Source organism: Streptococcus suis S735, from assembly GCF_000294495.1.
Classification (GTDB): Bacteria; Bacillota; Bacilli; order Lactobacillales; family Streptococcaceae; genus Streptococcus; species Streptococcus suis.
On sequence record NC_018526.1, the window covers coordinates 1,670,959 to 1,786,301 of the forward strand.

The 115,343-nt window shown below is 43.9% G+C and carries 97 protein-coding genes, 1 tRNA gene and 3 pseudogenes (2 of these 101 only partly in view); 24 read left to right on the plus strand and 77 right to left on the minus strand.

Annotated features, from left to right (window positions below; all coding sequences use genetic code 11):
- On the minus strand, window positions 1-491 hold the beginning of the coding sequence (locus tag YYK_RS08290; protein WP_012775336.1) for an acetolactate synthase large subunit. It extends 1,213 nt beyond the left edge of the window; only the first 491 of its 1,704 coding nucleotides appear in the window; its start codon is at window positions 489-491; the stop codon falls past the left edge of the window.
- A 224-nt stretch (window positions 492-715) separates the two neighbouring features.
- Here YYK_RS08290 and YYK_RS08295 point away from each other — a divergent pair, with 224 nt between their 5' ends.
- The 5 genes from YYK_RS08295 to YYK_RS08315 all read left to right on the plus strand — a co-directional run bounded on the left by YYK_RS08295 (window position 716) and on the right by YYK_RS08315 (window position 5,406).
- Window positions 716-1,768: a bifunctional glycosyltransferase family 2/GtrA family protein gene (locus YYK_RS08295; RefSeq protein ID WP_014917313.1), complete on the plus strand. Its 1,053-nt coding sequence runs from the start codon at window positions 716-718 to the stop codon at window positions 1,766-1,768.
- The gene (locus YYK_RS08300) at window positions 1,755-2,693 is read left to right on the plus strand and encodes a phosphodiester glycosidase family protein (RefSeq protein ID WP_012027778.1); all 939 of its coding nucleotides are present in this window, start codon (window positions 1,755-1,757) and stop codon (window positions 2,691-2,693) included. The genes YYK_RS08295 and YYK_RS08300 overlap by 14 nt, the downstream gene beginning before the upstream one ends.
- Window positions 2,668-3,084 (plus strand): hypothetical protein, encoded by a 417-nt coding sequence (locus tag YYK_RS08305; RefSeq protein WP_012775337.1) that lies wholly within the window; start codon window positions 2,668-2,670, stop codon window positions 3,082-3,084. The genes YYK_RS08300 and YYK_RS08305 overlap by 26 nt, the downstream gene beginning before the upstream one ends.
- Before the next feature lie 160 nt (window positions 3,085-3,244).
- Window positions 3,245-4,960, plus strand: a complete 1,716-nt coding sequence (ilvD, locus tag YYK_RS08310; RefSeq protein ID WP_002937428.1) for a dihydroxy-acid dehydratase — start codon at window positions 3,245-3,247, stop codon at window positions 4,958-4,960.
- 50 nt (window positions 4,961-5,010) lie between these two features.
- Entirely contained in the window at window positions 5,011-5,406 is a 396-nt protein-coding gene (locus tag YYK_RS08315; protein ID WP_012027779.1) for a DUF6176 family protein, read from the plus strand.
- An 18-nt stretch (window positions 5,407-5,424) separates the two neighbouring features.
- Here the strand turns inward: YYK_RS08315 and YYK_RS08320 are convergent, their stop codons facing one another.
- The 8 genes and pseudogenes from YYK_RS08320 to YYK_RS08360 all read right to left on the minus strand — a co-directional run bounded on the left by YYK_RS08320 (window position 5,425) and on the right by YYK_RS08360 (window position 11,248).
- Window positions 5,425-5,766 (minus strand): metal-sulfur cluster assembly factor, encoded by a 342-nt coding sequence (locus YYK_RS08320; protein ID WP_012027780.1) that lies wholly within the window; start codon window positions 5,764-5,766, stop codon window positions 5,425-5,427.
- A 90-nt stretch (window positions 5,767-5,856) separates the two neighbouring features.
- A pseudogene (locus YYK_RS10505) lies at window positions 5,857-6,310 on the minus strand (pyridoxamine 5'-phosphate oxidase family protein).
- Between the two features lie 312 nt (window positions 6,311-6,622).
- Complete coding sequence (gene rpsI, locus YYK_RS08335; RefSeq protein WP_002942223.1) at window positions 6,623-7,015, minus strand: 30S ribosomal protein S9; 393 nt, start codon at window positions 7,013-7,015, stop codon at window positions 6,623-6,625.
- A 19-nt stretch (window positions 7,016-7,034) separates the two neighbouring features.
- Complete coding sequence (gene rplM / locus YYK_RS08340; RefSeq protein ID WP_002876943.1) at window positions 7,035-7,481, minus strand: 50S ribosomal protein L13; 447 nt, start codon at window positions 7,479-7,481, stop codon at window positions 7,035-7,037.
- A gap of 464 nt (window positions 7,482-7,945) precedes the next feature.
- A complete protein-coding gene (locus YYK_RS08345; RefSeq protein WP_014917314.1) occupies window positions 7,946-8,809 on the minus strand; it encodes a DegV family protein in 864 nt (287 codons plus the stop codon).
- The gene (locus tag YYK_RS08350) at window positions 8,806-9,327 is read right to left on the minus strand and encodes an NYN domain-containing protein (RefSeq protein WP_012027786.1); all 522 of its coding nucleotides are present in this window, start codon (window positions 9,325-9,327) and stop codon (window positions 8,806-8,808) included. Before YYK_RS08350 ends, YYK_RS08345 begins: the two co-directional genes overlap by 4 nt.
- Entirely contained in the window at window positions 9,328-10,056 is a 729-nt protein-coding gene (gene rlmB / locus YYK_RS08355) for a 23S rRNA (guanosine(2251)-2'-O)-methyltransferase RlmB (protein WP_012027787.1), read from the minus strand.
- A gap of 55 nt (window positions 10,057-10,111) precedes the next feature.
- Window positions 10,112-11,248 carry a PASTA domain-containing protein gene (locus YYK_RS08360; RefSeq protein WP_237718131.1) on the minus strand — a complete coding sequence of 379 codons (1,137 nt, stop codon included), beginning with the start codon at window positions 11,246-11,248 and terminating at the stop codon, window positions 10,112-10,114.
- 276 nt (window positions 11,249-11,524) lie between these two features.
- Here YYK_RS08360 and YYK_RS08365 point away from each other — a divergent pair, with 276 nt between their 5' ends.
- Window positions 11,525-11,914, plus strand: a complete 390-nt coding sequence (locus YYK_RS08365; RefSeq protein WP_012027789.1) for a DUF1761 domain-containing protein — start codon at window positions 11,525-11,527, stop codon at window positions 11,912-11,914.
- A gap of 74 nt (window positions 11,915-11,988) precedes the next feature.
- Window positions 11,989-12,957 carry an aromatic acid exporter family protein gene (locus YYK_RS08370; protein WP_012027790.1) on the plus strand — a complete coding sequence of 323 codons (969 nt, stop codon included), beginning with the start codon at window positions 11,989-11,991 and terminating at the stop codon, window positions 12,955-12,957.
- Here the strand turns inward: YYK_RS08370 and YYK_RS08375 are convergent.
- From YYK_RS08375 to YYK_RS08440, 14 genes and pseudogenes are all read right to left on the minus strand, one after another.
- Window positions 12,954-13,172, minus strand: a complete 219-nt coding sequence (locus tag YYK_RS08375) for a hypothetical protein (protein WP_014636137.1) — start codon at window positions 13,170-13,172, stop codon at window positions 12,954-12,956. The genes YYK_RS08370 and YYK_RS08375 overlap by 4 nt on opposite strands.
- A 287-nt stretch (window positions 13,173-13,459) precedes the next feature.
- Window positions 13,460-14,590, minus strand: a complete 1,131-nt coding sequence (locus tag YYK_RS08380) for an ABC transporter ATP-binding protein (protein ID WP_012775339.1) — start codon at window positions 14,588-14,590, stop codon at window positions 13,460-13,462.
- A 235-nt stretch (window positions 14,591-14,825) separates the two neighbouring features.
- Window positions 14,826-15,686 carry a helix-turn-helix domain-containing protein gene (locus YYK_RS08385; RefSeq protein WP_012028499.1) on the minus strand — a complete coding sequence of 287 codons (861 nt, stop codon included), beginning with the start codon at window positions 15,684-15,686 and terminating at the stop codon, window positions 14,826-14,828.
- A gap of 12 nt (window positions 15,687-15,698) precedes the next feature.
- Window positions 15,699-16,991, minus strand: a complete 1,293-nt coding sequence (locus YYK_RS08390; protein WP_014636508.1) for a response regulator transcription factor — start codon at window positions 16,989-16,991, stop codon at window positions 15,699-15,701.
- Window positions 16,981-18,630 (minus strand): sensor histidine kinase, encoded by a 1,650-nt coding sequence (locus YYK_RS08395; protein ID WP_012028503.1) that lies wholly within the window; start codon window positions 18,628-18,630, stop codon window positions 16,981-16,983. Before YYK_RS08395 ends, YYK_RS08390 begins: the two co-directional genes overlap by 11 nt.
- Complete coding sequence (locus tag YYK_RS08400) at window positions 18,627-19,232, minus strand: DUF624 domain-containing protein (protein ID WP_012028504.1); 606 nt, start codon at window positions 19,230-19,232, stop codon at window positions 18,627-18,629. The genes YYK_RS08395 and YYK_RS08400 overlap by 4 nt, the downstream gene beginning before the upstream one ends.
- A gap of 223 nt (window positions 19,233-19,455) precedes the next feature.
- Window positions 19,456-20,657, minus strand: a pseudogene (locus tag YYK_RS08405) (IS110 family RNA-guided transposase).
- Between the two features lie 589 nt (window positions 20,658-21,246).
- Window positions 21,247-22,728 carry an ABC transporter substrate-binding protein gene (locus YYK_RS08410; RefSeq protein ID WP_012028506.1) on the minus strand — a complete coding sequence of 494 codons (1,482 nt, stop codon included), beginning with the start codon at window positions 22,726-22,728 and terminating at the stop codon, window positions 21,247-21,249.
- A gap of 69 nt (window positions 22,729-22,797) precedes the next feature.
- Window positions 22,798-23,721 carry a carbohydrate ABC transporter permease gene (locus tag YYK_RS08415; protein ID WP_012027800.1) on the minus strand — a complete coding sequence of 308 codons (924 nt, stop codon included), beginning with the start codon at window positions 23,719-23,721 and terminating at the stop codon, window positions 22,798-22,800.
- 9 nt (window positions 23,722-23,730) lie between these two features.
- Entirely contained in the window at window positions 23,731-24,660 is a 930-nt protein-coding gene (locus tag YYK_RS08420) for an ABC transporter permease (protein ID WP_012775341.1), read from the minus strand.
- A gap of 201 nt (window positions 24,661-24,861) precedes the next feature.
- Window positions 24,862-26,745 carry a beta-N-acetylhexosaminidase gene (locus tag YYK_RS08425; RefSeq protein WP_024402220.1) on the minus strand — a complete coding sequence of 628 codons (1,884 nt, stop codon included), beginning with the start codon at window positions 26,743-26,745 and terminating at the stop codon, window positions 24,862-24,864.
- A gap of 9 nt (window positions 26,746-26,754) precedes the next feature.
- Window positions 26,755-27,621 carry an ROK family protein gene (locus YYK_RS08430; protein WP_012775343.1) on the minus strand — a complete coding sequence of 289 codons (867 nt, stop codon included), beginning with the start codon at window positions 27,619-27,621 and terminating at the stop codon, window positions 26,755-26,757.
- On the minus strand, window positions 27,602-30,274 hold the full coding sequence (locus YYK_RS08435) for an alpha-mannosidase (protein ID WP_012775344.1): 2,673 nt from the start codon (window positions 30,272-30,274) through the stop codon (window positions 27,602-27,604). Before YYK_RS08435 ends, YYK_RS08430 begins: the two co-directional genes overlap by 20 nt.
- 1 nt (window position 30,275) lies before the next feature.
- Window positions 30,276-31,562 (minus strand): glycoside hydrolase family 125 protein, encoded by a 1,287-nt coding sequence (locus YYK_RS08440; protein ID WP_012027805.1) that lies wholly within the window; start codon window positions 31,560-31,562, stop codon window positions 30,276-30,278.
- Window positions 31,563-31,808: 246 nt separating this feature from the next.
- On the opposite strand from YYK_RS08440, the gene YYK_RS08445 reads away from it, so the two are divergent.
- Entirely contained in the window at window positions 31,809-33,938 is a 2,130-nt protein-coding gene (locus tag YYK_RS08445; protein WP_012027806.1) for a GH92 family glycosyl hydrolase, read from the plus strand.
- A gap of 51 nt (window positions 33,939-33,989) precedes the next feature.
- Here YYK_RS08445 and YYK_RS08450 read toward each other — a convergent pair whose 3' ends face one another.
- The 6 genes from YYK_RS08450 to pnp form a co-directional block, all read right to left on the minus strand.
- Window positions 33,990-38,465 carry an endo-beta-N-acetylglucosaminidase gene (locus tag YYK_RS08450; protein ID WP_012027807.1) on the minus strand — a complete coding sequence of 1,492 codons (4,476 nt, stop codon included), beginning with the start codon at window positions 38,463-38,465 and terminating at the stop codon, window positions 33,990-33,992.
- 245 nt (window positions 38,466-38,710) lie between these two features.
- Complete coding sequence (locus tag YYK_RS08455; RefSeq protein ID WP_012027808.1) at window positions 38,711-39,109, minus strand: Mini-ribonuclease 3; 399 nt, start codon at window positions 39,107-39,109, stop codon at window positions 38,711-38,713.
- The gene (cysS, locus tag YYK_RS08460; RefSeq protein WP_012027809.1) at window positions 39,102-40,445 is read right to left on the minus strand and encodes a cysteine--tRNA ligase; all 1,344 of its coding nucleotides are present in this window, start codon (window positions 40,443-40,445) and stop codon (window positions 39,102-39,104) included. The genes YYK_RS08455 and cysS overlap by 8 nt, the downstream gene beginning before the upstream one ends.
- A 189-nt stretch (window positions 40,446-40,634) precedes the next feature.
- On the minus strand, window positions 40,635-41,408 hold the full coding sequence (locus tag YYK_RS08470) for a nucleoside phosphorylase (RefSeq protein WP_012027810.1): 774 nt from the start codon (window positions 41,406-41,408) through the stop codon (window positions 40,635-40,637).
- Between the two features lie 14 nt (window positions 41,409-41,422).
- Entirely contained in the window at window positions 41,423-42,040 is a 618-nt protein-coding gene (cysE, locus tag YYK_RS08475; RefSeq protein ID WP_012027811.1) for a serine O-acetyltransferase, read from the minus strand.
- A 55-nt stretch (window positions 42,041-42,095) separates the two neighbouring features.
- Complete coding sequence (gene pnp / locus YYK_RS08480; RefSeq protein ID WP_012027812.1) at window positions 42,096-44,315, minus strand: polyribonucleotide nucleotidyltransferase; 2,220 nt, start codon at window positions 44,313-44,315, stop codon at window positions 42,096-42,098.
- A 201-nt stretch (window positions 44,316-44,516) separates the two neighbouring features.
- Between pnp and YYK_RS08490 the strand changes: the two genes are divergently transcribed.
- Complete coding sequence (locus YYK_RS08490; RefSeq protein ID WP_012027813.1) at window positions 44,517-45,044, plus strand: GNAT family N-acetyltransferase; 528 nt, start codon at window positions 44,517-44,519, stop codon at window positions 45,042-45,044.
- An 82-nt stretch (window positions 45,045-45,126) separates the two neighbouring features.
- Here the strand turns inward: YYK_RS08490 and YYK_RS10295 are convergent, their stop codons facing one another.
- Genes YYK_RS10295 through murQ form a run of 4 tightly spaced genes read right to left on the minus strand, consistent with a single transcriptional unit; the run spans window position 45,127 to window position 48,487 of the window.
- Complete coding sequence (locus YYK_RS10295) at window positions 45,127-45,369, minus strand: phospho-sugar glycosidase domain-containing protein (RefSeq protein ID WP_074390306.1); 243 nt, start codon at window positions 45,367-45,369, stop codon at window positions 45,127-45,129.
- A complete protein-coding gene (locus YYK_RS08495) occupies window positions 45,339-46,157 on the minus strand; it encodes a MupG family TIM beta-alpha barrel fold protein (RefSeq protein WP_014636513.1) in 819 nt (272 codons plus the stop codon). Before YYK_RS08495 ends, YYK_RS10295 begins: the two co-directional genes overlap by 31 nt.
- Window positions 46,147-47,574 carry a PTS transporter subunit EIIC gene (locus YYK_RS08500; RefSeq protein WP_012775345.1) on the minus strand — a complete coding sequence of 476 codons (1,428 nt, stop codon included), beginning with the start codon at window positions 47,572-47,574 and terminating at the stop codon, window positions 46,147-46,149. Before YYK_RS08500 ends, YYK_RS08495 begins: the two co-directional genes overlap by 11 nt.
- 1 nt (window position 47,575) lies before the next feature.
- On the minus strand, window positions 47,576-48,487 hold the full coding sequence (gene murQ, locus YYK_RS08505) for an N-acetylmuramic acid 6-phosphate etherase (RefSeq protein WP_012775346.1): 912 nt from the start codon (window positions 48,485-48,487) through the stop codon (window positions 47,576-47,578).
- 126 nt (window positions 48,488-48,613) lie between these two features.
- On the opposite strand from murQ, the gene YYK_RS08510 reads away from it, so the two are divergent.
- Window positions 48,614-49,441, plus strand: coding sequence for a MurR/RpiR family transcriptional regulator (locus tag YYK_RS08510; protein WP_014917317.1), 828 nt, complete (start codon window positions 48,614-48,616; stop codon window positions 49,439-49,441).
- Window positions 49,442-49,591: 150 nt separating this feature from the next.
- On the opposite strand, the gene rpsO is transcribed toward YYK_RS08510, so the two are convergent.
- From rpsO to YYK_RS08550, 8 genes are all read right to left on the minus strand, one after another.
- On the minus strand, window positions 49,592-49,861 hold the full coding sequence (gene rpsO / locus YYK_RS08515; protein WP_002938849.1) for a 30S ribosomal protein S15: 270 nt from the start codon (window positions 49,859-49,861) through the stop codon (window positions 49,592-49,594).
- Between the two features lie 203 nt (window positions 49,862-50,064).
- Entirely contained in the window at window positions 50,065-51,342 is a 1,278-nt protein-coding gene (locus YYK_RS08520; protein WP_012775347.1) for a uracil-xanthine permease family protein, read from the minus strand.
- 114 nt (window positions 51,343-51,456) lie between these two features.
- Window positions 51,457-51,618, minus strand: a complete 162-nt coding sequence (locus tag YYK_RS10290; RefSeq protein ID WP_012027822.1) for a hypothetical protein — start codon at window positions 51,616-51,618, stop codon at window positions 51,457-51,459.
- A 153-nt stretch (window positions 51,619-51,771) separates the two neighbouring features.
- Entirely contained in the window at window positions 51,772-52,281 is a 510-nt protein-coding gene (locus YYK_RS08530) for a hypothetical protein (RefSeq protein WP_012775348.1), read from the minus strand.
- Window positions 52,282-52,682: 401 nt separating this feature from the next.
- Complete coding sequence (locus YYK_RS08535) at window positions 52,683-53,411, minus strand: pseudouridine synthase (RefSeq protein ID WP_012028519.1); 729 nt, start codon at window positions 53,409-53,411, stop codon at window positions 52,683-52,685.
- Window positions 53,402-53,851 carry a GNAT family N-acetyltransferase gene (locus YYK_RS08540; RefSeq protein WP_012027825.1) on the minus strand — a complete coding sequence of 150 codons (450 nt, stop codon included), beginning with the start codon at window positions 53,849-53,851 and terminating at the stop codon, window positions 53,402-53,404. Before YYK_RS08540 ends, YYK_RS08535 begins: the two co-directional genes overlap by 10 nt.
- Before the next feature lie 3 nt (window positions 53,852-53,854).
- Complete coding sequence (locus YYK_RS08545; RefSeq protein WP_014636147.1) at window positions 53,855-54,028, minus strand: hypothetical protein; 174 nt, start codon at window positions 54,026-54,028, stop codon at window positions 53,855-53,857.
- Window positions 54,029-54,324: 296 nt separating this feature from the next.
- Window positions 54,325-55,494: an MFS transporter gene (locus YYK_RS08550; RefSeq protein WP_012775349.1), complete on the minus strand. Its 1,170-nt coding sequence runs from the start codon at window positions 55,492-55,494 to the stop codon at window positions 54,325-54,327.
- A 129-nt stretch (window positions 55,495-55,623) separates the two neighbouring features.
- Between YYK_RS08550 and def the strand changes: the two genes are divergently transcribed.
- The gene (def, locus tag YYK_RS08555; protein WP_012027828.1) at window positions 55,624-56,238 is read left to right on the plus strand and encodes a peptide deformylase; all 615 of its coding nucleotides are present in this window, start codon (window positions 55,624-55,626) and stop codon (window positions 56,236-56,238) included.
- Window positions 56,239-56,426: 188 nt separating this feature from the next.
- Here the strand turns inward: def and YYK_RS08560 are convergent, their stop codons facing one another.
- From YYK_RS08560 to dhaS, 12 genes are all read right to left on the minus strand, one after another.
- Complete coding sequence (locus tag YYK_RS08560) at window positions 56,427-57,212, minus strand: L-threonylcarbamoyladenylate synthase (protein WP_012027829.1); 786 nt, start codon at window positions 57,210-57,212, stop codon at window positions 56,427-56,429.
- A gap of 59 nt (window positions 57,213-57,271) precedes the next feature.
- On the minus strand, window positions 57,272-57,865 hold the full coding sequence (leuD, locus tag YYK_RS08565) for a 3-isopropylmalate dehydratase small subunit (RefSeq protein WP_012027830.1): 594 nt from the start codon (window positions 57,863-57,865) through the stop codon (window positions 57,272-57,274).
- Window positions 57,865-59,184: a 3-isopropylmalate dehydratase large subunit gene (gene leuC / locus YYK_RS08570; RefSeq protein ID WP_014917318.1), complete on the minus strand. Its 1,320-nt coding sequence runs from the start codon at window positions 59,182-59,184 to the stop codon at window positions 57,865-57,867. Before leuC ends, leuD begins: the two co-directional genes overlap by 1 nt.
- Before the next feature lie 2 nt (window positions 59,185-59,186).
- Complete coding sequence (gene leuB, locus YYK_RS08575; RefSeq protein WP_012027832.1) at window positions 59,187-60,233, minus strand: 3-isopropylmalate dehydrogenase; 1,047 nt, start codon at window positions 60,231-60,233, stop codon at window positions 59,187-59,189.
- 8 nt (window positions 60,234-60,241) lie between these two features.
- The gene (locus YYK_RS08580) at window positions 60,242-61,804 is read right to left on the minus strand and encodes a 2-isopropylmalate synthase (RefSeq protein ID WP_012027833.1); all 1,563 of its coding nucleotides are present in this window, start codon (window positions 61,802-61,804) and stop codon (window positions 60,242-60,244) included.
- Window positions 61,805-62,183: 379 nt separating this feature from the next.
- Window positions 62,184-62,417, minus strand: coding sequence for a GlsB/YeaQ/YmgE family stress response membrane protein (locus tag YYK_RS08585; RefSeq protein WP_012775350.1), 234 nt, complete (start codon window positions 62,415-62,417; stop codon window positions 62,184-62,186).
- Between the two features lie 58 nt (window positions 62,418-62,475).
- Window positions 62,476-63,717 carry an aminopeptidase gene (locus YYK_RS08590; RefSeq protein ID WP_012027835.1) on the minus strand — a complete coding sequence of 414 codons (1,242 nt, stop codon included), beginning with the start codon at window positions 63,715-63,717 and terminating at the stop codon, window positions 62,476-62,478.
- A 272-nt stretch (window positions 63,718-63,989) separates the two neighbouring features.
- A complete protein-coding gene (locus YYK_RS08595) occupies window positions 63,990-64,592 on the minus strand; it encodes a nitroreductase family protein (protein WP_012775695.1) in 603 nt (200 codons plus the stop codon).
- Window positions 64,593-64,827: 235 nt separating this feature from the next.
- Window positions 64,828-65,499: a LemA family protein gene (locus tag YYK_RS08600; RefSeq protein ID WP_002938769.1), complete on the minus strand. Its 672-nt coding sequence runs from the start codon at window positions 65,497-65,499 to the stop codon at window positions 64,828-64,830.
- An 11-nt stretch (window positions 65,500-65,510) separates the two neighbouring features.
- Window positions 65,511-69,902: a PolC-type DNA polymerase III gene (locus YYK_RS08605; protein WP_012027838.1), complete on the minus strand. Its 4,392-nt coding sequence runs from the start codon at window positions 69,900-69,902 to the stop codon at window positions 65,511-65,513.
- A 124-nt stretch (window positions 69,903-70,026) separates the two neighbouring features.
- The gene (gene dhaQ, locus YYK_RS08610; RefSeq protein ID WP_012027839.1) at window positions 70,027-71,016 is read right to left on the minus strand and encodes a DhaKLM operon coactivator DhaQ; all 990 of its coding nucleotides are present in this window, start codon (window positions 71,014-71,016) and stop codon (window positions 70,027-70,029) included.
- Between the two features lie 10 nt (window positions 71,017-71,026).
- Window positions 71,027-71,572: a dihydroxyacetone kinase transcriptional activator DhaS gene (dhaS, locus tag YYK_RS08615; RefSeq protein ID WP_009910868.1), complete on the minus strand. Its 546-nt coding sequence runs from the start codon at window positions 71,570-71,572 to the stop codon at window positions 71,027-71,029.
- 152 nt (window positions 71,573-71,724) lie between these two features.
- Between dhaS and dhaK the strand changes: the two genes are divergently transcribed.
- Genes dhaK through YYK_RS08635 form a run of 4 tightly spaced genes read left to right on the plus strand, consistent with a single transcriptional unit; the run spans window position 71,725 to window position 74,391 of the window.
- Window positions 71,725-72,714 (plus strand): dihydroxyacetone kinase subunit DhaK, encoded by a 990-nt coding sequence (gene dhaK / locus YYK_RS08620; RefSeq protein ID WP_012027841.1) that lies wholly within the window; start codon window positions 71,725-71,727, stop codon window positions 72,712-72,714.
- 10 nt (window positions 72,715-72,724) lie between these two features.
- A complete protein-coding gene (dhaL, locus tag YYK_RS08625) occupies window positions 72,725-73,300 on the plus strand; it encodes a dihydroxyacetone kinase subunit DhaL (protein ID WP_012027842.1) in 576 nt (191 codons plus the stop codon).
- Entirely contained in the window at window positions 73,297-73,671 is a 375-nt protein-coding gene (gene dhaM / locus YYK_RS08630) for a dihydroxyacetone kinase phosphoryl donor subunit DhaM (protein WP_002938758.1), read from the plus strand. The genes dhaL and dhaM overlap by 4 nt, the downstream gene beginning before the upstream one ends.
- Before the next feature lie 9 nt (window positions 73,672-73,680).
- Entirely contained in the window at window positions 73,681-74,391 is a 711-nt protein-coding gene (locus YYK_RS08635; protein WP_012027843.1) for an MIP/aquaporin family protein, read from the plus strand.
- 181 nt (window positions 74,392-74,572) lie between these two features.
- Here the strand turns inward: YYK_RS08635 and YYK_RS08640 are convergent, their stop codons facing one another.
- The 6 genes from YYK_RS08640 to YYK_RS08665 all read right to left on the minus strand — a co-directional run bounded on the left by YYK_RS08640 (window position 74,573) and on the right by YYK_RS08665 (window position 81,395).
- Window positions 74,573-76,435: a proline--tRNA ligase gene (locus YYK_RS08640; protein WP_012027844.1), complete on the minus strand. Its 1,863-nt coding sequence runs from the start codon at window positions 76,433-76,435 to the stop codon at window positions 74,573-74,575.
- 280 nt (window positions 76,436-76,715) lie between these two features.
- Window positions 76,716-77,975 carry a M50 family metallopeptidase gene (locus YYK_RS08645; RefSeq protein WP_012027845.1) on the minus strand — a complete coding sequence of 420 codons (1,260 nt, stop codon included), beginning with the start codon at window positions 77,973-77,975 and terminating at the stop codon, window positions 76,716-76,718.
- 9 nt (window positions 77,976-77,984) lie between these two features.
- A complete protein-coding gene (locus tag YYK_RS08650) occupies window positions 77,985-78,791 on the minus strand; it encodes a phosphatidate cytidylyltransferase (protein ID WP_012027846.1) in 807 nt (268 codons plus the stop codon).
- A 9-nt stretch (window positions 78,792-78,800) separates the two neighbouring features.
- Window positions 78,801-79,556 carry an isoprenyl transferase gene (locus tag YYK_RS08655; protein ID WP_012775352.1) on the minus strand — a complete coding sequence of 252 codons (756 nt, stop codon included), beginning with the start codon at window positions 79,554-79,556 and terminating at the stop codon, window positions 78,801-78,803.
- Between the two features lie 113 nt (window positions 79,557-79,669).
- Window positions 79,670-79,993 carry a preprotein translocase subunit YajC gene (gene yajC / locus YYK_RS08660; protein WP_012775696.1) on the minus strand — a complete coding sequence of 108 codons (324 nt, stop codon included), beginning with the start codon at window positions 79,991-79,993 and terminating at the stop codon, window positions 79,670-79,672.
- A gap of 109 nt (window positions 79,994-80,102) precedes the next feature.
- Entirely contained in the window at window positions 80,103-81,395 is a 1,293-nt protein-coding gene (locus YYK_RS08665; RefSeq protein WP_012775353.1) for an adenylosuccinate synthase, read from the minus strand.
- A gap of 364 nt (window positions 81,396-81,759) precedes the next feature.
- On the opposite strand from YYK_RS08665, the gene gshAB reads away from it, so the two are divergent.
- From gshAB to dusB, 4 genes are all read left to right on the plus strand, one after another.
- On the plus strand, window positions 81,760-83,991 hold the full coding sequence (gene gshAB, locus YYK_RS08670; protein WP_012027850.1) for a bifunctional glutamate--cysteine ligase GshA/glutathione synthetase GshB: 2,232 nt from the start codon (window positions 81,760-81,762) through the stop codon (window positions 83,989-83,991).
- Window positions 83,992-84,876: 885 nt separating this feature from the next.
- Window positions 84,877-87,996, plus strand: coding sequence for a DUF6359 domain-containing protein (locus YYK_RS08675; RefSeq protein ID WP_012775354.1), 3,120 nt, complete (start codon window positions 84,877-84,879; stop codon window positions 87,994-87,996).
- A gap of 79 nt (window positions 87,997-88,075) precedes the next feature.
- The gene (hslO, locus tag YYK_RS08680; RefSeq protein ID WP_014917319.1) at window positions 88,076-88,942 is read left to right on the plus strand and encodes an Hsp33 family molecular chaperone HslO; all 867 of its coding nucleotides are present in this window, start codon (window positions 88,076-88,078) and stop codon (window positions 88,940-88,942) included.
- Window positions 88,935-89,939, plus strand: coding sequence for a tRNA dihydrouridine synthase DusB (gene dusB / locus YYK_RS08685; protein ID WP_012775355.1), 1,005 nt, complete (start codon window positions 88,935-88,937; stop codon window positions 89,937-89,939). Before hslO ends, dusB begins: the two co-directional genes overlap by 8 nt.
- A gap of 145 nt (window positions 89,940-90,084) precedes the next feature.
- Here the strand turns inward: dusB and YYK_RS08690 are convergent, their stop codons facing one another.
- From YYK_RS08690 to YYK_RS08710, 5 genes are all read right to left on the minus strand, one after another.
- Window positions 90,085-90,858: an NUDIX domain-containing protein gene (locus YYK_RS08690; protein ID WP_012027854.1), complete on the minus strand. Its 774-nt coding sequence runs from the start codon at window positions 90,856-90,858 to the stop codon at window positions 90,085-90,087.
- The gene (gene pnuC / locus YYK_RS08695) at window positions 90,851-91,672 is read right to left on the minus strand and encodes a nicotinamide riboside transporter PnuC (protein ID WP_012027855.1); all 822 of its coding nucleotides are present in this window, start codon (window positions 91,670-91,672) and stop codon (window positions 90,851-90,853) included. The genes YYK_RS08690 and pnuC overlap by 8 nt, the downstream gene beginning before the upstream one ends.
- A 9-nt stretch (window positions 91,673-91,681) precedes the next feature.
- Window positions 91,682-92,719, minus strand: coding sequence for an AAA family ATPase (locus tag YYK_RS08700; RefSeq protein WP_012028524.1), 1,038 nt, complete (start codon window positions 92,717-92,719; stop codon window positions 91,682-91,684).
- Window positions 92,720-92,832: 113 nt separating this feature from the next.
- Entirely contained in the window at window positions 92,833-95,286 is a 2,454-nt protein-coding gene (locus YYK_RS08705) for an ATP-dependent Clp protease ATP-binding subunit (RefSeq protein ID WP_012027858.1), read from the minus strand.
- 5 nt (window positions 95,287-95,291) lie between these two features.
- Complete coding sequence (locus tag YYK_RS08710; RefSeq protein ID WP_012027859.1) at window positions 95,292-95,750, minus strand: CtsR family transcriptional regulator; 459 nt, start codon at window positions 95,748-95,750, stop codon at window positions 95,292-95,294.
- Between the two features lie 149 nt (window positions 95,751-95,899).
- On the opposite strand from YYK_RS08710, the gene YYK_RS08715 reads away from it, so the two are divergent.
- Together YYK_RS08715 and YYK_RS08720 are read left to right on the plus strand one after the other, a co-directional pair.
- Window positions 95,900-96,238 (plus strand): DUF6568 family protein, encoded by a 339-nt coding sequence (locus YYK_RS08715; RefSeq protein ID WP_012027860.1) that lies wholly within the window; start codon window positions 95,900-95,902, stop codon window positions 96,236-96,238.
- Window positions 96,238-96,939 (plus strand): hypothetical protein, encoded by a 702-nt coding sequence (locus YYK_RS08720; RefSeq protein ID WP_012027861.1) that lies wholly within the window; start codon window positions 96,238-96,240, stop codon window positions 96,937-96,939. The genes YYK_RS08715 and YYK_RS08720 overlap by 1 nt, the downstream gene beginning before the upstream one ends.
- A gap of 262 nt (window positions 96,940-97,201) precedes the next feature.
- On the opposite strand, the gene tsf is transcribed toward YYK_RS08720, so the two are convergent.
- From tsf to YYK_RS08735, 3 genes are all read right to left on the minus strand, one after another.
- Window positions 97,202-98,242, minus strand: a complete 1,041-nt coding sequence (tsf, locus tag YYK_RS08725; RefSeq protein WP_012775698.1) for a translation elongation factor Ts — start codon at window positions 98,240-98,242, stop codon at window positions 97,202-97,204.
- 155 nt (window positions 98,243-98,397) lie between these two features.
- Window positions 98,398-99,174 (minus strand): 30S ribosomal protein S2, encoded by a 777-nt coding sequence (rpsB, locus tag YYK_RS08730; protein WP_012775356.1) that lies wholly within the window; start codon window positions 99,172-99,174, stop codon window positions 98,398-98,400.
- A 346-nt stretch (window positions 99,175-99,520) separates the two neighbouring features.
- The gene (locus YYK_RS08735) at window positions 99,521-100,033 is read right to left on the minus strand and encodes a P-loop nucleotide/nucleoside kinase family protein (RefSeq protein ID WP_012775452.1); all 513 of its coding nucleotides are present in this window, start codon (window positions 100,031-100,033) and stop codon (window positions 99,521-99,523) included.
- 540 nt (window positions 100,034-100,573) lie between these two features.
- Between YYK_RS08735 and YYK_RS08740 the strand changes: the two genes are divergently transcribed.
- Window positions 100,574-100,644, plus strand: a tRNA-Cys gene (locus tag YYK_RS08740).
- A 42-nt stretch (window positions 100,645-100,686) separates the two neighbouring features.
- On the opposite strand, the gene YYK_RS08745 is transcribed toward YYK_RS08740, so the two are convergent.
- The 5 genes from YYK_RS08745 to pbp2a form a co-directional block, all read right to left on the minus strand.
- Window positions 100,687-105,765, minus strand: coding sequence for a S8 family serine peptidase (locus YYK_RS08745; protein WP_014917320.1), 5,079 nt, complete (start codon window positions 105,763-105,765; stop codon window positions 100,687-100,689).
- A gap of 143 nt (window positions 105,766-105,908) precedes the next feature.
- A complete protein-coding gene (nusG, locus tag YYK_RS08750; protein ID WP_002940254.1) occupies window positions 105,909-106,448 on the minus strand; it encodes a transcription termination/antitermination protein NusG in 540 nt (179 codons plus the stop codon).
- Window positions 106,449-106,557: 109 nt separating this feature from the next.
- Window positions 106,558-106,734: a preprotein translocase subunit SecE gene (secE, locus tag YYK_RS08755; RefSeq protein WP_002940255.1), complete on the minus strand. Its 177-nt coding sequence runs from the start codon at window positions 106,732-106,734 to the stop codon at window positions 106,558-106,560.
- A gap of 9 nt (window positions 106,735-106,743) precedes the next feature.
- Window positions 106,744-106,896, minus strand: a complete 153-nt coding sequence (gene rpmG, locus YYK_RS08760; RefSeq protein ID WP_002940258.1) for a 50S ribosomal protein L33 — start codon at window positions 106,894-106,896, stop codon at window positions 106,744-106,746.
- A 33-nt stretch (window positions 106,897-106,929) separates the two neighbouring features.
- Window positions 106,930-109,143 (minus strand): penicillin-binding protein PBP2A, encoded by a 2,214-nt coding sequence (gene pbp2a, locus YYK_RS08765; RefSeq protein WP_012027868.1) that lies wholly within the window; start codon window positions 109,141-109,143, stop codon window positions 106,930-106,932.
- A gap of 152 nt (window positions 109,144-109,295) precedes the next feature.
- Here pbp2a and YYK_RS08770 point away from each other — a divergent pair, with 152 nt between their 5' ends.
- Both YYK_RS08770 and YYK_RS08775 read left to right on the plus strand, forming a co-directional pair.
- Complete coding sequence (locus YYK_RS08770) at window positions 109,296-110,264, plus strand: NAD(P)/FAD-dependent oxidoreductase (protein WP_012027869.1); 969 nt, start codon at window positions 109,296-109,298, stop codon at window positions 110,262-110,264.
- 1 nt (window position 110,265) lies between these two features.
- Window positions 110,266-111,132: an RluA family pseudouridine synthase gene (locus tag YYK_RS08775; protein ID WP_012027870.1), complete on the plus strand. Its 867-nt coding sequence runs from the start codon at window positions 110,266-110,268 to the stop codon at window positions 111,130-111,132.
- Window positions 111,133-111,158: 26 nt separating this feature from the next.
- On the opposite strand, the gene purR is transcribed toward YYK_RS08775, so the two are convergent.
- The 5 genes and pseudogenes from purR to YYK_RS08800 form a co-directional block, all read right to left on the minus strand.
- The gene (purR, locus tag YYK_RS08780) at window positions 111,159-111,971 is read right to left on the minus strand and encodes a pur operon repressor (RefSeq protein ID WP_014917321.1); all 813 of its coding nucleotides are present in this window, start codon (window positions 111,969-111,971) and stop codon (window positions 111,159-111,161) included.
- Window positions 111,972-112,072: 101 nt separating this feature from the next.
- Complete coding sequence (locus YYK_RS08785) at window positions 112,073-112,939, minus strand: aminoglycoside phosphotransferase family protein (RefSeq protein WP_012027872.1); 867 nt, start codon at window positions 112,937-112,939, stop codon at window positions 112,073-112,075.
- Window positions 112,939-113,888: pseudogene (locus YYK_RS08790) on the minus strand (3'-5' exoribonuclease YhaM family protein). The gene YYK_RS08785 and the pseudogene YYK_RS08790 overlap by 1 nt, the downstream one beginning before the upstream one ends.
- Window positions 113,878-115,116 (minus strand): DNA recombination protein RmuC, encoded by a 1,239-nt coding sequence (locus YYK_RS08795; protein ID WP_012775699.1) that lies wholly within the window; start codon window positions 115,114-115,116, stop codon window positions 113,878-113,880. Before YYK_RS08795 ends, YYK_RS08790 begins: the two are co-directional and overlap by 11 nt.
- Window positions 115,117-115,343: the 3' end of a thiamine diphosphokinase gene (locus YYK_RS08800; protein WP_012027875.1), read on the minus strand. It continues 406 nt past the right edge of the window; 227 of the gene's 633 nt are visible here — the last part of the coding sequence; its start codon lies beyond the right edge, outside the window — the gene reads right to left on this strand; its stop codon occupies window positions 115,117-115,119. It lies immediately after the preceding gene.

Sequence of the window (115,343 nt, forward strand, 5' to 3'; positions counted from 1 at the left end):
ACAACGGGACCTGGTCTCCCTGTTGTCGCAATATGGAGTGCTTCTGTGATGACTCTAGGAATATCTGCCGTATCCCGAATTTGGTAATTGTACTTGGTAATCGGCATTGTCATCCCCAAGACATCTGCTTCCTGAAAAGCATCTTTACCGATACCACGTGTTGCGACTTGACCAGTAAAAACTAAAAGAGGAACACTATCACCCATTGCGTCCGCAATCCCAGTAATGGCATTGGTAGCACCTGGTCCAGAGGTTACAATGGCTACGCCCACCTTTCCTGATGATTTAGCGTATCCTTCGGCCTCGTGGACCGCTCCTTGTTCATGACGAGCCAAAATATGCTGGATTCCCTCATATTGATAGATAGCATCATATAGAGGCAAAACTGCCCCACCAGGATAACCAAAAACAAGGTCTACTCCTAGCTGATGCAGAGTGTCCAAAATGAGATAGGACCCCGAACGTGGTTGGTCTAGTTGAATTTCTTGCACGAATATTCCTCCTCTCTGCAAATTTGTTATCTACTATAATATCACAAGGAAGTAGAATGTCAAGAAATTTTCTGAAAATTCCTACATTTGTTCGTTTTCTTAACTATTTCCTAACATTTCTTAAGCAAAACTTAAGCAAATCCCTTGACTGGCTTGGTTTCAGCTTGCTTTCAGAAAACATCAGTATAGTAGTTCCACTAAAAAAATTAAATGAGGTTTAGGATATGTATTATGTAGTGATACCGGCTTACCAGCCAGATGAAAAATTAATCCAACTATTAAAAATAATGAAAAACAGGCTAAATTGTCAGGTCATCGTTGTGGATGATGGTAGTACTGGCGCATCCAAAAATATTCTTGAAATCGCCAAAACCTATGCCATTGTTCTCCACCATGATGTCAATAAAGGAAAAGGCCAAGCCTTACGAACAGCCTTTAGTTTCATCCAAGATTTGAGAAAGCCTGGTGTCGCTGTTACCGCTGATGCAGATGGTCAACACGCTGTGAATGATATAGACCGTGTCGCACGCGCAGCCATGAATCTACCAAGCCGCCTCATCCTTGGTGTTCGTCAATTTACTAAAGACATCCCGCTCCGTAGCCGATTTGGTAACAAACTAACCAGAGTATTGTTTAGATTGCAAACTGGTGTCAATGTGTCCGATACCCAAACAGGCTTGCGTGGATTCCATACTGACTTAATTCCATTCATGTTAGATATTGAAGGCGACCACTACGAGTACAAGATGAACATGTTAACTCAGGCAAGTCAACGCTATAAAATTACGGAAGTTCCAATTCAAACTATTTATATCGATGATAATGCCAGTTCGCATTTTCGTCCCATAAAAGATGGACTGCTCATTTACAAGAATCTCTTCAAATTTGCCCTGGCATCTTTTGGTGGATTTCTAGTTGACTACGGAATATATGCACTTGCCTTATTGCTACTCACTAGCTTACCAACTGCTCTACGCTTATTGGTCGCAAACACGATTGCTCGCATTTGTAGCGCTACCTGTAATTTTGCACTTAATAAGAAATTAGTCTTTAACAATGAAGAGAGCATCGCACGAACAGGCGTAGGCTACTTTACACTAGCCCTTGTCCTCTTCCTTTGCGATACAGCCCTCCTATATCTCTTCCACCAAATTCTAGGACTCAACCTCTACATTGTCAAACTTGCAGTTGGTATCTTCCTTTTCCTAGCCTCTTGGTTCATTCAGAAAAATATCATCTTTAAAGAAAGGAAATCATTTTCCCATGAAATTGCTTAAAAAACCCTTTGCCTACGCATCCATCTTCGGAATGCTTTTGACAGGAGGTTTTACTTACTCCATGTTAAAAACCTTCGTGCTTTCCGAGGCTATCACAACGGTTGCTGCAAGTAATGCTACTTCTACGAGCGAGCAGAATACAACTACAGCTTCGTCTTCCACTACTGCCACAACAGCAACGAATGTCTCTACAACGGATACTAGTTACACTGATGACAATATCCAAATCAACTTAGAGACCATCACTACCAACAACACAACTGTTTACGTCGCAGATATTCAAGTCAGCTCTCCAGAGTATTTAAAGACAGCTCTAGCCCAAAATACCTATGGCACGAACGTAACAGCTAAAACTTCTGAAACTGCGGCAGCAAACAATGCCATTCTAGCGGTTAATGGTGACTACTATGGAGCCAATTCAACTGGTTATGTTATTAAGAATGGGGTTCTGTATCGAGACACCGTTCGGGACAATGCAGCTTATGGCGACTTGGCCATCTACGCAGACGGCTCATTTGAGGTCATTTATGAAAATGAGATTACCGCCCAAGAATTGATTGACAAGGGCGTTGTCAACCTCTTAGCATTTGGTCCATCATTGGTCGAAAACGGCGAAATTGTCGTTGATACATCAACAGAAGTCGGACGTGCAATGTCATCCAACCCTCGTTCTGCTATCGGGATTATCGATGAAAATCATTATATCATCGTCGTAGCAGACGGACGTACGTCTGAAAGCCAAGGACTCTCTCTATATCAATTGGCCGAAGTTATGAAACAATATGGTGCTCAAACTGCCTACAACCTTGATGGCGGTGGTTCATCCACTCTTTATTTTAACGGTCAAGTTATTAACAACCCAACAACAAATGGAAATACTATCTCAGAAAGGGCGGTGAGTGACATTGTCTACATCGGTTACTAATTCAACTACAAGAGTTTCAAGAACGTTTATCTCCTACTTAGCAATAACAGCTTTCCTGTTTATTTTCAGTCGAATCTATGAAAGTCTCAGCTATGGCGAAGTCTCTGTCTTTATGCATTATATGTTCTGTGTACCATTAATAGGCGGAGCTGTGCTACTCGGTTTGCTGCAACTTATACCTACTCTTTCACGTCTCTCTTATAATTTGTGGAATTCTGGCGTTGCAACTATTACAGCTGGTTGTCTTCTCCGAGGCATTATCAACCTATCTGGACGTTCAACTACCTTAGATCAACCTTATTGGTACATCGGCGCAGCCTTCCTAGTTCTATCGTTAGTCGGTCTTTTCATCAATCCATCCGCAAATAATCATCGAAAAACGACCTCTTAATCTACAAATAAATTATAAGGGCACTTAACATTCTTAGGTGCCTTTTACTGTAGAATAAATTGTTGAAAAATTCGGAAATTTCCAATTGTTTATCAAATCTTTTATCGTTTCTTTCATATCTATGATATAATGGGTAAAATAAGATAGGGAGAAGAAAATTATGACCGATACAAACAAACTTAAAGACTTTCGACATCGTAGCTCTGTTTACGATTCGATGGTCAAATCGCCCAACCGTGCTATGTTGCGTGCCACAGGTATGACCGATGATAGCTTTGAAAAGCCTATTGTTGGGGTTATTTCGACATGGGCTGAAAACACACCCTGTAACATCCACCTTCATGACTTTGGAAAATTAGCCAAAGAAGGTGTCAAGGAAGCAGGTGCCTGGCCTGTCCAATACGGTACCATCACCGTTGCAGACGGAATCGCTATGGGAACTCCTGGCATGCGTTTCTCCTTGACTTCACGTGATATCATTGCAGATTCTATTGAGGCAGCCATGGGAGGGCACAACGTGGATGCCTTTGTCGCAATCGGTGGCTGTGATAAAAACATGCCTGGTTCCATGATTGCCATCGCCAATATGGACATTCCTGCCGTATTTGCCTACGGTGGAACCATCGCACCAGGAAACCTCAATGGCAAAGATATTGACTTGGTTTCTGTCTTCGAAGGAATCGGAAAATGGAACAACGGTGACTTGACTGCTGAAGAGGTTCGTCAAATCGAGTGTAATGCTTGCCCTGGACCTGGTGGTTGCGGTGGTATGTACACTGCCAATACCATGGCTACTGCCATTGAGGTAATGGGCATGTCTATTCCTGGCTCTTCTTCTCACCCTGCTGAATCTCCTGAGAAGAAGGCTGATATTGAAGAAGCTGGTCGTGCTGTTGTACGCATGCTAGAACTTGGCATCAAACCATCTGACATTATGACGCGTGAAGCCTTTGAAGATGCCATTACAGTCACAATGGCTCTGGGCGGCTCAACCAACGCTACTCTGCACTTGCTGGCCATTGCCCATGCTGCCAACGTTGATTTGACCTTGGAAGATTTCAACGATTTCCAAGAGCGTGTGCCTCATTTGGCCGACTTAAAACCATCTGGTAAATATGTTTTCCAAGACCTCTATAATGTCGGCGGTGTCCCTGCGGTTATGAAATACTTGCTCAAAAACGGCTTCCTTCATGGCGACCGCATCACATGTACAGGTAAAACCGTTGCTGAAAACCTAAAGAATTTTGCAGACTTGACTCCAGGTCAAGATGTCATCATGCCACTTGAAAATCCAAAACGAGCGGATGGACCTCTGATTATCTTGAAAGGTAACCTTGCTCCTGAAGGTGCCGTTGCCAAGGTTTCTGGTGTGAAAGTCCGCAACCATACAGGTCCAGCCAAGGTCTTTGATTCTGAAGAAGAAGCTATCGAAGCAGTCTTGACTGACGAAATCGTAGATGGCGATGTAGTCGTTGTCCGCTATGTTGGACCAAAAGGCGGTCCTGGTATGCCTGAAATGCTGTCCCTTTCTTCTATGATTGTCGGAAAAGGCCAAGGTGACAAGGTAGCCCTTCTAACAGACGGTCGTTTCTCTGGTGGTACCTATGGACTGGTTGTGGGACACATCGCACCTGAAGCTCAGGATGGTGGGCCAATTGCCTACCTCCGTACTGGTGATTTGGTGACGGTTGATCAAGATACCAAAGAAATCACCATGCACGTTTCTGACCAAGAAATCGAAGAACGCAAGAAAACAACTGTTATTCCACCACTCTACTCTCGTGGCGTTCTCGGAAAATACGCCCACACTGTATCCTCTGCCTCTAAAGGAGCCGTTACCGACTTCTGGAGACCAGAACGTACGGGGAAAAAATAAGGAACTCAACGACCCTGTCCTCGCGGTAGGGTTTTCCAAAAGGAGAAAAAATGAAACTAAACGTCGAACTCTCCCGCTTTCGTGTTAAAGAAGGCAAAACCGTTCAAGTAGATGAATGGATGGCCTTTCTCAACGAGCACATGGAAGACACCCTTCTCACTCTTGAAGGAGAGAAAATGTATGTCGAAACCATCTTCCGTGAGGTATTGGACGGACGCGAATACCTCTATTGGTACTCTGTCCAAGCCGAAGGGGGGATTGAAGTCGAAGATTCAGAATCCTACATCGACAAAAAACATTTAGAATACTGGGAAGAATGCATTGATCCAAGCTATGGTATGGTCGATCTGGATCCTCAAGTCCTTATGATTCCCAAACCCATTTATGAAACGATGGAAGAATTAGACAGACAATACGATGACACGTTTAAAAAAGAGCTGCAGTAAAATAAAACTGCAACTCTTTTATTTAGGGCTTATCCCCAGAGTAATTCGACCTAAGCGACTAATTCTTGTCATTTTCCAAGCAGGAGACCAAACAATCTCGACCTGAGCATCTTCTATTCCGTCAATAGTCTTCAAAGCTGCTACTAACTCTCCAGGCATCGTATCTGCACATGAGCAACCTGCATCAGTAAAGGTCATAACTACTTTACAAAACCCGGTTTCATCTAGATGAATTTCATAGACAAGTCCTAAATTGTATATATCCAACTCAATCTCGGGGTCGTGAATGGATTCCAATACCTCCACCAATTGATCTGACAAAATAAGGGCTCGCTCATTGATCTGAATATCTTCTCTCATTTATCCAAACACTCCTAAAACATTTATAAAAAGTATTGTATCATAATTATTTGAAATATACTTGTCTTACCAAATGTTTTCAACTAGTTTTCAAAGTGCACGAACCTCTGAATTCTCACCTTGACCAATAGAAAAGATATACTTATGACCTTGAGTCAAGCTATGATAGAAGCCATGACCAGCATAAATCTGAAATACTTGCATTGTATCACTAGACTCATCTTTATAGATATGTTGATAATAAGGATTATCCGCAAAAACTGTCTTTAGATAGTCGTTCTCCACAGGTCTAGCAGCCCCTTCTACACACACGCACTACCTGGATAAGGTACCCTTCCTCAGAAATAGCCGTCATCGCAACTCTTTGATCCCCCATCAATTGATCATAGAAATGCGTTTCTGGGCTTGTCATAAAGAAAATCCCTTCTTCGTTTGCTGCAGTGATATGAGCATGACGAGCATGTGGATTTCCATACTCATCCAAAGTAGCAAAAACCCCAACCTTCATATCTTCCAAAATATGCATAATATCTTTTAGTTCCATGGTATCACCCCTTGAAAACACCTATTTTCTAAAGTATATCAAAAACAAGCGAAAATGTTAAGTGGAATATTGATAGAAATAGTGAAAGTGTTTCATGAACAACTCCCTACTGACGGAACCATTTAAGAAGGTAGCTATGTTTGCTTCATTTTCAACCTTCAAAGGTTCCTGAACCCTTTTGATTTCCAATTGGTATGGATTTGACTCTGAACCGATTATGACATCAATCAAAATCCGTTGTAACTATAAAAACTACCTAATTATAAAAAAGCGACTCTTGAGTGCTTTGAAACGTTGATATATTGCGGTATATTAACGTTTACTAAACTGGCTTGCTTTACGTGCTTTCTTAAGACCTGGTTTCTTACGTTCAACCATACGAGCGTCACGTGTAAGAAGACCTGCGCGTTTCAATGAATCGCGGAAGTCTGGGTCTACTTGAAGCAATGCACGCGCGATACCGTGACGGATCGCACCTGATTGACCACCGTAACCACCACCGTTCACGTTAACGAAAACGTCGTATGAACCTTGTGTTGAAGTTACTGCGAATGGTTGGTTGATAACCAAACGAAGGTCAGCATGTGGGATGTACTCTTCTACATCTTTTTTGTTTACTGTGATTTTACCAGTACCTGGGACCAAACGTACGCGTGCAACCGCGTTTTTACGACGACCAGTACCTGTGTATTGTGCTTGTGCCATTTAGATTACGTCCTTTCCCTTAGATAAGACCTGAAATATCAAGTACTTCTGGTTGTTGTGCAGCGTGAGTGTGCTCAGCACCTACAAACACTTTCAACTTCATGCCTTGTGCACGACCAAGTGTGTTGTGTGGAAGCATACCTTTAACTGATTTCTCAATCAAACGAACAGCGTTTTTAGAACGCAATTCACCAGCTGAGATTGATTTCAAGCCACCTGGGTGGTTTGAGTGAGTGTAGTAGATCTTATCAGTTGCTTTTTTACCAGTCAATTTCACTTTCTCAGCGTTGATTACGATAACGAAGTCACCAGTATCAGTGTGAGGTGTGAAAGTTGGTTTGTTTTTACCACGAAGAACGCTAGCAACTACTGCTGAAAGGCGTCCAAGAGGTACATCAGTAGCGTCTACTACATACCATTTACGTTCAACTTGGCCTGGTTTAGCCATAAATGTTGTTTTGTTCATGATTTCTCCTATACGAATCGTTTTTGTTTACTGGGCGGATGTTCCGGTCCGCGGGTATTTGGAAGGTTCCGGGGCCTTTCAAATGGGGTAAACAATACCATCTACCATTTTATCAAATCTACTAGTGTCCGTCAAGCTATTTTACTTTACTTTTTTTATTTTTTGAAAGATAGCAGAGCTGCTGAGAATGAAAGCCTTATCCATTTTAAATTTCTTACTGCCCTAGTTGTCCAGGCAAGACCAGCTTCTCCTTATAAGGAAAGGTTTTATCAAATTCTTCCAAGACCAATTCATCCACCGTATAGACCAGAGGACCTGTAAAACACCAGTTTCAGCCATCCAAGGCTTCTGGTTGGAACAACTTGACAATGAGCATTATCGTACCTCCTTTTGATTACCCTATTCTACATAAGTCGTCATCACACAAAAAGGGACACATCTTTACAAGAAATATCCCTTAGAATCTAGGCTCTCATTGCTGTACCAATTGATAAAATAGCTAAGACTCCTGTCCCTGTATGAGTGGCAATCACAGGCCCTAATTCTGTCAATAGAACATCAGAAATACGGTCGTCTTCCAATAAACTAGATTTGACGCCCTCTGCCGCCTCAATATCACCTGTATAGGCCACCATGACCGTAGAATGATCCAAGTTGTCCAAGGTCAAGTTCAGCATTTCCTTAATTCCTTTTTTACGACCACGGATTTTGGCAATGGCTTCTAACTTCCCTTCCGCATTGAGTGCAAGGAGAGGTTTGATATTGACCAATCCACCAATGAGGGCTGCCGCTTTAGACAAGCGTCCACCTCGCACCAAATGATTAAGGTCCTCGACCAAGAGGTAGGTTCGTAAGCGCGGCACCAAATCTTCTACGATTGCCTTGGTTTCTGCCAGAGTCTTACCTGCAGCACGTGCCTCAACGGCTTTCATGACTAAGTAGCCTTCTCCAATGGTCGCTGCCTTTGTATCAACGATGGTGATGACTGCTTCTGGATATTGGTCCATAACCATATCTCGTGCAATAACTGCACTCTGGTAGGTCCCTGAAAGAGCTGCTGAGAAAGCGAGATAAAGCACCTCATGATCTTCCTTGGCTGCCGCTTCAAAAACTTCTTCAAACTGACCAACATTGACCTGACTGGTCGTGGGTTGGCTGCCAGAAGCCATTTTCTCCAGTAAATCTGCAGAGGTCAAGCGGTTTTCACCGACTGTTTCATAGGTTGCGCCGTCTAGGTTAATGGTCAAACCAAGCACGGTCACATCGTTTTCTTGGACCCAGCTGATTGGCAAATCCGATGTCGAATCGGTTACGATTGTAAATGTCACTCTTTCATTTCCTCCATCATTTCTTTTAAGGCTTGAAAATTCCCATCTGACCAGGGATTGAGCCGTGGGGTGTAGAGTTCTACCTGGTCCACAAACTTGTCCAAGTCCTTTTTGATGACCTTGGTTCTCTCCTCTAACTCACGCGCCGAAACCCGTAAGGCCCCTTGTGAAAAGACCACCCATTGTTCGTTGAGGTCGCTGGTTGCGACGGAAACCTGCTTGCGACGGTCACTATTGAGCTGGGCACTGAGTCGTTCGATATAACTATCTGCCGTCTCTTCCTCCTCTGTAAAAATGACCGATACCTTGAATTCGTCATACTGCTGGCGAAGACCTGGCACATGGTGGGCATCAAAGACACAAATCACCTCAATCTGTTCAAAGGCTGCGTAGTGAGACAAGGTGCGAAGCAAGGTCGTTCTGGCCGCATCCAAGTCTCCCTTTTTAAAATCTTGCTTGGTGGCCTGCCAAAAGGCAATCATGTTGTAGCCATCTACAATGAGAACTTTTTCTTTCATTTAGATTTTCTTCCGAAATACTTCGTACATCAGCACAGCTGCTGCTACGCTGGCGTTGAGAGATTGGACATGGCCCTTCATAGGAATGGTAATCATCTCATCCACCTGCTTTTTGATATTGCTGGAGATGCCCTTGCCTTCGTTGCCAATAATAAGAGCTAGTTTGCCAGCTGTATTCCACTTGTGGCTTGGAGTTCCGTTCATATCCGTGCCAAATACCCAGAAACCAGCCTCCTTGAGCTTATCGAGAGTTTGGCTAAGATTGGTCACTCGGGCGATTGGGACATGGGCCACCGCACCTGTTGAGGTCTTTGCCACAACGGGCGTCACGCCAACTGCTCGGTGCTTGGGAATGATGATGCCAGCTACCTGAGTGGCATCTGCGGTCCGCAAAATCGAGCCGAAGTTGTGGGGGTCTGTCAGACCGTCCAAGATGAGAATGAGGGGATTGTCTTCCTGCTCTGCTTTTTCCAGAATCACCGACAGGTCCGCATAGGCGAACTCAGAGACCCGCAGGACAAAGCCTTGGTGAACGGCACCTTCTGTCATGTCAGACAGGGTCTTCTTGGGCGTCCAAGAAATCGACACCTTCTTCTCTGCCGCCAGGGCCTTGATTTTTTCAACATTTTTTCCGCGCAAATCATCCTGGATGTAGAGCTTGTTGCCGGTGTTAGCCTCCAAACTCTCCACCACAGCATGTACGCCATATACGATATCATTCTGTTCCATGGTTTTATTATAGCATATTTTTGAAAAGGAAAAAGCCGAGAATTTCTCAGCTTTCTTAGTTCACACTGTTTTCCAGATAATAATGTTGGGCAACATACCAGTTGACACCCCCTTGTTCCGGATCTGTATCATACTCACTAGCTTCCAACTCCCCACGACTATTGATCCGATAACTCCAATTTCGTGGCTCAAAATTAGGGTCTGATGGTACAGTTACATCTGCATAAACTAAACCATCCTCAGCCATACGAACACTTATGACAACCTGGTCTTTTCGATACTTTTCAATCATGACGCTACGGCTAAATAAATCATCCATAACCCAAGCTTTTACCTGATCTGTCGTTAAGTTTTTGGTATCAACCTGCGGTACAGGATTATGCAAATCTGTCAACGAAATCCAACCCTGTCCTGACTTTAATCTGCCCCAACTATGTCCTTCCTTTTGAGTCGTCTCAACTATCGTGTACGTTCCAGGTTCTATATTGGTCACAACTTCTCCAGATAAACTAGGTTCCTGACGAATAACCAGTCCTTGTTTTTTAATATCCACAGTAAACAATTGAACGGCGCTACCTACCTGAGACTGGCTAGAAGCTTGCGAACTTCCAGCAGTCTTACTAGTGGCTACCTCACTAGTTGAACTATCCTCAACTACGGTAGTATCCTTTGCATCTACATTTTTAGCAATAATTAAGTTAACCGCACTTCCCCGCTTTACCTTCTTCCCACTACTTGGAGAAGATACACTAACCATCCCAGGCTGAACTGACTGTCCACCAACTTCTGTTATTGTACCAACTTTTAACCCCTCTTCATACAGTAAATCCTTAGCTTCAGATAGCTCAATACCATATAATTCAGGAACTGTAACTTGAGAAATATCTTGGTATACAAAATATAAGCCAGCCATTCCTAACACAGCCACAACACTTGAAATGATTAGCCATATCTTTCGTCTTTTTGCGTCTGCCAAACGTTTCTCAGCTTGCTCTCTTTGATAATTCTCATAATCTTCCTCAGCTTCGCTAAGCATTTGCTGGATGACAAATCGTTGACTCTCATCCGTAACCTGTGCTAAGTGCAATCGTAATTGAAAAATTCTATCCTTAAACTCTTTTTCAATTTGACGCTCATGCTCTTTTTGCAAAATGTTATTTTGTTTTTGAAGTGCTATTGCTTGAGAGTTCATAGCAGAGGTTTGAGCATCCATTTTTTTGCTTCAATTCATCATGTCTCTGCCGCTCTTCAAAATCTCGCATCCATTGATCCATAATAATCATCTCCTCATAAAATATTGGTTATTATCTACAAATAAAATCTATTTTATTTTAGTATAGCATAACACCTTAATTTGTCAATCCTCATTTTCACCCCGTTTCAATCTAACTTTTGACAAATAGTAAAGCCTATGATATTCTAACATCTACTATTTGTCCGTACAAACGGAATCGAAAAAGGAGATTTTATGACACTTATTTTTGGAATTGTGGCGGGGCTGATTGCCTTTGCTATTGGTGGTTTGTGGTATGGTTTGATTTTCCGCGATGCTTGGATCAAGGCTTCAGGCATTGACATGGCTAAGGTAGAAGCAGATCGTCAGGCTGGCAAAAATGGACAGAAGGAAATGGTGATTTCCCTTGTCATTGAAGTACTGACTGCTGTTGTGGTTATTTTCTTCATCAAGACCCTCGGTGTTTCACCACTTCATGCAGCTGGTGGCATGGGCGTAATTGCGGTCCTTGCTTCATTGAAAAACTACGTCTTTGAGCAACGTCCTATCAACCTCATCCTCATCAACGAAAGCTACAAACTAGTCTGCTACCTAGTAGTCGGTATTCTAGCTCTATTTGCATAAGTAATTCCCTCCTATCCTTAGGAGGTTTTTATTTTATGATACAATAGAAATAGACTAAAACCAAAGGAGCCCTCATGTCCCTCTCCCTCCGCACCATCAAACTGATATTTGCCACCGTTCTGGCTATTTACCTAGCGACCGTACTGGGCCTGTCTTATACGACAGCGGCAGGCATCATCGCCATTCTCAGCGTCCTCGACACCCGCAAGTCCAGCTTCAAAATGGCCCGCAACCGCCTCTTTTCCACCCTCCTGGCCCTGACCATAGCAGTCCTGACCTTCGCCCTCTTTGGCTTTGGCATCTGGACCCTGGGCATCTACCTAGCACTCTACGTCCCTCTGGCCTACCGTTTCAACTGGGAGGCTGGCATCGCCCCATCGACCGTCCTCGTCACCCATCTCTTGCTAGAGCAAGATATTTCGCTGATTTTTTTGGGAAATGAGCTGACGCTTTTTCTGATTGGGGCAGGACTGGCACTCTTGTTCAACCTCTATATGCCCTCGCAAGAAAAGAAAATCCAGGCCTACCATGACCAAGTCGAAGACCTACTCAAGCAGATTCTCCTCCGCTTTGAAGCCTTTCTGCTCAACGGCGACGGACGAAACGAGGCAGAATTGATTACGCAGCTGGATAAGACCTTGGATGAGGCCCTGAAGGTCGTCTACCTAGACCGCCACAACCAGCTCTTCCAGCAGACCAACTACCAGGTCCATTACTTTGAAATGCGGGCAGCACAAAACAAAATCTTGCGAACCATGGCAGGAAATATCAACAAGTGTTTACTGGAAGGCAGAGAAAATGTCATCCTGTCCAGCCTCTTCGAGCGAGCAGCCCAGCAACTGAGCCGAGACAACTCCGCCAAGGAACTGCTCCTAGACATCGAACTATTCCATGCCACCTTCCGCGAGCGACCTCTGCCACAAACAAGGGAAGAATTTGAAACCCGTGCTACCCTCTTTCAACTCCTGCATGATATGGAAGCTTTTATTCGCCTCAAGGTTGATTTTTATGAAGTCTATAAAGACCAAGAACCGTCAATTTAAGCCGACGGTTCTTCTACTTTTCCATGAAATTCATCTGATACTTGGTTGTGCAAATGCACGAAAGATAGGCCCATCATGACTGCATTCCCTGCAACTGCAATCATAAATTCTTCCTTGGAAGATACCTTTCCTAGCCAAATGGAGAGGATTAAAATGAGATTGTAAAGAAGGATAGAAAGAGCTGCCAAACGAATTTTTTTCAGTAGTGTCTTCATAGGAACCTCCTGTAAGTGTTGGGAGTGGGACAGAACTCGACCATCCATAGAAGAGTTCGTTTTCCCACCCCCGCACAGTTGATTAGGTCAGATTTGGAGTGTAAAACACGAACAAATCTGCCAATCAACCACTGCGCTGAGATGTTGACACGAACTCTGAGAAGTGGAACTGGGCTTTTTGCCCAGCCTCTTTAATAAAAATAACAAGTATTTATGCGTTCTTAACCCCAAAAAACCGCCAGATTTTCATCTAGCGGTCAGGTGTTTTATGAACGATTTTAGAAAGGTTAGACAATCGCCTTGCTTGTTTCATCATCAAAGAAATGAGCTTTGTTGAGGTTGAAGGTCAAGCGAACTTTGTCTCCTGGGTTGTGGTAGTCGCGTGCATCAACGCGAGATACAAACTCTGTGCTACCTACTTTAGAGTAGAGCATGGTTTCTGCACCGAGAAGCTCCGATACAACCACTTCTGCTTCTACGATGGAAGATGGATAAGTGTCCAATTCCAACTGAGAAGCCTTGATGTCTTCTGGACGGATACCGAGGGTAAATGATTTGCCATTATAGCCTTTTTCTTCCAAGTGTTTGCGACGTCCTTCTGGAAGCTCCACCTTGAAACCATCTCCAACAAGAACGCCATCTTGAAGCGTAACTGTGAAGAAGTTCATAGCTGGGCTACCGATGAAGCTAGCAACAAACTTGTTAACAGGGCGGTTGTAGAGCTCTTCTGGGCTACCGATTTGCTCGATACGACCGATTGTACCTGTGCCTGCTGGGTTTTTAGTTGCAGACATGATAACGATACGGTCTGCCAAGGTCATAGCTTCTGTTTGGTCGTGGGTTACATAGATGGTTGTCGCACCGATACGGCGGTGGATTTTAGCAATCTCTGTACGCATGGATACACGCAGTTTTGCATCCAAGTTTGACAAAGGTTCATCCATCAAGAATACTTTTGCATCACGAACGATGGCACGACCCATGGCAACACGTTGGCGTTGTCCACCTGAAAGGTCAGCTGGTTTACGTTCTAAGAATTCTGTCAAACCAAGAATTTGAGCAGCTTCTTCTACACGTTTTTTGATTTCATCCTTGCTGTATTTACGCAATTTCAAACCAAAGGCCATGTTGTCAAATACAGTCATGTGTGGGTAGAGGGCATAGTTCTGGAATACCATGGCAATGTCGCGGTCTTTTGGAGCCACATCATTCATGAGAACGCCGTCGATGTATGCTTCCCCTTCTGTGATATCTTCCAAACCAGCAATCATACGAAGAGTTGTTGATTTACCACATCCTGAAGGACCTACAAATACGATAAACTCCTTGTCCTTGATGTCCAAGTTAAAGTCTTCAACAGAGTAGTGCTCGCTGTTTGGATATTTTTTATAGATATTTTTTAAATTCAATTGAACCATGTTCAATCCTCGCTTTCTTTGATAGTTTTATTGTAAATGAAAACGCTTTATTTTTCTAGGTCAAGGTGAACAAAAAGAACACAATCTTTTGTACAAGTTGCACAAAAGACTGTGTTACTGAAATAGTTTACTTTCCAAAAATTCAATGAGCCCTTTGGGATTTTCAGTAGAAAAGGGACGAAGCGATGGGTGGCATTCTCAAAGGCTACAACGCTTTTCTCATCATTAGCTCCTATTAGATACTTAAATCCATGATAACCATGTAGCAAACTGCCAAATCCGTCAATTCCTTGAGCTGTAATCCCGTCCAATCAAACCATTTGTCCAAGCGATACTGTAGCGTATTTCGATGGATATAGAGAGACTGGGCTGCCTTGGTTATGACCGCACCTTCTTGCCAAAGAGCTACAATTTCCTTTTCTAGCTGCTGGTGGGCAATCAAACTAGCAAGTCCTTCTCTCAAAACGGGGTGGAGTTGACCTGCCCAAAGATAGAGCTGACCGAAGGTAAGCAACCGTGATTGATGGTGGCTGCTTCGCCAATGGTGAAAAAGGGATTGTTCAGCTTCGATTAATTGCGGCCAAGAGTGTACCAATTTGGCTGGCCAGATTTGCCCTAAAAACAATGTAATTCTCAGACCAAAATCGAACTCCATGGTAGCAAGGGTGTCACGCAGTATTTCTTTGACGTCAAAAAGAGGTGCCTGATGTAGAATGAACAGGTAATCTTGTCCATTGCCTGTATAGTAGCCTTGGAGATTGGGGAGGAGTTTGGCCATCATATCAAGCCAGGCTACCTTTCCATCTTCATCGGATACGTGGCCTACATGAGCATGAATAACCTGTAGTTTTTCCAAGGTTTGTGGAAGAGGACCTCCCCCTTGGAAATAGCGTCCCCAAGGATGACCTTGTTCTGCGCTCGAGTCATTCATCAGCAAGTCAATCAGTTCGATTTCTCGATCTGTCAAATCCTTGCGATCGACGGAAAACCAGGTTTGATTAGCCAGAGGCAACTGGATACTTGCTCCGTTTTCTGTCTTTTCAAATACAAGCCTTCCTTTTGGAAATAGGTGCTGCAATTCTTCCCTTTTGCTCATCTCGCCTCCATCTCATTCTGTCTGTAATTGACCGATTTTCTGTCGGTAATTTTTGGGAGATTCCCCACAAATGCGTTTAAAAATCTTATAGAAGTAACCGACATTTGTATATCCAACTTGAAAACAAATTTCTTCGATTCCCAACTGACTGTTCAAGAGAAGCTGTTGCGCTACCTTGATTCGCTGATGATTGAGCAATTCTGCAAAAGTATGCCCGGTCTCTTTTTTGATAAGTTGACCTAGGTAAACCGTATTTAGGTAGAGATGAGCACTCATATCTTTCAAAGACAGTTCCTCTGCAAAGCGTTCACGAACAATCGTAACGACTTCCTGTATATGTGGACTGTAAGTGGAACTCTCGGAAATTTTTTTCAGATAATGACAAAAATACTCCATTAGTTGATGTAAATCTCGACTCGCTTCTACCTTTACATAGAAATCTTCCAAGCGCTGATGGTCTTCTTCATTAAAATAGTAAAACACATCCGACATCATCTGATTAAAAAATTGTTTTGTTAGGTAGACTGCCGGAGTGGTTTCCCGTAATTTATCAGCCAAATGTGGTAAAACATCAACGATTTTTGCCAATCTTCCTGCACGTAGAAGCGGTTCCATATCTTTATAGAGTTCAGTGGTAGTAGCCGTTAGATCTTCTGATAGTTGCTTATAAAATAAGCGCCTCTCTACCTTGTCAATCAACTGCCGTATGGTCATCGTCGGGGTAACTTCTTCTGTATATAGACTACCCTCTGGTCGACTTTCTGTCAACTGAAAATAGTAGACTTGATGTAAAATATTTTTTTCACGACAGTAGCCCATTGGGTTTGGAGTCTCTCTAGCGGCAAACCATGTTTTCTGGGAGTGACTTAAGAACTCACTCGCTGTCAGGGTTCCTGCCAAGAAGCCCTTGGTGTATTCCCTATCTGTCTCTTTCTTCAAGGTTGGTAGCTGTTGGAGCAGCTTAGCCAGTTCTTGTTTATTGATGGGCTTAAGGAGATAATCCATTGCCCCTAGGGAGATAGCTTTACGGGCATATTCGAATTCTTGAAAACCAGACATGATGATAATATGGGTATCAGGCGATTGTTCTTTCATTCGTCGAACCATTTCTAGGCCTGTCATATCTGGCATGCTGACATCGGTTAGGACAAGGTCCACAGTATGCTGTGAAAAATAATCCAGCGCTTCTTCGGCATTCTCTGCCGTATAAACAATCTCGACATTGTATTCATGATAAGGGAGAAGATGCTTCATCCCTTCCAAAATCATATATTCGTCATCAACTACTAACATCTTATGCATCATGCTCATCTCCTCGGGGGAAGACACCTTCAAATAAGATTGAATATGTCACCCCTTCCCCTTCTTTAGAATCTAATTCTATCTGGTAACGGTCTCCAAAATAGAGAAGTAACCGCTCGTGAACGTTTCGTAATCCGATTGATTGTGACCGATTTTCTTGCGACAGTTCTCGACTTGCCAAGAGGTGTTTGTAGGCTTCCAGAGTTTCTGCGTTCATTCCCTTACCATTATCTCTGATGAGAATTTCCATATCCTGTCCATGCTTGAGAGCTTTGACACTAAGCGCATTGTCTTTTCGTTTGAGGTCTACTCCATGGACAAAATAATTTTCTACCAGAGGCTGGATTACAAAACGAGGAATTTCAACCCTTTCGCACCCAGGATCCATTTGATAGGCATAGGCAATGGAACGGGGATAGCGGATTTGACAAATGTAGCTATGTTTTTCGCAAAATGAAAGTTCTTCTGCCACCGTTGTCATTTTTGCCTGTGTCACACTACTGCGAAGCAAGCTTGAAAATTCATAAATCATATCCCCTAGCTCATCCATCTGCTTGCTGACTGCATACATACGGAAAAATTCCAAGGTATTGTAGAGAAAATGGGGGTTAATCTGGGCTTGTAAGGCTCGCATATTGGCATCTTTCTGAGCTAACTGCAAGCGATAGATGTCTTGAATACTCTGGTCCATAGCATCCAGCATCTGATTGATTTCTGATGAAATAAGATACATTTCCTGCTCTTTATTGTCCGTCTGTAGACGAAGATGCCTGTCTTCGCCACGAATCTGTTGCATGGTATCAACAATGTCCAGTACTTGAACTTCATATCGTTTAAACACCCTTCTCAGGACCAGTAGTAAAAGAGCAACGAGACAACTACTTCCTAGAAAAATGATTCCGACTAGGCTGCCAACTTTTTCAATAGCATACTGCTGGTCAACTCCAACTGCAATTTGCAAATCCCCACTCATTCGATAGGAGAGCGGAGGTGAGGCAACATCTGGTCGCAGACTATAAAATTCCCGATCCAGAGAATCTTGAACTCTAACGGTCATGGGGAGATCCGTCTTACGTTGAATATATTGTTCGAGCAAATCCGCATCGATGGTGACATAGATGGTCGCAATACCTTCTGTTGTCGATGGAGAAAATAAGGTCATCGAAATACTATGTTGCGGAGCCTTGTAATTTTCGGCCGTGACCTTTTTACCAGACTTTAAGTCAGAGGTAGAAACAAAGACAGTATTTGCATCCATCGGAGCAATATCGACTCCTTCTACGAAGGGATAATAGAGATAGAGAGTGCGAACAGAATCCTGCAAGGAAATCCGTTTGACCATCAGGTGTGGGTGACTCAGTAACCAGACCTGGTACTGAGAAGGAGATAATTGAAAATAGTGATAAAGGCTGTCTAGACGATCCCTGTCCGTAATGTAGTCTGCTAGATAATTCCCAACCCGTCCTTGATAATAATCCAACTCCTCTTTTAGACCATCTGCTACTTCCTGTTGAATGCGGATGCGATTGGTATCATACTGATACCAGCTGATGTAGGAAAGAATACTGGCAAAGAAAATAACAATCCCAATCACTAATAAAGAATAACTTTTCAAAAGAGTATGAATTAAAACTTTTTTCATAAGTAATCCTTGTCAACTTTCTTATAAACTGGATCAAAGGCATCATAGAGAAACAAGAGCCATAGGACCGGTAGGAAGAAGAATAAAATCAAGGGAAGCTTGAATAGCAAGACCCCACAGACGAGACTGCCTAACAAAAATTTGACCAGGGCTTTCCAATCAAGAAAAAGCGAGACAGCCGCCAACTGTAAGCCTGTTTTTAGACTAAATTCAAAATGTACTTGAAGTTTTAAAAAGAGAGCATAGAGTGCAAAAATATAGAAAAGCCCAAAAGCATTTGTAATAAGAACTGCTGGCATCCACCAGGTCTGGGGCAATTGAATCAAGAGCCAAATGCCGCTAAATAAAAGACCAATCAATAAGAAGACAAGACCAAGGCCAAGGTTAAGCCGAATAAAATGCTCTTTAAAATAGCCAAACGCCTCTCGAAAATTATACTTAGATGCATCCATATGATAGTTATCGTAGAGGTAAACTATCGTTCCATTTGCTGGTGAAATGCCCAGCACTACGCCTCCTAGCAATAGAAGAACCAAATAGATGGCACTCAATTTCATGAGGAAGAACAGAAGAGTAAAAAGCCTGTCTAACCACCCTAACATTGTATATTCCTCCTTTTTTATCTATTTTATCAAAAAATCGGTGCTTTTCTACCATTTGTCAAGTTCATCAAGGTATTTGACGAAAAATATTTTGTGTCTCGTCATCCAAATAAGGAAATTGTTTTATTTTGGACTAAAGTTACGTGTAAAAAGTGCATACAAAACCAACACCTTATGTTGAAATTTTTTGATAAGGTGTTACAATGATAGAGCATAAACAGTTTTACCGATTTTGGGTTGAAGCGTAATCGTAAAATTTGTTATGCATAATGAGGTAATACATTGTCCGAATGAGACGATGTATGGAGGCAATCGTGTGCAGCTTCGTTGAAGTCGTTTGCGATTGTCTTTTTCGTTTCTTATAAAAGTCTGCGATATGGCAAGGATTGGTATGATTGGCTGAAGCGATATTGTGGATACACTTGAACAGAATCTTTCTAGCGTAGGGATTACCACGCTTGGTAATGTGTTCCTTAGCGAGGAAGTTACCAGATTCATAGTGTCTCAGGTCAATACCGATAAAGGCATTGATTTGATTGGCAGACTGAAAACGGCGAATATCTCCCAGTTCACCAATAATACTTGTTGCAGTAGTCTCAGCTATTCCAGGAATAGAGAGCAGAATGTCATATTCAGGTAATGGCTGAGCTAGTTCCACCATTTCGTCTAAGACTGCCTGTCTCTGTTCAGAAAGTCTAAGCAATTCTTTTGTATAGTAACGGACCTCTTCCAGTATTGGAGAGGTTTTCTTGACGGCACAATAAGATTGATTAGCTAGTGCTATAAGCTTCTCGGCTAAGTAAGCCACACGCTTGTCAGAAATCCGTTTTGAAGTGGACAGACGGATGCTCTTTGAGAGTTCATCATTGCTTAACTCAAGTACGCAGTCCTTACAAGGAAAAGCTATAACTAAGTTCCAGTATTGTTCGCAGATGGTGTCGATAAGATATTTTCCAATTCAGGGAAAGTGACCTGTAAGACCTTGTGCAGGCGGTTTTTAGCTCGAACAATATCCTCGGTCAGATTCTGATAGAAACGGCTGAGATCCCGCAAGTTTTGGTAGACTTCTTCTTGGACATAAGTGGGTTTACGATTCAGCACAAATTGAGATTGAGCCAGTTTTTCAGCGTCAATTTGATCTGTTTTCCGCACACGCAAGCTATCCAGTTGCTTCTTAGCTTCTAAGGGATTAAGCCGTGTATAAGCATAGCCATTATCATCTAGAAAAGTTTGGAGACGGCGAGAATAGACACCTGTTGCTTCAAAGATGATTTCTGGCTTATGGACGGTTCTCAAATCGCCAAGTAGCCGAGCAAAGCCGATGGCGTCATTGGATATGGTATAGCCATGAACTTTCTCACCATTGACTAGAATGGCCACTTCTGAACTTGCCTTACTCACATCAATCCCAAAAACTACTCGCATGATATTACCTCTTTGTCTTGAATGATTCCTTGTTTTAGCGATGTCATTTTCAATACTCGACGTCTGGCGTCCCACATACTTTGATAACATTCTTTCTAAAACAGGTGTCTTGCCAGTTTTTGTTGCGACGTCTAGCGTCAAAAGCACCCTCGACTTAACAAGACACCTCTACTTTATCATAAAGAAAAAGTAGTGAGTACTTTCTCCCGTCGGAGATTTCCTCACTACTAATCTTAGTATGTTTTTGTATATATTAACATAAAATAAATACAAAAGAGGCTGAGCAAAAAGCCCAGCGCCACTTCTTAGAGTTCGTGTCGACATCTCATCGCAGTGGTTGATTGGCAGATTTGTTCGTGTTTTACACTCCAAATCCGACCTATACGACTGATGCGAACAGAATTCGCTTCATCTCCAACCTCAAACTGTCTCCCAGACAGTTTGAGCTGTGCGGGGGTGGGAGTGAAACAGTATGGGGATAGACTGTTTCAGCTCAACAACTTAAAACGAAAAATTGTTGACGAACTTGTTTTAGACCAGTCGAGTTCTTTCCCACTCCCTCTTTTCACACTTCATCACCTGTATCGTATTATTTATTTGCTAAAAACTCATCGTATTGTTTTTGCATTTCTTCTTTTACTTTTTTGTAGGATTCTTCTGCTTCCAATTTTTTCAGCATTTCTGGAACAGCAACATCAGGATCCACAGTACCAGTATTGATACTTGCTGCATATTGGCTCATGATATTTTGGATACTTGTAATTTCAGTCTTAACTGCATCAGCATTGAAGTTGAAGCCAAGAAGTGGAGACTCTTCTGCACCTGCCAGCAATTCTTCTGCTTTTTTCACATCTTCATCTGTTACCTTGTCAGTGATGTAGAGAATTTGGCTGTTACCTGTGTTCCAAGCTGACATACGAGTATCGCCTTTGTAACCATCCAACAACTTGATACGATTTTCAGCACTTGGGTCTTTTTCCCAGTTGACTCCCTCTGGACCAAATACCAAGCCGTTCAGCAATTCTGGATTTGTATTGATAAGGGTCAATACTTCCATAGCTTTTTCTTTGTTCTTAGATGTTTTTGAAATGACAAAGTTTGCTACTTGGGTAGATCCGCTTGTCTTATAGGCAGATGTGATTGGTTTAGAAGTAATCTTATAGCCTGCAACTGTTGAAAGGAGGCTATCGCCAAAGTCAGCTGGTCCTTGTGTTTCTTCACGAACGAACCAGTTTGCTACATCAAGTGAGAAGGTTGCGTCAGTAGTCGCTGCATCTGCCATAATGTAGCCAGCCTTATAGTATTTGTGAATGGTACGAAGGTTATCCATGTGACGGTCCACTTCAAATGGGTTTACCACTTTTGTAGTGTCGCCTTTCAAGTCGATAGCAAATGGTAACTCATTCCCAGCTGGATATTCCAAGCCGTCTGTTGAGGGTTTGCTAGATTTTACCCAGGCAAATGGTGTTACATCTGCTTCTTTTTCTTTGATGGTTGCCAACATGCTTTCCACATCATCGTAGCTATCTACTTTAGAAATGTCAAAACCATACTTATCAACCATGTCTTGGTTGAAGGAAAGCATCTGTTGACTAGCTACGTTACCGATGACAGGGACTGCGTAGATTTTTCCGTCGATGGTATTTCCTTTGATATAGGCAGGGTCAATAATGTCATAGAGGGCCTTGCCTTCTTTCTTGTAAAGTTCTGTTAAATCAGCATAAGCTCCTTTTTGCGCATTGATAATATAGTTGTCTGCAAAGGCAATATCATATTCCTCACCAGATGAGGTAATAATGGCCATTTTATCTTTATAGTCCCCCCATGAGATATACTTGATGTCTAGATGGGCCCCTGCTTCTTTTTCGATAATCTTATTGGCATTTTCCAAAAGAACATCGATGTTTTTCGGTGCGTCTCCGATTTGATACATGAGGATGTTTGTCAATCCATCTTCTGTTGTAGTGCTACTTGATGCGGTCTTATTTCCAGTCAGACTACCACAAGCGGCAAGGGCAGCTGCGGACGCAAGTGTCACGCAGGAGTAGGCAAATTTTTTCCATGTTTTCATTTGGCTGTTCCTTTCTATTTTTTTAGATAATGAAGTATGGAATACGATTGTTAAGATAGAGTGATGTCTCTACTCCTTGACTCCGCCAATTGTCAAACCTTTGACAAAGTAACGTTGGAAGAAAGGATAGAGACAGGCAATTGGTAGAGTCGATACGACCACAATAGCCATACGTGTTGCTTCTTTGGGAAGGGCCCCTGCAACTTCTGAGGACATGGCCGCTGCTGCGGCAGCATTTTCAGAGAGATATTGAATGTTTGCTTGAATTTTCATCAGCAGGTATTGGAGAGGGAAGAGGTTATCGCTCTGGATATAGAGGAGAGCGTTGTACCAGTCATTCCAAAAAGCGAGGGCTGTAAAGAGAGCGATTGTTGCGATACCTGGTAGGGTTAGTGGCAAGCAGATTTGGAAGAAAATCCGAAATTCACTGGCCCCGTCAATCCTGGCAGATTCGATAATAGACTCAGAAATAGTCTTTCTAAAGAAGGACCTCATCACCATGATATTGAAAGGAGATAGCAGCATAGGTAGAATCAAGGCTGCCACTGTATCTTTGAGATTTAAAAACGAGGTCATAACGATATAGGTTGGAATGGTCCCTGCGCTAAACAGCATGGTAAAGAGAGCCATCAGGGTAAAAAATCGTCTGTATCTGAAACTGTTTCTCGAAATGGCATAGGCGTAAAGAACGGTGAAGAAGACATTCAGGCTCGTCCCTACAATGGTCACAAAGAAGGTGATAAAGAGGGCTTGGAGAATCTGATCTTTTAATTGAAAGAGATATTCATAACCTGCCAAACTCCATTGCTCTGGCCAGAAAGAATAGCCGTTGATAGCCAAGCTTGTCTCATCTGTCATAGAAATGATGATAACAAATATGAAGGGAAGGGTACAAGATAGGGCAAATATCCCTAGTAAACTTGAGAAAAATAGATCTGTTTTCTTACTAAATGAATGAATAGAAACAGAAGTGATTTGTTTCTTTTTTTTCATACTCCCCTCCTAGAATAAGGCTGATTCCTTATCAAAGCGACGAACAATCAGGTTGGTCACTACCACCAAGATACAGCCGACAACAGACTGATAGAGACCTGCCGCGATAGCCATACCGATGTCCCCTGTTCCTGCAATTCCACGATAAACGTAGGTATCAAGGACCTGAGTCACATTGAAGAGAGGACCTGAATTTTTCGGAATTTGATAGAAAAGGCCAAAGTCTGCTCGGAAGATATTTCCGACAGCCAGAATCGTTAAAATAGTCATCAGAGGCATTAACTGAGGAAGGGTGACATAGCGGATGCGTTGCCATTTGGTCGCTCCATCCACAATCGCAGCTTCATAGTAGGTTGGGTCAATGCCCATAATGGTTGCATAATAAATAATACTGTTATAGCCCAAACCTTTCCAAATTCCTAAGAAAAGCAAGATGAAGGGCCAATAGGTTGGTGTGCTGTACCAGTTGATGGGATCCATCCCCATTCCTTTGAGAATATTGTTTATCAATCCTTTATCTGGACTCAAAAATGCGTAAACGAAGAAACTGATAATGACCCAAGAAAGGAAATAAGGGAACAAGGTTGTGGTCTGATAGATCTTTACCAGCTTCTTCGACCGCATCTCACTAAAGATAATGGCAATACCTACTGCAAAAATCAGTCCGAGTACGATAAAACCAAGATTATATAGGATGGTATTTCTTGTGATGATATAGGCATCGGATGATTGAAATAGAAATTTAAAATTATCCAATCCTATCCACTTACTTTGTATGAGACTATCCCAAAAGCCATTACCTGTATGGCGATAGTCCTTAAAAGCAATCACATTGCCAAATACTGGAATATAGAAAAATAGAATGAGCCAGATGACTCCTGGCAATACCATTAGGAAAAAAATGGCATTTTGTTTTAGATTTTTTATGAGGTCTTTCATCATAGCTCCTTTCTATTATGAACCTTTACATTATTAGTTTACTCCTGATTGGGCCAACTGTGAATTGCCACATTATAGGCAAAATTCTACAAATTATAGGTGTATATAACAACCGATATACCTTCTGTAAAAAACAAAGAAAATCTGGGTTGCTAATCAAAATTTGCATAAAAAATTGAGCCCTTTCGAGCTCGAGAACTACTAGGTCGTATAGATGGTTGAAGCCGTCGCAATAATCTGCCATTGGTTGGCAGTTGTCGCAATAAATCCCTTGTCCTGATGGAAGTCATCGTAAGGGAGAATTGGCACTTCTAGTTCATCTAGTTTAGGTACTTCATTGTTCAGATAGGCTTGCAACCGCTGGATTGCTCGGCGAATGCGGGCATCCAATCCCCCTAGGCGAATGTCCACCGTATCCAGACCAAACACCTTCTTCTCTACCATCCATTGGTAGCTAAGTGCCTGATAGAAGCTTTCCAGATCTATTCTTAGTTGCTGCAAACCGTCAACTTTCTCTGCCAAGACCTGACGATTTCCTTCCTGATAGGCCTGACGAATACCTACTGAAATAGCCGCCTTGGTCGCTAAAACCTGACACAACTTAGCCTGAGTATCAAAGAGATAGGTATAGCCCTTGGCTCGGCTTCCAATCTCTGCCAATCTAGGCGCTAATTCCTGATAAAAGGCATTGTCTTTTTCGGCATCAATATGCTCTTGCAGCAAGGGGCAGAGAATATCCTGATACAAAATGTAGCGACTGGGATTGAAACCGTGATGACCTGGACCTGGGTGACTAGGTGTCTTATTTGGCAAATCCAATTGCAGGAAGTCATCTAGGGAAACTTGGTGTAGTTGATAGAAATGCTCAGCCAGACAGCCCAAATTTCCTCGGTACTGGAGTTCTGCCCAGGCATGAAGACTCGGCAAGATCGAAAAGGTTGCGCATTCTCCACCATTATCTCCCCAAGCGGTCACCGTCACTTCTTGGACGCCATACTCTTGGCAGGCAGCATGTGCTTTTGGTGCAATCCGCATACTGAAATCATTATCAGGAGTAAAACCAATCCACTTCCAGGCACCACTTGCAAAGGCAATCTGATCTCCCAACTGCTGATGACTAGCTAGTTTTTGACCATAGCTCTCACGACTAGTCTGATAGTAATCCCAATAAATCAAGGTCACTCTGTCCTTGAGACGATCCAAATAAGCCTGAATTTCCGAATCAATTTCCAACTGACCAGTATAATCCTTACTCGCTGTCAACAACTGGAAGAACATATCGCTCCACATACTACAATGGAAGCCGTACTTGTCAGCAATATCCAAGACCCGTTCCAAGTGTTGGCACATAATCAGACTTCGTTTCTGATAGCCGTGTTGATTGAGGTATTGACCCAGCCCGACCAAGTGAGCCTCATCCATACCGATGTTAATGGTCCGTGTTTTCAGATGGGACAAAGCCTCAAACATCTTATCAATCAAGGCATAGGTCCTCTCATCCCCAATCAAGAGAATATTATCCACATCTCGAATGGCCTGAATAGATGAAATGTTCCATTTGAGGTAGGCGATCAGATGGGCCAAGGTCTGGATACAGGGAATAAATTCCATACCGTAACGGTGGCACTCCTCCTCAATAGCCTGCAATTCTTCTTTTGTATAGGCCCCTCGGAAATAACCAAAATAGGGTTCATCACGTAGTTGGTAGGTATCTTCCATGTAAAGCTGGAAATGGCTGTAGCCTATCAAGGCCAATTGTCTAATCAAGATTTTACTGGCTTCAACCGTCAGGACAGCATTTCGAGAACAATCTTCCATAAAACCGAGTTGACGATAGGCAGGTCTTTCTAGAATCTGTATGTCGGTCTCACCCTGAGCCAACTGACTAGCCAAAACAAGCAAGCCTCGATAAATCATGTGTTCTTTAGGCGCACGGATACGGTAAGAACCTGCTGAACCTTCAATCCGCAAACTCTCCTTGCCACCGACTTCAAGTTCTAACTGGCAATCCAAGCCAAGCGAGGAACAAATCTCTTCCAAGACCCCCTCCGACTGCCGTAACGAATGGTTTATCTGTAACATCATCATTTCTCCTTATTGTAGGGTCTTCATATAAGCACCCATGAGATTGGCATCCTGCTGGTAGTGGCAGGCACGAATGGCAGGTAGATAAGGAAATTCTTCTGGATATTCCTTTTGAATAGCCTCTAGTTGCTCCTGAATAGCTTGGATAAAGACTGGATTCTGGCTGATAGAGCCACCTATAGCCAGCACTTCTGGTTCCAGGAAATAGGAGATATTTAAAATGCCATAGGCCAGATTGCGTGTCATTTCTTCAATGGCTAATTGACATACCTCATCTCCCTGTTCTGCTAGCTCAAAAATCCGCTTGCCGTTCCAATCTTCCACAGCTTCCTCATACTGACTAGCAACCTGTCTGACCAAACTTCCAGTAGAAGCAAGTTGGGACCAGTTTTTTAGAGGTCCCTTTCCAGTAGCAATCAGCATATAGCCAAATTCGCCACCGAAACCTTGTTTCCCTCGGATGAGTTTTCTATCCACAATCAAGGCACCACCGATACCCGTACCACAGACGACACAGGCAAAAGTCGATAACTGGTCATCAACAGCCAATTCACTCAGACCGACACAATTGGCATCATTTTCCAAATAAACAGGACAGCCATACTGACTTAATAGCTCATACCAAGATACACCATGGATATAAGGAACGGCACTCAGCCCCTGGATGACACCTGTTTCAAGGTCTACCGCTCCAGGTATACTGAGGGAAATAGCCTCCAAGCCGTCTACCGGCTGAATAACACTGTCCATAAGCGCCAACAATTCCGCTAAACTAGATGGCGTTTTCCATTCCTGCCTATAGTTTATCTGCTTATCTGAACCAATCAGGGCCGCCTTTATTCCCGTACCACCAATGTCAAAACAGGCTACTACCATGTTCTTTCTCCTTTCCATGATGACCAACGACCTCTGTTCGGATTGCCTGTGACCCAATCCTAGCCGGCAAATCCTCTAGTGGTTCTTCTAGCAAATCAACCCCCTCAGTCCACTCGCTCCAACCTGCTAACTGCTCCTGACTCATATTGTAGTAACGGAGCAGAATGCGGTCCGAAGTCTCTGCCACCTTCAAAGAAGTCACGCATAAGCGGTCCTCTTCCAGTGCTGGATGGCTCAAAAACTGATGATCACACGGCAGATGCCCACTATGGCTAGTCAACTGTTTAGTTAGCAAGTGTCCTTGGAAGGCCTGCGCTCTTTGGAAGCTGGCAAAACCTTCCTCTACTGGGCAAATTTCAAAGGCATAGTCCAACTGACATTCCCTCAAACACTGGGCTTCTGGTGTTGGGAAGTAGCCCCAATCTCCCAGCTCTCCAGTCGCACGAAGCAAGGTAAGAGCTATTTTTCCCTTGTCTAGGATTTCATACTCATGTAGGCCCTTACTCGAAACGGTCATGGCTTGTCGACCATCTGATAGACTAATAAAACTGCGATGACGCTGAGGATTGGACGGATTTTCCCAGGCTGGATGTGGCTGATTTGGACGTTCAACGACTTCAAAGATGGAATCCGCCAAGTGGTTCTCAGCTTCTATTCCAATATCAAAGACTGCTCGCAAGCGATGGTCCTTGATTTGGTTGTGGAAATCGGTCTGGATGCGAATTTGGGATTGGTGGCGGTAGAGTGTCAGATAGGTGGTAAGGAGCAGGTCTTTCTTTTCCTGACTCCTTTGAGATGTTCGATGTTTAAATTCTACCAGGCGCTTCTGTTCATCTTCCAGACTTGTTTCCATAGCTACAGGCAGCTGCAGACGGTGCATGACCTTGGCAATGCTGACCGCTTCTGTTTGGTAGACAAGACCGAAGTACTCTATCTGACCATAGATCGGTTGGTCATTCTTAGGCGCCATGAAGATATATTCATTGCCCAAATCTCCACAATCTTCAAACCGTAGCCAGTCTTTATAGGCTTGACCCGTTCTCTTATCTTCTAGCAAGAGCTGACCATCCATCACATTGATACGGTAATAATCATTCTCGAACTGTTCACTTAAACTGCTATTCACCCTAGTGTCACCAATCGGCTTGACTTGATAGGTCTGCCATGAAAATGGTGCTTGATTTTCCACTACAAAGCGGACACGAATCTGGCGGGCAAAATTGGCAGAGCGAAAAGCATCTTTTGGTAAATCGTAGCGGAAGTTGACACCTAGATCTTCAATGGTAGCTTCTACCTCTTGGCCTTGACTGGTAAAGAGGCCCAAGGCTGGCAGAGAAATAGCTGCCATGGATTGAAAGTGTTGTTCTAACTGCCCATCTCGGAAATCCTCCTGTTCAACAAGCAAATCAACCTCCACTAACTGGGTTTGTCGGCAGGCTGTAGTATTGAAAACCGTAAATAGTAAGCCGTCTAATTGGCTAGAATCCACCTGCTTTTCCCACCTGTCTAGGGAGCGCTGGCTCAAGAAATGAGCGACTTGCTTGACCTTCTTAAAGCGGGTTTCCATCTCACTATGCACCTGGTCTACGCTACAACCACAGATGCTATCATGAGGGGCATTCTGCAACAAGAGTTTCCAGGCATAGCGCAACTCATCTCTGGGCACCTTATCTCCTGTCATTACCACCAAGGGTTCTACAACTTGTTCCAAGAGCTGACTGGCTTGGTCATTGGCCTGCTTGAGATAAATTCTCGAAGAAGCCGTATTTGCCAAGGTGTACCAGCCATCCGTTTCCTGGCTAATCAATTCTCCCTTGACACGACTGAGGTCTACTGGTAACTCTTCCTTGACAGCTGCGATATATTCTTCAAAGCTTGAATGAACAAAGTCTATATCTGGATACAGTTTTCGGGCCAGTCGTAATGCTTGGCTGAGATTTTTCTGGACAGGCTGGTGGTCACAGCCATTCATCAGCAGATAGTGGGAGGTTGAAGCGTATTTGCGAACATCTGCCAATTTTTTCTCCCAGAAAACACGTGCTTCCTCCTCATCAACTGGGATTTCATTGCCATTGCTGTACCAGTTAGCAAATAAAATGCCCAGAACCTGACTGCCATCTGCCCCCTCCCAAATCATCTCCGAGAAAGTGGACTGGAATTGGTCATCTCCCAGAACCTGATTATCAAAGCCAACTGGTTTGACCCCACGACCAAACAAGGCCACATCTATACCAGCCTGACGCAGTAGCTGAGGAGCCTGTCCCATATTGCCGAAAGTATCTGGATAATAACCAATCTTCGGAGCCCGTCCCCACTTCTTGCTTTCCAAATGACCCAGAAGGGTATTTCGCATATTGGCCTCGCTGGTGATGAGGTAATCATCCTGCAAGATGTAAAAGGGACCAATAATCAGCCGACCGTCTTGAATATATTTCTTCAATAACTCTCGATTCTGCGGACGAATTTCCAGATAGTCATCTAGGACAATGGTCTGTCCATCTAGATGAAAACTCCTAAACTCAGGATCTGTTTCAAATAAGTCAAACAGGTCATCAAATAGCTCTACTAAGCGCATCCGATGTTCTTCCAAAGGAAGATACCACTCCCTATCCCAGTGGCTATGTGAAATAATATGAACCGTTTCTTTTCCCATTTTATTCCTCCGGTCGTATATCATAATAATCTAAAACCAATTCGCAAAACATCATATTTGCCCAGGAGAACCACTCTCTAGAGTAAAGCGTCGGATCATCCACATGGAAACTCTCGTGCATCAGCCCAGTACCGCCATCACAGGCTACCATGGTATCCAGCAAGCGCGCTTTTTCTTCCTTGTCATCCGTTGTCAATCCTTGAATAGCCAAGGCAATCGGCCAGATATAGCGATAGAAGGTATGACTGGAACCAAGACCCGCAGCATAGTCTCCCTCGTAGTAATAGGGATTTTCTTGACTTAAAATAGTCCGACGGGTTGCCAAATAGATGGGATCATCTTTCTGACAGTATCCTAGATAGGGAGCCGCCAGCAAACTCGGGACATTTGGGTCATCCATGATAGACTGATTGCCCAATCCGTCCACTTCATAGGCAAAAATAGTTTCTCCCGCCTGATTCTTGGTCAGCCCGAAGGTCCGAATCCCCTGGTCAATTTCCTGCGCCAACCGTCTGGCACCTTCAGCCAAATCTGAGAATTCCTCACTTGCAAACTGCTCTGCTATTTCTCCTAAATAACCCAAGACGACGACCGCAAACATGTTGGAGGGGATGAGGTAAGGGTAGATACAGGCGTCATCGCTTGGACGAAAACCAGACCAAGTCATCCCTGTATAGGCGCAGGGAGCCCCTTTTCCTTGGTGCGTGAGGGTATCCTCTAGCCGGTCTGTATCCCGTTCAAAACTATAAGGGGAGTTTTCATGGTGCTGCTCCAATTTCCAGAGTTGAACAATTTTTTCAGCTGCCCCAAAGAAGGTCTGGTTAAAATGACTGGTTTCCCCTGTCGCTTTCCAAAGTAGATAGGCTAATTGAAGGGGATAGCAGAGGGAATCCACCTCATATTTTCGCTCCCAAATCCAGGGGCCTATCTGAGTGTGGTCGGTCTGGTGCCCCCGCCCATTAGCTGCCTGATTAAAGGCATTGGCATAAGGATCCATCAAAATAAAGGCCATTTGCCTCTCTACCAGACCTACAATCATCTGGCGTAATTTCTCATCTTTTCTAGCCAAAGCTAAATAGGGTTTGACCTGGGCTGTCGAGTCCCTTAACCACATGGCTGGAATATCCCCCGTTAAGACAAAAGTAGTCCCATCTTCCAGCTGACTAATGGTCCTATCAAGCGTATCCGTATAACACCTTTCAAATACACTCCCCCAACTTGGGTGGTCTGCTGTTTTCTTCTGAATGCCTGTCAGCCAGTTCTCTATGATTTCTTTTGTGTAAAACATGATTTCTCCTTTTTATCCTTTGCTCAGAGTTCTTCCAACCTCTATCTGGCAAATCCATATAATTTTCATTAGACACAAGGTTCCTAGTATCAGTCTATACAATTCTATATGCAAATCCTATACACAAATTAAACGCATTTTTACACAAATATTGCCAGTTTCGGAAAACGCTTTCCTTTCTTTCCCATTCTCTATATAATAAGGAGAACACCACTTATTATCAATAAAAAAAGAAAAGGATAGCCTATGTATACCTCCATTGTTTCAACCATTGACACCCGCTATGGTACTTATAACTCACATGCCTTTTCAAACGGAAACACCCTGCCATTGATAGGGGTCCCTTTCGGCATGAATTATTTTGCTCCCCAGACCAGCGACCAGACTGGAAACTGGTGGTTCAATCCCTATGAACCTGTCTATCAGGGCATTCGCTTAACCCATCAACCCAGTCCTTGGTTGGGAGATTTTGCCTCCCTCCTATTGACGCCTGTCACAGGCGAATTAAGCCGAGATAGCCTCTTTCACCGTCAATCTAGCTACCAACTGGATCAGGCTATTTTCCGACCTGATCTCCTTCAATTACAATCCAATCGCTATCGCTTGATAAGCCGTTTAGCTCCCAGCCGATACGGAGCCAGTTTTGAGATAGCGTCTTTTGCTAACCAGCCTATCGGAATGGTCTTCTATTCATCTGGAAAATCCATTTATCGACTGCTCAATCCTCACCAATTGCTCATTCAGATTTTTCAGGTCAGCGCCTGCCAATCCCCTGATTTCTGCATGTATGCTCTCCTAGAATTTGAAGAGGAAATAACAGAATGTTATCATCTGGTCAAGGATCGCAAGATAGCTAAAACGGAAGTGGTGGGAGAAGATTTGCACCTTCGCATCAACTTCTCAAGCACTTCTATCAAGGGGCGTTTGGCTACCTCTTTTATCAGCCCTGAGCAAGCCGCCTTTCTATTAAAAGATGTTCCTGACTTCCTTCAAGCCCAAAAACAAGCAGAAAACACCTGGAATCAGCTCTTAGGACGTATTCAGATTCGTGACAAAAAAACAGAGGACATTAACTTCTTCTACCACTGCCTCTACCGTTGCCTCCTCTATCCACAAACTTTCTACGAACCTAATCCTGACGGACAAGCCATTCATTTCGACCCTATCAGCAATCAGGCCAAGCTAGGTAAGTTTTTCACCAACAACGGCTACTGGGATACCTTCCGCTCTTCTTATCCCCTGCTTTCACTTATCTACCCAGATTATTTGGAAGAGTTTCTCCACGGCATTCTCCAACACTATCGAGATACTGGATTTTTACCCAAATGGCTATCGCCAGACGAGCGCGGTATCATGCCAGGAACTCTTGTGGATGGAGTCATTGCTGATGCGGCCTGCAAGGGACTTGTTCCTGATTTGATGGAAGATTTTCTCCAAGCCATGATTGAAACCAGTCAAAAGACCGATGCGGATCAACGTTACGGCCGCCATGGTAGTCAGATTTACCGCCAATTAGGCTATCTCCCTCTCGATTTCAACGAATCTGTGAGCCATTCTCTTGATTATGCCTACAGTGATTGGGCTATCAGCCAAGTAGCAGAAAAACTGAGGCAGGACCAACTGGCTAAGCAATACGCTCAAATGTGCCTCGGCTACCGACAGTTATTCGATAGCCAAACAGGTCTCATGCGTGCCAAGGATAGACAGAAACAATTCCGAGCAGATTTTTCCCCTCTAAGTTGGGGAAGAGACTATGCCGAATGTTCTGCCCTACAGGCAACCCTGTCCGTCTTTCATGACATCGATGGACTGATAGAATTGATGGGCGGAAAAGAAGCCTTCACCAACTATCTAATCCAGCTCTGTAATCAGGAGCCCTATTTCTCACCTGAACAATACGGCTACGAAATCCACGAAATGTCGGAAATGGCGCAAGTCAATCTCGGTCAGCTTGCTATTTCAAATCAACCGAGCTTCCATATCCCTTATCTTTTCCAATGGTCTACAAAACCGGAATACACTAGTCTACTCATTCACAAAATCAGACAAACAGCTTTCAAGACAGGTTTTCAAGCCTATCCAGGTGACGAGGATAACGGTAGCCTTTCAGCCTGGTATATTTTCTCCTGTCTAGGCTTCTATCCTGTCTGTCCCGGAAAAGCTGACTACCAAATCGGACTACCGCATTTTAAGGAAGTAGACTTGCTACTTGCAGATCAACACAAGCTGACCATTTCTACTCCAAAAAGCGATGCAAATTTCCAGTTTGTCAAGCAAGTTTCATTAGACAAACAAGTCGTCCAAACCATCAAACATGACCAACTGATAAAATCAAACTGCCTAGAATTTGACCTATCTATATTACCAAGTAACTAACCAGCTTCTACAAACAAAAGAAATAGTCAGGACCAAGCCTGACTATTTCTTTTATTCACCTTGCTTTCTAAGCTTAGCTAACTGAGATAGGCCAGCCAAAGCCACACCAATTAACCCAAGAAAGACATACTTCTCCTGATAGGTATCACCAGTTTGTGGAAGACCACTCTTCTGCAGAGAAGCATCTCTGATCTGCTTTTCAACCTGCAGGCTATTTTCCACCATTAAAGTCTTCTCTTGCTGGATAGGCAAACCGCTGCCGACCTCCACTATTTTCGGCTGACTCTCATCAGCAACTATTCGTGAATACAGCTCGCGACGGCCATCACTATAGACTAGGTGAGCTATCATCATTTGACCATCAGCCCCCTCCTGAACAATTCGCTCTTTGCCCAGTGGCAAATCAGTGCTGGTCCGTGTGATGATTTGTCTCGGCACCAGCTCATAGGTCAAATCCATTCTCGGTTTTTCAGGAGCTAGTAAATTCTTAGACTCCATCGAATCTCTTGTACCGACATGAGTTACCAGACTAGACTGTTCAAACAAATCAGTCCATTCACTGAGCAGCTCCTTCATCTCATCTGGACGAATACTATCCGAACCCAAAATTTTCTCAGTTTTTTCAAGTAAAGAACTTAGCTCAGAAGAATTTATAGGTCTATCTATTCCTTTCACCTCTTGGATTAGCTGATTGAGACGCCCAAGATCTGCTTGGTAAAGTTTCTCCCCATCCAGCTCTCCTAACTGTTTCTCTAAAAGAGTTTGAGCGGCTTCAACCTGCTCGACTGTCCGATTGGTATCTGCTACCACAGACTTAGCTTCTTCCAAGGCTGTTTGCAAGGCAAGTTGTGTCTGCTCACTAGAATAGAGATAGGCTGTTTGGGTTTGTAGAGCCTCAATTTCTGCTATTTTCTGCTTTAGATACTCATCATTGACGATTGGCTTCGGTGAAACAAGGACATCAAATGAAGTCTCCAAACCAGCATACCGCAAACCTAGGCTCTGACGCCCCTCTTTACGGGAATCGAAACCAACAATTTCTACTCCAGCTTCTGTCAAAGAGAAGGACTGAGTTGACTCATCGTCATAGATAATAGCAAATCGACCATTTGTGACATCCAAATCATCTCCTACAACATACTGCACTTTTGGTAACTGTTGGATTTCTAGACCGACTGCTTTTTTCTCACCCTGGGCTATATCTTCAACAACATATACCATCAGTGGCTGAGCAAGTGTTTCTCCTAGATAGGAAACGGTCAATGTTTGTTCACCTAATTTTTGCGGATCAAATCCCCTTACTGTAACTGCCGGATTGGTGGTATTCACCCGTTCAGCAGGCCAATCTCCTTCAAAAACTACACGGAATTGTGCTCCTGCAAGCGATAAAGGACTACCTTGTCGGTAAACTTTTTTCTCTAGGGGAGCTATCCATTCCATCGCTTTCACGACTTTTTCACCTTGCGGAACGCGAATGGCCAATAGATTGCTCCAATCCTTTCCTTCCTCCAGAGTACGGTAGTAAATGAACTCAGGCAGGGACTCAAAGCGAATCGGGTCGAATATAAGATTTCCTGACTCTGTCGTTTCCAATTCTGCTAGTGGTTTTACGGCATCTGGACTAGAATAAAGCGCTATTTTCCGATTGGCAGGGACATCCTTGAAACCTACTTGAATCTGATGATTACCGAGATGGCGAGCAACAGCATGGGTCATCGGAATATTTGGTGTCTCCATGTCCAATTCTTCATACATACGCCAATTATAAATACGAATGGCCTTCCAAGGAGTACCATTATCAGAAGTCAAGACATCCAAACGCCATTCCTGCGCTCGAATTGGCTTGTCCAATACGATGTCTGTCACATGATCACGATTGCCACGAACTTCTTTGGCTAACACCCAATCACCATTCTCATTTTTATAATAGAGATCGAAATCCTTGGTGTTCATTAAGCCATCATTGACCGATTCACCACCTGCACCAGCATGATCCATAGCCCATCGCACGACTGTCCGAGGTTGGGTCAAACGAATATCTACATGGCCACTCAATTGATGGGAAGACCATTTATCTGACAAACTGGTAATGGTCCCATTCAACATGCCCTCAATGCCTTCTCCACCTTCTTTTTTAGCAAAACTTGAACCGATGACTTCTGCTCCGAGAACAATGTTTTCTGCCGATGGTTTAGGAAGGCTAGTATCTTTCACCGTCATCTCCCAATCAAAGATAAACTCCCCTGCTTCCGAACGCAAACCATTTTTCCCAACGGCATGAACTTTCAAAGCTTGGGTTCGACCTTCTGCCTGTGCAGAACGAACTAGTTGAGGGAGGTAAATCCTTGTATTAGAAGAACCTGTCAGCAATTTCCACTGTCCGTCAACCTGCGCATATACTTCATAATAGTCTGCATCATCTGTCCCTGTAAAGCTAATCACAGCTTCAGCATCTTGGGCATTCTTCAATCGCTTAGCAAGGACTTGGCCATCTTTCGGTGCAGTAGGTGAATTTTCTTGGTCATAAATAGCCAACTGCCCTAAACGAAAATCAAAATCTGACAGCGCTGCTTCATTTTCAACAACCACTTGGATACCGTACACTGTCTTTCCTGCCAAACTAGATAAATCAAAGGTCTGATCTTGCCAATCTCCTGATAGTTTAAGCAAGCGCCACGCTTCTTTATTCGCAAATTGATAATCTGGTTCAAGCGCTAGAGCTAGGGAGATATTTGCACCTTGCCCTCCTTTGTGCGCAACCCGTAAACGACTTGTTTCTGATAGAGGAATCTTGGTGGAATACAACTTAATTTCCTGCTTACCATCTTTTTCCAAATCGCCTGTAAAACGAAGAGAGTTGCCCCCATTATAGGCATCATCAAAATCATAAGCCGCAGCAAGCTTTTCACCACTTGCTTCAATCCACCACCGCCAGGTTGGTAAAATACCAGACACAGAACGATAATTCCATTCCCCATCTTTGGCAACCTTGCCATCTACAAACCATTTTTTCCCGTGCCCTGTATTAAAGGAACTATTGAAATTACTGCTTGTAATAGCCGTCTTATCCGCAATGAGATTGGCCAAGCCATACCAATTTTTATCCGAAGGTTTCTGTTTGGTTGGATCACCTTGATAGCCTGTAAAGAAGATATTCTCATTCTCATGATAATCCTCACCCGTCGCACCCAAACTTGTAATGGTATCTGGCGCAAACAGACCGAGTGATAATTTCAATTTCCCGTTTTCATCAAACAGAGCATCCCAGTTAATTTGCGTTTTGTAAGAGCCTCCCCGTTGCAATTCAAATCCAGCAAAAATATCAAATGGATTTCGACCGATTCGTTTCGCCACTTCGATTGAATAGTTATTTTTGGCCCGTGTCCAGTTAAAATTCGCAAAGAAATGATCCGCAGGGACCTTGTCTCCTTCCTTTTCCATAAACGGATAGTTGTACTCACCCAAACCATCTTCGTGATAGCGACCATATTCGTAGGTCATGGCATCATACCAAGAATACGTTATCGGATAACCAATCGATTCTGCATATTCCTTGGTATAGAGCATGAAGTTTCTCATTGTTTCCCCTAGTGGTTGAACCAAGCCTCCTGTAGTCTCTTGATTTATGAAATAACCATCGAAACCGTAGTATTTAGCCATATCTACCAACTTACGAGCAACAGGAAAACTTCCATCAGGATCCTGTCTCATAGAAGATACAAACTTCTCTTGATCTTCAATACTACTGGACCAATTGTAGAAAATCGTTCCCAAAACAGGCACACCATTACGGTGTCCAGCATCAATGACGTCTGGGCTAGGAATCAAGCCTTCCCAAAATACCATTGAATCAATATACTGCCAGTAATCAAAGGCATAGGCTTTAAACTCTTCTCCCCCAACAGAGGCATGGTCTTTCGCCTTAGAGTTGGTATTTGAAAGAGCTTCTACCTTTGCATTCTCATTGGCTCTCTCATTGACGACGTGCCCTCTAAAGCGCTCAACCAACTCTACAGAAGCGCGGTTCAAATCATCATCTGGACGAGCACCCGGCTCCCAAGCAAGCACCTGATCCCAGTTGTCAAACTTAATCTCTTTCGGACGAATTCCTTGATCCTCTACCTGAGGAAAATCTGAAAGCAACAGACCAGAATCTGAAGAATCTACCTCTTTATCTTCCGCTTCCTCTGTATCCTCTAGTTTATTTTCTGGATTATCAGACGGAGCTGAAGGCAGTTTTTCTTCTCTACTATCTGATACAGATGCTTCTCCATTCAACTCTTCGGTCACCGCTTTCTCGTCTGCTGAAATTGGTGACATTCCTTCTTCAGCTTCGGTCTTTTCCACATGTTCGTTCACTACGGAAGAGAGTTCAACAGCTGGCTCTGACAAGCTGTCCACATTTTCTAGCTGGTCCGCAGAAACCTGTGTTCCAAATAAGGTCGCACCAATCAAAACAGAACAAGCACCTATTGTAAATTTTCGAATACCGAATCGCTGACGTTTGTCGAAATCACATTTTGTCATATTTTCCTCCTACACAATTGTAGTGCAACAGCTGTTCTCAATTTCCTCCTTTCCAGATCATAGTTGGCACATGCTACCTTTGATAGAACAGCTATCACACGAAGTTTATCAGGTTTTATTAATTCCATTGTACAGAGGAAAAATATGACCTTCAAGCCCTCATGGTTCCCTTCTTTAAATCAGATAAAAAGAACTTTAGTTTAGAGAAAACAAAAAAGAGGAAGTTTCCCTCCTCGTTGTCTTCGTTAATTATTTTCTACAAACTTAATACACCAACCTACCAGTTCATCCAGGCGTTCCATCTGCTCTGTCATGTGCAGGTAGCCCAAGACCGCCTCAAAGCCTGTGGACATCCGATAGGTGACCACGTCCGCATTCTTGGCCTTGGTATGGCTATTGGTATTGCGCCCCCGCTTGTAGATTTCTTCCTCTTTTTCGGTCAATAGCTGAGCTTCTAAGAGGGCAGAAATCAAGCCTGCCTGAGCCTTGGCCGAGACGTATTTGTTAGCCTCGCCATGCAATTTGTTAGGCTTGGTCAGTCCCTTGAAAATCAAGTGCCGTCTGATATACATGGAATAGACAGCATCCCCTTCAAAAGCCAGAGCAATTCCATTGATGAGATTGACATCTACTGCCTTAGTCACGTGTCCACCTCACACCATCCTTGGTATCCAAGAGCTTGATGCCCTGAGCTGCCAATTCATCACGAATACGGTCAGCCGTCGCAAAGTCCCGATTGGCACGCGCTGCTTGACGTTCTGCTATCAAGGCTTCAATCTCGCTGTCCAAGACTTCTTCTTCAAAAACAATACCAAAGACGGCGAGCATCTTGCCAAAGGCTTCTTTTACAGTTTCATCGTAGTTGCCTGAGTTGATCCATTTGGCAAAGTCAAAGATAGCCGTAATCCCGTTTGCTGCGTTGAAATCATCATCCATGGCTGCTTCAAAGGCCGCCAGATGTAATTCAAGAGCTGACTTATCCACAGAGTTTTGCACAGGTTGTGTATAAGTATTTTTTAGATATTTGAGATTGATTTCCGCATCTGAAATAGCCTTCTCAGTGTAGTTGAGTGGACGGCGGTAGTGCTGGGTGGCTAGGAAGAAGCGCAAGACCTGACCATCAATTTGTTCCAACATATCATGGGCTGTCAGGAAATTGCCCAAGGACTTGGACATCTTCTCATCATTGATGTTGAGCATGGCATTGTGCATCCAGTAGTTGGCAAAGGTTTGACCTGTTTTGCACTCAGACTGGGCGATTTCATTGGTATGGTGAGGAAATTCCAAGTCCGCACCACCACCGTGAATATCGATGGTAGCTCCCAAAATCTCTGTCGCCATGACCGAACACTCGATATGCCAACCTGGACGACCCGCTCCCCAAGGACTTCCCCAAGAAACTTCGCCTGACTTGGCAGTTTTCCACAGGGCAAAATCGAAAGGATGTTCTTTCAATTGACCTTCTCCCTCAACACGACCAGAAGCCCCAACCTCCAAGTCAGATAGGGTTTTGTTGGCCAAACGAGCATAATTCTCCACCTTTTCCACACGAAAATAAACATCGCCAGCCGCTTCATAGGCGTAACCCTTGTCAATCAAGACCTGCACAAAATCGATGATTTCATCCATGTAGTCGATAACGCGAGGATTTTTGGTAGCTGGCTTGACACCCAGTTTTGTCACATCTTCCTTGAAAGCTGCGATAAATTTATCAGACAGTTCCTTGGTTGTCATGCCTGCTTCATTAGCAGCTTTGATAATCTTGTCATCCACATCCGTAAAGTTTGAGATGTAGGTCACATCATAGCCACGGTATTCAAAATAGCGGCGGATGGTATCAAAAGCCACGACACTACGGGCATTACCGATATGGATATAGTTGTAAACCGTCGGACCGCAAACATACATCTTGACCTTACCCTCTTCCAAGGGCACAAAGTCACGCAGACTGCGAGTCATGGTATCGTAAATTTTAATCATAGTTTCTCCATTACTTCTGAGTATTCTTTAGGACTTGATACTTTTGATACAATTTTACTAGCCAATAAGCTGTCGCGGCCAACCAAATCATCCCTACCTGCCAGCTTCCTTGGGAGAATTTAAGGATAAACATGATTGTCCCAGCGATGGCGGTCAACACATAAGGCCAGTTTTGTCTTACTAATTTTTTTAACATGATCTACTTTCTAATTTTCTTGCAATGGCCATGGCCACTTCAAAGAAGGTCATACTGTCAGCCATCCGTTCCTCTCGACGGGCATCCCATTCATTCTTGTGGTGGTCCACATAGTCTGCCGTGTAGAAAAATTGGTAGACCTTGGCCTGACGAAAGTTTGCCCAGGCCATGATAGCAGAAGCTTCCATATCGACCACCATGGCACCAGCGGCTAGGCGACGCTTGACCTTGGCAGCTGTTTCCCGAAAGAAAGCGTCCGTGGTCCAGGTCTTAGCCCGCACGTGCTCGATTCCCGCTTGGTCCAAGGCCTTTTCCATGGTTAATAGCAGAGCAGGGTCATAGCTGATTTCCTCGCTAGCAGGTGCGTAGTGGTAACCAGTTCCCTCGTCCCGAAGAGCAGAGCTAGGAAGGATGATCTTATCCGCAGCGAGCGACTTATCCAGCACCCCACAAGAACCCAGAACGATAAAATTCTCAAAGCCACAGGCTTTCAGCTCTTCCAGATGACCAACTGCCATTGGAGCACCGATTACTGCCAACATGACCGCAACCTGCAGTCCATCTCTTTCCAAAATATACCAAGGATGGCGACCATTTAACGTCTGAAGATGACCACCTTCCCTGCTTTCAGCTAGCTGACTTACTCGGTCCACGATTTCTCCATTGAAGGAGAAAATCATCGTCTCACATACCTCTCCACCACCACGGATAGCCTTGTCCGTTGGTTCAATAACTGCAGAGGTGTTTTCAAATTCTTCTAGTAGCATATCAGCCTTCTTTCCTACAAATGCGACGAACGATGGCTGGCTTCTCTCAACTCTGCTAATTTTGTCGTGTAGTGTTCACGACCATCTTCCATGTCATGAATGATCTTCTCATCTTTTTGACCATGAACACGGACGATTTTAGCCGGCATACCGACCACTGTCACATCTGCTGGAACATCGGCTAGGACAACAGCAGCAGCACCTACTTTCGCATTTTCTCCGATTTCAACTGGGCCAATCACCTGGGCATGAGCAGAAACGAGTGCCCCTTTTCGAACTGTTGGATGGCGCTTCCCTGTATCCTTGCCTGTTCCTCCAAGAGTTACTCCATGGTATAACATTACACCAGATTCGACAATTGCAGTCTCACCAATTACCAATCCCGCGCCATGATCAATAAAGACTCCCGAGGCAATTTCTGCACCTGGATGAATTTCAATGTTGGTCCAAAAACGCCAAAACTGACTGTGCATCCGAGCTAATAATTTAAAACCATTTTGCCACATCCAGTGAGAGAGACGATGAGCAGCCAGTGCCTTGACTCCTGGGTAGGTCAAAAGGACTTCCAAGGAGTTCCGTGCTGCCGGATCTTTTTCTTTTACAATTTCTATGGTATCCTTCCACCAACCCATGACTTCTCCTTCTAGCGAGAAGACAAGTCCATTTCGGGACTTGCCTACTTCACCATTATTTTTTATCTACTTTATGAAATTTAAATTCACCAAAGTTATTATCTTTTTTCTCTTTGTGTTCTTTATGACGACGAGGTTTTTCTGAACGTTCACGTTTTTCTGGTTCCACGTAGCCTTCTGGTTTTGGTAGAAGAGCTTTCATAGAAGCATCAATACGTCCCTTATCATCAATTTTTATCACCTTAACATCTACAACATCGCCAACCTCAACCAAATCTTCTGGTTTATTGACACGTGTCCAAGCCATTTCAGAAACGTGGACGAGGGCATCGGTCTTGTCAAAAAGGTTGACAAAGGCACCGAATTTCTCCAAACGAACCACTTTTGCTTGGAAGACTTCGTCCACTTTTGCTTCACGGACAAGACCAGCGATGATTTCTTTTGTGCGCTCAATTGCAGCACGGTCTGGTGAGAAGATCGCCACAAGACCGTCTTCGTCGATATCAATTTTCACGCCAGTTTCTGCAATAATCTTATCAATGGTTTCACCACCCTTACCTATGACAATCTTGATCTTGTCCACATCAATCTTGATAGTGTCAATCTTCGGTGCAGTTGGTGCCAAGTCAGGACGAACTTCTGGGATAGTCGCTTCGATGACATCAAGGATTTCAAAACGTGCCTTCTTAGCTTGTGCCAAGGCTTCTTCCAAGATTTGTGGTGTGATACCGTCAATTTTAATATCCATTTGAAGGGCTGTGATACCGTCACGAGTACCAGCTACCTTGAAGTCCATGTCGCCGAAGTGATCCTCAAGACCTTGAATATCGGTCAAGACGGTGTAATTGGTACCATCTGAGATCAGACCCATAGCAATCCCTGCAACGGGTGCCTTGATTGGCACACCACCTGCCATAAGGGCAAGGGTCCCAGCTGTGATAGATGCCTGTGAAGAAGAACCGTTTGACTCCAAGACTTCTGCTACCAAGCGGATAGCGTAAGGGAAGTCTTCCAAGCTAGGCAAGACTTGCTCAAGAGCGCGCTCACCGAGAGCACCGTGACCAATCTCACGACGACCTGGTGCACCGTAACGACCAGTTGAGCCAACTGAGTATTGCGGGAAATTGTAGTGATGCAAGAAGCGTTTCTTGTACTCATCATCCAAACCGTCGATGATTTGGGTTTCTCCCATTGGTGCCAAGGTCAAGACAGAGAGGGCTTGCGTTTGACCACGGGTAAAGAGACCTGAGCCGTGAACATTTGGCAAGAAGTCTACTTCTGCATCCAAAGGACGAATCTCATCAACACGGCGACCATCTGGACGGACCTTGTCTTCAGTAATCAAACGACGAACTTCTGTATGCTCCATGAGTTCCAAGATTTCATGGACATCACGCATGATACGGTCAAATTCTTCGTGCTCAGCGTATTTTTCTTCGTAAGTTGCAATGACAGTCTCGCGAACGGCATTGGTCGCATCTTCACGGGCCAATTTTTCTTCAACCTGCACCGCTTTTTTCAAATCGTCATTGTAAGCTGCAACAATCTCAGCCTGCAATTCTGGGTCCACTTGAAGAAGCTCCACATCTGCTTTTTCCTTACCAACTGCTGCCACGATTTGATTTTGGAAATCCAAGAGTTCTTGAATGGCCGCATGACCTTTCAAGAGTGCTTCCAACATCACTTCTTCTGATAATTCTTTGGCACCCGATTCAACCATGTTGATAGCGTCTTTGTTACCAGCAACTGTCAATTCTAAAAGGGAGGCTTCTTGTTGAGCTTGATCTGGGTTAATAATCAATTCGCCATTAACATAACCAACCTGAACACCAGCAATTGGACCATTGAATGGAATGTCTGAGATCGCTAATGCCAATGAGGAACCAAACATGGCTGCCATTGGAGCAGATGCATCTGGATCATAAGAAAGCACTGTGTTGATGACTTGAACTTCGTTACGGAAACCTTCCGCAAACATTGGACGAATCGGACGATCAATCAAACGAGCTGTCAAGGTCGCATCAGTTGACGGACGACCTTCACGCTTCATCCAGCCACCTGGGAATTTCCCAGCAGCGTACATTTTCTCTTCATAGTTGACTTGGAGGGGGAAGAAGTCTCCCGTCGCCATTTTTTTTGACATAACTGCCGCTGTAAGAACTGTGGAATCACCGTAGCGAACGACAACCGCACCGTTGGCTTGTTTGGCAACTTGACCTGTTTCAACGACCAATTTTTTGCCAGCAAAAACCGTTTCAAATACTTGTTTTGACATTAATTGTCTCCTATTTTTTCTGAAATTTTTCTTGCGTGTTTTCTACAAAAGACAATCAAACAAGCTTGTTTCACTCTCTTTTGCACAAAACCACGCATACTCCTTATTTTATCATATTTTAGGTAGAAATAAAGGCCTGAAACTATTTTTGACAAGAAAACATACTCATGATAAACTATTCAAAATAGTTGGAGGTAGAAAATGGAAACTTGCCATCTTGTAGTTCCTAGTTTAAAATGGAAGAACCAAATCCTAGCCTATAAAGAAGCATTTAGCAATGAACATCTTCATGGTGGTGGCAAACTGCAACAATTTGAAGCAGTTGAGGAATGGCTAGAACACATTAAAGCTGTGTCATCTTATGGGACAAATCATACAGAACGTTCTCCTTCTTCTACATTTCTTTGTATTCGTGAAAAAGATCAACAGATGGTTGGCATTTGCACTATTCGCCACGATCTTAATCACGAGCATTTAAAGAATTATATTGGTCATATCGGCTATTCTATTCACCCAGAAGAGCGAAGAAAAGGCTATGCGACTGAACAACTACGAATTGCCCTGCTGGAAGCTAAAAAATTGGGAATTGCCCAAGTCTTAATCACCGCTGCAGATTGGAATATTGCCTCTCAAAAGACCATCCTTGCAAATGGTGGAGTTTATGAGGATACCCGTATTGACCCTAATAGTAGCGAGCGTATGCTCCGATATTGGATTGAAAATTTGTAATATAAAAACCTCCAATGATACTAAATCGTTTGGAGGCTTTTTTAAGTTACCGATTATTGAACTCTCAGACCAAATACTCGTTTTATATAAAGGTAAAATGAAATGGATGTTTCACAAAATCTAACAAAGGGACATCGCTTTCATGGACATGGCCAACAACCATTTGGCGGTCGTCCTGAGGCAAGTCGACCAAACAAATTTCTAGTTCTGATTGATAACGAAGAAACTGTTCATTAGCAAGAACAATATCTCCTCGTTTTCGATGACTTGCTGGCCCTTGAATTGCATATCCTTTTAACTGAGCCCTTGAATGGCTAGCACGTATGACATATTCACTGCATCAATTCTATTTTCGAAATTCATTCCCTTCAATTGCTTTGGAAACTGCGCTGATAAGGCTATTATACCCTTTGTCAAATATGAAAATCTTTCTAATGAAGCACTCGATAAGGCATTATCCCCAATACAAACATAATCACTTTCACAACACATCAAACAATCGAGTGCGGCTTGAATTGGAGGCAACGCTCTATGTTCTTCAACGGTTGGAAGTCCTTCAAAAAGCGGAAAACGCTTGTTATCTCCAGGAATAAAGGTGATGACTTTTATTCCACAAGAGTGTAGCCGACTATTTAGGTCACGGACACTACTTCCCCCTAAACCTGTATAAGGCTTAGGATAATAATTATGACATGCCAAAACTTTTGTTTTCTCAATACCAACGTCCATCATCTTCCTTAAAAAATCATCTGACAATGTAGATGCATTTAAGACAAGTAAAAAGTCTTCCGACAATGATTTCATGACTTCAATAGTAATTCCATCATCAATCCTAAGTGCTTTAATACCGAGCTTTTTAATCCCTTCATTCCCATATCGCTTCAAACTATCTTGATTGATATCCACAATCAAGGTCAGCCCTTCTCGTTGACATTTTGTTACAATATGACGAATCTTTTCGTCTCCCTTCTCTTCTTCATTTATATTAAGCGAAGAGAAAACAAAGGAAAATCCTGCATTTTGATATTCTATAAACCACTTTTCCGAATTAGCAAATGAGTTAGATAAATAGAGTGAAAAACCGAAACGACTGAAAAAATCATTAACTTCCATATACGGTCTCAATTCTATCTTCATCCACACCAAAGAACCAAGTTAGTACAAAACCACCTACATATGCAGCCAGCATCGCTATAACAAATTGCAGTTGGCTTCCAGGTACCATGATTAACAGTCCAAACAAACCAGAAACTCCTTGAGATACAGTCCCTAAATGGAATAACACTGCCAAAATACCGCCAAAACCTGAACCTAAACAAGCGGTTAGGAAAGGTTTGCCCAATGGCAAAGTGACGGCGTACATCATCGGTTCACCAATTCCCAAGATTCCGACTGGAATAGAATCTCGTGTTAGTTGTTTCAACTTTTTATTTTTTGTTTTCAAAAAGAGTGCTAAACCAGCCCCGACTTGTCCACCACCTGCCATCATCAAAATAGGCAAGAGATAATTTATACCACCTGTTGGCCCAGATGGATCATTCAACAAAACATGTATTGGAGTCAATGCTTGGTGTAGTCCAACTGATACCAATGGTAAGAAGCCTGCTGACAAAATATACCCACCTACTATACCTAGCTTCTCATATACAAAATTTAATCCACTATAAATAGCTGTGGTTAACACTTCTCCAAGAGGCTGAATGACTAACAAAGCAACCAGACCACCCAATATTACTGTACAAAGAGGAGTCAAAAAAGTGTCTAAAAAACTTGGCATATATTTTCGGATATTTCTTTCTAGAAATGCAAAGAAAATCCCAACAAATAGAGCCGCTAACAAACCGCCTGCACTAGGTGAGAATGCCTTGTCCACAAAAGGTAATAAAATTGATTTGTCATCCACTACTGTCAACAAAGGCATTGAAGGAACTGCCACAGACATAGCTCCGGCCATTGCTCCCAAAATCGGACTTCCTTTAAATTCTTTCGCCGCATTCATTCCAACATAGATTGGCAAAAAAGTAAAGAGTCCCCAACTCATAGTCCTAATACATTGATACCACCATTCCATTGCAAAAGCATTCCCGGTTGATACATTAATGACATTTGTAATCCCATTTATCAAACCTGCCGCAATTATACCAGGTAATATAGGTATAAAAATATTAGCAATTTTTTGCAAGAATCGTTGAACTGGCTTGTCGTACTTCTCTTTATTTATCCTTTTATTTGTAGCAGCAACATCCGCTGTTGTGTAATCTTCTTCAACACTTCCCAATGATATACCTGTCAGTTCTGAAAATGCTTGGCCAACCTTTGTCACTGTTCCAGGCCCAAAAACAATTTGAAGTGTATCTGCCTCAACAACTCCCAAAACCCCTTCTATGTTTTTGAGACTATCAAGGTGAACCAGCTTGTCATCTCGTAACTGTAAACGAAGTCGTGTCATACAAACTGCATTCCCTAGGATATTTTCCCTGCCACCAACATTTTCAAGAACTTGCTTTGCAACATCTTTCGTATTTTTCATTTTAATTCTCCTTATCCAAAATTGATTGAATTGCAAATGAAATGTGATTATGATAGTTTTCCAGAAGTTTTTTTGCCTCTATTTGATCAAGTTGACTCAACTGCATCAAGATGGCTAATTTCACGTCTTGGTTGGCTTGTTGAAAAATATGTTCCGCCTCCATCTCTGTACAGCCAGTTGTTTCACAAATAATTCTTTTTGCTCGTTGAATCAGTTTTTGATTGGTCGGTTGCACATCTACCATGAATCCTCGAAAAACTTTTCCTAGTTGTATCATCGAGGTGGTAGAAATCATATTCAGAATCATTTTTTGAGCTGTCCCAGCTTTCATTCGACTAGATCCCGTTACAACCTCTGGTCCAACCAATACTTCAATCGGAGCATCTACCAATGGGGAGATTTCCGCATCTTGTACACAGGAAATACTGGCCGTCTTTGCTCCAATTTCACGAGCATATGTGACTGCCTCAAGGACATATGGAGTCCTGCCTGAAGCAGCAAGCCCGATAACCACATCCTTCGCCGATATACCAATTTGTTGCAGATCCTCTACAGCTGCTGCTCGGTTATCCTCTGCCCCCTCTTTGGCGGCACGTACAGCTCCATTTCCTCCAGCAATAAGTCCTTGTACTAACTCTGGAGAAACTCCAAAAGTCGGCGGACACTCCGAAGCATCCAAAACTCCTAGCCTTCCTGAGGTTCCCGCTCCGACATAGATCAGTCTACCATCCTTTTTCAAGCAGTCAACGACTATTTCTATTACTGCATTAATTTGGGGCAGTATACGTTGTACAGCTAAAGCAACCAGGCCATCTTCACGATTAATGTAGGCGGTGATTTCCCCGATAGACATTGTCTCAATAGCAAATGAGTCTGGATTGGACTGCTCTGTATTCAATCGTTCAATATCCATCTTATTCTCCTTTCTTTTTTTGTAAACGTTTGCTATAATCGTATTATACAACTTTTGTATTATTATTTCAATATTTTTTAGAAATTAAAGAAACTTTATAACAGACTGTGTTAGAAGGGAATCATTATGAATAGAAACATTTTAAATCACTCGATAGAGAATTTAACCCCTACCGAAAACAAATTATTGGATTATATTGAAGAGAACATCCATCGTATTGAAACAATGAATATCTATCAATTAGCCGATAACGCCGGAGTATCAACAGCTACAATCAGTCGAATCAGTAAAAAAATGGGCTATTCTAACTTTAATAAGTTAAAGATAGAAATAGCCAAATCGAAATATGATGATTTACTCAATGCTCACTTCACGCCATCAGATTCGATTGACGATATTTCTACTAAATTAATTCATTCAATAACAATTTCAAATCAACAAACCATCAGTTTTCTAAACTTGGAAGAATTAGAAGCCGCCGTAAAATTATTACAAAGCGCTTCTCGAATTTATTTATTTGGAGTTGGGGCATCAGGTATTGTTTGCAGTGACTTTTACTACAAGCTGAGTAGAATAGGTAAAACATGTATTTTTGCACAAGATACACATATTCAGATGGCTAATATTGCAACCGCTGGAAACGGTGACTTAGCAATCGGAATTAGTTATAGCGGAATGACAAAAGAAGTCGTTGAGCCACTTCGTTTCGCAAAAGAAAATGGAGTTTCAACGATAACTATCACTGGAACTGGTAAGAATCAATTAGCAGATTTAGCCGATATTACATTTAGAATCCCACGACATGAGCATGAACTTCGAGTCGGGGCTATTACATCACGAAGCAACTCACTTTTCCTAACCGACTTGCTTTACCTAGCACTTATCCAGGATCATAAACAAGAGATTACAGCTATCTTAGAACAAACAAAACATCTTACAGAAGTAATCAAATAGACCACCTGATAAATCCACTACAAAAAGCAAATCCCCTAAGCTCGATCGAATCTTTTATTGAAGCAACTCATACAATAGGGAAAAAAACAAAAAACACAGCTCAGTATACAAGATACTGGTGCTGTGTTTTTTTGTTTCTATACCTGCTAATTAACGACGGAGTCCGAGTGAGTGAATCAATTCACGGTAACGGTTAACGTCTGTGCGGCGTAGGTATGCCAACAAGTTACGACGGCGACCGATTTTTTTCATCAAACCACGGTAAGTTGCGTGGTCTTTTTTGTGTTGTTTGATGTGGTCGTTAAGGTGGTTGATTTCCCAAGTAAGTACTGCTACTTGAACTTCAACTGAACCTGTGTCGCCTTCATGACGAGCATATTGTGCCATGATTTCATTTTTTTTCTCTTTTGAGATTGCCATGATATGTTCTCCTTTGTTTTTGAGCCTAATCCGAGTGACAGGTTGGCGACCTGTAACCAAGAAAAAGCTAGATTTGTCCTTTTGGACCTCATTTATTCTATCAAGGATTGTCTTTTTTGTCAACTGATTTGAAAACTAGCTGAGTAGCTCTGCTATTTTCAAAAAAAGCCAGCTTTTGCTGACTTTCTGCTTGTATATCACATTTACTCTGCCTTTTCTGCTTTTGGCAAGATGAGATTGAGGATAATACCTACAATGGCTGAGAGGGCTGTACCTGAAAGGGTGATGGCACCGATGTTGAGAACTGCTCCACCAAGACCCAATACCAGCATTGAGCTTGCAATAATCAGGTTACGGACTTGACCGAAATCAACACGGCTCTCAATCAAAACTTTCAAACCGTTTGAGGCGATAACCCCGTAAAGCAAGATAGACATGCCTCCAAGTACGGCACTTGGAATAGTAGAGATAAGGGATGTAAATTTACCCAAGAATGAGAAGGCAATGGCAATCAAGGCTGCATTACGGATAACGGATACTGATGCGATGCGAGTCATACCGATAACCCCTGTATTTTCACCATAAGTCGTGTTAGCAGGTCCACCGATAAAGGCAGATACGGCAGTCGCCACACCGTCACCAATCAAGGTACGGCTGAGGCCTGGATCTTTCAAGAACTGGCGGCCGCAGATTTGGCTGAGAACGGTGTGGTCACCGATATGCTCAGCTACTGTTACAACAGCAATTGGTAAGATAGCAATCATTTCTGGACCGAAGTAGAAATTGTACGACTTGAAGGCACCTGTTTCAAATGGTAGGTAGAAACCTGGTAATTCAAACCAAGCTGCTTCCAGAACAGGTGTGAAGTCAACCAAACCAAGACAGAGTGCAATCACGTAACCACCGATGATGGCAATCAAGAAGGGAACAATCTTGGCGAAGCCTTTCCCTTTGGTATTGACAAAAGCAGCAATCAAGAAGGTTGCGATCGCCACAACGACGTTTTTCCAGTCACCGTCTGCGACAAAGCCTGCCGAAGTCACGGCAGAGTTGGCAAGACCCAGACCGATAACGATAATCATAGGACCGATAACAATCGGTGGCAAGAGGGTATCAATCCACTTGGTCCCGATAACTTTGACAAGCGCAGCAATCAAGACGTAAATCAAACCGACAAAGAGAATACCTGTCTGCGCAGCTGACACATCGCCGCCCATTTCCTTAATGGCGAGGGCCATAGCTGAGATGTAGGCGAAGGAAGATCCCAGGTAAACCGGCACCTTAAACTGTGTCGCTACTTGGTAAATCAAGGTTCCGACACCTGATGCGAAGAGAGCCACGGAAACTGGCATACCGAGAATCAGTGGCACCAAGATTGTCGCTCCGAACATAGCGAACACGTGCTGGAAACTCAACAAAATCCCTTGAAGCGGTGCTGGTTTCTCATGGACATCAAACAAAAGATTGGCTTTTGTACTCATAAATCTCCCATTCTGGGTACACAAAAAGACCCAGACTTTCTAAATATACATAGTCATAGGCCCTTAATGAATTATCCTGTTGTCTTTCTCACCTCACGGGATGAGTTTAAAAACCTACGCTTTTGATATTGTAACATAAGCCCTTACTTTTGGCAAGGAATTTTGTAAATTTTTATTTTTTAGAAAAATGGCTGAGCAGGAGCTGAACTGCTTATTATTACTCCATTTTTCCAACTCTTTTTCCACACGAGCTAACTTTAAACGAATATTTTTCATGCCATAGCCATCCTCCTGTGCATTTTTATAATTTTATTACACACTATATTTTCTATTTTGAAATATATATCTTACATTTCGTTTAATTTTTTAACAGAAAAAGAAGACAATATTGCCTTCGTAATATACGTACATATTTAGGTATTACTCTCCCTACTCCACACTCTTAATCCGTTTCTTAATCTTCTGGCTAAACTCAATCATCCTCCCCTTTTCCTCCGGCCAGATTTTGGTCACGCGGTCAACAGCAATTATGAAGATGATTACCGCAGCATAGTCCTTGGCTTTTTCAATCAGACCAACACTTTCAGCAACTACTAAAAGTAGATAGAATGTGAATAAAATAGTTCGTTTGGGTAACGCCATCAAAAACTCAATCCCTGCCTTATAGCCCAGATAAATCTGCCGATTAAGCCCTTTGGCCTTTTCCAAACGACGATTGAGAAAGGCACGAATCCGCTTGTAAAACCAATCCGAAGTTAGAAAAAGTGATTGGGCACCAATTACAATCAAAGAAACATTATTGGCATGTTCTTCCTTAAGCCCTAGCGCTCTAGTCACAACATAGGTCCAATCACCATTATCAATACAGATAAAAATAGTAAAGTAAACAACCGCTCCCGCTACTATAACAAGGGGAAGGGCACGGATATATTTCAACATATAATAACCTCTCTTGGACAATTCTTAGAACCTATATTCATAAACAAAGTGTTCTTATGCAAGATATCGTTTTTGCTCATCAAGGCAATTTTTTGAAGGAATACTTGACTCTATCACCATTTAGTTTCACTTTATTGCTTCGACGAGTAAAAAGCTCCTGTGGCTGTTTTCGCCTACCACCTAATTGGTCAGGAATCTCCTTTCCTTATCTCCACCTTCAAACACTCCAATGGAAGCTATGAACTGTGAACACAGGTTCTTGTATATATTGTAATATGTTATGCCAAGTACGGTCAAGTAGGGGCTAGAATTTCAGGTACGACAACTGTACACCCTTAGCATTTTTTACTTACCCCAAAAAGAAGAAGACCTCCAATCGGGAGCAAGTCTCTTCTATTTATCTATAATTCCACACCAAAGACTTCTAATTGCTTTAATTCGGCAGCAGTCAACCTGCGGTATTCTCCAAGCGCTAATTTTGGATCTAAGCGAAGAGGCCCCATGGTCAATCGTTGCAAGTCTGTCACCGTCTTTCCACAAGCCTGCACCATGCGTTTGATCTGGTGAAATTTCCCTTCTCGGATGGTGATGTCAACGAGCGAGGTCTGCTTAGCTTCATCTGTAGAGAGGATGGTCAACTGGGCTGGTTGACAGGTAAAGTCTTTCAGCTCAATTCCTGCCGCAAATCGTTCGACATCCTCTTGGGTCATGATCCCGTCAACCTGTGCTCGGTAGAGTTTATCAACATGCTTTTTCGGAGAAAGCATGGCATGAGCCAGCTGACCCTTGTTGGTCAAAAGCAAGAGACCGTGGGTATCGATGTCCAAGCGTCCAACAGGAAAAACTTCCTTCTGGCGAGCTGTATTATCTAGCAGGTCCAAGACAGTCCGATGGTGGTCATCCTCGGTGGCTGAAATAACTCCCTTAGGCTTGTTTAACAGATAGTAAACAAAGGTTTCATGACTAAGGACCTGACCTGCTACTGCAATCTGGTCTTTTTTTTCGTTAATTTGCTGTTTGGGTGATGTTTCTACTTGGCCGTTGACTGTGACTTGCTTGTTTTTCAGGAGTTTCTTGACTTCTGTCCGACTGCCAACACCGCAATCCACTAAAAATTTATCTAATCGCATACGAGTTTCTTTTCCATTTTGATATATTCTGCTTGCTTTTCTATTTCTGTAAAACCAAGAGCATGAAAGAGTTTTTGGGCAACTTGATGAGAGCTAGCAACTGTCAGTTTGATACTAGCTGGCTGAACATGCTCTACTAAATAGTCTTCAATAGCCTGGTAGAAAGCTCTGCCATTTCCCTGACCTGTCAAAGAAGGTTTCATGCCCAAACGAATGTCAACTGTCTCGCCATCTTGGTCAATACAGAAATAGCCCATGAGGGCAGCATTGCGGATGACTGCAAAAAAGCGGTCCCCACGCGCCTCTGGTGAAATCATCACAGCATAAATCTCGGGGTTTGCACTAATCGTATAGGCATCCAAAGGTGGTTGATAGCGCCATTGGTTAGCAATTTCCAATGCCAGATCCTGGGGCAGGGGCATGATGTAAAAATAATCCATTCTTCAGAAATTTTTTGCTAAATTTTTAATCCGACGGTTTTGGGTGGCGTAACTATCTGTCTGATAAACATAATCCACATAGCCCAACTGATAGGAGGGAATCATGTCCTTAAAAATCAACTGAACATCCTCTGGAAAACGGAGTATTAATTCATTTAAGCGGTTATTTTCTAACATAAGAATATTATACCAAAAGAGGCTGGGCAAAAAGCCCAACGGCTACTACTTAGAGTTCGTGTCAACATCTCAGCGCAGTGGTTGATTGGCAGATTTGTTCGTGTATTACACTCCAAATCTGACCTATACGACTGATGCGAACAGAGTTCGCTTCATCTCCAACCTCAAACTGTCTCCCAGACAGTTTGAGCTGTGCGGGGGTGGGAGTGAAACAGTCTGGGGATAGACTGTTTCAGCTCAACAACTGGAAATAAGGACTTGTTGACGAACTCTTTTTAGACCAGTCGAGTTCTTTCTCACTCCCACTTCTTCAGTTGTTTATAAATCAAGCCTGCGCTTATCAAGGCACAGCCGATGGCGTAAATACCAAAGGCACCTGTTGGGGTTGGGTTGAGTTTTTCCAGATAAGTCGGCAAGATAGCAGATGTCGCACCGCCGATATTGCAGCCCATAAGGACGATTGTCATGACCGCATTGAGCAAGGCCTTGGGTGCACGGTCTGTTACCTGACTAAAGACAATGGTTAGAATGATGCTGTAGAAAAATCCTGACACCATGCCACCGAGTCCCAGCACCCAGAGATTATCTGCAAAGGCAATGCCGACAACCGCGAGTCCAAAGACCACGTAGGAAACAGCTAAAAGCCAGCCCTTCAAACGACCAACCAAGCTACTAAAGACCGTCCCTGCCACAATCCCCATGACCTGCATAAGACTTAGAATGAGACTGGCTTGCTGAGCAGTACCGATGCCCTTGGCTAAAACAATCTGAGGAATACGAATGGTCAGGAAGGTATTGACATTGATAACAAAGAAGGCTAAGAATGCCAGATAAATGCCCATCATCCACATGGTCTTGTCCAGTTTGACCTTGGGCGCGTTCTCCTCAACCTTTACCTCCATGCGAGACAGCAATTCCTCCTTGGGTACGAAAATAAGGAAGAGAGCCAAGATGACCAAGGCAAAAAGGTAGACCAAGAAGGCAGGTTGCCAACCAAACTGGGTCAACCAACCGACAAGTAGGGTAAGCCCTGCACTTCCCAAAACCTCTGCTGAACCACGCAAGCCCATCATCTGCACCCGCTCCTGACCGGTGAAAAAATTACCGATGATATTAATAGCACGCGCATTGATTAGGCCAATCCCCAAACCAAGCAAGATGCGAGCCAATAAAATCAGAGGATAAGCAGTTAGAAACATGGGCAAAGCTCCGCCGATGGCCATAAGCAAAAGCCCTGCAATGATAATGTTTCGTTCAGACAAGAAACGGACAACTAGACCGTTTGCCAATAGAGTAACCATAATAGCAAAAGAGGTCACCGTAATTAAGTTTTCCACCTGGGCCGCTGCAATTCCCTGCTGGGCAAAATACTCAATCATCTGTGGAATAGCTGGCGAGACAGCAAATGTCGAAACCAGCATGGTGGATAGGGCCAGCAAACTGGCTTTTTCTAAAATTCTTTTCATTTTTCTCCCTTTCAACGTTCGTCTTTTACTAGTATAACAGATTTGAAAGCGAATGGATAGAAAAGTCCGACTTTTATTCTCTCCCATTTCATGCTATACTTATCTTAACTATATTCAAAGGAGAGAATCATGTCTGTTATTGAACGATTGACAAAAGCTGCCCATTTGATTGACATGGATGACATCATCCGTGAAGGGCATCCAACCCTACGCCAAGTTGCCGAAGAAGTTGCATTTCCACTATCTGATCAGGAAATTATTTTAGGCGAAAAAATGATGCAGTTCCTCAAACATTCGCAGGATCCTGTCATGGCTGAAAAAATGAAACTCCGTGGCGGAGTTGGTCTAGCTGCACCTCAGATTGACGTTTCCAAACGCATCATTGCTGTCTTAGTCCCAAACCCAGAGGACGAGGAAGGAAATCCACCTGCCCAAGCCTACTCTCTGCAAGAAGTATTGTACAATCCTAAAATCGTGGCACATTCTGTCCAAGAAGCTGCTATGGAAGGGGGCGAGGGCTGCCTATCCGTTGACCGCGAAGTCCAAGGCTACGTAGTCCGCCATGCGCGCGTGACTGTTGATTACATGGACAAAAACGGAGAAAAACACCGTATCAAACTCAAAGGCTTTAATGCCATCGTGGTCCAACACGAAATCGACCACCTCAACGGTGTCATGTTCTACGACCGCATTGACCCAGAACACCCATTTGCCGTTAAAGAAGGCATGTTGGTAATTGAATAAACATAAGAAACTGACTGAAAAATTTTCGGTCAGTTTTTTATGTGAGTACGAAAAAACGACCCTTTCGGATCGATCTCAATAATAGTCTTTTAGTTTACTTTTAGTACTAGGCAACGAGCCGCAGGCATAACTGGAGTTAGGCAAGGTGAGTTAACGACGTAATAAAAGATAAACTAAATGACGATATCTTAGTAATATTCCCCTTGTCTGTAGTCCCAAGAGTTGAAATGGTCAGACAAGTGCATCATGATTTTATCAATGTCCAGACCCTTACGGATGACAACTGGACATGGGCTGATAGAACGGCTATCCGCGCTTTGTTCTGGAATGAGTTTACCATCTTTGTCTACCATAGACACCATAACCCCTTGCTCATAGCGGGTTTCAATGGTCTTGTCTGGCTGGATAGATGTCACATAATCATCCGCCTCGATAATCAAGTCCACTTTAGAAGCGATACGCTCACCGATACCTTCTACCTTGCCACGATTTCCCTTACCTGACGGGTTAGCAGATGACGCATAGACCATACGGCCTTCTTTTTCCCACATTTCCTTAGCAATCTGCTCGCCTGCTACACCAAACTTGATAACAAAGCAAGAAGTACCACGAACGTCGGTCATCAACTCTTCACGACCATCGCCATAAGCCTGCAACTTAGCATAAGCCTCTGGTTTCCACGGCAGGATACAACCCAACAAAATGTCCTCATCCCAATGTTTTTGGTAGAAGGCATCAATCTCAGGAGTCAACTGTGCCAACTCACGAAGCTCCTCCATGCTACCACAAAGGACAACGCCTGGCTTATTCCGCTTGCGCTCCTTAGCATCAAACTTACGCTCCAAGCCAGCCTTGTCAGCAGTCATGATGATGTAACCAACCTTGGTCGGGCAGACAATCACGCCTCCCTCACCCTTGATAATGTCAAAACCTTCTTGTGAAAGTCCGCCATCCCAGTGAATTTGTTTCGTCATAATAATTTCCTCTTTTCTTTTGTTCCATAGCAGAGCGATCTGCTTGTTTTCTAATATTTTTAGTTTTGCCAGTAGCTTGGGCGATTATCCTCATACTCAGCAATCAAATCCTGATACTGTAAGGTAATACCAATATCATCCAAGCCATTGAGCAACTTGTGTTTCCAGTCCTGTTCGATGTCAAATGGGCATTCCCCAAAAGGCGTCCGTATCAACTGATCTGCCAAGTCAACCGTGATTTCTTGGTCAGGACCCAGCTGAGCTAGTTGGTCCCTGACTTCTTTGGGCTGGATAATGGGCAGAATCCCATTGTTCAAGTCATTGTTGTAATGAATATCTCCAAAGGAGCCTGCAATGATGACCTTGAAGCCATAATCTGCCAGAGCCCAAGCAGCGTGTTCCCTAGAAGAACCTGCTCCGAAGTTATCCCCAGATATGAGGATACTAGCGCCTTGATACTCAGGCTGATTGAGAATGAAATCAGGATTGTCCGTGTAGTTATCATCCAAGTACCGCCAAGCATATAGCAAATACTTGCCAAAGCCCTTTTTGTCAATCAGCTTGAGAAACTGCTTGGGCAGGAGCTGGTCGGTATCAATATTATCATTCATGAGTGGAACGGTTGTCCCTGTCCATGTGGTAAATTGGTGCATTAGACTCCCGCCTTGAGAATGTCTAGCTGTCTGGTGTCGACAAAACGTCCATAAAGCGCAGCTGTGGCAGCCATAGCAGGACTACACAAGTGGGTCTTGGCCCCAAAGCCCTGTCGGTCTTCAAAGTTTCGATTACTTGTAGAGGCGCAGTGGACACCCGCAGGGACCTTGTCTAGACCTAACTTTTCTGCAGCACGCTTGACAGGGCGACTGCCTGGTACGACAATAGCCGTAACCTGCTCTGCTATTTTCCGCCCCTTAACAATCCTAGCTGCCAGCTGCAAATCGCTGAGGCGAGCATTAGTACAGGAGCCTAGGAAGACATAGCCAACGGGAATGTCCGCAGCCTTTTGCCCAGGAGCCAAGTCCATGTAAGCATAGACCCGCTCGTCGTTGTGGTCACGGATGGATGGGAAAGTTTCGTCAAAGCTAACCCCCATAGCAGGAGTGGTCCCCCAAGTCACCATGGGTGCCAAGTCCGACACATCAAGGACCAGGTGCTTGTCATAGACGGTGTCCGCATCCGAGTAGAGCTCCTTCCAGTCTGCCACCGCCGCATCGAAGTCCGCTGGTGCACACTCCCGACCTCGCAGGTAGTCAAAGGTGGTCTGGTCTGGAGCCATGATGCCCATTTTGGAGCCGAACTCAATGGACATATTGCAGATGGTCATCCGCTCTTCCATGCTGAGTCGGTCGATGACGGGTCCTGCGAACTCGACCACATGACCCAAACCACAATCTACGCCGTAGCGGGCAATCAGAGCCAGGATAAAGTCCTTGGCATAGACACCTCTTTGCGCCTGACCGACAAACTCTACTAGGAGTCGCTTAGGTTTGACCTGCCAAATGGTCTGGGTAGCGAGAACGTGCTCCACTTCAGAAGTACCAAACCCAAAGGCAATAGCCCCAAAGGCTCCGTGAGTCGCTGTATGGCTATCTCCGCAGACAATGAACTTACCTGGCTGGGTCCTGCCTGTTTCTGGTCCAACCATGTGGACAATCCCCTGATGTTCCGAACCATGGGCTGCGTGGGGAATGCCGAAATCTTCTATATTCTTAGCCAAGGCATCCATCTGAGCCTTGGAAATGACATCACGGATATTGTGAATATCAACGGTTGGCACGTTGTGGTCAAAAGTCGCAAAGGTCAAGTCTGGGCGCCGAACAGATCGCCCTGTATCCCTCAATCCTTGAAAGGCCTGGGGACTGGTCACCTCATGAATGTAGTGCTGGTCCACATAGAGGAGCTGGGGCTGACCTTCTTGCCCTGTAATCACATGGCGATCCCAGAGCTTATCAAAAATAGATTTGCCACTCATATTTACCCACCTCCAATTTGGGCAATAATGGCCGCTGTCATTTCTTTGGTAGATGCGCTACCACCTAGATCCTTGGTAAAAATGCCCTCTGCAAAGACTGCTTCAACTGCCTGGCGAATGGTCTGACCTGCTTGGACCAAATCAAAACTTTCTTCCAGCATCATGGCAACAGATAGAATCATACTGACAGGATTGGCAATGCCCTGACCTGCAATATCAGGAGCCGAACCATGGATAGGTTCGTAGAGACTGGGACCCGCCACCGCATGACTAGCAGAAGGCAGAACCCCTAGCGTTCCTGTTAATACGCTGGCCTCATCCGACAAAATATCACCAAAGAGATTTTCCGTCACCAAGACATCAAACCGACTAGGATTGGTAATCAAAAGCATGGCTGCGCTATCCACCAACTGGTGCTCCAAGACCACATCTGGGTAGTCCTTCGCTACCTCATCCGCCACCTTACGCCATAATTTTGACGTTGCTAGCACATTTTGCTTATCAATACTGGTGACTTTTTTTCGTCTTTTTTGGGCTAGGTCAAAGGCAGAGCGGACAACCCGTTCGATTTCCTCAGCTTGATAGGTATTGCTATCGCTGGCTTGGTCAGTTCCAAGGATATGCTCTCCAAAATAAATCCCGCCTGTCAGCTCCCTTACCATGACCAAATCCACACCGTCCAGCCGGTCGACCTTCAGAGGAGAATAGTCTTTCAGGCTATCAAAAATTTTCACCGGACGGATATTGGCAAAGAGACCTAATTCCTTACGAAGTTGAAGAAGACCTTGTTCTGGACGGACAGCGGCATCATCATATTGAGGGCTACCGATAGCTGCTAACAAAATCGCATCCGCCTTACGGCAGGCTTGTAAGGTTTCCTTAGGTAGAGGGTGCCCGCTCGCATCAATCCCAGCGCCACCAAAGGCTCTCTCCTCAATCTCATAATCAAATCCTACTTGCCCAGCCACAGCCTCGAGGACTGCTAGGCCAGCCTCCATGATTTCAGGACCGATTCCATCACCAGCCAAGGCTACAATTTTTTTCGTCATATTTCCTCCTAGATGTGTGGTAACTCTTTCTCAGATAGTTTCTTATCAATCTGTCCGCTATTTTCTTTCTGTACCATGACATTGGCATGAATATAGGCAATGGCAGAAGCCTTCACCACGTCAAAGTCAATACCAGAGGCATTAAAGACCGTTTCCGTTGCCTTGTTTTCTACGGCGACAAGCACACGCGCCTGGGCATCAATTCCATCGGTGATGGCGTCAATATGGTAGCGTTCCAAGCTAATCTCTTGGTGGAAGAATTGGTCAATAGCATTAAAGACAGCCTCAACAGAACCCTTGCCTGACTCCGAAACAACCACTTCTTCCTCATCCTGATTGATGAAGATGACCTGAGCCTGAATACTTCCGTCAGACTGACTATCCAAACGCAAATCTTTAAATTGGAAGCCATCACGATTGCTGATTTCTGTCCCAGCTACTAGAGCTCGAATATCAGCGTCCGTGATTTTTTCCTTCTTGTCTGCCAGGTTTTTGAAACGAGCAAACAAGCTAGCAACGTCTCCTTCTTCAAAATACAGGTCTAGTTCTTTCAGCTTTTCTACAAAGGCATGGCGACCAGATAGTTTACCCAGTGGCAGAGAATTTTTCTTGACCCCTACCAACTCAGGTGTAATGATTTCATAGGTCGATGGATTTTTCAAGACACCATCTTGGTGAATTCCTGACTCGTGAGAGAAGGCATTGCCACCGACAACCGCCTTATTGCGTGGAATGGCAATCCCAGAAAAACGAGATACTAATTCCGAAGTATTGAGCGTTTCCTTTAGAACAATCGGACTGGTCACATCATAGAAATCTTTCCGAATTTCAAGGGCAACAGCTACTTCTTCAAGGGCCGCATTTCCTGCTCGCTCACCGATACCGTTGATAGTTCCCTCGACACGACCGGCACCGTTTTTAATAGCTGAAAGGGTATTGGCAACAGCCATTCCTAGGTCATTGTGGCAATGTGGACTGAAAATAATCTCACGGTCCGATTTGACGTTTGTTGTCAAGTAACGGAAAATTTCTCCGTAGTGCTGAGGAGTCGTAAAGCCGACTGTATCTGGAATGTTGATGTAGGTCGCACCCGCATCTACCGCTGTCTGCACAACTTCTAGCAAATAATCCAACTCCGTCCGCGTCGCATCCTCTGGTGAGAACTCCACTACCTCAAAACGCTCACGTGCATAGCTGACATGTTCAGTGATTTGCGCCAAAATTTCTTCTTTGGTCTTTTGAAGTTTAAATTCACGGTGAATGGGGCTAGTCGCAATGAAAACATGAATCTGCGGATACTTGGCATCTTTCAGAGCCTCATAACAAGCATCAATGTCTGATTTTACTGACCGTGCCAAACCTGTCACAGCCGTCTTGGTCATCGCTGCCGCAATCTGACGAACCGCTTCAAACGAATCAGGACTGGCCGCAGGAAAACCCGCTTCAATAGCAGAAATCCCCCATTTTTCCAACTGCTTGGCGATGGTCACTTTTTCCTTGATAGAAAAATTCACACCTGGCGTCTGTTCACCATCTCGTAAAGTCGTATCTAAAAATTCAATCACACGCATAAGAATACCTTTCTAAATAACCCTAACGTCAATATTAGGTTCTCTTTCTTAGTTTTCAAAGTATACTAAGAAAAAGAAAACACCTCGAGGACTATTACCTGCGAGATGTTGTCAACAGCGCCCGCTTGGTAAGCCAAACAGGACTAATGCTACCTAGTGCACTAGCCCGACCGTCGCAACAACAAAGCAAAGAATTTTGTAGTGACAGGTTTCATTTGACTTTTTCCTTTCAGTATTTTAATTATTTACAATGATACCCTACTTATTTTCACTTGTCAACAGAAAAATGGAAATTTTCTGAAAAATCCGAACAATGCGGCAATTCGTACAAATCCAGATAATAGAAAACCATGCTCCAATTGAAGCACGGTTCAGGTGTTTAATTCCGTCTAGAACTGCTAAAAATCGCCACTAAGAGAATAGCCCCTAGAACAGACGGCACTACAGCCATACCAGCAAACTGTAGTCCCCAATCACCGAAGAGCAGTTGTCCAATCCACGAACCAGCAAGTCCAAGGATGATATTTCCAAGACAACCACGACGGTCATCTGATGAGGTCAAAGCCCCCGCAATCAAGCCAATAATGGCTCCAGCGATTATACTTGATAACATTCTATTTTCCTCCTTATTTACAAAATAAGACTGGTCTCCCAGTCTTATAGCATTGTTTTTAGATAGCCCACTCACCGTCACGGAAGATTGGCACACGAGTACCGTCTTCACGGATTCCGTCAATGTTCATCTTGTTAGAACCAATCATGAAGTCCACGTGAACATCTGAGCGGTTGAGACCAGCTTCTTTGAGCTCTTCTTGGCTCATTTCTGTACCACCTTCGATAGAGAAGGCATAGGCTTGACCAATCGCCAAGTGGTTTGAGGCATTTTCATCAAAGAGAGTGTTGAAGAAAGTTACACCTGATTGAGAGATTGGGCTCTTATCTGGTACAAGGGCAACTTCACCTAGACCGCGTGCACCAGCATTGTCAAAGACCAGTTTCTTCATGACTTCGTCGCCTTTTTCAGCAGTCACATCTACAATCTCACCATCTTTAAAGGTTACCTTAATACCTTCGATAATATTGCCGTTATAGCTAAGCGGTTTTGTAGAAGTTACATAACCATCGGCCACACGATAGTCAGGAGCTGTAAAGACTTCTTCTGTTGGCATGTTGGCAATAAACTTCTCACCTTGGGCATTGATCGAACCAGCCGCTTCCCATAAGTGGTTTTTCGGCATACCAAGAACAAGGTCGGTTCCTGGTGCTGTGTAGTGCAATTTGACAAACTGCTCGTCGTTAAGAACCTTAGCTTTTGCTACCAAACGTGCTTCATGCTCTTCCCAGGCTTTGATTGGATCTTCATCGTAGATACGGCAAGTCTTGAAAATTTGGTCCCAAAGTAAGTCTACTGCTTCTTCGTCAGACGTTGCATTTGGGAAAACTTTTTTGGCCCATTCCAAACCAGATGCTGCACCAAGTGTCCAGCTGATTTTGTTAGCTTGGGATGCTTGCCGCATTGGGTTCAAAGCCTGGCTGAGTGCACGAGCGTTGCGAGACAATTTCTCTGGATCCACACCGTCGTAGGCCCCTGGATCTTCTGACAAGACAACCAAACGGCTGGCCTTCCGCTCCAAGAGGTAGTTCATTTCAGTGATGCGTTGTGGGTGAACTTGTTCCAAGAGTTCCACATCTACATTGACCAAACGCTCGCGCGCAATCACATCGTCCAACCAGTTGACCAAGACTTCCTTAGCACCGTGAGCGTAAGCTTCTTTGACAATCAAGCGTGCCAACTCAGCCTGTTCCACACCAATTGTCAATTGAACCGTGTGACCAGGTTGGACATTGATACCTGTTGAAACCAAGAGTTTAGCATATTTAGCGAGATTTTCTTTAAAATTTGGTAATACCATCTTTTTCTCCTTTGTACTTTGAAATACCCTATTATTGTATCATATTTTAAGCTAGACAGATAAAAAAACTTCCTGCTGATACAGGAAGTTGAAAAGGTTAGCTCTGGGAGATAGTTGAAGCTTGGAGATGAAACGAATGGAGTTCGTGTCAACAAGCTGCAGGCATAACCCTGCTCCTCTCTTGTTTTAAGGGAACAGGCTGAAAAACTCCACTGGAGCTTTACACTCACCACATCAAGTCAACAACGTCTGATCCCAATTTTCGCAGAGTATTAGTTACCAAAAACCTTTACACGGTCAGAATCCGCCATATAGTCTTTGTCTGCTGCTGGAGCTGCAATGCTTCCGAATGGTGCTTGGGCGCGGAGTTTCCAGTTAGCTGGGATACCGTATTTTTCAGCAACTTGTGCATCAACCAATGGGTTGTAGTGTTGTACGTTCATACCGATATTTTTCTCAGCAAAGGCCAACCATACTGCGTACAAGTTGATACCATGAGCTTGTTCAGACCAGATTGGGAAGTTTTCAGCGTAAAGTGGGAAGCTTTCTTGTAAGCCTTTCACCACGTCTTGGTCTTCGAAGAACAAGATAGTACCGGCACCAGCCGCAAAACCAGCTAAGCGACCTTTTGTAGCTTCAAAAGCTTCTGCAGGCGTTACTTTTTCCAATTCGCTGTAGGCAATTTCGTTCCAGAAAACTTCTGACTCCGCACCAAAAAGTACCACTGCACGGCTAGATTGTGAGTTGAAAGCTGATGGAGATTCTTTCATGGCTTTCTCAACAAGTGCTACTACTTCTTCATTTGATACTGGCAAGTCTTTACCAAGTGCGTAGATTGAACGGCGAGTTTCTTGAAGTTTTGCAAAGTTTGACATATGTTTTCCTCTTTTCTATTTGTTACTACATAGTAGTTTTTATCACTATAGGGAGATTGTATCATTATTACTAAGTAGTGTCAAATTCCTAGTCTGACTTTTTTATACTCCGTGAAAATTAAGCTAGTTACAGCAGATAGTCTGATTTTCATAAAGTAGTGACAGAGAATTTACAAAAAGATGGCAAAAAAAGCCTATCAAATACTTAAGATACATTGATAGACCCTTCTTTATCTTATAGCCCCAACATCTCGTCTGTAAAATCAGTCAGCGAATGTTCCTTATAAAATTCCAAGTCCTTCAGGCGAATGATTTTGGCAATGACGCTAATCGGAAACTGATGCAACAGAGTATTGAAATACTCAACCTGCTGATTGTATGAAATCTTCCATTGTGCTAAATTATTTTCTGTTTCAAAAATTTCATTCAGTAACCTTTCAATATGTTTATTGGCCATCAATTCCGGCATTTGACGCAAAAATTGACCAAATTCTTGTGAACTTTCAATCTTGGTGGATTTCATAACAGTTTTTTCTTCAACCGTTCGAATTTTGGAAACGGATTTATTGATGTCCAAAATGGTTTCTTTTTCAAGATTCTGGTGTTTTTCAACCAAGCGGTTTGCTTTCTTCATCAAGGCCTGATTGCGCTCTTCAATAACAACGATATGACTTTTACTAGCTTTCGCGGCTTGTTCAGCCTGACGAAGTTGGTTATACTTCATAATGATATGGAGAATGAAACTCGTTAGTATACCAGCAATCACAGTAAAACCTGGAAAAGGTTCGTAAATACCTGATGATGATTCCGGTGTGGCAAAAGATAAGATCAATGTCCACAAGATAGTAGAAAGCAGTACTAGACCAATTCCTTTTAATAACTCAACTAAAATATTTCTTTTTTTCATCATTTCCTTTTTTAAAACAAATCATCAAAGAGACTCAACTGGTTATCCTCTGGCATTTTACCGAGGATGCCCATTTCATCCATTTTTTCAACAAGCGTACCTGACAATCCACCACGTTTACGGAGTTCTGTCTTGGAGAGAAATTCTCCTTCGGCACGCGCCGCCACAACCTGCTTGGCAACGTTCTCTCCCAGACCATCCATAGCGACAAATGGTGGGATGAGGGTATCTTCTTCAATCAGAAAGTCGGTCGCATGGGATTTGTAGAGGTCCAACTTACCGAACTTGAAGCCACGTTCCAGCATTTCATTTACCAATTCAAGTGTGGTATAGAGATCCTGCTCAACGTTCGAAGCTTCATTGTTTTTCTTCTTGAGGGCGATTTCTTCCATCTTAGCCTTGACTCGTTCCAAGCCACCGGACATGGTTGCCAAATCAAATGCCTTGGCCCGAATAGAGAAATAAGCGCAATAGTAGTAAAGTGGGTGATGAACCTTGAAATAGGCAACCCGCAAGGCCATCATAACGTAGGCAGCCGCGTGGGCTTTAGGGAACATGTACTTGATTTTTCCACAGGATTCGATGTACCAGTCTGGCACCTTGTTATCCTTCATGGCTTGAATGTAGCCATTTCGCTCTTCCTCAGAAATCTTGAGCCACAAGCCCTTCCGCACCCGCTCCATGATATTAAAGGCCATCTTAGGTGGCAAACCTGCGTGCATGAGGTAAACCATGATGTCATCCCGACAACCGATAACAGTAGATAGATTAGCAATTCCTGCCTTAATCAAGTCCTGGGCATTGCCCAACCAAACGTCTGTACCGTGCGATAGACCAGATAACTGCAAGAGTTCCGAAAAAGTGGTCGGTTTGGTTTCCTCCACCATCCCCCGTACAAAGTTGGTTCCAAATTCAGGAATGCCCAGCATACCTGTCGGTGTCCCAATCTGCTCTGGGGTAACACCCAGAATTTCCGTACCAGAAAAAAGAGCCATAACCCCCTTATCATCAGCAGGAATAGTTTGCGGATCGATGCCTGACAAGTCCTGCAACTTCCGAACCATGGTTGGATCATCGTGTCCCAGAATATCGAGTTTCAAGACGTTTTCATCAATATCGTGGAAGTTAAAGTGGGTGGTCTGCCAGCTGGCTGTCACATCATCGGCAGGATACTGAACAGGGGTAAAGTCATAGACATCCATGTAGTCAGGAAATACAATAATTCCCCCTGGGTGCTGACCAGTCGTTCGTTTGACACCAGCTGCTCCAGCAGCCAGGCGTTCTACTTCCACATCTCTATAGAATTTGCCATAATCCCGCTCATAGCCTCGGACAAAACCATAGGCAGTCTTGGCAGCTACCGTACCAACCGTTCCTGCACGGAAGGCATTTTCTTCACCAAAAATATCCCGAACATCCAAATGGGCAGACGGTTGGTCATCCCCTGAGAAGTTCAAGTCAATATCGGGAACCTTGTCTCCATCGAAACCAAGGAAGGTCTCGAAAGGAATGTCCTGTCCATCTTTTTTATACTTGGTCCCACACTTTTCACAATCCTTGTCTGGCAGGTCAAAACCTGAACCATAGGAACCATCTGTGATAAATTCACTGTGTTGACAATTTGGACAGACATAGTGAGGAGGCATAGGGTTTACTTCGGTAATCCCAATCATGGTCGCAACGAAACTGGAGCCGACAGACCCCCGTGAACCCACCAGGTAGCCCCGCTCGTTGGAACGGTGCACCAACATCTGCGATGCCAGGTAAATCACGGCGAATCCATTACCTAAAATGGAAGTCAGTTCCTTTTCGATTCGCAGGTCGATAATGTCTGGCAAGGGGTTGCCATAAATCTCAAAGGCTTTCTGATAGGTCAATTCCGCGACCGTTTCCTCGGCCTTCTCAATATAAGGCGTATAAAGGTCGGTCTTAACCACCTGAACATCTTCAAACCGGTCCAGCATGGCATTGGGATTGGTAATGACAATCTCACGGGCCAGACTTTCTCCCAAGAATGCAAACTCGTCCAACATCTCGCTGGTCGTTCTAAAGTGGGCTTTTGGCAGTGGTGCTGGCTGAGCGTTTTCACCATTTCCGATGGTCCAGTTAATCGGTGCCCCTTGACCTAGAGCACGAACAATGATTTCCCGATAAATTTCCTCTTCTGGGTCAATGTAGTGGACATTTCCAGTCGCCAGAACAGGCAGACCTGCCCTACGTCCTACCTCAATCAACTGCTTGATAGTCTCTTCAATCTCTGCCATGTCCTTAAACTGCTCCTTGGCAATCATGGGAGCATAGAGGGCAGGTGGCATAACTTCGATAAAATCATAATAGGCTGCCGTTTTAACCGCTTCATCTATCCCTTTGGAGAGCAAGTCATCGAAGACCTCACCCTCTTGACAGGCTGTTCCCAATATTAAACCTTCACGATGGGCATTGAGAACGGTCCGTGGAATACGTGGAACTCCCTCAAAATACTTGGTATTGGAAAGAGAGACCAGTTTGAACATATTTTTCAAACCAACCTGATTAATCACATAGAGCGTGGCATGCTTGACACGAGCCTTCTTATAGGAATCCTCCGCAATCAGCTCCGTATTTAGCTGGTTGAGATTGGTCAAATTGTGCTTCTCCAGAGCATCTTTTAGGAAGATGAAGAGCAGGCGCCCTGTCGCCTCCGCATCGTAGTTGGCCATGTGGTGGTGTTCAAGAGCAACACCAAACCGCTTGGTGAGAGGACCTAAACCATGACGCTTAAAGTCGGGGTAAAGGTTACGAGCAAATTCCAAGGTATCAATGACAGGCTGGCTAATAATAGGTAAGCCTGCTCGTTCATAGTTGACATTCATAAAGCCAACGTCAAAGGTCGCGTTGTGGGCAACCATGACGGAATCTTGACAGAAATCTTGAAACTCACGCAGGACTTGTTCTAGAGGTTTAGAACCACGCACATGCTCATCTGTGATTCCTGTCAGATCTGTTGTAAATTGACTGAGCGGATGACCTGGATCGATAAACTCATCAAATTCTGCAATGATATTGCCCTTGTGCATCTTAGACGCCGCAATCTGAATCAGGGCATTGTTGACTGCAGACAGACCGGTTGTTTCCACGTCAAAGACCACATAGGTGGCATCAGACAGGACTACATCTGCTTCGTTGTAAGCAATGGGCACAGAGTCCTCGACAATATTAGCCTCCATCCCGAAGAGGGGCTTAATCCCAGCTTTACGAGCAGCATGATAGCCATGGGGGAAGGACTGGACATTGCCGTGGTCGGTAATGGCCACCGCCTTGTGTCCCCAGGCTGCCGCACGCGCCACCAAGTCCTCAACGGCAGGCAGGGCATCCATAGTGGACATGTTGGTATGGGCATGAAACTCAACCCGCTTCTCACCCTCAGGCATGAGATCTTTGCGGATTTCCTTCTTGACCTCTTGGACTTCCTGTACGTTCATAGTCAAATCACGAGTGAAATTATTGGTTTCCACATTGCCTCGCACCCGCAGCCAGTTTCCCTTTTTGACCATATCAAACTTCTGAGCCTCTTCCTCATTCTTAGCCCACTTCTGCAAGGTGAAGGACGAAGTATAGTCGGTCATCTTAAAGTTGATAATGACCCGCCCCGTCTTGGTCGTCTTCTGCTCGACCTCAAAGACCAGTCCCTCAAAGACAATCCGATTCTCCTCGCTATCCACCTCAATCATAGGCGTAATCTCAGCCTTTTCGATATTGACCTTGGCAGGACGATTTTTCTTATATTCTGGGACAAATGGCTGAGCTGCCTCTGGTGGTGGCGCCATTTGAGCTAGTTGTTCAAGGGCCGCCAAGTTTTCTTCATTAGCCTGCTGGTAAATTTCTGCATTTTGCGCATGGAAAATCTCCGCTTGTTGCTGCGTCATTTCCTGACAGACTTGGATGTCCACCGCAAGATTACCAAAACCAAATCGCTTGTATTGCTCCACAAGATTTGGCAGATGATTCTTCCGAAAATGATCTGTGTCAATGGTTTCAGGACCTTTTATCCACAAAACACCATCTCTATAAGCCACCTCTAATGGCTGAAAAAGGGCCTTGAAGCCTGCACTCTGGCACAAATCTTCCGTAAAAGCTTCTGGATAATATGCTTCTACCAAACCAGCTTCAAAAGCCTCCGCATCGCTGACAATAGAAAATTGAATCTTATTGCCCACCTTTTCAAACTCCGTCGCCAAACGAGCCTTGAAGAGTTGATAGTCCATGAGCGGCAAGGGGGTTTCAAAACGGAAGGTAAATTCCCAAAGTTTGCTAACCTTGTGCAAGACTACTTTCTCAATCGTTGCAGTCGAAAAAGCCCCTGATTGTCGTGCATCAAGAGGCATTCCGATTTGTTGTAGCAAGAGTTGAAACTTATCTGACATACTTATTTCCTTTGTAGTTCGTTAGAAACATTTTACCATAAATGAGGTATTTTTTCCTGAGTCAGGAAGAAAAAACTCTCAGGTTCATTTCCTGAGAGATCTGATTTCTATAGAAATTGGTAGCCTACCAAGCCGCAGCTTCTGTCGGTGCTTCTAAAAAGTCCAGCCATTTTCGATCCTTGACACGACAGAGGGTGACAGAAATTCCTCCCATATCAAGACTGGTCATAAATTTACCTGTTTTTACATAGGAAAGCTGTAAACCTTCTAGCTCTAGAAATTGGCAAATGTCGTTCAAAAAGATTCCTTGCTCAACCTCGGACATAGATCCAAGATTATTGACCAGAAGAATATAGTCTTCCCCTTCCTTCCAGCGGAATTTTAATTTTAATTTGTTCACAATTTCGTTGGCTAACTGCTCAGAGGATTCAAAACGAACGGTCCGATAGCCTTCTTCTCCATGGATACCGATACCGTAAGATATTTGTCCCTCCTCCAAATCAAACAAAGGCAGGGCAGCATTGGGCAAATAGGCCGACTTGGTTGCAAAACCGATGGTCGCAATCTCTGTTGCCAGAGACAGTCCCAGCTGTTCCAATTCATCTAGGCTATAGCCAGTAAGGGCAGCAGCTCCTAATATCTTATGAAGTAGAATGGTCCCTGCAAGCCCCCTATGCCGCATACGGAAATTATTCTTAGTATCGACCGAAATATCATCATGGGATACAATGTACTTGACTGCAATTCCCTCCTGCCGAGCCAATTCGATGGCTTTTCTAAAAGAGATAAGGTCTGCCTCAAAGTTTTTTACAATCAGAAAAACTCCCTTGCCCTTATCTACTGCGCGAATGGCTGCAAATACTTCTTCAGCGGTTGGGGGCGTAAATATTTCACCATATACTGCAGCAGTCAGCATACCCTTTCCGACAAATCCAATATGTGCCGGTTCGTGCCCCGATCCACCACCTGAAATAATTGGAACTAAATGGTCATCCTGCACTTTCTGAAGCACAATCGGAAGTCCCTTCACTTTCTTCACTTTAGGATTAGTTCGACAGAAACCATCCAAATAATCTTCAATAATTGTTGCCTGTCTATTTCTAATAAACACCATATATTAACTCCTACAAAATCACAAACGACTCGCGAACAAGAGCCACCATTTGCTTCCAATAACTGTGAATCTGACAAGGTGACTGTGTCAGTCCTTCCTTTATCAGTCCAATCCAAGCATTAGCATGATAGAGAATCAAAAAATGCTTATCCTGTTGGGAAATCATTTTACCCTCCTGGAGCTGGTACTCGTTGATAATTTTCTCCATCAAAACCATAAAGTAGCCTTCTAAATAGCTGACAAAATCATTTTGCCCCTTAATCTCAAAGAGTTGCCTATAGAAAGATTGGTTACTCTCGATGTAGTACAACAGCTCATCCAGAAGCTTGATTCCACTAATATAGGTCAGATTGTCAGTTACCTGCTCCTGCAATTCTGTCTCAAATATCCAGTCCAGCAACTCATACTTGTCTAAAAAATGGTTGTAAAAGGTTTGACGACGAATCCCTGCTTCCTGCATGATGTCGACAACTGAGATTTTATCAAAGGATTTTTGGGATAGCTGTTTTTTAAAAGCCTTTGCAATCCTTTTCTTTGTAATCAACGAGGTTGGCATATGTCACTTGTCACTTCCTTTCGCTTCCTCTTTATTATACCCTATCATGCTTTTCTTTGGAACAAAAGGGACACTTTGGACAATCTGTCCCTTCCTTTTTTCTTTTGGACAATGTAAAATGAAAGCGCAAACAATAACAAAGGAGTTTTCTCATGAAAAAAATTATCAATCAACCCGAACATGTCGTTGATGAAATGTTAAAAGGACTTGTCTTTATGCACCAAGATCTTGTCGATCGTATCGATGGATTTGATGTGATTATCCGCAAGGCTGAAAAAACTGGTAAAGTCGGCATCATCTCAGGAGGTGGCTCTGGTCACGAACCTTCTCATGCAGGCTTTGTCGGCAAGGGCATGTTGTCCGCCGCTGTATGTGGCGCAGTATTTACCTCACCAACACCAGACCAAATCTTAGAAGCCATCAAGGCTGCTGACGAGGGAGCTGGCGTCTTTATGGTCATCAAAAACTACTCCGGCGACATCATGAACTTTGAGATGGCACAAGAATTGGCGGAAATGGAGGGCATCGAAGTGGCCAGTGTCATCGTGGACGATGACATCGCTGTGGAAAATAGTCTCTATACCCAAGGCCGTCGTGGTGTAGCTGGTACCATCCTTGTCCACAAGATTCTCGGTCACGCTGCAACAACTGGCAAATCTCTAGCAGAAATCAAGGAACTGGCTGACCGTCTCGTCCCACAAATCAAGACTATCGGCTTAGCCCTATCAGGTGCTACGGTACCAGAAGTGGGCAAACCAGGCTTCGTCCTTGAAGAGGATGAATTTGAATACGGTGTCGGTATCCATGGTGAACCTGGCTATAAGAAAGAAAAACTCCAACCATCTGCTAAATTGGCTGAAGAATTGGTTGAGAAATTGGCAGAAGGCTTTGATATTCAAGATGGCGAACACTATGGTGTCCTTATCAACGGTCTCGGCGCAACTCCTCTCATGGAACAATATGTCTTTGCCAACGACGTTGCTCAATTGCTGGCTAAAAAAGGTGTGGTCGTTGACTACAAGAAAATCGGTAACTACATGACATCGATTGATATGGCTGGACTGTCATTGACCTTAATCAAACTAGAAGACCCAAGCTGGATTGACGCTTTGCAGGCCCCTGTTGAAGTGGTAGCTTGGTAGGAGAAAGACTATGGATGCAAAACAAGCATTGCTCTGGATGGAAACATTCAACAAAAAAATTCAAGAAAACAAAGATTATTTGAGTGAGCTAGATTCTCCAATCGGAGATGGAGATCACGGAGGCAACATGGCGCGAGGAATGGCTGCCGTCATGCAGGAGCTATCTGAAAAAGACTATGAGACTGCTGACCAAGTCTTTAAGGTGGTTGCCATGCAACTTCTCAGCAAGGTTGGCGGTGCTTCCGGTCCTCTCTACGGCTCTGCCTTTATGGGTATTACTAAAGCCAGTCAAGCTGGCGCTGATTTGGCAGATACGCTTCAAGCAGGTTTGGACATGATCCAAAAACGCGGCAAGGCTGAATTGGGCGAGAAAACCATGGTAGACGTGTGGATTCCTGTTATTTCTGCCCTAAGAGAAAGCCAGCTGACAACGGAAATTATCCATAAAGCCGTTCAAGGGACAAAGGATATTGCTGCGACCAAGGGACGCGCGTCCTATGTTGGGGAAAGGTCTATTGGACACATTGATCCAGGCTCTTTCTCATCTGGACTTCTCTTTGAAGCCATGTTGGAGGCAGGACTATGACAAAGGTTGGTATCTTACTCGTATCCCATTCAAAAAATTTGGCCCAGGGAATCATCGACCTAGTATCTGAAGTCGCAAAAGATATTCCCATCACCTACTGTGGCGGACTAGAAGATGGTAGCATCGGTACCAGCTTTGAAATCGTACAAGAGCGAGTTGAAGCAAACCCTGCTGATACCCTCCTTGCCTTTTTCGACCTAGGTAGCGCCCGAATGAACATGGAACTTGCTGCCGATTTTACAGACAAACAAATTCTTATCCAAACCGTACCAGTCGTCGAAGGTTGCTATACTGCCGCAGCTCTCTTACAGGCTGGAGCTGACTTGGAGACTATTCTTGAACAATTAAAAGAACTGACAATCAATAAATAGGAGGTCATTATGAATCTGATTGGAGAATTACTTGGAACTTTCATACTAGTATTACTTGGAAACGGTGTGGTTGCATCCTGCATCCTCTCTAAAACCAAGGCTGAAAATAGCGGCTGGCTGACCATCGTACTAGGATGGGGCATCGCTGTAACAATTGCCGTCTACATATCAGGAATTTTTGGACCTGCCCACCTAAATCCAGCTGTCACTATCGCAATGGCATCTATCGGCTCCCTACCATGGGCTCAAGTCCCAGGCTTCCTACTTGCCCAATTTGCTGGAGCAATGTTGGCATCCATCGTCCTCTATCTCCATTTCTACCCACATTGGCAGGAAACAAAAGATAGCGGAACAATCCTTGCTACCTTCTCTACTGCACCAGCTCTTCGTCACACAGCTTCAAACTTGCTCGGCGAAGCTCTTGGTACAGCTGTCTTAGTCATGGGAATCCTTGCAATTGGTCCTAACAATGTCAGCGCTGGCCTCGGCCCAATCATCGTGGGACTTATCGTATTTGCAATCGGCTTCTCACTAGGATCAACGACAGGCTACGCAGTCAATCCTGCTCGTGATTTAGGCCCTCGTATCATGCATGCCATCCTACCCATTCCAAATAAGGGAGATTCTGACTGGTCTTATAGCTGGATCCCAGTTGCTGGCCCAATTCTTGGAGGTGTCGCAGGAGCTATCCTCTATAACATCCTACTAAATATGTTATAGTCATTTGAATTAACTTTGATACATCGTCACTTTCGGCTTGCCGTACTATAGTACAGCCTGCACCTCAGTTCCTTGTCTGAAAGCTAATTCATTCGACTATATAAAAAATAGGCTTGGGTGACTAGAACCACTCCCATTTTATCAACAAAGACTTGGCTATCATCAACCAAGTCTTTTTCTGTTATTCATTTTCTTTTGTAAGGATTTGCAAGGTTTCAAGGAGTTGGTCCACATGGACTTCTACAGTATCACCTGTACCCTTGATTTTCACTTCGACGATGCCATCAGCTGCTTTCTTACCAACAGTCACACGGATTGGCAAGCCAATCAAGTCACTGTCAGAAAACTTAACGCCGACACGCTCATTACGGTCGTCAGTTAATACTTCATAGCCTGCACCAACCAAACTTGCTTCGATAGACTGAGTCAATTCCATCGCCGCTTCATCTTTGACATTGACTGGAATCAAATGCACATCAAACGGTGCCAATTCTTTAGGGAAGTTGATCCCCCAAGCGTAACGGTATTCGCCTTTTGGTGTCTTGTTAACAAAGAGGCGAGCGTGTTGTTCAAGAACGGCTGACAAGAGACGGCTAACACCGATTCCGTAGCATCCCATGATAATCGGCATAGAACGACCATTCTCATCCAAGATGTTGGCATTCATGCTGTCTGAATAGCGTGTACCGAGTTTGAAGATGTGACCAATCTCGATACCACGGGCAAAGTTGAGAACCCCGTGTCCATCTGGAGAAGGCTCGCCTTCCTTGACTTCGCGAATATCCACATACTCAGTCACTTGGAAATCACGCCCTGCATTGGCACCTGTGTAGTGGAAACCATCTTCGTTAGCACCAACTACAGCGTTCTTCACATCTTGAACCTTACGGTCTGCAATAATCTTGATGTTTTCTGGTAAACCAACTGGGCCAAGAGAACCAAAGCCTGCACCGAAGACTTTCTCTGCATCAGCTGGGCTTGCTACATCAAAGAAATCCGCTGCCAAGTGGTTTTTCAACTTGACATCATTGACCTGATCATTGCCAACAAGGAGGGCAACAACTGGCTCTCCGTCAGCCATAAAGAGCATGGTTTTGATAGTTTGTTCTTCCGCAACGTTCAAGAAGGCAGCAACTTCGTCGATGGTTTTGGCATCTGGTGTAGCAACTTTAACCAAGTCTTCTTCAACTACAACTGCTGTACTTGGTTTGTATTCGCTAGTTGCCATTTCTAGGTTGGCAGCGTAGCCTGATTCGCTTGAGTAGGCAATGGTGTCTTCACCAGACACAGACCAAGCCAAGAGTTCTGCCTTGAACGCTTCAAGAACATCCTCTGGGATTTCCTCAAAAGAAGCAACCGACTTGTCCAAGACAACCCAACGGTCGAGATCGGTACGGTCTGGTGTAATAGCCATAAACTCCTGGCTATCCTTACCACCCATGGCACCACCGTCACCGATAATAGCCTTGAACTCCAATCCTGCACGAGTGAAGATCGCCTCGTAAGCCGCCTTGTAGTCATCGTAGGTCTGGTCCAAGCTCTCATAACTAGCATGGAAGCTGTAGCCGTCTTTCATGATAAACTCACGACCACGGAGAAGACCGTTACGAGGACGTTTTTCATCACGGTATTTTGGCTGGATTTGGTAGATGTTAAGCGGCAACTGCTTGTAAGACTGGACCGCATCACGCGCCAATAGCGTCACCGTTTCTTCGTGGGTTGGACCCAAGATAAAGTCAGAACCTTCACGGTTTTTGAGCTTGTAGAGGTCGTCACCGTAGGTTTCATAACGACCTGACTCACGCCAAATATCCGCGGACAAGAGGGCTGGTGCCAAAAATTCAATGGCATCAATCTTATCAAACTCCTCACGCATGATATTTTTTGCTTTTTCAATCACACGGTTAGCCAAAGGCAAGTAGCTGTAAATACCAGCAGAAATCTGACGGACATAGCCCGCACGTAACATCAAAGCGTGGCTAATTACCGACGCATCCGAAGGCATCTCCCGCAAAGTAGGGATAATCATTTTAGACTGTTTCATAGTTAAGATATAAGTGCGTTAAGAAAACGAAACGAAAATAGGAAACCTAACGCAGTGCCTTTGGCACTAGGCAGGTTTATCTTTTTCGTAAAGTTTTTAGCACGCATTCAATTCCTTTCATCTTTTGTTTATCAGGAATGCACAGGTTTCAGCCCGTGTTCAGTTCCTTTCTTAGTTTTCAGAATATCCTGCGTTCAGCACGCATTCAATTCCTTTCGTATTTTTCAGAATATCCTGCGTTTAGCACGCATTCAATTCCTTTCATAAATTTCAAATTATCTTAGAAGAAGACTCTTATAATATCATTCCAAGTGACTACTATCATAAGAACCACCATAACGGCTACACCTGCTAGAGTGATATAAGATTCCGTCTCTGGTTTGAGTGGTTTTCTGCGAATGGCTTCCAGAATATTCATAACAATCTTACCACCATCCAAGGCTGGAATTGGAATCAAATTGAAGATTCCAAGGTTAATGGAGAGCGCAGCCATTAGCCCCAATACAGAAACCAAACCAAATTCAGCTGCTTGAGAACTTACTTTATAAATAGCAACCGGTCCCCCCAACTGCTTAACATCAAAGTTTGCAATTAGATTCTTCAAAGCTGTTACAACCCTAAGAGCTGTCGCTCCCGCTTCTTGGAAACCACCGACAATTTTATCAACGAAACCAGTTTTCAAAATCGGTGAAATACCAATTCGATAGGCCCCATCTACTTGTTCAGCAGTAACGGAGACATGACGGTTTTTCCCATCATGCTCAACGACCAAATCAAAGCTTGGGGCTGTTGTTGCATCTGTTGCTGCTTTACTAATAATCGTTGCAACTTCTGTGTAGCTGTCTGTCGTGTTCCCATTGACCGAAAGAATCTTGTCCCCTGTGACAACACCTGCAGCCTGCAAAGCACCACCTTCAGTAATACTTACTGCATTGCTTGATGGGTTGGCAACCCCTCCTTGCATGAAGAACAAAAGAATAAATACTAGAATCCCTAAAATAAAGTTATTCATGGGACCCGCAAAGTTGGTCATCAACCGTCCCCAGACTGTCGCATTTTGATATTGAACATCAAGTGGAGCAATCCGAACTTCTGTTCCATCTTCCTCTACAATCGTGGCATCGTGATCAACCTTATAGGTCTTGCTTTCTTCCAAGACCAAGCCTGTGATTTCCAATTTTTCCTCGAAGTCAAAACTGGTTACATTCATTGGCAAACTGAGACTATCCAGTTGCTTACCAGACAAATTAATCCGCGTCACAACACCAGCTTCATTCAGGCTGAGGCTGGCAGGACTACCTGTCTTAATCTCTGTCTTATCTTCACCCCATCCAGCCATTCGAACATAGCCACCTAGGGGAAGGATACGGATGGTGTAAAGTGTCCCATCCTTACCTGTATGAGCGAAAATTTTGGGACCCATCCCAATCGCAAATTCCCTCACAAGGATACCAGCTTTCTTGGCGAAGTAGAAATGACCAAATTCATGGACAACCACAATCACACCAAATATAAATATAAATGCTAAAATTCCCTTCATAGTACCTCCTTAAAATAATCCAAAGAAGTGCATGATTGGAAAGACAAAAATCATACCGTCAAAACGATCCAGGATACCACCGTGTCCTGGAATAATTTTTCCAGAATCCTTCACACCAAAATGGCGTTTAATAGCACTTTCTACTAAGTCTCCGAATTGTGAGAATATCGAGAAAATCACAACCAACAACAACATCATGCCAAATGAATAGCCCGCTAACAAGGACTTATCGACAATCAAGAAAATGATAGCAACTACCACCGCAGAAAGAATACCGCCTACAAAGCCTTCAACCGTTTTATTCGGTGAAACCTTCGGCAATAATTTTCTCCGACCAATCTGACGACCGATTAAGTAGGCACCAATGTCTGTTGCCCAGACTAGACAGAGGGCAAAGAAGACTTTATTGAGCCCATCCATACGAGCCAGTATCAAACTATGAAAGCCGATACCAACATAGAAACTTGATGCAATTGGAAAGACAACATCGGAATAGTTGTAATGACCGATATTAAAAACCGTCGAACCAAGCAGTAAAAATACTACAATGGCGTAGGCTGTGTAATTTCCATCCGTCGGTAAAAATGTCAAATAATTCTGGAGCGGAAGAGCCAAGACTAAACTGGCCAACATAGCTAAGACACCCTCGATAGAATTTGGTGCTAGGCGATACATTTTAATCAATTCAGCCGTAGCAATAATAGCTAACAGGCCTACAAAAAATTGAAATGCCATCCCACCAGCCAACAAAAAGGGAATGAAAATAGCTAGAGCAATGCCGCCAAATATCACTCGTTTCTGTAAATCGTTTGTCATACCTTCTCCTTATACACCGCCAAAACGTCTGTGGCGACGGTTGTATTCTTTAATCGCTAATTTAAGTGCTTCTCCATCAAAATCAGGCCAAGCAATATCTGTAAAGTACAGCTCGCTGTAGGCTGTTTGCCACGGCAGGAAGTTGCTAAGACGAAGTTCACCACTTGTACGGATAACTAGATCGGGATCGCGTAACGTTGGTGATAAGGTTCCTGTATAGAGGTAATCCGCTATTAATTTCTCATCAATATCTCCAGGATTGAACTTGGCATCCAAGACATCTTGCGCAATAGCCTTGACTGCGCGAGTCACCTCATCACGACCGCCATAGTTAAGAGCGAAATTGAGAATCAAACCAGTGTTACCCTTTGTCTTTTGTTCGGCTTTATAAAGCGCATTGAGAGTCGGGACAGGAAGTTTTGAATGGTCACCAATCATCTGAATTTTGACATTATTGGCATGGAGTTCAGGAACATACTTATCATAAAACTCCACAGGTAGATTCATGATAAACTTCACTTCTTTTTCCGGTCGAGACCAGTTTTCTGTAGAAAAGGCATAGACAGTTAACACCTTTACTCCCAAATCAGAAGCCGTCTTGGTAACCTTTTGCAGTGCATCCATACCAGCCTTATGCCCCATAATACGTGGCTGCATCCGCTTTTTAGCCCAACGGCCATTGCCATCCATAATCACAGCGATATGCTTAGGGACTTCAATTGCTGTTTCAATGCTTTCTTTCTTTTTAAAATTAAATTTAAACATGGTATTTTCCTTATTGTATAATCGTTTCATTATACCATATTTTTACCTAGGATAGCAAAAATCAGGCAGGGCTAAAACAAGAGAAAACCAAGGTTTCCCTCGGTTTCTCATCCTTATTCTTCAATTGCAGATTCTGGAGTTGCTTCTGTCGTTTCAACTGCCACTTCTTCAACAACTGCCGATGTAGCATCTGAACTTGCTACACGATCACGAATAGCACCACGTTCAAATGTCAAGTAAACACCATCAACATCGAGAACAACCTTCTTATCATCGATTTCATCGACAATACCAAATAGCCCACCAATGGTCACAATTTCATCACCTTTTTTGATTTGATTTAGTGCTTCTTGACGTTGTTTTTGTTGTTTACGTTGCGAATAGAACATAAAACCAATCATGGCAACCATGACAAGTGGCAAAAATAAACCTTCCATTTGTTTACCTCTTTTATTGTTTGATAAGCATGATTATATCAAATTCTGGACAAGAAAGCAAAGTTCGACCAAACAGAAAAAGACCGAACTTTCGTTCAGTCTTCGCACACTATTTTGCGCTCCATACACTCTCAAGGATGTTGGTCTGTTCACGACCAGGTCCTACTGAGAAGGTTGAGATACGAACGCCTACCAATTCGCTGATACGACGAACATAGTTGCGAGCCGCTTCTGGCAATTCATCCAGGCTACGTACACCTGTGATGTCTTCAGACCAACCTGGCATTTCTTCGTAGATTGGTTTGCAACGTTTGAGTTGCTCCAAACTTGCTGGGTAGTGGTCAATACGCTCACCATCCAAGTCATAAGCCACGCAGATTTTCAAGGTCCCAAGACCTGACAAGACGTCAATCGAGTTGAGGGACAAGTTGGTAATACCTGACACACGGCGGCTATGGCGCATCACCACTGAGTCAAACCAACCGACACGGCGTGGACGGCCAGTTGTCGTACCGTACTCTTTACCGATTTCGCGGATACGGTCTCCGATTTCATCGTGCAATTCAGTCGGAAATGGTCCGTCACCAACACGGCTAGTGTAGGCCTTACATACACCAACAACCTTGTCAATCTTGCTTGGGCCGACACCGCTACCGATCGTCACACCACCAGCAACTGGGTTTGAAGAAGTAACGAATGGATAGGTACCTTGGTCAATATCCAACATAACTCCTTGCGCACCTTCAAACAAGACACGCTTGCCTTGGTCGAGGGCATCGTTCAAAATAACAGATGTGTCTGTTACATACTTTTTGATTTCTTGACCGTAAGCATAGTATTCTTCAAAGATTTCGTCAAACTCAATCGGAGTTGACTCATACATCTTCTCAAACAAGCGGTTTTTCTCAGCCAAGTTTGTTCTCAAACGCTCCGCAAAAATCTCCTTGTCCAAGAGGTCTGCAATACGGATACCAACACGCGCAGCCTTGTCCATGTAGGCTGGACCGATACCCTTGTTGGTTGTACCAATCTTATTCTCACCTTTAGACTCTTCTTGCAACTGGTCCAATTTGATGTGATAAGGCAAGATGACATGTGCGCGGTCTGAAATCCGCAAATTATCTGTTGTCACACCTGAATCATGGAGATAGTTGATTTCCTTCACCAAAGATTTTGGATTGACAACCACACCATTACCGATTACAGAAATCTTTTCTGGGAAGAAGATTCCTGACGGAATCAAGTGCAATTTATACTTCGTGCCATCGATAACGATAGTGTGTCCAGCGTTATCACCACCTTGATAACGTGCGATTACTTCAGCATTAGCAGACAAGAAGTCTGTAATTTTACCCTTACCTTCGTCGCCCCACTGGGTTCCTACAACAACTACTGATGTCATATTCACTCTTTCTCTGAACTGGCTAACCAGCCCAGCCTTTCTTCTACTTCTGGCAGGAATCTCACCTGCAAGTTTCGTTTTACACACTATTCTATCAAAAAACGAACATTTTTTCAAGAAATTCCAATAATTTCATATATATCGAATGTTTTTATTTTTTTAAAAGTATATTTTAAAAAAATCCGATTAAACACACGAGGTAGACATGTGTAAATATGCTTTTGGCAGAGAAATCCGAAGTCTTTGTTTACTTTCAGTGATTTTCAGTACATTTTTCACCAGAAACGTAGCAGAAATTTGTATTTGCTCTCCAATCTAGATAAAATTGGAATAAGACTTTGACAGAAATATAAAGGACTTAGATATGTTACAAAAATTATCACCAAACAGCCCCATTCTTCAGGCTACTTTTGGAATTGAGCGCGAATCACTTCGCATCAATTCAAACCACAGAGTTGCACAAACTCCCCATCCTCATAAACTGGGTTCTCGTAGCTTCCACCCCTATATCCAGACAGACTACAGCGAGCCACAGTTAGAGTTGATTACACCAATCGCTCAGTCGACTAAGGAAGCGCGTCGCCTACTGGGAGCCATTACAGATGTTGCCGCACGTTCTATGGATAAGCAAGAATACCTCTGGCCCCTATCCATGCCACCTGTGATTTCAGAAGAGGAAATCCAAATTGCTCAACTAGACAGCGACTATGAGTACCAATATCGTGTCGGTTTGGGGGAACGCTATGGCAAGCTCGTCCAGTCTATGTCTGGCATCCATTATAATTTTGAATTAGGAAAAGACTTAACCCAACAACTTTTTGAATTAAGCGAGGAAACAGATTTTATCGCATTCAAAAATACCCTCTACCTCAAATTAGCACAAAACTTCCTCAACTATCGTTGGCTCTTAACCTACCTATATGGAGCAAGTAGCCTAGCCGAAAAAGGATTCCTAACCACGGAAGTCGGTTGCGTCCGTTCCATTCGTAATTCCAAGTACGGCTATGTCAACTCCGATGATGTTCATATTTCCTTTTCTTCTCTCCAACAGTACGTGGCCGACATCGAACAAGCTGTCCAATCTGGTCAACTATCCGCTGAGAAGGAATTTTACTCTTCTGTCCGACTACGTGGAGCAAAGACTAGCCGTGACTACCTCAGCAAGGGGATTTCTTATTTAGAATTCCGTTCCTTCGACCTGAACCCCTATGACCCGCTTGCTATTAGTCAAGAAACCCTTGATACAGTCCACCTCTTTATCTTATCTCTTCTTTGGTTAGACCAACTGACAGATGTTGATAACACCTTAGCAAAAGCAGATAAACTTAACAATCTCATCGCCCTCAGTCACCCACACACACCTCTACCTAACGATGCCGATGCCACGCCAATCTTGACGGCCATGAAAGCCATAGTTCTACACTTTGGACTGGATGACTACTATGGCCAACTCATTGCACATGCGGAGGCAGCACTTCAAGACCCTCGTTTGACCCTTTCCGGAAAAATAGCAGAGCAAGTTGAAGATGGGTCTCTAGAGAAGTTCGGTCAGCAGCAGGGACAAGTCTTTCATGACTATGCTTGGACAGCCCCTTACGCCCTCAAGGGCTATGAAAACATGGAACTCTCCACCCAGATGATTCTCTTTGACGCCATTCAGTTGGGCTTGAATGTGGAGATTTTAGATGAAGAAGACCAGTTTCTCAAACTCTGGCATGGTAACCATGTCGAGTACATCAAAAATGGCAACATGACTTCGAAGGACAATTACGTCATTCCTCTAGCCATGGCCAACAAGGTCGTGACCAAGAAGATTTTGGACCAGGCTGGTTTTCCAGTACCTGCGGGAGCTGAATTTGCAAACAAGACAGATGCCCTGCGGTATTACGGACAGGTAGCCAGCTCTGCTATTGTTATCAAACCAAAATCTACCAACTTCGGCCTTGGCATCTCTATCTTCCAGGAGCCAGCCAGCCTTGCGGACTATGAAAAAGCCCTGGACATCGCCTTTTCGGAAGATAGCCATGTGCTTGTGGAGGAATTCGTGGCGGGAACCGAGTACCGTTTCTTCATCCTTGATGGCAAGTGCGAGGCTGTCCTGCTCCGCGTCGCAGCCAATGTCGTGGGGGACGGTAGCTCAACCATCCGTGAATTAGTAGAGCAAAAAAACCAAGATCCACTGCGAGGGCGTGACCACCGTTCACCGCTGGAGATCATTAACTTGGGCGACATCGAACTGCTTATGTTAGAACAGCAGGGCTACACACCCGATACAGTTTTGCCAGAGGGCATTCAAGCCTTTCTGCGTGGCAATTCCAATATCTCAACGGGTGGTGACTCCATCGATATGACCGACCAGATGGACGAGTCCTACAAGCAACTGGCCGCCGATATGGCAACTGCTATGGGAGCTTGGGCCTGCGGTGTGGACTTGATTATCCCCGACCGCACCAAGCCAGCAAGCAAGAACAAGCCCAACTGCACCTGCATCGAACTCAACTTTAACCCTGCCATGTACCTGCACACCTATACTTACGCAGGACCTGGTCAGAGCATTACGCCGAAGATTTTGAAAAAATTATTTCCAGAGCTATAGTTTTCCATTTTCCTTACTTTGTTAGTGCTTACTTCAAAGGTTCGTGGAACTTTTGAAGGCTGGGGATAGGGCAAAGCACGTTCGCCTCAATAGCTGCAGGTTGCTGGGAGTGAGAAAGAACTCGACCAAGATAAAAAGAGTTCGTCAACAAGTTTTCGTTTTAAGTTGTTGAGCTGAAACAGTCTATCCCCAGACTGTTTCACTCCCACCCCCGCACAGCTCAAACTGTCTGGGAGACAGTTTGAGGTTGGAGATAAGGCGAACTCTGTTCGCATCAGTCGTAGAGGCCAGATTTGGAGTGTGAAACTCGAATTGCTGAGATTTGCTTCGCAAATCCTATCTCCAACCTTTAACAGTCCACTGGACTGTTAAACCCAATCAACCACTGCGCTGAGATGTTGACACGAACTCTGAGTAGTGGTCCTGGGCTTTTTGCCCAGCCTCAGTTGGAAATAAGACTTGCCTCTCTATAAAGTACGGCAAAGCGAGTTCAAACAAACCAGTGGATTGTTTGAAGCGGGAAATCCAGAAACGGAGTTCCTCTTGCGCCGAAGTAAAAAAAGTCAACAAAAGGACTATATATCTGCTTTGCCCTTTTGTTCCTTCACAAAAACTCCCAACTAATGTTAAACAAAATGAATATGGCACCAAGAAAATCATTTATATCTCGGTGCTTTTTTTGTGAACCAATTCCCATCACCCAACCGATTTGTTCGTTTTTTGTTTCGTTTTCCAATTTATTTTTACCATTTCATTTGAATTTTTAAAAATATCCGTATTATATCTAAAAAAGTATTCCAAACGACTCATTTTCTGTTAAACTATATGTATATAACAACTGCAGACGTTTTTATGACGTCCATATATAACAAAAAGGAGTTTTATATGAAGATTAGAAACCGTTCTCTCTTCTATACCGTAGGTTCTGTAGCGGTAACAGCCGGACTCTTGCTTAGTCTTGCTACTTCGCCCATACCATCTGTGCACGCTACTGAAGTGGCGATAGAGAATTATCCGTCACTTGCAATAACCAAGTCGGAAGTCACGATACAAGGCTATCTTATTGCACCACTTAATAGTAGCGGAACTGCTTTTGACGCCACTAACAAAACAAATCTAGCCCTTGGTGCAAGCATGGATACTGCGGCAGCCGACACTATCCCTATTCAACTAAAAGAACCTCTTCGTAGCCAATTCAACCTCGTTAATCATCCCGAACTAGTCGGAAAATTGGTTCGCATCACAGGAACTAGCGATACATACATGAAGCGAGCTGGGATCAAACCAGCTACAGCGATTGAAATCGTAGATTCATCTTCTACTAATGTTCAGCCACCAACAAGTGAAAATACAGCTACCAAACCAAGTGACCTTGTTTCTACACCGATTGCTACTGTTCGTTCCGGAGCACAAGGAACAGAGTACACAGTTTCTGGTAAAATTATTAGCCTAGTAAACGGTTGGGGAGGAAATGGTTTTTACCTCCAGGGTTCTGACGGTGCTGGTATCTATATCTACCCAGGGGCTGCCTTGGGCTATCAGCTTGGTGATACAGTCCAATTAACAGGAACATTGGGTGAGTATAAAGGCGAACTCCAACTAACCACAGTTAGCAACCACAAGGCTATCTCTGAGAATTTCAACACTCCTATTACAGAAACAAACATCGCTCAGTTAGCAACGCAAGCACAGGCAACACTAGTTTCTCTAAAAAACTTGACTGTCGGAGATATTCAAAGCGATAGCTATCAAAATTCTACCTTTACCGTAACTGACTCCGAAGGACAAACTGTTGATGTACGCTTAGATAGCCGAACAGGCATCAAAACGGCGGATCTTTTGAACCGGATCAACAAGGGAGATAAGATTAATCTAACCGCTATTTTATCCACCTATAACGGAAAAATACAATTAAAACCATTTGACCTCTCTCATTTTGAAGTCATTGAAAAGGCAACGACGGAAGCAGGACTAGGAAAGACCGAAGCTGTAACAGTCGGTCGCATTCAAGGTGCAAGTCACCAGTCACCTCTGGTGAATCAATCTGTTATGCTTAAAAATGTCGTAGTAACCTACGTTACCTCTGCCAATAACTTCTACGTGCAAGATGTCACACCAGATGGAGACACCAAAACATCTGACGGCATTAACATCTTTACTGACAAATTAAAAACAAATGTCAAGGTAGGAGATCTTGTCACTATCGCAGGACGAGTAGAAGAATACCAGGGCAGAGGGTATGCTGAACGTGACAAAACAGACTTAACCATCACACAAATTCGAGCTACTGAAGTAACTGTGGATGGGACTGCACCTGTACCATCTCCTATAGTCCTCGGTCTTGATCGGACTATCCCAGCAGATATTATTGACAACGACGGTTTGGCTCAATTTGATCCAGAACAAGATGCGCTCGATTTCTGGGAATCCGTTGAAGGCATGGTGGTTGCCGTGGATGATGCAAAAATCCTTGGCCCACTAAAAAACAAGGAAATCTATGTCACTCCTGCCACTAGTCAACTTCCTTTAAATAATGTTGGAGGCGTCAACCTTCGCCCTGAAGGGAATAATACCAATATCATTCCACTTCTTTTGAAAAATGGAAAACAAATCGTCAAATCAGGAGACTATTTCATCGGTCGTATCGCTGGACCAGTCACCTACTCTTACACCAATTATAAAGTCTATGTAGATGATAGCACCCTTCCAACCTTGCACGAAGGAGCTACAAAACCAGAAACAACAACCATTATCCCAAATGATGACAAGCTGACTATCGCTTCTTATAACATTGAAAACTTCTCTGCTAATAGTAAGTCAACATCAGACGCTAAAGTCCAACGCATTGCCAAATCCTTTGTTTCAGACCTACATTCTCCAGATGTTATCGGATTGATTGAAGTGCAGGACAACAACGGTGCTACAAACGACGGCACAACTGATGCTAGTAAGAGTGCTGAACGCCTGATTGCAGCCATTCAAGCAGCCGGCGGACCAACCTATACCTATGTAGACATTGCTCCTGAAAACAACAAAGACGGCGGACAAGAGGGAGGCAATATTCGCGTCGGCTTCCTCTACAACTCAAAACGTGTCAGCCTATCTGACAAACCAATCGGTACCGCAACACAGGCAGTTGCATGGGAAAACGGCGAACTCAATCTCAGCCTAGGCCGAATCGACCCAACCAACCCTGCTTGGGCAGCTGTCCGCAAAACACTTGCAGCTGAATTCGTCTTCAAAGGCGAGAAAGTCGTTGTCCTTGCCAACCATCTCAACTCAAAACGCGGTGACAATGGTCTCTACGGAAAAATCCAACCTGTCAGCTTCAAGTCCGAAGAAAAACGCCACATACTAGCACAAACTATCGCTGACTTTACAAAAGCAGGCTTAGCTCAAAATCCAAATGCTAATATCGTTATGCTAGGCGACTTCAATGACTATGAATTTACTAAAACCATAGAAATTTTAGAAGCAGGAGGAATGGCTAACCTCGTTAGTCGTCACGATGCATCCGATCGCTTCTCTTACTTCTATAACGGAAATAATCAGTCTCTTGACAATATGCTAGTATCAACTAACTTGTTGGAGCGCTATGCCTTTGATATGGTCCATGTCAATTCAGCCTTTATGGAAGAACATGGCAGAGCTTCTGACCACGATCCACTATTGGTACAACTGGATGTGACAAAGGCACAAGAACCAACTCAACCAGAACCAAGCGACAAGCAGACAGATGACTCAGGAACAGTCAATAATAGTGATGACAATGGTACGACCAACAATAACAAGCCAACAAATCTTTCAACTTCTAATCAAACAGCTGTAAATGCTGATGACCGTTCTGGCGCTACAGACAAGAGACAAACAACCGTGACCCCTACTGCCAACAACAGTCAAAAGAAAATCCTTCCAAAGACAGGAGGAGAAACAAGCTTTGTACTTATCACAATCGGTCTCGTATTCTTGAGCGCCTGTCTTGTCAAAAAACAAAAAGAATCCTAATCATTTTTTGAGCTTGAAAGCATGACTTTCAGGCTCATTTTTCTACTGCTCCACCTCCACTTGTGCTATAATTAAAGTTATGGATAAAATTATTAAAACACTATCAAAAAGTGGGCATTTCCGTGCATTTGTGCTAGATAGCACAGAAACCGTGAAAACAACCCAAGAAAAACACGACACCATGGCGTCGTCCACCGTTGCTCTAGGTCGCACCCTCATTGCCAATCAGATTTTGGCTGTCAATGAAAAAGGCGACACCAAAATCACCCTGAAAATCTTGGCCAGCGGTGCTGTTGGGGCTATCATCTCCGTTGCCAATACCAAAGGTCAGGTCAAGGGCTACATTCAAAATCCTGACTTGGACTACAAACGGACAGCGACTGGCGAAGTCATCGTTGGGCCCCTTGTAGGGAACGGACAATTCCTGGTTATCACAGACTACGGAACAGGTCATCCTTACAACTCCATGACACCCTTGATTTCTGGTGAAATCGGTGAGGACTTTGCTTATTTCCTGACAGACAGCCAACAGACACCATCTGCGGTGGGACTGAACGTGTTGTTGGACGAAGAAGACAAGGTCAAGGTAGCTGGCGGCTTCTTGCTCCAAGTTTTACCTGGAGCGACCGAGGTTGAAATTGCCCGTTTCGAGAAACGCATCCAAGAAATGCCTGCCATTTCAAGCTTGCTGGCTTCTGAAAACCACATAGAAGCTCTGCTATCCGCCATTTATGGCGACGACGACTTCAAACGCCTGTCAGAAGAGGAAATCGGCTTTGTCTGCGACTGCTCTAAAGACCGCTTCCTCGATGCTCTAGCCAGCCTACCAAAAGCGGACCTGCAAGAGATGAAAGAAGAAGACAAGGGCGTGGACATCACCTGTCAATTCTGCCAGACCCATTACCACTTTGACGAAAACGATTTGGAGGAACTCATCAATGGCTAATCTCAATACCCCTTTCATGATTGGTGATGTGGAAATCCCCAATCGCTGCGTGCTGGCCCCAATGGCCGGCGTGACCAACTCGGCCTTCCGCACCATTGCCAAGGAAATGGGAGCGGGACTGGTCGTTATGGAAATGATTTCTGAAAAAGGCCTTCTCTACAACAACGAGAAAACCCTCCACATGCTCCATATCGACGACAACGAATACCCTATGTCTATCCAGCTTTTCGGCGGCGACGCCGAAGGACTGAAACGGGCTGCCGACTTCATCCAGAAGAACACCAAGGCTAATATCGTAGATATCAACATGGGTTGCCCTGTCAACAAGGTTATTAAAAACGAAGCTGGTGCCAAGTGGCTCAAGGATCCCGACAAGATCTACCACATCATCAAGGAAGTAACCTCGGTCCTCGATATTCCCCTGACCGTTAAGATGCGGACCGGTTGGAACAATACCGACCTGGCGGTCGAAAATGCCCTGGCCGCAGAAAGTGGCGGTGTAGCTGCCCTGGCCATGCACGGACGGACCCGCGAGCAGATGTACACAGGAACAGTTGACCTAGAGACCTTGACCAAGGTAGCTGGCAGCCTGACCAAGATTCCCTTCATCGCAAACGGCGACATCCGCAATGTAGAAGATGCCCGCCAGCGAATCGAGGAAGTCGGTGCCGACGCTGTCATGGTCGGACGGACTGCTATGGGAAATCCATACATCTTCAACCAAATCAATCACTATCTTGAAACAGGAGAAGTCCTACCCGACCTCTCCTTTGACGACAAACTCAATGTCGCCTTCGACCACCTGACCCGATTGACCAATCTTAAGGGTGAGTCCATTGCCGTACGTGAATTCCGTGGTCTTGCCCCTCACTACCTCCGTGGTTCAGCAGGCGCTGCCAAAATCCGTGGTGCTGTTGCCCGAGCAGAGACTATCGAGCAGGTCCAAGAACTCTTTGACCAAGCACGAGAAGCCTATCAGGAACGGATTGCTAAATAATATAGTCGAATGAATTAACTTTGATACATCGTCACTTTCGGCTTGCCGTACTCTAGTACAGCCTGCACCTCAGTTCCTTGTCTGAAAGCTAATTCATTCGACTATATCAAAACCTCCAGTTTGAGCTGGAGGTTTCTTTATCTTTTTATGAACTTTCTTTTAAGCGATAGGTCTTTCTGGGTTTGCGTTTGGGCAATCGTTCCACTCCAACTTCTTCCACAAAGTCTCCATACTTGGCTAGGAAATTATTGTGGAGGATTTTTTTGTCGGGTGAGATAAGATTGACCAAGTCTGTCGCAGCGTAGATGTTAAAGGGCTGCTGCAGGAGATTGAGAAAGGTTGGATTCCACTTCATCCGTCCCTGAATCCGCTGGATAGAGGTCATGACAATCTCGTAATGGTCAAAGGCAAAATCCTCTGCCGTCAAGACCTGACCCTCATAAGAACACTGCGAAGTCTTGAAATCCACATCGATAACAATCGGCTCCCGTCCATCTGGACCTGGTTTGACCAAATCCAAGGCCTGACTAGGCAGGTAAACCAAGTGGGCAATAGTCATCATCCAGCCCCGCGGATCCCGCTCAGAATCGGAAACCGTTAGGAGTTGCTCGATATGATTGCGGGGCAAATCCAGTCCCGCTTCTTTTTTTATCTCACGCTGACAGGTCTGGTAGGCATCCTCACCTCTGGCAATAAAGCCACCGACCAAGGACAGCTTGTGTTGACAAGGGTGGGCAGCACGACGAATCAGCAAGAGCTTGATTCTCCCCTCTACAAAACTATAGACCACCATATCAGCTGTCACGCTTGGTTTTTCAAATCGCGGAGCGTCCTGCTTTTTATACCAGTCTAAAAATTCTGCCTCTGTCACATATTTTTCGTAGTATTCCTTGTCTGATAGACCAGCAGGCCTAGCCATTTCGAGCCACCTGCCCTTCTTTTATGGACTTAGACCATTGGTACCAGCCGACAAGCGAGTTGATAGTCCAAACGAAGTACATAACCGACATTTGCAGGTTACCACTATCTGGACCAACCCACCACAAGTAAATGGAGAAGACATTGGTTGCAATCCAGAAAATCCATTGCTCACGGTAGAGGTAACTTTGCAGGAATTGTCCTGTCCAGTTGGTGCCATCTGTAATAGAGTCACGGAAGGGACGAGCTGATCCAATTGACTTGTAAATCAAGCCAAAACTTCCCCATACCAAGACAGCGAAGACTAACCACTTAACCCAGCCCCAGAGAGTCAGCTTACGGGCTTCAAATTCTGTTTTCTCTTCTTCTGCTGCTCCATTGACACGGGCTGATAGCCAGAAATACAAGCCAACTGGCTGCATGACAATGAAGAAAATCGCTGTCATGACTTCCCCATAGAACATATTTTGGTAAGATAAGACAAAATAGATGAGGTTACTGATAAAGCCAAAGAAATAGTTACTTGACCGTCCTTCTGCTACCAAGATAACACAGATAATCCCTGTCCACGAGGTAAACAAGCCCATCCAGTCCTCACTAGCAGACCATACATGTAAGATAACAGGCACACTAGACAAAACTAGCAAGTAGAGCCACTGACCTAGGGTACGACCGAAAAATAGTCCCGCAATGATTGCGTCCAGAACTCCGATAACTCCCAGTTTTTTGGCTCTATTTGCGATAGCAGACATGTTTTCTGGTACCTGCTTCAAGGAAGCTTGAAAACGGTCGATGAATTTGGTAAGTTGTTCCATAATGTCCTCCTAAAATTCCTGATAGATAGCATCGATTAGCTCGATAGCCTTGGCATAATTTTCTGCATAAGACCCACCGATAAAGGCCAGCGAAGCCTGCGGGTGATTTTTAGCAACCAGTTCTTTCAAATGTTCGGTAAAGGCATTGCGAATTTCTGCGTCAGCCATTGTCATATCCCGAAAACCGTCATCCACATAAGAGCCTGTCGGTAGAACAAAGATAATCAGGTCCCATTTTTCATTCTTAACCGTATCAGCACAGAGCGAGTGGAAAGAACTAGAAGTTTCGCCGATGTAGTAGTCGTAGTAGGCTTCCGTCACGGTCGCGTTGGTGTCCGCAATGACCAGACCACGATTGGTATCCGAGTCAATCAGGTCTGAGGTCTGGCGATACTGGCCCGTCAAGAGATAGTTGTAGTCCTTGCCTGTCAACTCATCATCACGCACATTGTAACGTTGCTGGTAGTAGCGGGCATATTCCAGCGAAACAGGACAGGAATAATAACGCCCCAAATCCCGCACTAGCGTGGTTTTACCATTTGAAGCAGAGCCAACCACCAAGATATTCTTAGAAAAATGACGGCGGAAAGGCTTGGCAATCATATTCCAATACTTAGCCGACTGCTCGCGGATAAGAGTGGCTGAAATGCCAAAATTTCGCTCTGTAAAGGAAGCCTTGAAACCACGAGAACGCAACTCTTCGGCATATTCCTGCTCCGAAACGTAGAAGACGAGCTCTTCGTTCTCCTTAATCGCCACCAAGGCCTGCAAGGCTTCTAACCAAGGTGCCCAACCTTCTGGATAAGGGGGCATTCCCTCCTCGTCTAGCTTAAAGACGGATACCAGAGGCTCGTCGTTGAAGGTTTCGCGGATATAGCGGAAACGTTTCTGCAAACCGAGACCAATCTGATGACCACGGTCATTTTTATAGCCCGACACGATGACGACCGCCCGATCGCATTCCCGCTTGGCTCGTTGAATCAGGTCAATATGACCCTTGTGCATGGGAGCAAAGGTCCCAAAAATAACTGCTACTGCTTGTTTCATAATCTACCTTTTTATTGTTTTTTATATTTTATATCCTACTCTTTTCTCAAACCAAAGTCAAGAGTTTTTTATATTTTTTTATAAAAAGATAGCAAGCCGAAAGAAAAGCAGGTCTAACCTGCTTTCACACTATCAAACTTCAACTGCTCGGCCTTGACCCCTACTTTTAAGGTCACACCAGCTGGCAGTTCTCCACGTAAGAGCATTTCTGCCAATGGATCTTCCAACTTGGTTTGGAGGAGGCGACGAAGTGGGCGGGCACCCATTTCTGGATCGTAGCCTTCTTTGGCCAAGAGTTTAAGAGCAGAAGCCTGCAATTTGAGGGTAATACCCTTGCTGGCCGCCACGGCAATCAATGGTTTGACCATGACCTTGACCACATCCTGCATATCTGCTTCTGTCAGGCTATGGAAGACCACTTTTTCATCAATCCGGTTAATAAATTCAGGACGATAGGCCTTCTTCAACGCCTCAAAAATCCGTTTTTCAACGTGTTCCTGACTCTTAGACAAATCAAGAGCCCCAAACCCAACTGTCTTATCATCACGTAAAGCGGTTGCCCCTAAGTTAGACGTCATAATGATGACCGTATTAGAGAAATCAACCTTGCGACCTTTTCTGTCCGTCAAGACACCGTCATCCAAGACCTGCAAAAGAACATTGAAAATATCTGGATGTGCTTTCTCCACCTCATCAAAAAGTAGGACAGAGTATGGCTTGTTGCGAACTTTTTCTGTCAGCTCGCCCCCTTCTTCATAGCCAACATAGCCTGGAGGAGCACCGTTGAGGCGACTAGCCGCAAATTTCTCCATATACTCACTCATATCAAAACGAATCAAGGCAGATTCGTCATCAAAGAGGATCTCCGCCAAGGCCTTGGCCAATTCTGTCTTACCGACACCTGTTGGCCCCAAGAACATAAAGGAACCAATCGGTCTGTGACCAGTGCGAATGCCTGACTGGTTGCGGCGAATTGCCCGGCTGACAGCTGAAATCGCCTCTTCCTGCCCGATAACACGCTTGTGCAATTCCTGTTCAAGATTAAGGTACTTCTTGGCATCTGTCTGACTCAGTTTGGTGACAGGAATACCTGACAAGCGACTGAGGGTTGCCAAAATGTCTTCTTCTGTGACTTCCAAGCTATAGCTAGTCGCCTGATTTTCCGCCTCTTGAGCCTTAAGCAAGAGCTGCGTTACCGTCTTGTATTTCCCAGCCATCAAGGCTTGGTCTAAAGCGGTCAATCCACCTTCTTCTACCTGTCCCTTGGCACGATTTTGAACCGTCGCACTGGCTTCATCCAGCAAATCAATAGCCGAATCTGGCAAATTCTTACTGGTCAGATAGCGTTTGGCATAGGCTACCGCCGTTACCACCGCCTGATCCGAAATGGTCACCTTGTGGTGAGCCTCATAGGCTGGCTTCAACCCCTGCAAAATTGCTACGCTGTCTGCTACACTCGGTTCCTCAATGGTCACCTTGGCAAATCGACGTACTAAGGCAGCATCTTTTTCAATATGCTTCTGGTATTCATCCTGAGTCGTTGCTCCAACTGTCCGCAAAGTCCCACGGGACAGAGCAGGCTTCAAAATATTGGCAGCATCCAGGATCGAGTCAATCCCTGACCCCGATCCCATAATGGTATGGAGTTCATCAATGAAGAGAATCACTCGACCATCTTCTTCAATATCGTTGATGATATTGTTCATCCGCTCCTCAAAATCCCCACGGAAACGCGTTCCCGCAATGACATTCATCAAGTCCAATTCCAAGATCCGCATATTGACAAGACTAGCTGGCACCTCTCCATTAGCAATCCGCTGGGCTAGACCCAGTGCCAGAGCTGTTTTCCCAACACCCGCATCTCCAACCAAGACAGGATTGTTCTTGGTTTTCCGCGACAAAATCTGAAGCATACGGGAAATTTCCTCATCCCGTCCGATGACTGGCTCCAACTGACCTGAGCGGGCCAAAGCCGTCAAATCACGTGTATAGTCTTCCAAGCCACCACTTTGTGACTGGGTCATGCCCATCATATTGCCAACCGTTGCCTGCTTGGGCTTGCCACCTTTCGTCATGGTGCGGATAGCCTTCAGATGCTCCTTGGTAAAGCCAGCCTTGGCTTCCAGATTTTTCCGCAAATCCAGAAAACGAACCTTATCATCCGAATCCTCAAAGTGAAAACCGACCTGATCCAGAATTTGTGAGGCAGTCGAACGCTTGTCCAAGAGCATTCCCATGAAAATATGCTCCGTTCCTAGCCCCTTACTCTTGACAATCTCCGCAATCTTCTCGGCAAAGACCTGCAATTCCTTCACCCGCTTGGACGATGGAAGAAAGAAAAAGCTCTCTAACTCTTCATGGTAACGCCGCCCCATCACCATATAAACTGCACGTTCATAGTCCAATACATCCGCAGGATATTCTGCTAAAATAGCTCCCGCAACGGTATCTGGATTGATGACAAAGGCTAACAACAAGTGCCAGGTCTCCAAATAGTCACTACTATAACGCTGTGCAATCAATTGAGCATCTTCATAGACACCCTGTAACCCTCTTGAAATCTTCATTCTAACTACTCCTCTTTCCTATCCAATCGACGTAAAATTTGGTACATCATCCGAGCCCGAATTTCACTAGCCTCGTTCCCTAAAACCTCATCTGTACTAGTAGCCAACAAGAGATTGCCCTCACGTTCCGTCATCAACTGCTCGTCAAAGAGCAACTGCAGAATGTCCGCAAAAACAGTTGCCGACAGGCTATCACCCATATTCTTCAGCAAATCATGGACTAGCTCATGCTTGTCCGAAAAGGTAATCCGCCCAATGCGAATGTAGCCACCACCCCCCCGCTTGCTCTCGACAATATAACCTCGACTGGCTGTAAAACGAGTTTTGATAACATAGTTAATCTGGCTGGGCACCACTTCAAATCGACTGGCCAGCTCGCTCCGACGCAACTCGGCTACACTGACCTGATCTAAAATCGCTTTGATATGTTCTTCGATATAATCCGACGTATTTTTCATCGCCATACTATCGCCTCTTTCTTTGACTATCTTTGACCATTATACTATTTTTATCCACTTTTTGAAAGCGAAAGCCTCACTTCCACACAAACGTAGCCAATTTTTGAAATTTGCTCTGCTTTCTTCTATAATAAAGGAAAAAAAAGGAGAACCCCATGAACTTTCAAGACTACATCCAAGATTTTACCAGCGTAAACGTGGAGCAGGCACAGAGCCTTCTAACTGCCAATGAGGGAGCGGTCCTCTTCATCGGCCGTGCAACCTGCCCTTACTGCAACCGCTTCGCACCAAAACTCCACAAGGTTGCCCAAGACAAGCAAGTGACCATCCACTTCCTTGACTCCAGCCAAGTCAGCCCTGAACTCCAGGCCCTCCGCGACCACTACCAAGTCCCAACTGTTCCAGGCCTCCTGGTCGCTAAATCTACTGGTGTCCAAGTCCGCTGCGATTCCAGCATGACGGAAGATGAGATTGCGGCTTTTATTCAAGACTAATGCTAGACATTTCCTACCAAGCCAACACCTTCCACATCTCTTATCAAGGAAGACCACTCGGCAAGATTCACAGCAACCAAAATCCCTACCACCAGACCAATATCTATCTGCGACTAGATTTGGTTGATTTCGATTGCAAAATAGCAAAGCAGCTCTTCCAGTCCCTACAGACTTCCTTAGGCGGAAAACCTCTTCAAGTTATGCTCTCCTCTGCAGAGCAGGAAAGAATCCATTTCCTTACCACAGCTGGCTTTGTCTGCAAGCGGAAATGTTATGAGTTCGAAGTGACCAAGCAAGACTATCTCAGTCAAACAGGCACTTCCAACTTAAGCATAGTCCTCAAAGGCACCGCACCTTATCAAATAGTCTGTCAGCAAATTTTTGACCACTATCAAACAGTCCACCAAGACATCAATCCTTGGACTGCCAGTCAAGAAGAATTTGAAAAAGGCTTACCTGATCTGGTTTATACAGACTCAGAAAATTGTGCCTTCATAGATACCGATGAAATTGCCTACGTATGCGGAAAAGATGAACAAAGCTTTGGTTCCTTCATCCAAGCAGTTATTTGCCAACTATTTGAACAGTATGAGCAAATTAGCTTTGAGGCTGATGACTGCGATCCTATCGCCATGCATTTAGCTGACCAATTCCGACAACCAAACAAGCCTAGCTGGGATGCTTACATTTTAGAAATCTAACAAAAAGCACCGACCACAAGGCCGGTGCTTTTTAAGGAGATTATGAAAAATATTTAGGATTGATAATAGTATAACCGAATCAAGCATATCCGACATCCGCCCTAAGACCGATTTTGCCAAAAAAGAACTCCCTTTCGGAAGTTCTTGTGATTTTGAATAGTCTATCAGTTTGCTTTTAGTACTAGGAAACGAGCCGCAGGCTGTACTGAAGTACGGCAAGGCGAGTTAACGAAGTAATGAAAGATAAAATGAAGACTAGCAATTATTTACCAAGAGCTGCTGCCATTGTCGCTGCAACTTCTGCTTCAAAGTCGTTTGAAGCTTTCTCGATACCTTCACCCACTTCGAAACGAGCAAATTCTACAACTGAAGCGTTCACTGAGTTCAAGTAAGCTTCAACTGTTTTGCTGTCGTCCATGATGTACACTTGTGCAAGAAGTGTGTAAGCTTGGTCAACTTGAGTGTTGTCAAGCAAGAAGCGATCCATTTTACCTGGGATGATTTTATCCCAGATTTTTTCTGGTTTGCCTTCTGCTGCTAATTCTGCTTTGATAGCTTCTTCAGCTGCTGCAATCACTTCATCAGTCAATTGAGCTTTTGAACCGTATTTCAACAATGGCAATGCTGGTTTGTTAACCATTGCACGGCTTTCGTTGTCTTGTTCGATCTTGTGGTTGATTTGTGCCAACTCATCTTTAACGAATTGCTCATCCAATTCAGTGTAAGAAAGAACAGTTGGTTTCATCGCAGCGATGTGCATTGAGATTTGTTTTGCAAGAGTTTCGTCACCACCATCAACAACTGAGATAACACCGATACGGCCGCCGTTATGTTGGTAAGCACCAAATGCTTGAGCATCTGTTTTTTCAACCAAAGCAAAGCGACGGAATGAGATTTTCTCACCGATTGTTGCAGTTGCGTTTACGTATGCTTCTTCAAGGGTTTCACCTGAAGGCATAGCCAATTTAAGAGCTGCTTCGTTGTCAGCTGGTTTACCTTCTGCAATTACTTTAGCAGTAGTGTTTACCAATTCAACGAATTGAGCATTTTTCGCAACGAAGTCTGTTTCAGCGTTCACTTCAACAACTGCTGCTACGTTACCATCAACGTAAACACCTGTCAAACCTTCAGCTGCTACACGGTCAGCTTTCTTAGCTGCCTTAGCCATACCTTTTTCGCGAAGCAATTCGATCGCTTTTTCGATATCACCGTCAGTTTCAACCAATGCTTTTTTCGCGTCCATAACGCCAGCACCTGATTTTTCACGCAATTCTTTAACGAGAGCTGCTGTAATTTCTGCCATGTCTATTCTCCTTGTTTGTATTTATAAAATAGAGGAGCGGGCTCAGCCCTGCCCCTCTAGGATTGTTTTTGTGTCTGATAAATAATGTAGAATGTACTCGGACTAAAAAGCTAGAATTTAGATATATCTAACGCTTTTCTTAACGCCTTCGTTACTTATTTTCCTTCTACAACTTCAACCAATTCTTCGATTGATTCTGTAGATGCTGGCTCAGCTGCCAATTCAGCTTCAACTGCTGCTACACTGTCTTCACCTTGGTTGCCTTCGATGATAGCGTCAGCCATTTTAGCTGTAATCAATTTAACAGCGCGGATAGCGTCATCGTTAGCTGGGATGATAACATCGATATCATCTGGATCTGTGTTTGTGTCAACCATCGCTACAACTGGGATACCCAATTTCTTAGCTTCTTTAACAGCGATTTGCTCTTTGTGTGGATCAACGACGAACATTACATCTGGAATGCGTGGCATGTCAGCGATACCGCCCAAGAATTTTTCAAGACGAGCACGTTGTTTGTTCAACAATGCTACTTCTTTCTTAGGAAGCACTTCGAAAGTTCCATCTTCTTCCATACGGTTGATTTCTTTCAAACGAGCGATACGTTTTTGGATTGTACCCCAGTTTGTAAGAGTTCCACCCAACCAACGGTGGTTGATGAAGTATTGACCAGCGCGGATAGCTTCGTCTTTAACAGCTTCAGCAGCTTGTTTTTTAGTACCTACGAACAAGATAACTGCGTCGTTTGCTGCAGCGTCACGGATGAATTCGTAAGCTTGGTCAGCCAATTTTACAGTTTGTTGCAAGTCGATAACGTGGATACCGTTACGCTCTGTGAAGATGTACTTAGCCATCTTAGGATTCCAGCGACGAGTTTGGTGACCGAAGTGTACACCAGCCTCAAGAAGTTGTTTCATTGAAATTACTGCCATGAGTATTTCTCCTTTTGTTTTTTCTCCTCTCCCGAACTTCGACTTGCAGCCCAACCTTTCGGCAACAAGACCACAATTGGTCCGGGATGAGTATTTGTTGTTTAGACAACTTAGTAAGTATACCAAAGTTTTAGGTGAAAATCAAGCATTTCAGTACACAAATCTCTAGATTATGCCAAGCTCATAGATCGGGATATGTCTCTCTTTATGTTACTACTTTTTTATTATTTTTAACTTCATCCATTTTACTTTCTATTTCTTAGAAATAGAAAGGAAGTAACGCCTATCTGGTGTTACTTCCTCTTAGTTGTATCCCTTAGATAAACTGTGATACAATGTCTCTCTATCATAAATCAATCTCTATCTCGTAACTCTCATCAATCCATAGGATGTTTGCATCATATTTTTTCGCCCTTCTAAAAAATCGAGTATTTTCTTCTAAAACACTTTCCATCGTACACCATTCATCATCTATACGATTTTCTATAAGGCGTGCATGTTTCTTTATGCTTCCAAAGTGTTTCTGAATATAGTTTTCACTCATCACAAGACAGTAATATCTGATATGGTCAAGGTAGGCTGTTGCAAAGTCGTTTGCCCAATCAAAAGGGATATAGATCCCTTCAACAATAAGGTTTTGCTCATTTTCTATAGCAGTTTTAATCATTTCACGAACAATAGGCCATAGATATGCTGTAAGTTTATCATCTTCTTCGACTGAAAGTTTAGTATTGCCGCTACGAATTAACCCCATTTTCAAATGGTCTATTGATAAATAAGGATAGTGATATTTTTCAAGTAATTTTTGAGCTAGCACAGTCTTCCCAGTGTGAGATGCTCCTGTTATTAAAACAATCATGATTTTCTCCTATCTAAGCGACAAAGCATCTATGTTTTATATGAAAATTTGTAAGAAACACTGCTTGTCATCCTATCTATTTTTTAATCTCTTACTCAATTTATTATATCATGTTCCCACATTTTTTCAGTTAATCTAATCAAGTACCTGAGTTATCTTTGCAATATACTGTAAATAAAAACAACCGTTTTAGATGGAATATTCTTCTTGGTTTAATCTTTATTTAGCAAAAATAAACTCTATCACCTCCAAATCTTTCTTAAAGAGGTGCACTATTATCGTAATTCTGTTCCCTTAACATTCCTTGCAGTAAAAATGAATTCACTTACCCAAAGTGTTTCTTAATTCTTTTTGCTCCACTCTTTTTCTATCAAACAAAGAGAGTGGTACTAGCCATCAATACTCAAAAAGTACTCCTATCTTTTTCGTCGTATTCTCCTATGTTTTCGCAACTGTTTTATAGATTTGTTATCAGTCACAAACAGTCACTAGATTTTTCTTGACTTTCAGCTTTTTTTTCGGTAGAATATTCTTTGTTATGGCGGTATAGCCAAGTGGTAAGGCACGGCTCTGCAAAAGCTTGATCGTCGGTTCAAATCCGTCTACCGCCTTTTAATATTCTAAAAAACCTAGGAATCTTCCTAGGTTTTTACTTATTCTTTTCGCTTCAAATTTCCGAGGGCCATAGCTCCACCAAATAGACCTAACAAAGTACTTATAAAGACACTTCCCAGGCTATCCCCAGTTTGAGGCAGTTTCCCACTAGTATCCGCCGCTAATGCACCTGTCTCTCCTATTCCGCTTCTTTCAAAGAATTCTCTGTGAGGTACGGACACTTCTATTCTCTCGTCAGAAATTCCTAGTGGCTCCTCATGTTTTGTAAGTTTCCCCAAATGCTCCACACCATCTTCTCTTGTATCGCCAGTTAACAGCGCGATTTCAGTGGATCCTGTTTGCGGAGCAAGTGAATTCTCTTCTTTTGGCATTGGTATATGCGCTTCCGATTTCAGAATAGGAATGCTAGGGGTTTGATCCTTATCTGATCGCTCCACATGAAGGTCTTTTTCAGGAACCTGCTCAGATACTTCCTTGTCATTTAACCGTACCTTATATTTCTTCACAACAGCATTTCCAAAACTGTCACTCAAATCAAGTTTGACTGTATCCCCGTCTTTCAGACTATGTAGCTCATAGCGAAAGGCTTTTTCATTATTTCCATACTGCCTCCAGAAGCCTCCTCGAGCTACAAAATCTTCGTTGATCTTCAAGGACCAATAAATTCCATTATCCTTGGCGCTTCCGGTAAGTGTCAAGTGCCCATCAGCATCTGCCAGGAGGACTCCTGCATACTGATTTTCCTCGTCTTCATCTTCTTCACTATCCACTACCTGTCTTTCCAATGGTAGCACCTCATTTTCCAGCTGTAAAACAGGGTTTTCTGTATCAACCAACATCTGATATTTCTTCGTGTAAGTCAACTCATCTGCCTCATTGTACACACTTATATCCACAACATTTCCCTCTTCAATCAGAGTAACTGGATAGGTCAACTTCCCATCCTCAAAATAGCGTTTTTCACCACCATTGATGCGCACAGAATGAGCTTGTTCGGTTTCTGCTTCTATTTCAAATGTAAATAGATAAGTCCCATCTTCTTGCTTTTTGAAGTCGACCAACCCGCTATCTAGCTCACGACCAAGACTTTCTTTATTGAAACGAATTGGGTCAATCAGCCAGTTATTGACAGTAATCGGAACTTCTGTTTCCTCCTCCTCATCCAGACTCTCTGGACTTGTATTGATACGAAGGTCCTTTAATTTATTTCCCTTCTCATCTACCGCAGTTAACATGATGGCTCTAGGAAAATCAGATTTAAAGAAGTCTTGCTCAAAACTGCCGTCTTCTTTTACATCTATGATTTTCAGCTCTCCCTTACCAATGTCTAGATTGGAATAGTAAAGTTTGATGTCCTTAGGAAGACTAACATTATCACTCACTTTCCCTTTCAATGTAAAACGCCCATTTTTACCAATCTGGATAACCTCTTCATCCTCTTCATCTTTTTCAATATCAAGATCAATCGTCGGCTTTTCATTATCTACCAAATAATTCAAGGTTTTAGTGTAAATAAGGTTGCCATCCTTATCTTTCAAGATTAATTCAAAACTATGACGTCCATCTGATTGCTCTGGAATCTGGAGAGATAGTTGACCATTCTCAAGAGAGTAATTCACAGCCTGAGCATCCAAGTTAGCCTGTACATCGGAAACTTGCGCTGAGACGTTCGCTTTAATTTCTACAGTTTTCTTACTGCGAATTGCCATCAAATCTTCCAAATTTTTAAACTGGATTACAGGCGCCATCAAATCTTTTTCAACAGCAACCACATTACCCGCTATATCCATCACCTCAACACGGAGATGATTTTTAGCATCGAGTGGCAGTTCCACTTCTTTGAGATGGTAATGTAGTTGACCTGCATCATCTACAACCTTTTCAACAAGAAGATCTTCTCCATTTAGATTAGCTCGAACCTCCCAAACTTTATTATTATCCTTGGCTGTGACGACCAGTTCTCTATGGCTGGATAGACGATTGGTATCAATCGCGACAATCTCTGGCTTTTGATTATCAATTTTGACTGGCAGATAGGTATACTGATAGGCCCCATTTTCTTTATTTTTTACCCGCAATCTAAAGAAATATTGTCCTTCCGGTGCTGGTATATTTTCATCATTGCTTGCATCGTACACTTTCCCATCCCAACGGTGCAATTCTATCGGAGTACGAAGCTTGAAATACTCCGATAGACTTTCAAAATAATCTACATAGCGAACACGAGACAGCATGGTTCCTGTATCAATTCGCCTTAAAACAGGAGCATCTTCTGTAGCTTCTTTTACAATATCCAAATCATAGTTGGTAATATCCCTCAATAGCGCAAATCGAACAAAGGCATTCCCAATCTGACTGTCCGAATGCTGGTTTTGAATTGCGATATTGTCTGGATTGAGAGGCGATTGATTATCTTGAATCTTTTCACGCCCAAGTTCAATATAGCGCCCAGACTTATTGTGTTTATAGCTAGATAAAACTGAGGTCAGTTTCAATTTAGAACTGGTTTCCCAAGCCGGTGCATCAACAATCCTTTCTTTTGACCAGTCACCAACAAAGCCAAAATAAGGTATGCTGATGTCAGACTGCCCCTCCGTCAATGATTTGAAGTAAATATACCCTTCTGCAAACTGGTCTTTCGCTTCTCCTGCATCCAATTTCAGGCGAATGGTTCTCTTCTCTTTTGGACCTAGTTGAATGGATTGCTCAGAAAGATGAATACTCGACCCCTTGATTTCTGTCGCATGAATCTCTTTAACTACTTTTCCAGAACGTCCTATTCTATCAACAGGAACATCTTGACTAGTCAACACTTTCCCAGCTGAAATAGCAAAGCTTCTTTGTTGGTTTCCCAGATTTTCCAAGGTTACCTCAAATTCTGTCTCACGCCCTATTTCTTTTAATTCCACCCCTCCTTTTAGACGGTGGTGAAGAATCACATCTGTTTCAAAGGCTCTATCAATCTGCAACAGACCAGCACCTTGTTGTCTCGGAGAATTTTCCAAAGCATGCCCAGATGAATCTAGAACATCAACCAAAGGGGTAGCAGTATTCATCAAAATGATTCTCAGCAAATCCATCCTAGTCATGCCTTCTGGTGGTGTCATTTGGCGAATCCGTGGCAATAAAAGTGCGCTGGCACCCGCCACAATTGGCGAAGCCATCGAAGTCCCTGACATGGAGCCATAACGATTGTCATTCAAGGTTGCATAAACATCCTCTCCCGGCGCCACAATCTCTGGCTTCAATTCTAAGTTGACCGTAGGTCCCCAACTAGAAAAGCCTGATACAGTCGGCACTTCAATCAACTTCTTCATTCCAATTGTAGGTTTAAGAACCAAACCAGTGTTGCCTTGCGATTGGTTGGCAACTTCTAATAATCGCCTTCCATCTTCCCCGCTAAGACTAATTCCCCAGATAGAGGAGTAGGAAAGCAAAGTCTTATCATCTACCAACAACTGATGGGTCCTATAATAATCCTTGTTCCATCCCTGATCAGTATTTATCACAATAATTCCAGCAACATCCTTGAATTTCAAATTACGAACAGCATCTTTCAAGTCAAACTTATCTTTTTTGATAACCGCTACTTTACCAGCCAAATCAAGCCCTTGCACTTCTTCCCAATGACCATTTCCAGCATCTACAAATTCATATTTTCCCTCTGTAAGCGTTGTATAGCCAATAGGATAGTAACCAAAAGACTGTCCATTCAGCATAAATTCTCGTTGAACAAGATGGGTATTTCTCGCCGAACCAACCGCGATAACTGCGGGAGTCGCTGCTACACCAACTGTTGTTGCCGTATCCACAGCTCCTAAGGCATTATTTGTATGCAGGTCAAAGGAGGTGTCTGAAGAGGAGGCACCAGCATTACCAATAGCCGCTGTAATGATAATTCCCTTTTCTGCTGCCCTCTTAGCAATCGTGTAGTAAGCATTCCCTGGTAGCCCGCTATCATAATAACCAACACTCAAGCTGATGACATCTGCCCCGTGTTTGATAGCATCTTCAATAGCAGCATAAGCAGCATCCTCCGTCTCAGCTTTATAATTTTTAGGGTCATTTGAAAAAATCTTGTAGACTAGCAGTTGTGCGTTGGGAGCAATCCCATCAACTCCCTTTTTAGACGCAACTTCTTCGTCTGTTGCATTTCCAGCCAGAGTTCCTGCTATGTGCATACCATGTGGTTCGTGGGTATCATCGTAGAGATTATCGTTGCCAGATACATAATTATAGCCATGGGGAACTTTCAATGTGTATGTCCCTGTCGTAGATGGAGTAATGTCCTTAATTTTAGGAATGACACCATCATCCAACCTCATGTCTTTGTGCTTAATATCCAAACCGGAGTCAATGACTGCAATCACCATTCCGCGACCATCTGTCTGATATTTAGAACTTGCTTTTAAGGCACCAACCAGCTGTTTAGCAGTATGAAGAGTCGGTCGGATACGGCGACTCTCTTCTAAAGAGGTTAATTCGGTAATTGCCTTCACATCAGACAAACTTTCTTTCCCTACCTCTACTGATGCTCCCGTTAAAACCTCCTTATACTCATGAACAATTTTAACGCCATCAATTTTCTTTAATTTATCCAATACAAGATTTCGGTTCTCTTCGGAAAATTGTAAAATATAGCGCCCTGTTGTCACCTCTTCTGGCTCAAGCTGTGATTCCTGCGGGATTGTTTGAGGAGCACTAGCTTCTTTTCCGCTAATGTCTTCTTTTTCCTTTGACTCATCTGTTGTCTTACCAGCTGTAGTTTCTATCTCGGTCGCAGCTTGATCTGTGAGAAGACCTGATTCTTCACCCGCCTCTGTATCTACAACTTCTTCGACCACTCCCTCTTCAGCAACTGGTTCATCCACCTGCTCCGTTTTAACTGGATCATCTGATAATGGTCCATCTTCTTTTTTCTCTACCGCAGAATTTTGCCTACTATCCATATCTGTTGCGACCGCAACTGTAGACTCCAATCCTTCTCCACTAGTATCTGCTTGAACCATCGGAACACCCGTGATAAAAAATCCTATTGATACCGATGCCACACCGACACTTAACTTCTTGATACTAAAGCGTTGTTTATTCTCAATCTGAGACCACTTCTGTTTCATAAAACCTCCGTTTTTTAAGTTTAATTAATTTATAAGTTAGGTACACCTAATTCTATAAAATTTTTAAATCTTTGGCAAGTTTTTTTTGAATTAGCCCTCAAAAACAAGAAAAAGCACAGGCTTCCCTGCGCTTTAACAACTTATTACAACTCAGCAATCTGGCTTAAATTAACTTCAGCAATGGTATCATTACCAAACATAGAGATAACCATTTTAACCTTGTTGTTGTCGATTTCTGTAATTTTACCTGTGTAGTCTGTGAAGGCACCGTCGATGATACGAACAGTGTCGCCAACTTTGACATCAATATCAAATTCTTGAACGGTTTGTCCCATAGACACCAAGATTTGACGAATTTCTTCTTCCAAAAGTGGAGTTGGTTTTGAACGGTTACCGTGTGAACCCACGAAACCTGTAACATTTGGCGTATTACGAACCACAAACCAAGCTTCATCGGTCATAACCATCTCAACCAAAACATAACCAGGGAAACGGTTTTCTTCCACTTCCTTGACCTCACCGTTCTTTTCAACCTGAACAGTCTGAGTTGGAATTTCTACACGGAGGATGTTTTCCAACATGTTATAAGTATGGGCACGTTGGAGCAAGTTTTCCTTCACTTTATTTTCATATCCTGAGTAGGTCTGCAAAACAAACCAGCCTTTATCAAAACTATCGTACATTGTTACTTCCTTTCTTTGGAAACACGGAATTTTTAGACGCTAAAAAAAGCCCGAAGGCTTTCGCTTTTCCTTATTATATCACTTCCATTTTACAAATGGCAAGTATTTTCTAGAAAAGATTGATCAAGCTCATGATTCCTCGTGACAAAATCAAGTCAAAGAGGTAAACCACCGCTACGAAAAAGGCAGTATATTCCACTACAGACACGAAATCCGTCCAGCTCTGCTTACGAGTTGGCCAAGACGTATCTTTTAAAATGCGGATAATGTCTTTGATAAATTTCATGCGTGACTCCTATCTGGTTTCCTTGTGAACAGTGTATTGTCCACAGTGTTTACAAAATTTATTTACTTCTAACCGTGTTGGCTTGGGATTGCTCGAAAGGCTGATTGAATAGTTTCGAGAACCACAAACAGTACAGGCTAGGCTTGCTTTTTTTAGTGCCATAAAGCCCTCCATCCTTTTCATTCTACCATGTTTTTATGGATTTGACAACTCTCCAAACCAAGACGTTATGTTATCCCACAAGGTTTTTGCTCGTTCTGGTAACTGGGCATCGATTAGATTTTGTTTGGTTTGCTCAATCAAGTTTTTCGCCTGTTCTGAAATTTCTTGTACCTGTTCTTGACCAAGGCTTGATTCAGTTTGCGCAGCTTCATCTGGAGCTACTTCTACAATACCATTTTGTGCATAGGCGTTTTCTACTTCGAACTTACTTCCTGCAGTATATGGCAAGATTGAATTGGCCACAGTCTGGAAGACCGACGGAGCCTTCCAGTAGCTACTGCTATCTATATAATGATTTTCATCTGTCTGCTCAAAACCAACCCACTGACTGATGACCAAATCAGGTGTGTAGGCAATATGCCACTGATCATTGACGAGATTGACATCAAAACTCGTTTCGGTTGTTCCTGTTTTCCCAGCGATATGATAATTGGCCGTATCTGCTGTCACTCCCGTACCATTGGTATAGGTACCAAGCATCATTGCTGTCATCTTATCTGCGACAGCACGGTCAATCACCTTGGTACTTGTTTCTCGATGCTCTGCTAAAACCTTTCCACTAGCCGTTTCAATACGAGTGATGAGGTGGGCATCCTTCATCACACCCTTATTCGCAAAAGTAGCGTAGGCCTGGGCCATTTGCAGAGGATTGGTCTCCACTCCAGAACCAATTGAAACACCCAAAACTTTCTCGACATTTTCCATATCAAGTCCAAACTTTTGTCCATACTCGAAGGCTTTGTCAATACCCAAGGTGTTCACTATATAAGCTACTGGTAAATTGTAAGAGAGAGCCAAAGCTTGATACATTGGAATGGTATCAGAAGTCGAATAATCATAGTTATGCAAGGTGTAATCGCCGTAGGTTTCTGTATGGTTATCCAGAGCCATATCAATCGACCAGCCCGCCGCTACTGCTGGAGCATAGGCAACAAGAGGCTTGATTGTTGAACCAGGACTGCGCTTGGCTTGTGTCGCAAAGTTGAAGGTCCGAAAGACCGCATCCTCTGAACTGTTAACTCGACCAACCAAGGCGCGAACTCCACCAGTCCTAGGATCAAGAGCTACGCTGGCAGCCTGAGCATGGGTACCATCAAAACTTGATGTTGGGAACATAGTCTCATCATTAAAAATCACCTGCATGCTGGCTTGAGAATTTTGATCCATCTCTGTGTAAATCCTATAGCCGTTATTAATAATGTCTGATTCTTTCAGTCCGTATCGCTCAATCGCCTCAGCAATCACAGCATCAAAATAGGATGGATAGGAATAATTGCTTTGTTTCCCTGTATAGGTATCTGAAAGCTGACTGGCTAGGTCTACTTGGAAACCTGCATCTGCAGTCGCCTGATCAATATAACCAGCATTGACCATATTTTGCAGGACTGTATCCCGACGATTAACTGCATTTTCTAGAGAATAATAAGGATTATAAATCTCAGGTCCCTTGAGCATACCTGCTATGACGGCCGCTTGCTCAAGAGTAAGATTACTAGCTGGAATACCGAAGTACTTTTGGCTTGCATCTTCCACTCCCCAGACCCCGTTTCCAAAGTAGGCATTGTTGAGATACATAGTCAAAATTTCTTGCTTGCTGTACTTTTTATTGATTTCCAGAGCCAAAAAGAATTCTCGAGCCTTTCGACTGATGGTCTGATCCTGAGTTAGAAAGGCATTTTTTGCCAATTGCTGGGTAATAGTTGAACCACCTCCAGACCGACCTAACGTCAAGGCAGCCAAAATTGTACGCTGGTAATTAATGCCTGAATTTTTGTAGAAGCTCCGATCTTCTGTAGCGATAACGGCATTCTCTAAATTATCAGAGATAGCATCCAGCTCTACATAGGTCCCCTTCTGACCAGACAATGTCCCAGCTTCCGCACCATCTTTATCGTAAATAATCGTTGTGGCTTTTAGCGCCTGCTGTAAATCACCAACATTAGCTGTCTTTGCAAGGAAAAATAGATAGCCACCTACTGTAAGAACTGTCAGGACCATTAAAATGATTAAAATTTTAGTCAGTTGATAACGGCGCCAAAATTTACGAATCGGCTCCGGAATACGTGATTTTTTCTTTGGTTTATCAATAGAGCCACGATTTCCCCTGTGGCGACGGCTAGGTCGGTCTTCATGATCAATTTGGAAATCTTCTGGAACTTCAATCGGCTGATGTTGCAAATCGTCCATACTTTACCTCTTTCTAGTGAATTTTGTACCATTATACACCATTTCCTAAAAACTAGCAGAAAAAAGCCTGCGATAACTTGTGACAACATACAGGGAATTTTTTCCAAAAATATGATAAAATAGGGTCATTCTGAACAAAGAAGAGGATTCCTATGACACAAGTATATGACATTACTATCATCGGTGGCGGACCAGTCGGTCTCTTCGCCGCCTTCTACGCCCATCTCCGTCAAGCCAAGGTCAAAATCATTGACTCCCTTCCCCAACTGGGTGGCCAGCCTGCCATTCTCTATCCTGAGAAGGCCATTTTAGACATTCCAGCCTTTCCAAGCCTGACGGGACAGGAGTTGACCGACAACCTCCTTGCCCAGCTGGCTCCATTTGACACCACCATCTGCCTCAATGAAACCCTGACTGCTATCGAACCTGGGGAAACCATTACCCTAACAACCAACAAGGGCAACCACCAGACCAAGACCCTGATTATCGCTATGGGTGGCGGGGCCTTCAAGCCTCGTCCGCTGGAGATTGATGGTGCTGACAGCTTTGACAACGTCCATTACCACGTGTCTAATATCCAGCAGTATGCCGACAAGGACATCGTCGTCTTGGGTGGTGGTGACTCTGCGGTCGACTGGTCCCTGGCCTTTGAAAAGATCGCCAAGACCACCCAGATCATCCACCGCCGCGATAACTTCCGAGCCCTTGAGCACAGCGTGGAAGAGCTCAAGCAGTCCAGCGTGACCATTCACACACCTTTTATCCCTAAAGGGCTTTCTGGGGAAAATGGCAGAGCTTCTGCCATTGATTTCGATAAGGTGAAGAGCGAGGACAAGCTGACCCTGTCTTTTGACCACCTCTTTGTCAACTACGGTTTCAAATCATCTGTCGGAACGCTGAAAGAATGGGGATTGGAACTCAATCGCCACCGCATTGTCGTCAACAGCAAGCAAGAAACCTCTGTCCCTGGTATCTATGCCATCGGTGACTGTTGCTTCTACGAGGGCAAGATTGACCTGATCGCGACTGGACTGGGCGAAGCCCCAACCGCTGTTAACAATGCCATGAACTACCTCAATCCAAACGAAAAAGTGCAACCCAAGCACTCAACCAGCCTATAAGATGAAAATTGATATTCGCATTCCCCAAGCCTTTCCTCAACTGACTGTCAAGGAAGTCTTGGAAGATTATTTTCTCATTCCCAGAAAAATTCGCCACTTTCTCCGCACCAAGAAACAGGTCCGTGTCAACGGTGAGCTGATTAACTGGCAGTGCCCGATTACCGCAGGCGACTTGTTAGAATTGACCTTTGACCAGGAAGATTATCCTGAAAAAAGCATTCCTCTGGGACAGGCGGACTTGGTGGAGGAACTCTATCAAGATGAGCACCTCATTATCGTCAACAAGCCCGAAGGCATGAAAACCCACGGCAATGATCCGACAGAAATTGCCCTGCTCAACCATGTGTCTGCCTATGTGGGACAGACTTGCTATGTGGTCCACAGACTCGATATGGAAACCAGCGGAGCCATTCTCTTCGCCAAAAATCCCTTTATCCTGCCCATTCTCAATCGGCTCTTGGAAGACAAGGTCATCTACCGTGACTACCTAGCCCTCTGCCAAGGCCAGCTAAAAATGACTGACTGGACTATTACCGATAAGATTGGACGGGACCGGCATGACCGTAGAAAGCGAGTGGTCGACAACCGCAAGGGGCAGACAGCTCTTACCCAGGTCCGCCTCTTGAAGACCCTTGGTAAAAATAGTCTAGTTTCCTGTCGTCTCCAAACAGGTCGTACACACCAAATCCGAGTTCATTTAGCCCACCACGGTCACGCTCTAATCGGCGACCCGCTTTACAGTCGAGTAGCTCCCCCTCGCCTCATGCTCCACGCCCAAAAACTCAGCCTGACCCACCCGCTGACTTTAGAAGAAATCAGCGTGGAGGCGCGGTCGGAGAGTTTTGAAAGAATAGTAAAAAAGAGCTGAAAAACCAGCTCTTTTTTGCATGTATGTTATTCAAAAATATTTCCCAACTCAACATCCACGCGATTTTCCTTGACATTGATGTCGGTCACAGCGAGCAGAGACTTGTAGTTAGCTACGCTACGGTCCCCTTTTTGGTTTTCTGCAAAGACAGCCACGCCTACCAAGGTTGAGTCAAACTCAGACAAGAGGCTAATCATACCATTGATGGTGCCACCATTTTTCAAGAAGTCATCGACGATTAAGACACGGCTTCCTGCCTTCAAACTACGCTTAGACAGGAACATCTTTTCGATACGGTCGCTAGATCCTGACACATAGTTGACAGAAACTGTTGAACCTTCTGTGATTTTCAAATCACGACGCACAATCACAAACGGTACATTAAGGACATTGGCAACAGCATTGGCCAAAGGGACCCCCTTAGTCGCAACTGTCATGACCGCATCAATCTTCTCATCTTTGGAAGCATCTGCAATGATACGACCGACATTTTTCAAAATATGTGGTGTAGACAGCAAGTCAGATGAATAGATATAACCGCCTGGCAAGATACGATTACTTTCGGCCATCTGATCACGAAGGGCCTGTGCAATTTCGACAGACTCTGCCTTAGAGATCGATGGAGTAAAAACAACTCCTCCACTGGCACCAGTAATGGTTTCAATATGCCCGATAGAGCTTTCCTCAAAAGCCTTTTTAATGATGGCAATATCCTCTGAGATAGATGACTTGGCAGATTCATACTTTTCCGCAAAGGTATTCAAACTAGTTAATTCATAAGGGTGGTTGATGAGGTAATTGGAAATGACAACCATACGCTCACTTCTTCTTAATTTCATAAAATCATCCTCTTTCACTTTTTTCTATTATATCACAACAAACTACAAAAAGCGAACTTTTTTGATTGAAAAGTCCGTCTTTTTCGTATTTTGTTTATCGCTTACATATACCACTTTGGAAGATGATGATTAAAATATTCATACCATTCAGAAATCTTCTGCGCTTGCAACTTCATCAATGGAATTTGTTCGGAATCTACTTGTTCTGCCCAAGAAAGAGCGCCTAGACTATTTACTGTTACATAAAGAGCCATGAGTTTCCAAAATTCCTCTGGAATAGCGCCGTCAAAATAGACATCTACCTGACCACGCGCAAAGGCTGGAGACAAATCTGCCGTGAAAATCAAACGGTTAAATTCTTCCCAGGGGTCTCCTATGTCGTAGCGGTCAAAGTCTAAAATTTTCAGTCTTCCATCCTGGCCCCGTAGAAAGTTACCTGTGTGAAAATCTCCATGATGGTAGGCAATCGGTCTCCCTTCAAGCAAGTGACGGTTGGCCTGAACAAAGGCTATCATGGCTTGACCATTTGGATAGGAATGACTAGCTGCTTGGTAGGCAGCTAATTTATTGTCAATCTTAGCCTGATAAAAACTGTTCCAGTCGCGCAGACTTTGATCAATCGGTAGGGCATGCAAGGTTCGCAAAAACTTCCCTGACTGACAGCCCAATTCATATAAGGTTTGTTCTGACAGACTGGTAGCCAAGTCATTCATATCCTGACCTTCCATCCATTCATAAAGGGTGTAGACTGACAAGTCATCCGCCCAAAAACTTAGTGGCTCTGCCACAGGCAAACCTAGACCAAACAGGTTTTCAACTAACTGAAACTCTAATTGCTTAGCCTCATAGGCTGGCCGCTCTGCTATTCTCAAAAGACCAAGGCGACCATCTTCTAGCTGGACCTTGTACTTTTGGTCCGTGGACCAGCCTTTGGTGAGGGGCTGTCGAGACACTATCCTAACTGCCATCAGTCGATATTGGGCTTATAGAAGGCGCGATTATCCATGGCAAAGATGCGGTTGGTCATCTCGCCTGGGCCGACCTTGTCCAAGGCCGATAGCATCATCATCATTTCCGCATCAATGTTGTCAATCATGTGGAGGATTTCCGCCTCCATAATCTGCGGACGGACAGGGCTTCCATACTCCAAGAGCCCATGGTGACTGAGGATAACGTGGCGCAGAACAGTCACTTCCTCCAGACTGTCATCGATGCCCAATTCCATCAAGACCTTGGTAATCTCTTCATCAATCAAGGAAATGTGACCAATCAGATTGCCACGGACAGTGTAGCCAGTATTGTCTGGACCAGTCAGTTCGATCACCTTGGCTAGGTCATGAAGCATGATTCCTGCAAAGAGCAGGCTCTTGTTGAGCTGGGGATAGATGTCACCAATTTTATCTGCCAAGCGTACAAGCGTACCATGGTCGCTGTATGGAAGGACAAGCCTGAGTAGAAGGCATGGTGATTGGTCTTGGCTGCTGGATAGGAATAGAATTCCTTGTCGTACTTGCTGTAGAGAGCACGGACGATCCGCTGCCAAGTGGCATTTTCGATGCGGAAAATCATCTGGCTCAAATAGTCCTTGGTGTCCTTGACATCCACAGGTGGTTTTTCCTTGAAATCAGCAGGGTCGTTGGGCTCGCCTGCCTTTGGCAAACGAAGAACCAGTTGATTGACCTGGGGGGTGTTGTTGTAAACCTCACGGCGCCCCTGCATGTGAACAACAGTTCCAGCAGTAAAATCCTTGATTTTCCCTGGTTGGGCATCCCAGATCTTGCCTTCAATCTCACCAGTATCATCCTGGAAGGTCAGAGCTAGGTAGTCTTTTCCAGCCCGTGTTTGTCGGACTTCTGCTGACTTGATTAGATAGAATCCTTCGAAGAATTCATCTTTTTTCATTTGGTTAATTTTCATTATCTTCCTCATCTAATGGGGACAGGCCAAGCAGCCCCTTGGTTTGGTCATCTTCGTACAGGTCAATGGTACGAAGACTACGCTCGATGGCGTTGGTGCGAGTGGTTAGGAGTTTGTCAATATTGCTGCTAGCTTGATTGAGCTGTTTCTGGGCCTTGACCAAGAGGTCAGAAAACTTGCCAAATTCCAGCTTGACATTGCCCAAGACCTTGGAAATATCATCGGCCGACCGTTGAATGTTAAGGGTCTTAAAGCCGACGGAGAGGGAATTGAGCAGGGCAGAAAGGGTAGTGGGTCCTGCTACTACGATATTTTCCTGACGGCGAAGCTCATCAAAGAAAATGGGATTGCGGACCACTTCTGAATACAGCCCTTCGGTTGGCAAGAACAAGACGCCAAAGTTGGTGGTTTCAGGCGGATTGAGGTACTTGCTCTGAATGTCCTTGGCAAAACGTTTGATAGCTGCCAGGAGATTTTTGCGATGGAGGTCAATCTGGTCCTTATCCCCACTTTCGTAGGCATCTTCCAAGCGATAATAGTCCGCCAGCGGAAACTTGGAATCGATTGGCAAGTAGATATAGTCTCCCTCAGTCCGTCCTGGTAGCTTGACCGCATACTCCACACGCTCACTAGAGCCTGAAACTGTGGCAAACTCTCGCTCATATTGGCTAGGTGTCAAAATATCCTCGATAATCTGTCCCAGCTGCAATTCACCCATGATGCCACGGGTTTTGGTGCCAGACAGCACCTTGTTAAGACTACCCACATCACGCGCCACCGTCTGCATTTCACCCAGACCACGATTGACTGATTCCAACTGCTTAGACACCGTTTCAAAGGAGGCTTGTAGGCGGGTTTGCAGGGTTTTCTCCAGCTTTTCCTCAACCGTCTGCCGCATTTCTTCCAGGCGTTTTTCATTGGACTCCTGAATGGCCTGCAAACGAAGGTCGGTGGCATCTCGCGTTTCCAAGTGGCTCTTATTCAGCTCTTGACGGATGTCGGTTAGCTGTTGGTAAAGCTCCGTGCGGAGTCTTTCCACCTCCTGGTGAATGGTCTGCTGCTGTTTGAGAGTTGCATTTTCTAGTTGATAGCTGAGCTGGTCAGACAAGTTGTCTGCTGTATCTTCGGCTTGATCTTGCAAAAGCAGGGCCAAGCTCTGCCATTTTCCATAAAGAAAAACCAAGGCAAGCAAGACCAGTATCAGCAAAATAAGTAGTACAATATCCATCTAATCCTTGTCCTTACTGTAGATCAGGACCACATAGCCCTGATCCAGTTGAATGTCTATATCCCTATCTATAAATTCGTTAGAAGCATAGCATTTTTTGAAAAAATAATTGCTGGCATCCAGCGGGTACTTGGCATAACGAATGGTCAGGTGGCTTTGGTCCGACGGCATAAAGGAAATGTACTTCATACCAGCAATCGGCGAAATCCTATGACTGCCTGCAGGTC

Excerpts from the sequence above, each read along its gene's own strand:
- YYK_RS08400 (WP_012028504.1), bottom strand. The coding sequence starts at position 19,232 with ATGTTAGGGTGGTTAGACAGGCTTTTTACTCTTCTGTTCTTCCTCATG.
- YYK_RS08735 (WP_012775452.1), bottom strand. The coding sequence starts at position 100,033 with ATGATTGTTTTAATAACAGGAGCATCTCACACTGGGAAGACTGTGCTA.
- YYK_RS08380 (WP_012775339.1), bottom strand. The coding sequence starts at position 14,590 with ATGGTTCAATTGAATTTAAAAAATATCTATAAAAAATATCCAAACAGC.
- YYK_RS08300 (WP_012027778.1), top strand. The coding sequence starts at position 1,755 with ATGAAATTGCTTAAAAAACCCTTTGCCTACGCATCCATCTTCGGAATG.
- dhaK (WP_012027841.1), top strand. The coding sequence starts at position 71,725 with ATGAAAAAAATTATCAATCAACCCGAACATGTCGTTGATGAAATGTTA.
- dhaL (WP_012027842.1), top strand. The coding sequence starts at position 72,725 with ATGGATGCAAAACAAGCATTGCTCTGGATGGAAACATTCAACAAAAAA.
- leuD (WP_012027830.1), bottom strand. The coding sequence starts at position 57,865 with ATGCACCAATTTACCACATGGACAGGGACAACCGTTCCACTCATGAAT.
- pbp2a (WP_012027868.1), bottom strand. The coding sequence starts at position 109,143 with ATGGACGATTTGCAACATCAGCCGATTGAAGTTCCAGAAGATTTCCAA.
- YYK_RS08415 (WP_012027800.1), bottom strand. The coding sequence starts at position 23,721 with ATGAAAAAAAAGAAACAAATCACTTCTGTTTCTATTCATTCATTTAGT.
- gshAB (WP_012027850.1), top strand. The coding sequence starts at position 81,760 with ATGTTACAAAAATTATCACCAAACAGCCCCATTCTTCAGGCTACTTTT.
- cysS (WP_012027809.1), bottom strand. The coding sequence starts at position 40,445 with ATGATTAAAATTTACGATACCATGACTCGCAGTCTGCGTGACTTTGTG.
- YYK_RS08440 (WP_012027805.1), bottom strand. The coding sequence starts at position 31,562 with ATGTTTTACACAAAAGAAATCATAGAGAACTGGCTGACAGGCATTCAG.
- leuB (WP_012027832.1), bottom strand. The coding sequence starts at position 60,233 with ATGACGAAAAAAATTGTAGCCTTGGCTGGTGATGGAATCGGTCCTGAA.
- YYK_RS08365 (WP_012027789.1), top strand. The coding sequence starts at position 11,525 with ATGACACTTATTTTTGGAATTGTGGCGGGGCTGATTGCCTTTGCTATT.
- YYK_RS08600 (WP_002938769.1), bottom strand. The coding sequence starts at position 65,499 with ATGAAAAAAAGAAATATTTTAGTTGAGTTATTAAAAGGAATTGGTCTA.
- YYK_RS08770 (WP_012027869.1), top strand. The coding sequence starts at position 109,296 with ATGACACAAGTATATGACATTACTATCATCGGTGGCGGACCAGTCGGT.
- secE (WP_002940255.1), bottom strand. The coding sequence starts at position 106,734 with ATGAAATTTATCAAAGACATTATCCGCATTTTAAAAGATACGTCTTGG.
- YYK_RS08435 (WP_012775344.1), bottom strand. The coding sequence starts at position 30,274 with ATGGGAAAAGAAACGGTTCATATTATTTCACATAGCCACTGGGATAGG.
- YYK_RS08590 (WP_012027835.1), bottom strand. The coding sequence starts at position 63,717 with ATGGTATTACCAAATTTTAAAGAAAATCTCGCTAAATATGCTAAACTC.
- YYK_RS08580 (WP_012027833.1), bottom strand. The coding sequence starts at position 61,804 with ATGCGTGTGATTGAATTTTTAGATACGACTTTACGAGATGGTGAACAG.
- YYK_RS08390 (WP_014636508.1), bottom strand. The coding sequence starts at position 16,991 with ATGATGCATAAGATGTTAGTAGTTGATGACGAATATATGATTTTGGAA.
- YYK_RS08545 (WP_014636147.1), bottom strand. The coding sequence starts at position 54,028 with ATGTTAGAAAATAACCGCTTAAATGAATTAATACTCCGTTTTCCAGAG.
- YYK_RS08450 (WP_012027807.1), bottom strand. The coding sequence starts at position 38,465 with ATGACAAAATGTGATTTCGACAAACGTCAGCGATTCGGTATTCGAAAA.
- YYK_RS08410 (WP_012028506.1), bottom strand. The coding sequence starts at position 22,728 with ATGAAAACATGGAAAAAATTTGCCTACTCCTGCGTGACACTTGCGTCC.
- leuC (WP_014917318.1), bottom strand. The coding sequence starts at position 59,184 with ATGAGTGGCAAATCTATTTTTGATAAGCTCTGGGATCGCCATGTGATT.
- YYK_RS08360 (WP_237718131.1), bottom strand. The coding sequence starts at position 11,248 with ATGAACTCTCAAGCAATAGCACTTCAAAAACAAAATAACATTTTGCAA.
- YYK_RS08635 (WP_012027843.1), top strand. The coding sequence starts at position 73,681 with ATGAATCTGATTGGAGAATTACTTGGAACTTTCATACTAGTATTACTT.
- YYK_RS08530 (WP_012775348.1), bottom strand. The coding sequence starts at position 52,281 with ATGTTGAAATATATCCGTGCCCTTCCCCTTGTTATAGTAGCGGGAGCG.
- dhaQ (WP_012027839.1), bottom strand. The coding sequence starts at position 71,016 with ATGGTGTTTATTAGAAATAGACAGGCAACAATTATTGAAGATTATTTG.
- pnuC (WP_012027855.1), bottom strand. The coding sequence starts at position 91,672 with ATGGAACAACTTACCAAATTCATCGACCGTTTTCAAGCTTCCTTGAAG.
- yajC (WP_012775696.1), bottom strand. The coding sequence starts at position 79,993 with ATGGAAGGTTTATTTTTGCCACTTGTCATGGTTGCCATGATTGGTTTT.
- ilvD (WP_002937428.1), top strand. The coding sequence starts at position 3,245 with ATGACCGATACAAACAAACTTAAAGACTTTCGACATCGTAGCTCTGTT.
- YYK_RS08445 (WP_012027806.1), top strand. The coding sequence starts at position 31,809 with ATGTATACCTCCATTGTTTCAACCATTGACACCCGCTATGGTACTTAT.
- YYK_RS08710 (WP_012027859.1), bottom strand. The coding sequence starts at position 95,750 with ATGGCGATGAAAAATACGTCGGATTATATCGAAGAACATATCAAAGCG.
- YYK_RS08640 (WP_012027844.1), bottom strand. The coding sequence starts at position 76,435 with ATGAAACAGTCTAAAATGATTATCCCTACTTTGCGGGAGATGCCTTCG.
- YYK_RS08795 (WP_012775699.1), bottom strand. The coding sequence starts at position 115,116 with ATGGATATTGTACTACTTATTTTGCTGATACTGGTCTTGCTTGCCTTG.
- dhaM (WP_002938758.1), top strand. The coding sequence starts at position 73,297 with ATGACAAAGGTTGGTATCTTACTCGTATCCCATTCAAAAAATTTGGCC.
- murQ (WP_012775346.1), bottom strand. The coding sequence starts at position 48,487 with ATGGATATTGAACGATTGAATACAGAGCAGTCCAATCCAGACTCATTT.
- purR (WP_014917321.1), bottom strand. The coding sequence starts at position 111,971 with ATGAAATTAAGAAGAAGTGAGCGTATGGTTGTCATTTCCAATTACCTC.
- YYK_RS08350 (WP_012027786.1), bottom strand. The coding sequence starts at position 9,327 with ATGAAAGAAAAAGTTCTCATTGTAGATGGCTACAACATGATTGCCTTT.
- def (WP_012027828.1), top strand. The coding sequence starts at position 55,624 with ATGTCTGTTATTGAACGATTGACAAAAGCTGCCCATTTGATTGACATG.
- YYK_RS08665 (WP_012775353.1), bottom strand. The coding sequence starts at position 81,395 with ATGACATCAGTAGTTGTTGTAGGAACCCAGTGGGGCGACGAAGGTAAG.
- YYK_RS08605 (WP_012027838.1), bottom strand. The coding sequence starts at position 69,902 with ATGTCAGATAAGTTTCAACTCTTGCTACAACAAATCGGAATGCCTCTT.
- dhaS (WP_009910868.1), bottom strand. The coding sequence starts at position 71,572 with ATGCCAACCTCGTTGATTACAAAGAAAAGGATTGCAAAGGCTTTTAAA.
- YYK_RS08655 (WP_012775352.1), bottom strand. The coding sequence starts at position 79,556 with ATGTTTAAATTTAATTTTAAAAAGAAAGAAAGCATTGAAACAGCAATT.
- YYK_RS08375 (WP_014636137.1), bottom strand. The coding sequence starts at position 13,172 with ATGAAGACACTACTGAAAAAAATTCGTTTGGCAGCTCTTTCTATCCTT.
- YYK_RS08705 (WP_012027858.1), bottom strand. The coding sequence starts at position 95,286 with ATGAAGATTTCAAGAGGGTTACAGGGTGTCTATGAAGATGCTCAATTG.
- YYK_RS08490 (WP_012027813.1), top strand. The coding sequence starts at position 44,517 with ATGGAAACTTGCCATCTTGTAGTTCCTAGTTTAAAATGGAAGAACCAA.
- YYK_RS10290 (WP_012027822.1), bottom strand. The coding sequence starts at position 51,618 with ATGAAAAATATTCGTTTAAAGTTAGCTCGTGTGGAAAAAGAGTTGGAA.
- YYK_RS08720 (WP_012027861.1), top strand. The coding sequence starts at position 96,238 with ATGCTAGACATTTCCTACCAAGCCAACACCTTCCACATCTCTTATCAA.
- YYK_RS08495 (WP_014636513.1), bottom strand. The coding sequence starts at position 46,157 with ATGGAAGTTAATGATTTTTTCAGTCGTTTCGGTTTTTCACTCTATTTA.
- YYK_RS08595 (WP_012775695.1), bottom strand. The coding sequence starts at position 64,592 with ATGTCAAACTTTGCAAAACTTCAAGAAACTCGCCGTTCAATCTACGCA.
- YYK_RS08535 (WP_012028519.1), bottom strand. The coding sequence starts at position 53,411 with ATGCGATTAGATAAATTTTTAGTGGATTGCGGTGTTGGCAGTCGGACA.
- YYK_RS08785 (WP_012027872.1), bottom strand. The coding sequence starts at position 112,939 with ATGGCAGTTAGGATAGTGTCTCGACAGCCCCTCACCAAAGGCTGGTCC.
- YYK_RS08745 (WP_014917320.1), bottom strand. The coding sequence starts at position 105,765 with ATGAAACAGAAGTGGTCTCAGATTGAGAATAAACAACGCTTTAGTATC.
- tsf (WP_012775698.1), bottom strand. The coding sequence starts at position 98,242 with ATGGCAGAAATTACAGCAGCTCTCGTTAAAGAATTGCGTGAAAAATCA.
- YYK_RS08510 (WP_014917317.1), top strand. The coding sequence starts at position 48,614 with ATGAATAGAAACATTTTAAATCACTCGATAGAGAATTTAACCCCTACC.
- YYK_RS08430 (WP_012775343.1), bottom strand. The coding sequence starts at position 27,621 with ATGGTAGTAGCCTGTTTTGACATTGGTGGTACGGGAATAAAGGCGGCC.
- YYK_RS08690 (WP_012027854.1), bottom strand. The coding sequence starts at position 90,858 with ATGGCTAGGCCTGCTGGTCTATCAGACAAGGAATACTACGAAAAATAT.
- YYK_RS08470 (WP_012027810.1), bottom strand. The coding sequence starts at position 41,408 with ATGCTACTAGAAGAATTTGAAAACACCTCTGCAGTTATTGAACCAACG.
- YYK_RS08550 (WP_012775349.1), bottom strand. The coding sequence starts at position 55,494 with ATGAAAAGAATTTTAGAAAAAGCCAGTTTGCTGGCCCTATCCACCATG.
- pnp (WP_012027812.1), bottom strand. The coding sequence starts at position 44,315 with ATGTCAAAACAAGTATTTGAAACGGTTTTTGCTGGCAAAAAATTGGTC.
- rlmB (WP_012027787.1), bottom strand. The coding sequence starts at position 10,056 with ATGGAACAGAATGATATCGTATATGGCGTACATGCTGTGGTGGAGAGT.
- YYK_RS08775 (WP_012027870.1), top strand. The coding sequence starts at position 110,266 with ATGAAAATTGATATTCGCATTCCCCAAGCCTTTCCTCAACTGACTGTC.
- YYK_RS08650 (WP_012027846.1), bottom strand. The coding sequence starts at position 78,791 with ATGACAAACGATTTACAGAAACGAGTGATATTTGGCGGCATTGCTCTA.
- YYK_RS08420 (WP_012775341.1), bottom strand. The coding sequence starts at position 24,660 with ATGAAAGACCTCATAAAAAATCTAAAACAAAATGCCATTTTTTTCCTA.
- YYK_RS08425 (WP_024402220.1), bottom strand. The coding sequence starts at position 26,745 with ATGATGTTACAGATAAACCATTCGTTACGGCAGTCGGAGGGGGTCTTG.
- rpsO (WP_002938849.1), bottom strand. The coding sequence starts at position 49,861 with ATGGCAATCTCAAAAGAGAAAAAAAATGAAATCATGGCACAATATGCT.
- YYK_RS08315 (WP_012027779.1), top strand. The coding sequence starts at position 5,011 with ATGAAACTAAACGTCGAACTCTCCCGCTTTCGTGTTAAAGAAGGCAAA.
- dusB (WP_012775355.1), top strand. The coding sequence starts at position 88,935 with ATGGCTAATCTCAATACCCCTTTCATGATTGGTGATGTGGAAATCCCC.
- hslO (WP_014917319.1), top strand. The coding sequence starts at position 88,076 with ATGGATAAAATTATTAAAACACTATCAAAAAGTGGGCATTTCCGTGCA.
- nusG (WP_002940254.1), bottom strand. The coding sequence starts at position 106,448 with ATGTACGATAGTTTTGATAAAGGCTGGTTTGTTTTGCAGACCTACTCA.
- YYK_RS08645 (WP_012027845.1), bottom strand. The coding sequence starts at position 77,975 with ATGAAGGGAATTTTAGCATTTATATTTATATTTGGTGTGATTGTGGTT.
- YYK_RS08715 (WP_012027860.1), top strand. The coding sequence starts at position 95,900 with ATGAACTTTCAAGACTACATCCAAGATTTTACCAGCGTAAACGTGGAG.
- YYK_RS08500 (WP_012775345.1), bottom strand. The coding sequence starts at position 47,574 with ATGAAAAATACGAAAGATGTTGCAAAGCAAGTTCTTGAAAATGTTGGT.
- YYK_RS08675 (WP_012775354.1), top strand. The coding sequence starts at position 84,877 with ATGAAGATTAGAAACCGTTCTCTCTTCTATACCGTAGGTTCTGTAGCG.
- rplM (WP_002876943.1), bottom strand. The coding sequence starts at position 7,481 with ATGAACAAAACAACATTTATGGCTAAACCAGGCCAAGTTGAACGTAAA.
- YYK_RS08520 (WP_012775347.1), bottom strand. The coding sequence starts at position 51,342 with ATGAGTACAAAAGCCAATCTTTTGTTTGATGTCCATGAGAAACCAGCA.
- rpsB (WP_012775356.1), bottom strand. The coding sequence starts at position 99,174 with ATGGCAGTAATTTCAATGAAACAACTTCTTGAGGCTGGTGTACACTTC.
- YYK_RS08585 (WP_012775350.1), bottom strand. The coding sequence starts at position 62,417 with ATGTTATCAAGTATAATCGCTGGAGCCATTATTGGCTTGATTGCGGGG.
- cysE (WP_012027811.1), bottom strand. The coding sequence starts at position 42,040 with ATGGGTTGGTGGAAGGATACCATAGAAATTGTAAAAGAAAAAGATCCG.
- YYK_RS08700 (WP_012028524.1), bottom strand. The coding sequence starts at position 92,719 with ATGAAACAAGCAGTAGCAGTTATTTTTGGGACCTTTGCTCCCATGCAC.
- YYK_RS08560 (WP_012027829.1), bottom strand. The coding sequence starts at position 57,212 with ATGACGAAACAAATTCACTGGGATGGCGGACTTTCACAAGAAGGTTTT.
- rpmG (WP_002940258.1), bottom strand. The coding sequence starts at position 106,896 with ATGGCACTAAAAAAAGCAAGCCTAGCCTGTACTGTTTGTGGTTCTCGA.
- YYK_RS08320 (WP_012027780.1), bottom strand. The coding sequence starts at position 5,766 with ATGAGAGAAGATATTCAGATCAATGAGCGAGCCCTTATTTTGTCAGAT.
- rpsI (WP_002942223.1), bottom strand. The coding sequence starts at position 7,015 with ATGGCACAAGCACAATACACAGGTACTGGTCGTCGTAAAAACGCGGTT.
- YYK_RS08295 (WP_014917313.1), top strand. The coding sequence starts at position 716 with ATGTATTATGTAGTGATACCGGCTTACCAGCCAGATGAAAAATTAATC.
- YYK_RS08385 (WP_012028499.1), bottom strand. The coding sequence starts at position 15,686 with ATGAGCAAAAGGGAAGAATTGCAGCACCTATTTCCAAAAGGAAGGCTT.
- YYK_RS08540 (WP_012027825.1), bottom strand. The coding sequence starts at position 53,851 with ATGGATTATTTTTACATCATGCCCCTGCCCCAGGATCTGGCATTGGAA.
- YYK_RS08370 (WP_012027790.1), top strand. The coding sequence starts at position 11,989 with ATGTCCCTCTCCCTCCGCACCATCAAACTGATATTTGCCACCGTTCTG.
- YYK_RS08395 (WP_012028503.1), bottom strand. The coding sequence starts at position 18,630 with ATGAAAAAAGTTTTAATTCATACTCTTTTGAAAAGTTATTCTTTATTA.